The sequence below is a fragment of the Rhodococcus sp. WS1 genome (genome assembly GCF_003797745.1).
Taxonomy (GTDB): domain Bacteria; phylum Actinomycetota; class Actinomycetes; order Mycobacteriales; family Mycobacteriaceae; genus Rhodococcus_F; species Rhodococcus_F erythropolis.
The window spans coordinates 2,135,852-2,250,330 of the sequence record NZ_RKLZ01000002.1 but is presented as its reverse complement, the minus strand read 5'-3'; the positions used below and the strand labels follow the sequence as shown (position 1 = coordinate 2,250,330).

Here is a 114,479-nt window from a genome sequence, read left to right as displayed (position 1 = left end):
CCTCGCGATGCTGCTCCTGCGCCTGGGCCGCGGACGCCTGGGCCACTAGCGCACACCCAGATCACTTGCGAACGGCTACATCGGATGCCTCTGGCAGTCCCGATGTAGCCGTTCGTGTGTGCATCAGTTCTCGAGCGCGATGTACTTCGTGTTCAGGTATTCCTCGATCCCCTCGGTCCCGCCCTCGCGGCCGAATCCGGATTCCTTCACACCACCGAACGGCGCTGCCGCGTCCGAGATCACTCCGCGGTTGACGCCGATCATTCCTGATTCCAGTGCGTCGGAGACCCGAAGCGCACGGTCGAGATCCCTCGTGAAGATGTACGCGGCCAGTCCGAACTCGGTGTCGTTGGCGGCCGCGATTCCCTCGGCTTCGGTGTCGAAGCCGGTGATCGCGGCGACGGGTCCGAACACCTCTTCCTTCAGTATCCGCGCGCTCGCCGGAACGTCGGCCAACACCGTGGCCGGATAGAAGTACCCCTCACCACCTGGCGCTTCGCCGCCCAGTCGAACCTTCGCCCCGGCATCCACCGCATCTGCAACCAACTCTGCGACCGTGTCGAGCTGGTTCTGGTTGATCAGCGGGCCGAGCTTCGTCTCCGGGTCGGTACCCGGTCCCATCGTGAACGCCGCCATCTTCTCGGTCAGCTTGGTCGTGAACTCTTCACGCACGGCGTTGGCGACATGGAACCGGTTGGCGGCGGTGCAGGCTTCGCCTCCGTTGCGGAGCTTGGCCAGTACCGCACCCTCGACTGCCTTGTCGACGTCCGCGTCGTCGAACACGACGAAGGGCGCGTTGCCACCCAATTCCATCGACGTGCGGAGCAATCGCTTCGCGGACTTCTCCACCAGCATCTTGCCGACGCCGGTGGACCCGGTGAAGGTGAGCTTGCGCAGTCGAGGGTCGTCGATGAGAGGGCCGGTCACTTCACCGGATTTCGATGTCGGCAACACCGAGAGGACTCCGTCGGGCAGCCCTGCTTCGGCCATGAGCTGAGCGAGCAGCAGCATCGTCAACGGGGTCTCCGAGGCGGGCTTGACGATGATCGTGCAGCCGGCGGCCAACGCCGGTCCGATCTTGCGGGTGCCCATCGCCAACGGAAAATTCCAGGGAGTGATGGCCAGACACGGTCCGACCGGCGCCTTGGTGACAAGGATCCGGCCGTTGCCCGCCGGCGCCGGCGTGTAGCGCCCGCCGATGCGAACGGCCTCCTCGCTGAACCACCGGAAGAACTCGGCGCCGTATTTGACCTCGGCACGGCTCTCGGCGAGTGCCTTGCCCATTTCGAGGGTCATCAGCAGCGCCACGTCCTCGGCGCGCTCGGTGATCTTCTCGAAGACGGCTCGCAGAATTTCACCACGCTCGCGCGCAGGTGTGCTCGCCCACTTCGACGAGACGGCCACGGCTTCGTCGAGAGCGCGCAGCGCGTCCGCGGGGCTCGCATCGGCGACGTCGGTCAACGATTTTCCGGTCGCCGGATCCGCCACCGGGAAGGTCGCGTTGTTCTCCGCGGGCACGAACCGGCCGCCGACGAACAACTGGGTGGGAACTGATCGAATGAATTCGAATGTGTCCATGGGTTCCATGATGCTCGTCGGAGCCGCGTCCGTCTGCCCGCCAGCGAGACTCACGCGGAAGTTTCCAGCTTGTGCCACTAAAGTCGATGATCGTGAGCACTGACATCACCGGAACCTCAGCCTGGCAGAAACTGCGCGCTCATTACGCCGACATCGAAGGCGTTCACCTGCGAGAACTCTTCCAGGACGATCCAGCCCGCGGGCGAGAGCTGGCGATCGACGCCGGTGATCTTCACATCGACTACAGCAAGCATCGCGTCAGCCGCGAGACTCTCGCGCTACTCGTCGAGTTGGCCCGCGAGGCCGGCGTCGAGGCACGACGCGACGCGATGTTCGCGGGCGATCACATCAACAGCTCGGAAGACCGAGCCGTGCTGCACACAGCACTGCGTCTGCCGAAGGATTCTGCTCTGACCGTCGACGGTCAGGACGTCGTCGCGGACGTTCACGAAGTTCTGGACGCGATGGGCGCTTTCGCGGACCGTGTGCGCAGTGGCGAGTGGACCGGCGCCACCGGCAAGCGCATCCGCACCATCGTCAACATCGGCATCGGCGGTTCCGACCTCGGGCCCGTGATGGTCTATCGCGCGCTACGGCACTACGCGGACGCTGGGATCAGCGTTCGGTTCGTCTCCAACATCGACCCGGTCGACCTGGTCGGGCAGCTCGACGACCTCGATCCGGAGACGACCCTCTTCATCGTCGCGTCCAAGACGTTTTCCACCCTCGAGACGCTCACCAACGCGACGGCGGCCAAGCGTTGGCTGTTCGCCGGTCTGGGCAGCGAAGACGTCTCGGCCGTAGCCAAGCATTTCGTCGCAGTCTCCACCCATGGTGATCGCGTGGCGGAGTTCGGCATCGACACCGCGAACATGTTCGGATTCTGGGATTGGGTCGGCGGGCGCTACTCCGTCGACTCGGCGATCGGACTGTCGGTCATGTGCGCCGTCGGACCCGTTCGTTTTGCCGAATTCCTCGACGGTTTCCACCAGATCGACACGCACTTCCGAAACCAACCGCTCGAGCAGAACGCGCCGGTTCTCCTCGGACTCATCGGACTCTGGTACTCCAACTTCTTCGGCGCTCAGTCCCGCGCAGTGCTGCCCTACTCGAACGACCTGTTGCGCTTTCCCGCGTACCTGCAGCAGCTGACTATGGAGTCCAACGGCAAGTCGGTTCGCGCCGACGGCTCACCGGTGACCACGTCCACCGGTGAAATCTTCTGGGGCGAGCCGGGAACCAACGGCCAACACGCGTTCTATCAGCTCCTGCATCAGGGCACGTGGCTCGTGCCCGCCGATTTCATCGGCTTCGCGGAATCCACCGACGATCTGCCGACGGCGGACGGCACCGGATCCATGCACGATCTGCTCATGAGTAACTTCTTCGCTCAGACAAAGGTTCTCGCCTTCGGCAAGACTGCCGAAGAAATCGCTTCAGAGGGCACGGCCCCGGAGTTGGTGCCGCACAAGGTGATGCCAGGCAACCGGCCTTCGAGCACCATCCTGGCCAAGGAATTGACGCCCTCGGTCGTCGGTCAGTTGATCGCACTCTACGAGCACCAGGTATTTGTCGAAGGTGCTGTGTGGGGTGTCAATCCGTTCGATCAGTGGGGCGTCGAACTCGGCAAGACGCAGGCACTGGAACTGGGACCTGCACTCTCCTCCGAAGAGGCACCCGGCGACCTCGGCGACACGTCCACCGACGCACTCGTGCACTGGTACCGCAAGGAGCGCGGACGGGCCTGATTCACGCGGCAGCAGGGCCGAACCAACTCTCCGTCGCGTACACACGTCCGGATCGGTCGACGAGCCGAGCGCGAAGCTCTTGCTGTTCAACCCATTTGATGGCGCTGATACCCCGGATCAACGCTGCTTCGCTCGCGGCGTACGCCCACACCGCGTCGTCCGCTATCACCGAGACTTGCGCCCATTCCGTGGAGGGACGCTCCTGGTTCGGCTCCCAGGAGGGCAGCTCTACCGCCCGCGCCGTCGCCATCGCGGTTCCGTTGATCAGTTCGACTTCTTCGCTGCCCGGCACCGGAATCTGCCAGCCACCGGCCGGTGCATGGCCGGCCGTGGCGATCACCTCGCCGATCCGTACGGCAACACCACATTGCAGTTCGGCAGCCACGATCTGCGCGGCGCGATCGACGGTGTCTGCCTTGGCAACTCCGGTGATGTCGAACGACGCACCCCAGGGCGCGTACACCACGTCGCCGTCGAGCTGTACGTCCTCGAACGTCGGGGTCGGGTGGACCGGAGGGATGGACTCGTCCTCGGAGTAGTTGTCGGCAAGCGGATTGACTGCGCCGCCGGTCATACGAGCCGCCCACAGCGCCGACCGCAAGAGAGCAGACATGCGCCGAGTCACTTTGACCGGAGTTCCCTGAGCGAGGTTGACGGCGTGAATCTCGGCGTCGCCCCGGCGAAGGTCGCACACCGCCTCGGTCTCGTCGATGGCAGCTGCGATCAACGCGTGCGCAGTGGGCAGCGCAGCGCCTTCGGTGACATCCACCTCCACGGCGGAATCCCACATCGCCCACTTCTCGACACTGACCATGTCAGTCCTGCCCTTCGAACACACCGCGTTGTAACCAGTATGCGCCGGTCAGCAAGCCCCGTGCCATAAGCCGCTTCCGAGGCCGAGGCACGCATCCTGCAGGAGGAGCAGCGCACGGCAGGGGCTGATGGTAGATCTGTGCGACAGAATTGCCGCCCGGACTGTCGCCCTCTGTGTGCAAGCCGCGTAGTCCTTCGAAGGGTCCTGACACGCACCCGATGTCGACGGGCGTCGACTACTACCGGCGCAGCGGGCTATTCCGATCCGAAAGACGCAGAGGCGACGCTCGACATGTCGTGCCGGGACGCTGCGCCTCGAGCTCCGTCTGCCGCAAAACACGTCCGGGCGACGCTGATATCACCGCAGGAGATAGCGGCGACTGACGAGAAGCACTGTGTTCCAACGTCGATGACATACCAATCGGCCGCTTTCGACGCGCGCCACTTTCGACAGGTCGACACACCTGCCCGCTCACTCTCGACTGCCGAGAAAATACGCGCCCATCACTACGTGCGAGCGTCGAGCAGAGCACCGAGAAAGAGTTCCGAACACGCGGCGCGCCAACCGCCGGAGAGAGTGACGCCCGGCGCCCGGCGGCAGCGCTCGCACGTTACAGACAGGGCCACAATGCATCGACGCAGCTACATAGGACCGGCCGAAAGAACCTGCAGCACAACGGCGTAACCACCGACATTTTGCTTATACGCCACCTGCACGCCCGTTGGCAAAACGAACGGTCAGTACGCGGCGTAAATCACATACTTTACAAAGTCTTTGGAATCTCTCCGCGCCAAATATCCGCAGGTGAAAGGACTTTCGACCGGAGTCCAGAATAACCGTGTCGTCTACTATGTGAAAACTGCGAAGTAGCTGTGACGCTGGGTCACGCTCGAGGGAGGAATTGTGACCGATTCATTCAAGGACCGCTTGAACGCCTTGTACCCGGCCACAGCCCCGAGACTCACCAACGCACAAGTTGTGGAAGCCCTTTCACAACGCGGATGCAAGATTTCGACACCGTACCTCTCTCAGCTCCGGAGCGGTGTGCGCACAAATCCGTCAGAGCAAGTCGTTTTGGCATTGGCCGATTACTTCGGCGTAGCAGCAGAGTACTTCTTCGGCCCGACGCCTCGCCAAGATCCCGAACTGATTCCGGAAGAAGACCGTTCGGTTGTCGAAGAGTTCCACGACAGCGAATTGCGTTCTCTGGCTATGAAAGCGGTCGATCTCTCCCCTGAATCGCAGGACTTACTCTCGTCGATTGCGGAGAAACTTCGCTCGTCCGAAGGACTCCCGGCCGTACCTCCGGATTGCAGCACGTACGCCCCACCGTTCACTCGTGACTGATCCAGTGCGAAGATCAGCGAGTCAAGCGGCCCAATAGTGCCGAGGCTGTGACGATTCCGAGCAGCGCTGCCCCGATCAGCACGCCGAAGTCGACGACATAGTTGGTCGGCATTCCGATGAGTAGACCGCGTAGTGCTGACACCTCGTAGCTCAGCGGGTTGATGCGGCTGAGCCACTGAACCCACGTCGGCATGAGTTCGACCGGGTACAGCGCGTTGGACGCAAAGAACAATGGCATGGTGATTGCCTGCCCGATGCCCATCAATCGATCTCGTTTGAGCACGATTCCCGCGATCGCGACCGACAAGCAGGCAAAGAACGCGGAACCCAGGACAACGACCAATACGACCCCGAGCAGTTTGAGCGGGTTCCACGTCATACTCACCCCCAACAGCGCCGCCACGATGACGACCACCATTGCCTGGGCGACTGCGCGGATCCCGGCGGCGAATGCCTTACCTGTCACCAATGCTGCGCGCGGCGTCGGCGTGACCATCAATTTGGTGAGGACTCCCGCGTCACGCTCCCAGATGATCTGGATTCCGTAGAAGATCGCAACAAAAAGAGCGGACTGCGCAATGATGCCGGGCGCGAGAAAGTCGAGATACGGTACGTCGCCAGTGGGGATCGCTCGGATATGACTGAACGTCTGGCCGAAGATCACCAACCAGAGGATCGGCTGGATTGCGCGCGTGACCAATTCAGATCGGTCGTGCCGCAACTTCTGAACTTCCACGAGGCAGAATGTGTAAGTTCTCGAGAGCAATCGAGCGAAACCGTTGGTAGTGGGATCAGCCCAAGCGGCGCGCTGTGCGACGGGCACTGCGGACATCGCGGAGACCTCCTGACTTGTCGCCGGTGAGATCGTCGCCGGTGTAGTGACGGAACACGTCTTCGAGAGTGGCCTCCGGCCCCAGTTCGGCGGCCAACGCGCTCGGCTCGCCCACCGCTCGAAGTTCACCGTGATGCATCAACGCAACACGATCACACAGCTCCTCGGCTTCTTCCATGTAGTGCGTCGTGAGCAGCACAGTCATGCCGTACTGCTTCTGCATCTCCGCCACTCGCTGCCAGACGGATTCGCGGGCAATGGGATCCAGCCCCACCGTCGGTTCGTCGAGTACCAGCAACGACGGTCGGTTCACCAGCGCCTGCGCAAGTTCGAGACGTCGCACCATACCGCCGGAGAAACTCGACGCCAGACGATCACCTGAATCGAGCAGGTCCACCATCTCGAGCGCCTGGTCGACGCGCTCGCGTCGTTCGGACCGCGGAACGTCGTACAGTCTCGCGAACCAGGTCACGTTCTCGCGTGCGGTCAATGCGCTTTCGATCGAGAGCTGTTGTGGCACGTACCCGAGGTAGCGCCGAATGGTCATCGCCTCGGTACGAACTGAGCGACCGAGAATCCGAATATCACCGTCTTGCAGAGGAAGTAACGTGTTGAGCAATCTGATCGTCGTAGTCTTTCCTGCACCGTTGGGACCGAGCAGGCCGAAGCACTCCCCCGCGTTGATGACCAGACTCAGGCTGTCCACCGCGCGGTGGTCGCCGAACTTGTATGTAACCGAGTCGATCTCGACCGCGTGTGCGCCGGGGTCGGGTGAACCTGCCGCTCGGCTCTTCCACCACTGTGTCAGCATCTCACTGCCCCTCACCTTCTGATCCGGCTGCTGCCAGAGCGCTCGCCAATCGCGACAGGGCTGGTAGCGCAGCCTCGATCCTCGCCCTGTCTTCTCCGGTCAGACTCGACAATGCCTGACCGACAATCACACTCCGGCGATCACGCCACACTTCGACGCGGGCGCGCGCCTCGTCCGAGAGGACCAATCGCGCGACGCGTCGATCAGCCTCGTCGGCAACCCGTTCGATCACTCCATCGTCGACGAGCTGCCGAACCAGGGTGGACACCGTGTTTGCCGCGACACCCAATCGCCCGGCAGCCTCAGCCACCGACAGACCCGGGTTGCGCCGTAGCAGCCTGACGAGTTCGATTTGGGCGCCGCCGAGCGGTCGTTCTGCAAACGGTCGCCCCGATGCCTTCCTCGTGCCTCGACGCAATTGCCCGAGCGTCTCCAGGACATCATCCGAAAGCCTGTGATCTGCTCCGATTTCATCCACACCTCACAATAGCTCTGTAACAGAGCTATTGTCGAGGAATCCGGACGCCCGGCGTTTTCAGCTCGTCCGCAACGGGTATCCCCGATTGCTTGTCCCGAGCACTCCCGCCCAGAACGGAGACGTCATGCGCAGACAGTGGTTGTTCGCGACGGTTGCGAGTAGCGCCCTGATCCTCACCGGTTGCTCGCCCGACGCCCTCGATTCCGGGGACAGCGCAGACAACGTCACTGCCATTGCGACGTCGCTGTCGCCACCCGCCGCCGCTGATGCACCCCTGCTGAAGACCGCCGACTCCCCACTCGGGACGATCGCCGTCGACGGCGAAGGCATGACCGTCTACGTCTACAACCCGGACGAGGAGAACTCACAAGCCGGGTCGTGCGACGAAGCGTGCCTGCGTTACTGGCCGGCGGTCACCTCGGTCACGGATTCGCCGATCGTCGAAGGAATCGACGCCGTCATCGACACTGTCGACGGGCCTGAAGGATCTTTCCAGATCACCGTCAACGGCAAGCCCGTCTATCGGTACCTCGACGACAAGGTTCCCGGAGACATGCTCGGACAGAGCGTCGGCAGCCTGTGGTGGATGATCGACGCCGCCGGAAACCCCGTGTTCAAGACTGAGTAACCCTCAGTTGTACGGCTGCCGCGCGGTTTCGGGGTCGCCGTACGTGATTGCCCGTTCCCGACGCGTTTTCGACGCCAGGGTTGCGCCCCAGTTCAGCACCGTGCTGGCGCGATTGCGGAACCCCGCGAGGAACGCGATGTGGATGATTCCCCATGACACCCATCCGATGAACCCGGACAACTGGACCGGCCCTGCCTGAAGCAACGCGTGGCGTCGCGAAATGTAGGCCGCGGTTCCAAGATCGCGGTACTTGAACGGTTTTCGGCTGGGCACTCCGTTTTCCACGGTTGCAGCGATCCGGGCACCGGCGTGCCGACCACCCTGCATCGCGACCTCGGCCACCCCGGCAAGTTTGTCCCGCGACATGAGGTCGCCCACCACGTAGACGTTCGGGTGGCCGGGAACGGTCAGATCGGCTTCCACCTCGATGCGGCCACCGCCGACCTGCTTCACACCCAGCGCCGTGGCCAGTGCCTCGGCGAACGGCACTGCTTCGACGCCCGCGGTCCACAGAATCGTGCGGGTCTCGTACTGCCGCTTCTCTTTTGTCTTCTTGTCCGTCGTCTCGATGCTGGTCTCGCACACGTCGGTGACGTGCACGCCGAGGTGAGTCTCGACGCCGATCCCGTCGAGAGTACGTTTGGCGGCGGCCGAGAGCTTGCGACTGAACGAAGGGAGCACCCGATCGTCGCCGTGGAAAAGCAGTACCCTTGCCTCGTCCGGGTCGATGGACCGGAACTCGTTTGTGAGCGCGTGCATTGCCAATTCGCGGATCTGTCCGGCTAATTCGACGCCGGTGGGTCCGCCGCCCGCCACGGCGAATGTCAGCCACGGTCGACGTTCTTCCGCTGTCGGGAGCGATTCGGCCATCTCGAACGCAGCAATGAGACTGCGTCTGATCGCCAAAGCGTCGTCGAGGGTTTTCATGCCGGGCGCCCATTTGATGAACTCGTCCTGACCGTGGTACGACTGGCGCATTCCAGCCGCCACGATCAGGTAGTCGTACGGCAATTCGAAGGTCGACCCGTCGAAGCGACTGGCAGTCAGTATTCCGGCGTCCGCGTCCACCGACTTGGCCTCGCCCAGAACGACGTTCGTGTTCTTGTTGTCCTCGAGCAGATGACGCAACGGACTTGCGATCTGCCCTTCGGAGAGCAGACCCGTGGCGCACTGGTAGAGCAGTGGCTGGAAGACGTGGCTGGTCCCTCGGTCGATCAGAACCACCTCGACGTCGGCCTTCTTGAGTCGTCTCGCTGCGTACAGTCCACCGAAGCCGCCACCGACGATCACTACTCGGGGCTTACCGTTCGAGATGTGGATGCTCATCAGACAAACCTCGCTGTCACGGAGTTGGGCAGGAATCGTAGGGCCGCATCTATCCCTTGCCACTTGAGGCCGGGTAGCGCCGCTCGGGTGGTTTCCTTCTCGATGGCGTCGACCATGGCACTGACGCCTTCGTCCAAACTGGCCATGAGCGCTGCGTCGTCGCCGGCGCCGGCGGACATGTCGGTCTTGATGAAGCCCGGCAGCAGGGTGGTGACGCGAATAGGTGTGCGCGCCAACTCGATACTGAGCGCCTCACCCAGAGCCGTTACCCCGGCCTTGCTTGCCGAATAGGCCGCTTTTGGCCCTGGTAGCCCCCGATCCGCGCTGATCGAGGACACGAGAACCAGGTGTCCGGCGTCCTGCGCGCGGAAGATCTCGAGCGCAGCTTCACACTGCGACAGCGCGCCGACAAAATTCGTCTGCGCTGTTGCAAGATTCGCGTGCGCTTTTCCGGTGCCGATCTTGGCGCCCTTGCCGAGCCCGGCGTTCACGATCACCCGGTCCAGGCCACCCAACTCGTCGCGCAGCTCACCGAAAACCCGGACGACGGAATCGTGTTCGGTCACATCGAGTTCGCGCACTGCGACGCTGATCGACGGGTACTGCGCCACCAGCTCCCCACGCAGCGTGTCGAGACGATCCGTCCGCCGGGCACACAACGCGAGGTCGCGACCGGCCGCGGCGAATCTCCTGGCCATCTCCTCACCCAGACCCGAACTGGCACCGGTGATCAAAATCTTCTGCCGCGTCATGGGTGCAACTGTAACCATCTTCGAGTTCTCGTACCCGGCGGTAACCGAGCGAACTCGGACCGATCCGACATACCGTGGAGGCATGACCGACGAATTCGATGTCATCGTGATCGGCGGTGGGCCCGCCGGCGAGAACGCCGCCGCGTACGCCATCGCCGGAAGTAATCGCACCGCCGCAATCGTGGAACACGAACTGGTCGGCGGTGAATGCTCGTATTGGGCCTGTATGCCCAGCAAGGCGCTACTGCGCCCGGGGCAGGTCCTCGAGGCGTCCGACGCTTTGCCCGGGATCCCGGCCGGACCGCTGGACGTCGAGGCCGTCCTGAAGCGCCGCGACTCGTTCACCCACGACCACGACGATTCGTCCCAGGTCGACTGGGCCACCTCCGCGGGAATCACCGTGATCAAAGGCCACGGGGTGATCGACGGCGAGCGCGCTGTGACCGTCGACGGGACCCGTGAGCTCCGCGCCCGCCAAGCCGTCGTACTCGCCACGGGCACAACTGCCACTGTCCCGAAGACGCCGGGGTTGCGTGAAGCACTCCCGTGGACGTCGCGCGATGCGACCAATCTCCACGAGGTTCCGTCGCGGGTGGCGGTCATCGGCGGCGGAGTCGTCGCAACGGAGTGCGCAACGTGGTTGTCGTCGTTCGGCGCTCACGTGACACTGCTCGTGAGAGGCGATGCTCTGTTGAAATCGGCAGAACCGTTTGCCGGAACGATGGTTGCCGAAGCACTCGGCGCCCGCGGCGTCGACGTTCGACTGAGCACCGCCGTCAACTCGGTGTCGCGACCCGACGCCAAGGACACCGGTGAGGGCCACATCCACGGTGGACCCGTCAGCATCGAGACCTCTTCCGGTGTGATCGAGGTCGACGAGGTCATCGTCGCGGCGGGCCGCGGTCCGACATCTGCCGATCTCGGCTTGTCCGTCATCGGCCTCGAGGACGGCAAGTACGTCACCACTGACGATCACCTCTGTGCCCAAGGTGAGTGGCTCTACGCCGTCGGAGACATCAACGGTCGCTCTCCCCTCACCCACATGGGCAAGTATCAGGCGAGAGTCTGCGGAGACGTCATCGCCGCGCGGGCCGAGAGCCGCGGACTCAGGGGACCTCGGTACACGGCGTCGGCGGACAACGGACAGGTCCCCCAGGTGGTGTTCACCTCACCCGAAATCGCCTGGGTGGGACGCACCGAGAAGAAAGCTCGCGACGACGGCTACGACGTCGAAGTCGTGGAGATCGAACTGGCCGTCGCAGGATCCTCGCTGTTGCGCGACGACTACTCCGGGCGCGCGAAGTTGGTCATCGACAAGGCCACCGACGTGATCCTCGGCGCTACTTTTGCCGGGCCCGAAGTATCCGAACTGGTGCACGCGGCGACAATCGCGGTCGTCGGCGCCGTCCCACTCGAAACTCTCTGGCATGCGGTGCCCTCGTATCCGACGGTCAGTGAGGTCTGGCTTCGATTGCTGGAGGCTCGCCGCTGACGCGATCCCGAAGTACGTATAGTCGCGACATGGCGTCCGACATACTTGTGACCACGGCCGACGGCACCCTACGCGGCCGCCGGGTGGGAAAACTTCGTGCCTGGCGCGGAATTCCCTACGCCCGGCCGCCGGTCGGAACACTGCGTCTGACGCGGCCGCAGCCGGTCACACCATGGACCGGAGAACGCGACGCGACCAGGTTCGGCGACGCCTCGGTCCAGCACAAGAAGGGGCTGCTGCTTTCGCCCGGGAAGTACCAGCCGAGCAGCGAGGACTGTCTGACACTCAACGTGCTCGCTCCAGCGAACGCCGGTAACACCCCGCTTCCGGTCATGGTCTTCATCCACGGTGGGGCAAACACCATCGGGACCTCGGCTACCGGCTTGTACTCCGGTGTGTCCCTCGTCGAACGCGGCGACATCGTCTACGTCTCGATCAACTACCGCCTCGGTGCTCTGGGGTACCTCGATTTCACACCCTTCTCCACGGCCGAGCGGGCATTCGATTCCAACCTCGGACTGCGCGATCAGGTCGCGGCCCTGCAATGGGTGCAGCGCAATATCGCTGCCTTCGGTGGGGATCCTGAAAAAGTCACGATCTTCGGTGAATCCGCCGGAGCCACTGCCGTCACCACCTTGATGGCTACTCCGGCTGCCAAAGGACTGTTCGCTGGTGCGATCGCCGAGAGTTCGGCTCCTGATCTGGTCTCGAGCACGCAGCGATCGCACGCCTGGGGCGCGCGTTTCGTCGAGATCCTCAATTCCGGTCTACCGCCCGCGAAGGCTTTGACCTCGGCGACTGCCGTCGAATTGGGCCGAGCAGGCAGCAGACTCGGTGCCGAGGTACTGGCGAACACGCCTGGACTACATCCCTTCGGTCCGGTCGTCGACGGCGACTTCCTGCCGCGCTCCCCCTTGGACGCAGTCAATGAAGGATCGGCACACCAGGTTCCGATGATCATCGGCACCAACAGACGGGAGGGAACGCTGTTCCCGAAGGTGCTCGACGCACTCCCGACCAACCCGTCGCGCATCGACACCATGTTCGCTCTCACCGATCCCGAGGCCGGAAAGCGCATCCTCGCAACCTATCCCGGCTATCCCGACGAGCAGTCCGCGATCGATGTCGGTGGAGACGTCACGTTCTGGCACCCTTCAGTGGAGTTGATGCAGGCTCACGCACAATCGGCGCCGACGTACGCCTACCGATTCGACTTTGCGCCGACCATGATGCGTTGGCTCGGCCTCGACGCCACTCACGGTTTCGAGATGTTCGCGGTCTTCGGTATCGGCGACACCCTTGTCGGGCGCGGCCTCACCCTTCCCGGCGGTCGGCGCGGACTGCGCGCAGTCACCGAATCCGTTCAGGGACACTGGCTTCACTTCGCCAAGCACGGCTCGCCGCGTGGGTCGTGGCCGCGTTACGACGCGCAGGAGCGTAGGACCATGATCTTCGACGAGATCGTCCGCGTCGAGAACGATCCCAGACGTGAACAACGCTTGGCCTGGTCGGGATACAGCGGTTACCGTAGCCACGGCACCGACATCTCCCTACCGTGACGAGCCCCCTCGAGATCACTCTCGATTCCGGGGTCGTACGCGGGCGCCTCGATCGAGGACTGCGCACCTGGCGAGCAATCCCCTACGCAGCGGCCCCGACCGGCCGCTGGAGATTTCGCGCACCACAGCCGGTCGAGGCTTGGAATGGTGTCCGCCCGGCGGAAGCATTCGGCTCTCCGTCTCCGCAGCGCAAGAGCAACTTCGACGAGAACTCACTCTTCGTCAATGTCGTGGCCCCGCAGGTACCGTCGGATTCGTTGCGACCGGTCATGGTCTTCATTCACGGCGGCGCGTACAACGGCGGGAATCCGTCGACGCCCATGTACCGCGGAACGAGCCTGGTCGAACGTGGCGACATCGTCTACGTCTCGATCCAATATCGTCTCGGCGCGTTGGGCTACCTCGATTTCAGTGAGTATTCCACTGCTGAACAATCATTCGACACGAACCTCGGATTGCGCGATCAGATCGCCGCGCTGACGTGGGTCCAGCGCAACATCGCCTCTTTCGGTGGCGACCCGAACGCCGTCACCGTCTTCGGTGAATCGTCCGGCGCCAACGCTGTCACCACTCTGATGGCAACGCCCGCGGCCCGAGGGTTGTTTGCTCGGGCCATTGCTCAAAGTCCGCCAGCTGCTTCGGCATACGGAAAGGATCGAGCGCAGCGATGGGCGCGCGAGTTCCTCGAGATCGCAGACGCACCGGAAACCGATCCTGCCTCGTGGCTGCGCTCCGCTTCGGTGAAGGAACTGGTCGACGGCGGCGAAGAACTTGCGCGACGCGGCGCGGACGAAGAACCCGGAACACGGGCATTCGCCCCTGTAGTGGGTGACGACATTCTTCCCGAACACCCGCTCGACGTGTTCGCCGCCGGACGGGCCCACCCCGTTCCGCTGCTCGTCGGTTCGAATCTCCATGAGGGGCGGATCTTTCCGCGCGTTCTCGACATCTTGCCTACCAACCCGGTTCGGATCGAGAAGATGTTCTCCCACACCACCCCTGAAGTGAAAGCACGTGCGCTCGCGGCGTATCCCACGTATCCGCATCGTTTCGCTGCCGCCGATCTCGGCGGCGACATCACCTTCTGGGAACCGGCAATACTGTGCGCACAGGGCCATTGCCCGGTAGCTCCTACCTACAGTTACCGCTACGATTTTGCGCCTCGCCTGCTCAGACTCATCGGCATGGGCGCTACCCATGCCACCGAATTGCTTGCGGTCTTCGGCCGTTCGGATGCACTCACCGCGGCCTTGACCGCGGTCGGTGGACGTCGCGGACTGGCCGCGGTGACCTCCACCGTGCAGCGCCACTGGATCCATTTCGCCCGACACGGAGTGCCGGACCAGGATTGGCCCGCCTACTCCGTCCCGGAGCGGCAAACGATGATCTTCGACGAGACGTCCAGAGTGGAGAACGACCCGATGGGTGAGCGTCGACGCGCCTGGATCGGCTACGAGCACCGACGCTGAAGCCCGGTCAGAAGAACTGGCCTTTCACGAAACCTGCGAGCAGGACCGCGAATCCGCCCACCTCACCGAGAATCAGCAGGAACATTCCGAGGTGCAGGGGCGGACCGGCGGACTCGAACTGATTGTCGGTGTCCTTCATCGCACCGTGAGCGATGTAGCTGAAAATCGCTGCGAGAAAGAAGAACACGACCACTGCGGCACTGGTCAGGTTGATCCACGTCGGCCACGCACTGAGTTCGACGAACACCGCGATCAGCAGCGTCGCAAACGAGTACATCAGGGCTGCGCGGTGGGCGATGTCGACATACGGATGGGCGAGGTGATTATCCGAGGTGGCCATCTGTCGGTACTTCCAGATTCCCAGGCACAGGGAGAGAAGGAAGATCAGACCGGCCGCGAGCAGCGTCAGTGTCGTGTCGATCCCCAGGGTCATCTGCTCACCCCGCAGTGCGCTTCCAGTGAGTCACCGCTGGGTGATCCAGTCGAAGGCTTGTCGTAGACGACAACCAGCACCACCGCACGATCTGCCGACACCGATCGCATCCGGTGTGGCGTATTCGCGTCGAAATACAGGCTGTCGCCGGCGTCGAGGTGCATCGTCTGTCCGGGGATTTCGAATTCTACGGATCCGGAGTGCACGAACACGAACTCCTCTCCCGTGTGGTCCATGAACTTGGGACCCATCACCGACGCCGGATGAACCACGAACGGCTGCATGGCCTTTCCGACCATGGAGGGCGCGATCGGATCGTAGACGGAAGACTGCACGGAGGAAGCCGGGTCGATCACGCGGTCCTTGGCGCGCACGATCGTCATGGCATTGCCCTCCATACTGTCCGAGAACAGTTGTCCCACATCGGCATCGAGCACCCGTGCAATTTTGAGCGCCACCGCGATCGACGGGGTACTGATACCCCGCTCGACCTTCGAGAGATAGCTCTTCGTCAGACCGGTCTGCTCGGCCAGGCCCTCGAGCGTCAGACCGGCGCGACGCCGATGTGTTCGCAAAAACGCTGCCATTCGGTTCCCCTCACGAGACTTTGTGTCATCACACTACCAACACATTGACCTGCGACGATCAGCGACGCTCGTACTGAGGGTTGCACATTTCCGTCCTATATGACACTTTGTGTCCTATAGGTGACTGAATGTCATTGATTCCGGGCCCGAGAAAGGCACACCCCATGACCGACACGATGCATGCGAGCAAGCAAGAACTCATGGCCACCGCCGAGACGAAGATGCTCACCGAAGTAACCACAGGTAGTTGGACACTTCGACAGAAGATCGCACTGACCTGCCGCGCGCTGTCGGACGCCGGCCACGATTCCGGTCTCGCCGGCCAGATCTCCGCCCGCGGTGAGCAGCCTGGCACGTTTGTCACCCAGCGACTCGGCCTCGGGTTCGACGAGATCACCGAGGACAACCTCCTGCTCGTCAACGAGGACCTCGAAGTCCTCGACGGGGAGGGCATGCCGAACCCCGCCAACAGGTTCCACAGTTGGATCTACCGCGCCCGACCCGACGTCAACTGCATCGTCCACACACACCCACTGCACGCGACGGCGTTGTCGATGCTCGAGATTCCCCTCGTCGTCTCCCAAATGGACATCGCGCCCCTCTACGACGACTGCGCATTTCTCGCCGACTGGCCCGGAGTTCCCGTGGGAAACGAAGAGGGCGAGATCATTTCGGCTGCGCTCGGCGACAAGCGGGCAATTCTGCTCGCCCACCACGGCCAACTCGTCGTCGGCAACACGGTCGAAGAAGCATGCTCCCTCGGGCATCTGATCGAGCGGGCCGCGCGGCTGCAGTTGCTGGCAATGGCTGCCGGCGACATCAAGCCGCTACCGCCTCGCCTGGCGAAGGAGGCTCACGATTGGACGCTGACCCCTCGGCGCAGCGAGGCGAACTTCGCGTACTACGCCCGTCGGGCTCTCCGCAATCATCCCGACGCACTGACCAACTGAATTTCGTTTCCCACCAACAGAACAGAGAACCCCATGAGCAGAACAATCAAGGGAATCGTCGCCTACCCCATCACCCCGTTCGACCGGGACACCGGAGCATTCGATCCCAAGCCGCTACACACGCTCCTCGACAGCATGATCAGCAGTGGTGTCGACGCGATAGCCCCACTCGGCAGCACCGGCGAGAGCGCCTATCTCGACGACGCCGAATGGGAGTCGGTCGCCCGGGAAACTGTCGACTACGTCGACCGACGAGTCCCCACCGTCGTCGGAGTGTCGGATCTGACGACGGCGGGAGCACTCCGCCGAGCATCGATCGCGGCAGACGCCGGTGCCGACGCGATGATGATCCTCCCCACGTCGTACTGGCATCTGGGTGAGCAGGAGATTCGTGAACACGTCAGTGCGGTCGCCGATTCCGTCGACATTCCCACGATGATCTACAACAATCCCGCGACCACAGGGATCGACATGTCGCCGGAGTTTCTCGTCGACCTCGTCTCCACCGTCGACGGCATCACGATGATCAAGGAATCCACCGGCGACATCACCCGGATGAACCGCATCAACGAACTGAGTGGTGGCACGATTCCCTTCTTCAACGGCAGCAATCCTCTTGCACTGCAATCTTTCTCTGCCGGTGCAAGCGGATGGTGCACGGCAGCACCGTGTCTGGCCCCCGAACAGGTGGTGCACTTCTGGCGTCTACTCGAATCCGGTGATCGGTCGGGTGCCGCCGCTGTGTTCGAACAGATCGAGCCACTACTGAAGGTCCTCGTCAGTCGCGGACTGCCGTCGACGGTCAAAGCCGGGTTGGAATTTCTCGGCGTCGACGCCGGCCTTCCCCGCCGGCCCCTGCTGCCCCTCGACGACAACACCAGGACAGCTTTGTCCGACGCTCTGTCGGTGGCTCGCGGTGTAATCGTCGCGTCGTGACCTGACGTGGGAGTGGGTTCCGGCAAGATGGGATGCACACCGACCGAAGGAGGGGCACCATGTCCGTAGATTCACGGTCTGCGAGGATCGCCGTCACCGGCGCTACCGGTCATATCGGCGGACTGGTGGCCCGGTCGTTGGCCGACGCCGGTGTCCCGCAGCGGCTGATCGCGCGTTCGGTCAACCGATTACCGCAGCTCCCCGGTGCCGATTCGGCCGAGACCACGTACGGGGATCAGGAGAGCGCTCTCGCGGCTCTGGCCGGAATCGACACCCTCTTCATGGTCTCGGCGGCCGAAAGCGCAGATCGTCTGGATCAGCACCGCACCTTCATCGACGCCGCAGCGGAGGCCGGGGTCAGGCACATCGTCTACACGTCTTTCCTCGGTGCCGCTCCGGACGCGACGTTCACGCTCGCTCGCGATCACTGGATCACCGAAGAACATATCCGCGCTTCCGGACTCGCATTCACCTTCCTGCGCGACAGCTTCTACCTCGATTTCCTACCCGCTCTCGCCGGTGAAGACGGTGTGATCCGCGGACCCGCAGGTGACGGTCTTGTCGGCGCGGTAGCGCGGTCCGACATTGCTGCCGTCGCCGTGTCGGTTCTGCAGGATCTGGATTCTCATGTCGGACAGACGTACAACCTGACCGGACGCGAGGCACTGACGCTCTCCGAGGCCGCGAGCATCATCACCGAGGTCACCGGCAAGCGGACCACGTACGTCGAGGAAACGCTCGAGGAAGCCTACGAGTCGCGGGCGTCGTGCAACGCACCCGCTTGGGAGCTCGATGCTTGGGTGTCGACGTACACCGCAATCGCGCAGGGTGAATTGGCGATGATCACGAGCACCGTGGAGGACCTTGTCGGCCGGCCTGCGCTCACGCTGCGTGAATTCCTCACAGCAGAAACCGCCTGATGCCACCACGCAAAGCAACCACGGCACGCAAGGCTGCCGCAAAGAAGGCTGCACCGAAGAAGGCTGCTCCCAAGAAGAGTGCAACCAAGAAGAGTGCAACCAAAAAGACCGCCGCAAAGAAGACTGTCGCAAAGAAACGATCACGCGCTGTGATGCCCGACGTTCCGACATCCGCTCCGGGCGAACGAGTCTGGCTTCTCGACGTACCCTTTCGGACGCCGGCGCCTGGTGCGCAGTTCGTCAAGAAATGGAAGAGCTACGCGTGGGTCGGCACGGAGTTGCCTGTAGAACTCGCTCCGTTCAAGGCACTCCCCTTCTCGTATCAGCAGTGGGTCGAGGACGACATCAATGACAGCACCGGCGAACGCCCGGTTGCTGCACCCAAAATTCCTCGGCCCGAGCAGGTTTCGGGGGCTGCGGCCGTCGTCGACGCTGCTCGGGCCGGCAAACGCGGATTTCTGTTGGCAGACAATGCCGGCCTGGGTAAGACGCTGATCGCAGTGATGTCGGCCAAGACGATTGCCGAGGAACGCGGCGAAACCAACATCCTCGTCCTCGTCGATCGACCCGCACAGATCACCATTCCGCATTGGCGCTATTCCATCGCCTCGGTGGGCGACGGCGGATTCCGCTGGCTGATCATGTCGCCTGACCAATTGAAGAAGCTGATCGCGCGAAACGGCCGTCCCAAGTACACCTTCGGCGTGGTGATCGCGGACGAGGCCCAGCTGTACAGCAACGACACACAGCGCACAGCTGCCTTCGAGAAGGTTGCGCGCTTTTCCAATTCACACGAGCAAGCGCCGTTCGTCCTGTCCGTGACAGCAACACCGGGACATACGCCGGCAGATCAGCGTTACCTGGCGCCGCTTTTTGCGCAGCTGCATTCAGAACCTTCGGAGTACTGGTCCGACCTGGGTGCCAGGCTTGTCGAGTCCGGCCTTCCGCTGGACAAGTCCTACGGGAAGTGGACGTGGAGCGCAGAGGCGAAGGAATCAGCGACCCTGCAATCCCAGGCGCTCGAGACCGTGCGTGGATGGATGTCGAACAGCAAACCGCCCTTGATGATTCATCGACCGACTCCGTGGGGACCCGTTCCGCTCGACGGTATGCCGATCGACCTCACGCGTGCCCAGCGCGCCGAGTACGAGACCGAGTGGGCCGAGTACGCCTACGAAATGGGATTGGCCCGCAAGAGCCGCAACATCGCGCGGGGCCGTGCGCTTGTTCTGCGCTATCGACAGAAGGCGGGCATGATCCGCGCCGAATCGACGGCCCAGTGGGCGCAGGCGCAGGTCAAGGCAGGCAAGCAGGTGTTGGTGGCCGTCGAATTCGTCTCCACGGCAGGCGATCCACTGGTCGAGATGATCGAAGACGCCGGGATCTCGGTGGCAAAACTGTTCGGCGCGGTGCCGGACAAGGAGGGTCAACGTCTGCGGTTTCAACGCGGGGATGCACCGGTCATCGTCTTCAATGTCACGACCTCGATCTCGCTCCACGCCAACGAAGCACTCCCCGACGGCACTCACGCGTCCTCGTTGCCACGGACGGGAATCTTTCATCAACCGCGATACTCAGGGATCGCGGCAGAACAGACATTCGGTCGGTCACACCGCGACTACCAGACGTGTCCATGGGTCATACCCTTCGGCGTGGGCACCAAGGAAGAGGACGTCGCCACGGTCATGTTGCGCAATCTCAATTCGGTCACAGGTCTGAAAGGCGGTGATCGATCCGGTCTGCGGTCGCTGTCCGAACTGCTCGGCGTCGAATGGCTAGAGCCCGATGTCTTGACCACAGAGACTTGACCTCGGAGGCTTGACCTCGGGGGCTTGACCACGGAGGCTTGACCTCGGAGGCTTGACCTTCCAATGGCCATCCAACGCGCGCACACGAACGGTTTCGGAGGTATGCCCCAATTCCACTCCACCATAACCGAATTCGGCTGACCGCTTCATTCCTTTCGGGACCTTGGGACTCAGGTATCTGTGACCTGACGTGGCAGACTCTTTCGAGTCGAGGTGCACCAGCCTCGAAACAGTGCCGAGAAACCGAGGGGTCCTATGCGCAATATCTACCGGTCATTGATGCGCAATGTCGGCCATACACAATGGTTCTCGGATCTCGGCAAGGATCTGGTTCCGCTCGATCGAGCAGTGCAGAGAGTGTCGGGCGGCAAGCTCTCACTCGTCGGCGAGAACACGGTGACCCAGCTACTGCTCACCACCACTGGCCGCAAGACCGGCCGTTCTCGCACCACACCACTCCTGTACGCACCCGACGGCGATGCGTTTGTCGTCGTCGGATCCAACTGGGGGCAGGATACGCATCCAGCGTGGACACTCAATTTGATGGCAAATCCCACCGCAATCGTGACAGTGAAGGGCGTCGAAATACCGGTCGGTGCGAGTCTGGCGGAGGGCGCCACGCGTAAGAAGTTGTGGAAGCTCGCGACCACCACGTGGCCACCGTACGAAACCTACGCCGATCGAGCATTCGGGCGCCAGATCCGCGTATTTCGACTCCAACCTGTCAAATAGCTGCTGGCGAGCGCAGGATGGGAAGGACCACCCTGCCGATCTCAGGAGCATTCGCGAATGTCCACAGCACTGACTCACGCAGAAGACACACAGATCACAGCTTCCAACGGGCGGATCGCACTGGAGCCGAACCCCCGCCGCATTCGAGCATTCTTCGCTGGTCACGCCGTCGCGGACACCACTCGTTCGGTGTACCTTTTCGAACGCGGCCGCCTGCCGATGTACTACATCCCTCGCGCGGACGTTCGCACCGAATTCCTCGTCCCGACGTCGACGACCACCCATTGCCCCTGGAAAGGCGACGCCACCTATTGGACGATCGAGATCGGGGATCGCCGGGCCGAGGACGCCGTCTGGTCCTACCCTGAACAGTTCGACGGTTCCCTGGACCTGAGTGAGTACGCCGCGTTCTATTGGGATCGCATGGACGCCTGGTACGAGGAGGATCAACAGGTCTTTGTCCACGCCCGCGATCCATACGTACGTATCGACGCACTCCCCTCGTCCCGACACGTCCAGGTTTTTGTCGGCGACGTACTGGTCGCCGAGACGACGCGACCCAGACTGCTGTTCGAAACCGGACTGCCCACGCGGTACTACATTCCGAGAATCGACGTTCGCAGCGAGTACTTTGTGCCGTCCCCGACCACCACGGCCTGCCCGTACAAGGGCACTGCGTCGTATCTGTCCTTCACCGGCACAACCGAACTCGCACCGATCGAGGATCTGGCGTGGTTCTATCCGTTCACCACCGCCGAAGCGTCCGGGATCGACAACCACGTGTCGTTCTATCCCGAACGCGTCGGCAAGATCCTGGTGGACGGTACCGAAATCTGACAGGCGCCGAAATCTGACAGGTGCGGGGATCCGAGAAGGTGCGGGTGCCTATCCCACCGAGACAAGGGATTCCGGGATTCGCAGTTCAGTCTTTTCCAGCCGGCGATCGTGCATCCACACCAACGCCGTTGCAACCGAGAAGACCAACCCGGCGATGCATACTCCGTTCCAGCCGTACGACTTCCACACCATCGACCCCACAGCCGAGCCCACGGCGGCACCCACGAAGTAGGTGGTCATGTACACCGAGTTCACACGCGAACGCGCTTCGGGGACAAGGGCGTAGATCACGTTCTGGTTGCTGACGTGCACTCCCTGCAGCGCGAGGTCGGCAAGAACGATGGCAACAAGAAACCACACTATATGCGTGGCACCGGAGGCAAACGGAAGCCACGAGACCAACAGAATCGCGATAGCTCCGCCCGTCGCCACCTGACCCAGTCCCCGATCGGCCAGCCTGCCCGCCACGGTCGCCATCAACGCTCCCGCCACGCCGAGTAGTCCGACCAGGCCGATTTGAGTATCGCTGTAGCCGAATTCGCCGGAGAGAAGAAAGGCCATTGTCGTGAAGACTGTGCTGACGGCAGCAAAAGCCAGCCCGCCCATGGCCGATCGAGTTCTCAGGCGCGGCAAGGTCGCAGCCAACTTCCCTACCGACACGAGCGTTGCGCCGTAGCTTGCCTTCGGTCGATCGGCGGAATCGGAAGGCAGAGATCGCCACAATGCCACGGCCATCACCACCATCAGAACCGCCGCAACCTTGTAGACCGTCGACCAACCTCCCAGTCCGGAGAGCACGCCGGCAACACTGCGCGCCAACAGGATTCCGATCAGCAGTCCGCTCATGATCGTTCCGACCACCTGACCGGACCTCTCAGGTTCGGCCAGTGAGGCGGCAAACGGAATCAGCACCTGGGCAGCAACCGAAAAGACCCCTGCCACTGCGATTCCCACGGCAAGCGTGGCAAAGTTGGGCGCAAATCCGCTGACCGCTTGACCCGTCGCCGCCAGCAGCATGAGCCCTACCGTCAGCTTGCGTCGGTCGACCATGTCGCCTACCGGAACCAGAAGTATCAATCCGAGTGCATACGCGACCTGTGCAATGGTCACCGTCGCGGCCGCTGCGGAGGCCGAGACGTTCAAGTGATCCGAAATGGAATCGAGAAGTGGCTGATTGAAGTAGTTACCGCCCGCGCACAGACCCGTCGCTGCAGCCATCAGCAGCACTATCGGTAGTCCGAGCCTCGGACGCGCGTCGCTTGAAATCATGTCGTCAAGCATGACCGCCCACACCGACGTGCGTCCAATAGATAGATATGCATGATCTATCTCCAGAAGCGATAGATTGGTGCAATGGAACTACGTCACATCCGCTACTCCCTGGCAGTCGCGGAAGACAGACACTTCAGCCGTGCTGCCGCGCGGTTGCACGTTTCACAGTCCGCGTTGAGTGCCCAGATCAGAGACCTCGAAAAGGAACTGGGAGTCGAATTGTTCAACCGCAACAGTCGAAACGTCGGCCTGACTGCTGCCGGGGAGGTTTTCGTCGCCCGCTCCCGTGAGGTGCTCGGCGCCGTGTCGAGACTGGTCAGTGATGTCTCGGCACGGAGCAACGAGCAAGTGCGGCTGACGGTCGGCACCATCACCTCGGCGGGGCGCGTCGACGTCGGTCGTGCGCTGGCAGATCTGACACGCCGCCACCCTGCAATCAACATCACCGCGCGACCGTACGGCAGTGAAGTAGTTATCGAAGGAGTCCGGTCCGGCGCAATCGACGTCGGCATCGTCGGATTGGCCGCAGGTCGCTTACCCAAGAGCTTTGCCGCCGCACCGTTGTGGAGTGAACCCACCGCAGCGTTTGTTGCTCCCGACCATCCCTTTGCCCAGGCCTCGTCGATCAGACTCGAAGACCTACGGGATCACACTCTCGTGGACTTCGCCTCCGGCAGCGAGGCCCGTGTCCAAACCGACCAAGCCTTCGCCGAATCACAGGTCCCACGCGGAAAAACGCTCGAAGCCAACTCGGTGGACCTGATCTGTTCACTGACCGCCAACGGCCTGGGTGTCGGTTTGCTCCCCCAGTCCATGAGCGCCCTACATCCCGAACTGGTCTGTATTCCGATCACCGATGCCCCGCATCGGATCGTCCACGCAATTACCGAACCCACCCATTCGTCGGCGCTGGCCCGTGAATTCGTCGAACTACTCGCGGCGCAGTTCGCTACTTGAGCAGTTTCGACATTCGCCTGTCCGCCAACGGCTTACCGCCTGTCTGGCACGTCGCACAGTATTGAAAAGAACGCTCCGCGAACGACACCTCGCGTACGACGTCACCGCACACCGGACAGGGAAGTCCGGTGCGAGCATGTACTCGCATCCCCGAGCGTTTCTCACCTTTGAGCCGCGCCGCGTCCTGACCTTCCGAACGCTCGATCGCGTCGGCCAGCGTGGACCGCATCACGGCATACAGCGTCGAAATCTGCTCCGGCGTCAGCCGCGACGAGGTCGCGAATGGCGATAGTTTCGCGGTGTGGAGGATCTCGTCCGAGTAGGCGTTCCCGATGCCGGCGATCAGCGACTGATCGACTATCGAGTTCTTGATCCGCGCCGACGTCCCGCCCAGAATCTCTGCGAACTCAGCTTCTGTCACAGCCATCGCGTCCGGCCCCAACCGGGCGATGCCCGGAACCTCCTGCGGATCGTTCACCACCCACACGGCGAGGCGCTTCTTGGTGCCGGCTTCGGTGAGATCGAACGCCGGCGTCAACCCTTCAGGTGTGAAGAAATGAACGCGCAGCGCCAACGGCCCCTTCCCCGGCTTCGGCGGCGTTGGCGACGGATTATCGAGCCACCGCATCCAACCGGCACGGGAGAGATGCGTGACCAACCACAACCCGTCGCAATCCAGAGCCAGATGCTTCCCGAAGCGGGCGGCGCCCGTGACGTCACGCCCTTGCAAAGCCGTGATCGGCGGATCGAAGGTCTTGAGCACACTCAATGCAGCGATATCGACGCGTCCCACTACTGCGCCGACCGCGTGCTGACGAAGGAACCCTGCCAGCGCTTCCACCTCGGGTAGTTCAGGCATGGCATCAGACTAACGCCGACCACGGACACTCACCGTGTGCTCAGTCCGTTTCGGTCAGCAGAACCACCGAGTGTCCACCGCGCGCCTTCGCTGCGTACATCGCGCGATCTGCACGTCGCAGCAAAGTGGGATAGGCGATGAGTGCATCGTCCGGCGATTCGAAAGGACCTGCGACCTTCGCGATTCCGACGCTCAGGGCGACCTCGGAATGGTCGGGAGCAGCGACCGTTGATCGCTGAAGTTCTTGTTCGAGTCGATCGACCGAGCGTTGATCGCCCGAATCGACGATGATGAACTCGTCGCCGCCGATCCGTGCGATCAAGGCCGCCGGGCCGGCGCATTCGACCAGTCTCGATCCGACCTTCTCGATCACAGCGTCCCCGACTGTGTGCCCGTACTCGTCGTTGATGGTCTTGAATCGATCGATGTCGACAGCGGCGACAACGACAAGCGCCGAATTCGCGTACGACCGCTCCAGTAGCAGTCGCACCTCGTCGGCCAGTCCCCTCCTGTTGAGTAGTCCGGTGAGCGGGTCCAACTGCGAATTCAACGCATCGGTGCCGAGAATGGAGAAGATGAACTGACAGGCAAAGGGGATCACGTAGATCGCGGCGCCGACGAGAACTGTCAAAGCGACCAGAACCGGAACATCCGAATAGTTCTCGACAACGGAAATGCGCGTCACAATGCCGATGACTACGACGAATACCCACAGCATGTGCAGGCTCTGTATTCGAGCATTGTGGAAGAACGCGATGTATCCACCGATCACCGAGAACATCACGGCATGGGCCAGTGCCGCAAGTGGATTGGAATACAACAGCATTGCGGCCGCTATTCCCACTTCCGAATAGAGCACAAAGGCGTATGACCAGGAACGGGAGAGGTTGCGCCTCGTCGAGAGGGCGACGGCCATCATCACGGTTATGACGATGATGACTGCGTTCGCGGTGCGCGCGTGCGGAGTGGTCGGTCCCTGTGGACTGAAGCGAGTCAAGAACATGATCACCGTGACCAGCACCAACGAGCAGACGACAAGAAACCGCGAGGCGACGGTCAACCCTTTGTCCGCGAGATAGCGATTGAAGGTGTCGAATTGGTCCGGACGCCGATACCAATCGACAAGTTGAGAAGAGATCAGCCGGAATGCGGGACCGGAGAGCGGCCGTTGAGACGCGACGGCGTCCGAACGCTCCACACCCTCGGCAGATTCCATAGGGTCAGGGTAATCCAGTCAACTCCCCGCAATCAGACAATTCTCACTGTTTGCCGTCCCACATCACAACTCGATCGCCGCCGGCGGCCTTCGCGCGGTACATCGAGGCGTCTGCTACTCGAAACAGTTCCGTCAACTCCTCGTCGGAAATGATCGAAGACCATTCGGCAGAGGTGATCGCGACTCCGACGCTGGTCGTCACCGCCGGATCACGATCGTCGATTCGCAGGTGCCTTCGCAGATTGTCCTCGAATGCGGGCGCTGCACCGACGTCGATCGTGTCCACCAAGACGAACTCGTCCCCACCGAATCTGGCGAAGAGCGCCTTCTCACCGCCGCACCACCGCAGTCGATCAGCAATCTCACGAAGTACGAGATCGCCTTCTTCGTGCCCCCGCGAGTCGTTGACGCTCTTGAACGAATCGACATCGACGATCGCAACGACATACGACGACTTGCTCGACGCATGCCCCGTTGCCCCCATTTCGACAACAGCTCGCTGCAGCCCGCGCCGATTCAGAAGGCCGGTCAACGGATCCACATCCGAACTGTCCGCGTCGGAGCCGAGAAGTGAGAGGACGAACTGGCAGGCGAACGGGATGACCACGATCCCGGTGGCGATGATCAGACACAGTGCGGTGGCCAACGCAGGATCCGCGTAGACCGCGACCTTTCGTCCGACCACTGCCAGAACCACGATGGACAGGGCGATGTGAATCGCCTGGAGTCTCGCGTTGTGAAAATACGCGATGTACCCACCGATCAGTATCAAGAGCACGCACTGGATCAACCCGATGAAGGGGTCGCTGTTCAAGAACACACCGACAAATACGCCGACCTCGCAGTAGGCGACAAAAAAGTACGACCACCGACGCGTGATTTCGGGCAGAAGGCAGAAGAGCACGATCACCGCGACCGTGACTCCGATGATGACGGCGTTGACGACGCTGGTGACGTGGTTGTGCACGCCCGCGTCGCTGAAGCGCAGCAGAGTCATCGCAACGATGACCGTCGTCAGGGAACCGATGACCAGCAATCGGACGGCTAGCTCCAGGCCCTTCGTGGCGAGGTATCGATTGAAACTGTCGAATTGATCAGGACGCCGATACCACTGAACGAGAAGATCGAAAGCCGACTTCACAGCTGATTTTTCACGGCCACGCGGAGCGGGCAGAATCGACTGCAGTCGGTCCTGCCCGAACGATGTCATGCGCAGATCATAGGTGCGCAGACCGTCGTTCGGGATCAAGAGCGCAGGATCGAGGCCGCAAATCCGCGGTCGGTGTCAGCGCCGAACGAGGTACGTGTCCATGATCCAACCGTGCTTCTCGCGCAGCTCCGCCCGGCGCGCGACGATCCGATCTTCGACGTCGCGCAGGTTGCCGGAAATCAACTCCTCGTCCGCGGTTCCGAGGTATGCCCCCCACCAGATTTCGGCATGGTCTTCGGCCACCTGAGTGAAGGTGCAATGCGCGTCGAGCATGACGACGGCGTTGTCCACGCCGTCGGGTAATCCCTCGGCCAGTTTGCGGCCGGTCGTGATGTGGATGGGTTCGCCGATTCGGTTGAGGACGATTCGGTGCTGTGCGGCCAACGACTGCACGCTGGTGATTCCCGGGATGACGGAGTAGTCGAACGTCGCTCTCGCGCGAGCGAGCACCCGCTCGACGATCCGCAGAGTGCTGTCGTAGAGGGAGGGGTCACCCCAGACGAGAATCGCTCCGACGCCAGGTTCGGCCGCGAATTCCGCTTCGAATTTCGCGGCCCGACGCTCGTGCCAGTCCTCGACAACCCCCTCGTAATCGGTCGGGGTTCGGTCCCGCGGCGGGTCCGTGATCTCGACCACCTTGTAGTCGAGGTGAACGTGCTCGTCGAGGATGCCGGTTCGCAAGTCGACCAGAGCCTGCTTCTCGTCACCCTTTCCGATGATGAAGAACGTATCGGCCCTGTTCATAGCCTTGATCGCCTGAACCGTCACCTGGTCGGGATCACCCGCACCGATACCGATCACCAAGAGTTCGCGCATGTGCCGAGGCTATATTGCCGTGCGCCTTTATTAACCGCGGGAGGTTAATAAAGGCGCACGGCAAGGCAGGCCCTAGACTGATTCCCGTGACTGTCTCCACTGCTTACGAAGACCTCCTCCGGCTCGTCATGGAGACGGGTACCGCCAAATCCGATCGAACCGGAACCGGCACCCGCAGCATCTTCGGTCACCAGATGCGTTTCGATCTTGCCGACGGCTTTCCGCTCGTCACCACCAAGAAGGTCCACCTCAAGTCGATCGTCAACGAGCTCCTGTGGTTCCTGCGCGGCGACTCCAATGTGGCGTGGCTGCACGAGCACGGCGTCTCCATCTGGGACGAGTGGGCCGACGAGAACGGCGAACTCGGACCCGTCTACGGCGTCCAGTGGCGTAGCTGGCCCACCCCTTCGGGCGAGCACATCGACCAGATCACGCAGACCGTCGAGACTCTGCGCTCCAACCCCGATTCGCGGCGAATCATCGTCTCGGCGTGGAACGTCGCCGACATTCCGCAGATGGCGCTGGCTCCATGCCACGCGTTCTTCCAGTTCTACGTCGCCGACGGCAAGCTCTCCTGCCAGCTGTACCAGCGCAGCGCCGACATGTTCCTCGGCGTTCCGTTCAACATCGCCAGCTACGCGCTGCTCACCCACATGATGGCCCAGCAGGCCGGACTCGAGGTCGGCGAGTTCGTCTGGACCGGCGGTGACTGCCACATCTACGACAACCACGTCGACCAGGTCACCGAGCAGCTCGGTCGCGAGCCCCTTCCGTTGCCGACCTTGAAGCTGAACAAACGCGACTCCATTTTCGACTACACCTTCGAGGACGTCGAGATCGTCGATTACCAGCACCACCCCGCGATCAAAGCGCCGGTAGCGGTCTGACGATGACCGATCGCACAGTCACCCTCATCTGGGCGCAGGCCCACGACGGCGTCATCGGCGTCGACAACACGATCCCGTGGCGCGTGTCCGAGGACATGGCTTACTTCAAACGCGTCACCATGGGACATCCGGTGATCATGGGACGGCGCACCTGGGACTCCATTCCGCTGAAGTTCCGGCCGTTCAGCGGGCGTCGGAACATCGTCGTCACGCGCGATCCGCAATGGCAAGCCGAAGGCGCCGAGGTAGTCCACAGGCTGGACGACGCCTTGGCGTTGCCGGACGGTGACGTATTTGTCGTCGGAGGCGGGCAAATTTATTCGGCTGCACTGCCATTCGCGACGCATCTCCTGGTGACCGAGGTCGACCTCGACATCGCCGGTGATGCCTTTGCTCCCGAGATCGGCCCCGAATGGAACCTGAAGTCCGACGAGCCCTGGCAGACCTCGGAGAAGAGCGGGCTGCGCTTCCGCTGGCTGGAATACACGCGCTGACCGACTTCCGCCGATAACGAGGCACCTCGCGAGTGAGTCGGTCATACTCCAAGAACGACATTCACCGCTTCCGAGAGGTCTTCGATGGACAAGAAGTCACTGACCGCTCTCGCTCGTCAACAGTTGAAACTGGCGGGCTCGGCGACCAGCGGTCGCAGTTCACAAACCGTCTACGGCGGCCACCAGCGCAGCCTGCGACAGACGGTGATCGCGCTGAGCGCCGGCAAGAGCCTCGCCGAACACGACAGTCCGGGCGAAGCCACACTGTTGGTCCTGAGCGGGAAGCTGAATCTTGTGTGTGGGAGCGACCAGTGGAAAGGATCCACCGGTGATTTCCTCACCGTGCCGGCCGACCGCCACAGCGTCGAAGCGCTCGAAGACGTTGCATTTCTGCTCACCGTCGCTATGAAGGGTTGAAGTCGGTACCGTCTTCCGGGTGAGCGAAACCGTGATCGAAGTGTCCATCGTCGCAGCCCCGTCCGTTCTGTGGCCCGCCCTGCGCGACCCGTCGCTGATTCGTCGTTGGTTCGGCTGGGAGTACGACGGTCTCGACGACGAAATCGCCCAGATCTACTCCACCGCTGAGGCCGATCCCGAGGCACTGACGCTGAAACTCGGAAACGGTGACCGTTTCTCACTTCTCGAACAAGACGGCAAGACGGTCGTCCGCATCGATCGGCCGGCCAAATCTGCCGACGACGACTGGTACGACGACATCACCGAGGGATGGACGACGTTCCTCCAGTTGCTCAGATTCGCAGTGGAGCACCACGGACTCGCTGAGCGAAGAACCATCTATCTCGACGGCCTGCTGCTCCCTGGCGAGAATGCGGCAACCGTCCTCGGGCTCACCGAAATCGGTTTGGAAGCGGGAAGTCGGTACGCGGCGACAATCGCTCCCGGCGACTATTTCGAAGGTGTCGTCGACTACGTCACCGATCACCAATTCGGGTTGACAGTCGAAGATCTCGGTCCTGGTCTACTCTCTGTCGCGACCCAGTCGGTGACTCCGCAGCGGCCAGACGGAGGCATGTCCATCCTGCTGACCACCTACGACCTGAGCGATGACGAGTTCGACGAAATCAAGCATCACTGGTCGTCGTGGTGGGAAGGTCGCCGTCAGGAGGGCTGACGTTCCGCGAGGCGATATGCTTCGACCATGGTCGAAGCATCGGGTCACAGTCCGGCACGCACGTTCGGCGAGTTGCTCGACCGCCTGGGCGATTCCAATGCAGACATACCGACACTCCACCGTCTGCTCGAGGCGGTCCTGGTGGTCGGTTCAGGTCTGGATCTCGACCTGACTCTCCAACGGATCATCACCTCTGCGACAACGGTTCTGGATTGCCGCTACGGCGCCCTGGGGGTTGCGGCGCCGGGGGGCGGGCTCTCGGAATTCGTGTACGAGGGAATCTCCGGGTCCCAACGGGCGACCATGGGGCATTTCCCCGAAGGTCATGGCGTTCTGGGTGTTCTGATGAATCACCCGCAGACTTTGCGTGTGGCGCATCTCGGCGACCATCCCGAATCGGTGGGATTCCCCGCGAATCATCCACCGATGGAGAGTTTCCTCGGGGCGCCGATCATGATGCGAGGAAAGGTGTTCGGAAGCATCTACCTGACTGAGAAGCGCGGAAAAGCCGAGTTCACCCAAGAAGACGAGGTCATTCTTGAGGCCCTCGCCATCGCAGCCGGCATCGCTGTGGAAAACGCACGGCTGTTCGAGCAGTCACGAACTCGTGAAAGATGGCTCACCGCAACATCTGCCATTCGCTCGCGGTTGCTGGCCGGTGACTCGCTCGAGGACGGCCTGCAACTTCTTGCCAGTCGCGTTCGGGACCTGACCGGCGTCGACGACGTGATCGTGGTGATCTGCGAGAACGGATACGCACAGGTTCACGCTGCGGCCAGCGCCCGAACCACGTCACGTGGAGTCAGAATTCCAGCGACGACCTATCCGTTCGACGTGGTGCGGAGCACTCGAAAGCTACAGGTACTCACCACTTTAGGTGCACTCACCGAACTGGTGCCGTCGGCCGGAAGTGCGGTCGTGGCACCGATGTGCGTCGCCTCAGGTGTAGTCGGCGCGGTCATCGTGGCGTCGAACTCGACCAACACGCACTGGGATCACGACGAACTGACCCGAATCGAGTCGATGGCCGAACTCGGCTCCGTTGCAATCGAGTTCGACGAGAAACAAAAGGCGCAACGCCTGTTGTCGGTTCTCGCGGACCGCGACCGCATCGCACGAGACCTGCACGACAACGTCATCCAGCGACTGTTCGCGAGCGGAATGAGCCTGCAGAGCACGCTTCCGGACGAGACCCTCCCGGAGTCGGCGCGCGCGATTGTCAAACGATCCCTCGAACAGCTCGACAAGACAGTCCGCGAGATTCGGACAACCATCTTCGATCTGCAGACTCCCACAGCCACCGATTCGTCGAGCCTGCGCCGACGCCTCCTCGATGTCATCGGCGACGCCACCGCACAGTCCGCCGTGACCCCGAGCGTCCAATTCTCCGGCGCCATCGACACTCTGGTGAATCCCGGGATCCACCAGCACGCCGAAGCTGTGCTGCGTGAGGGGCTGAGCAACGTCCTTCGGCATGCACACGCACACCACATCACCATCGCAGTCACCGCGGACGTCGAATTTGCGATCACGATCGAAGACGACGGCGTCGGACTCCCCTCCGACTTCCACAAGAGTGGACTTCACAATCTCGAGCGCCGTGCCGAACATTGCGGCGGTACGTGCACGATCGTCAACCACGATCCGAGCGGTGCACGCCTGCTCTGGCGAGTACCGCTCGGGCGCACCAACTCGAATCGACCGAAGTCCGGTCGGTAGACCTATCGACTGCCGCTGCGGATTTCGGTGGCCAGCACCGCAGCCTGAGTACGACGCTGCATGCCCAGCTTCGAGAGCAGACGCGTCACGTAGTTCTTGACTGTCTTCTCCGCGAGGAACAATCGCGCGCCGATCTCCCGGTTGGTGAGTCCCTCTCCGATGAGGTCGAAGACTGCTCGCTCCTGATCGGAAAGTTCGGCCAACGGATCAGCGGTGCGGTCGCTACGGATCCGCTGCATCAGCGCCTCCGTCGCCCGACTGTCGAGCAGTGAACCGCCGCGCCCGACTGTGCGGACCGCAGCGACCAGATCGGTTCCGAGAATCTGTTTGAGGACAAATCCCGAAGCGCCCGCCATGATCGCGTCGAGTAGTGCCTCGTCGTCCGCGTACGACGTGAGCATCAGGCAGCGCAGGTTGGGCAGCATCGAGCGCAGTTCGCGGCACAGTTCGACGCCGTTGCCGTCCGGCAGCCGTACGTCCAGAACCGCGACGTCGGCATTACTCTGCGGTACCGCAGCCAATGCTTCTCCCACGGATGCGGCCTCACCCACCACCACGAAGTCTTCGACCCCGCCGAGTAGGTCGAACAATCCGCGTCTGACGATCTCGTGATCGTCGACCAGGAATATCCGCGTTGTCATCGAACCCCTCCAAAAGACATCTCACGTCGAACGGTACCGGAGATGGTGGACTCAAAAGTCATTGAATGCATTCTCTTCACTTGTTGACGTGCCGGACGATGAGAACCGGGCAATCCGCAGTATGGAGCAGTGCCCGACTGGTCGATCCGAGGAGCATTCCCGCGAATCCGCCGCGCCCACGGCTGCCGACGACGATCAATTGCGCCGTCTCCGCGTATTCGCTCAGCACTCGGACCGGACGGTCACGCGCGACGACTCTCTCGACGACGACGTCCGGGTAGCGCTCGGTGAAACCAGCCAATTGCTCGGCAAGGACAACTTCCTCACCTGTCTGGATGCTGCTCCACAGTGGATCGTCGGGGGTGGCGCCCAGGGAGGGCTGCACGCTCACATCGCTCCACACGTTGACGGCGATCAATGTTGCACCCCGAGCGGATGCCTGTTCGAAAGCATGCTCGACTGCCTCGATGCTGCTTTCGGATCCATCGACACCGACGACGACAGGACCTTCGGTCGGCGGTCGACCATCAAGCGTCCGGCCCCGGACTACCGCCACCGGAGATTCGCCGTGCGAGACCACCGACACCGTCGCGGAACCGACGACCAATCCGGTGAATTCACCATGCCCGCGGGGCCCGAGCGCAATGATGTACGCGCCCTTGGACAATTCGATCAGGCGATCGGAGACGCTGCCGTCGAGTAGTTCGGTGACGATCTCGAGGTCGTCGTCGATGCTTTGCCGCGCGAGGATCTGCGCGCTGTCCAGACGAGCGGTGGCAGTGCGGCGAAGTTCGTCCTTGAAGCTCTCGGCGAGGTACGGCTCGGAGTAGTAGAAAGCGGGGATGTGCACCACCGTCGCAATGTGCAGCGGACGACCGAGCGCCACCGCCGTTCGAGCGGCCCAGACGACAGCCGACGACGCCGATTCCGAGCCGTCCACTGCCACGACTACGGGTTTGGTTGCACTCATGTTCGTCCCTCCACGATCGACCAGAGAATCTCTTCGCCCTCACACTATTGCCCAATGACGGCAAAAAGGATTCATCAGCCGACGCGAGTCCCGAATCGGACATTCGGAGTTCGGGTGGACTGCGGCAACGGCCCCGCCAACATCCCTTCCGGGCGTCAACGAGGCCACCGGTGCCGGATTCGCACGCAAATCCTGGCTACTCGATCCACGTTAGGCGAAGAACCCGACCGGTCAGAAGTGAAAAAAGTCCTGTCAACAAGCGCCCAAGATCGGGTTTCGTGCGCAAGAGATCCCGAATCACCCGCTCTGCTGTGCGCCTTTATTAACCGCCGGCGGTTAATAAAGGCGCACGGCAGGGTCAGTCACAAATCTTGCGGAACTTCTCGATCAGCTGAACACGGCCGTTGCGATCGGCCGCCAACGGCGTGACGTTGAGCGTCGTGACGCCGGCTTCGGCGAAGGCTGCGACGCGTTCCTTGACGTAGCTCTCGGGACCGATCAACGACACGGCGCGAACCAACTCGTCCGGGACCGCTGCTGCGGCCTCGTCCTTCTTGCCCGCGAGGTAGAGATCCTGAATCTTCTCGGCGGCCTCTTCGTAGCCGTATCGCACCGCGAGGTCGTTGTAGAAGTTCTTGCCCTTGGCGCCCATACCGCCGATGTAGAGCGCAAGGCTCGGGCGCACCCAGTCGAGCATGTGGTCGACGTCGTCGCCGATGGCCAGGGCCGGCGACGCGTACACCTGAAGCTCGCCGAGGCTCGGATCGCGCTTGGCCTTGCCCTTCGCAATCGGCTCGCCCCATACGCTTGCTGCCTTTTCCGGATGGAAGAAGATGGGTTCCCAGCCTTCGGCGATCTCAGCCGTCAGCTCGACGTTCTTGGGTCCGAGCGAAGCGATCAGGATCGGGATGCGCTCACGCACAGGATGATTGATCAGCTTGAGCGGCTTGCCCAGTCCGGTGCCCTTCTCGGCGGGGAGCGGAACCTGGTAGTACTTGCCCTGGTATTCGACCTTCTCGCGGCGCCACACCTGACGGCAGATCTCGACGACCTCACGCGTGCGTCCCAACGGAGCGTCGTACTTGACGCCGTGGAATCCCTCGATCACCTGCGGTCCGGAAGCACCCAGGCCCATAACGAAGCGACCGTTGGAGACGAAGTCCAGGCCCGCTGCCGTCATGGCGGTCAACGAGGGCGTACGGGTGTAGATCTGGAAGATTCCCGAAGCGAGTTCGATGGTCGACGTCTTGGCCGCCAGGTAACCGAGCTGGCTGACCGCGTCGAAGGAATACGCTTCCGGAACGAAGGCGATGTCCAGGCCCGCCTTCTCCAGGTCACCGACCTCTTCGACGGTTTCGGCGAACCCGCCGCTGTAGTTCAAACCCATACCGATACGCACGTTGTAACCCCAATCCAGACGATTGCCGCCGTGTGCGACGCGCACACAGCCTTGGTACTCCCATCGAACACCTAACTCACATCGAACACTACGGAACATGAGTCCGCATTCATGTGACTACCCCGTTCGTATTCGATGACCGAAACGAACGGGGTAGCGGGAGAACTTGGAGAGGTCAGGATTCTTCGGGGCGAACCACCATGACGGGGCACTTGGCCGAAGCGATCAGAGTATTGCTGGTCGAGCCGAGGAGCATGCCACGGAATCCACCACGGCCACGGCTGCCGACTACAACAAGCTGCGCCTTTGCCGACCAGTCGAGCAGCCGTCCTCGTGGGTTGTCGAGGTATACCTCGCGCCGGACCTTCACGTCCGGGTACTGCTCGGACCAACCGGCCAAGCTCTCGCTGAGTACTGCGTGCTCTTCCTCTTCAAGAGACTGCGGGGCAAGCGCAGCTGCCCTCGGGTCTTCGAATGCCGCGCTGCCGAGGTCACTCCACACGTGCAGCGCCACCAACTCGGCGCCGCGGAACGCTGCTTCCTCGAATGCCGCGCCCACTGCTTGCGCGCTGAGCGCACTGCCGTCGACGCCGACCACGACGGGTCCCTCCGAAGGCACTGCGCCGTCGCGGTCCCGCACGACGATGACCGGGCACTTGCCGTGACTGGCAACACCGACCGCTGTATTGCCGAGAACTGCCGTCGCCGCCTTGCCTGAAGCGGACGCTCCGACAACGACCCGCCTGGCCTGCGCCGAACTCTCGATCAACCACTGAGTTGCGCTGCCGATGGCGATTTCGGTGTGAACTTCGAGTTTCGGATCGATCTCACGGGCGAATTGTTCCGCCTCTGCCAAGATCGCTTTTCCCGCCTCTTCGACCCATTCGTACACCCCACCCGCGTCGACGTACGGTCCGCCGAAACCGTAAGGCGCGAAGTCGAGAGCGTGGATGATGTCGAGTCGCAATTCGCGCTGGGCGGCGATTTTCGCGGCCTCGCGGAGCGCAGTGGACGCAGTGTCCGAACCCTCGACTCCGACAACAACACTGTTATGTTCGCGTGAACTCATGTGCCCACCTTCCTGAAGAAGTAACCGAGCCACTTTCACTCTAACCATCCCACTTGTCCGGCTTTTTTGGGGTCGCCCCCTCTTCATTTCGGGGACTTAGGTCCCCGAAACTGTTGACGGATAGGAGAATTAGCAGAGCAATCAGGACCAGGTGTGAACGGGATCTCCCGCCCGCATGTTCTCGACGTAACCGCGGAGCATTCCGGTGAGCGCAGTCGAGCGGTCCGCGCCCGAGGCCTCCGCGCGCGCCACGTGCTCTCGTTGCCAAGCGGCACCGGTCTGCCGATTCAGGCACCGCCCCTCGATGACGCCGAGATACCGATCGCGGGCCGCGGCGGACAATCCGAAGTCCGCCAAACCCTCGTCCGCCAACGGCAGCAGCCTTCGCAGGACCAACTCGTCGGCACCGACCCAACCGATCTCCGGCCAGTACAAAGTTGCGTCGAGTCCGTACTTGGCGCCGATGTGCAGGTTCTCTTCTGCCGCATGGAACGACATGTGCGACCACAGTGGCCGCTCCGCGTTCACCAGCGCCCGAACTGTGCCGTAGTAGAAGGCCGCATTGGCCATGATGTCGACGACAGTCGGTCCGGCCGGCAGCACTCGATTCTCGATACGCAAGTGCGGCTTGCCATCCGAGCAGTCGTACACCGGACGATTCCAGCGATAGACCGTGCCGTTGTGCATCTGAAGCTCGCTCAACTCCGGAACCCCGCCCGCCGCGAGCACTTCCAGTGGATCGGTGTCCGACACGTCAGGCAGCAGGGCCGGGAAGTACCGTGAATTCTCTTCGAACAAGTCGAGCACCGAGTGGATCCACCGCTCACCGAACCACACCCGCGGCCGCACACCTTGGTTCTTCAGCTCGAAAGTTCTTGTGTCCGTGGCCTGCTCGAAGATCGGGATGCGCGATTCGTGCCAGAGCGCCTTGCCTGCCAGGAAAGGAGAATTGGCCGCCAACGCCACCTGTACGCCGGCCAGACACTGCGCGGCATTCCAATGCGCGGCAAACTCTTCCGGCGCAACGCGGAGATGCAACTGCATGGACGTACATGCCGCCTCCGGGACTACCGAATTGGTATCGGCCCGAAGAATTTCCACGTCGCTGCCAGGTAGCGCGACACCTTCGACGTCGAGTTCGATGTCCTCGCCTCGAGCGGTGAAAATTTGCTCGTTGAGCAATTCGTAGCGCGGGTTCGCGGTGATCCACTCTCGATCGAGATGCTCGAGTTGCAGAGTCGGCAGCATCCCGATCATCACCATCTCGGCGTCGTGCGCATGGATTCGCGCGTCTGCGACGTCGAGAGAGGCGCGCAGTTTCTTTTCCAATTCGAAAGTTGCATCACCGGTGAGTGGGCCGGGTTCGACGTTCATCTCGACGTTGAACTGTCCGAGCTCGGTTTGGAAAACCGCGGCGTCGTCGATGGATTCGAGCACTTCACGGTTGGACATCGCAGGAGCCATGTCCCCGTTCACCAGGTTGAATTCGATCTCCATGCCCAGCAGCGGCGCCGGCTTGTCGACGGCGTCTCGGAAGTCACCACCGTCGAGCATCTGCTTCATGGCGTCGACGCATGACCGCACTTTCTTGCGAAAGAGCCTACGGTCCGCCCGCGTGAATTCTCGCGCCGTGACTTCTGCACCCATCGCGCATTCCCCCTTCGACGATCAACGTCACTGAAGGCTATCCGGCCGGTGTCACCGACAAACGAGAACTGCGGTGGCACCGGGAAGAATTTCCCGACGCCACCGCAGTTCTCCGAAAGTTTCTCTTACGAGTTGTCTACCCAGGTGACAGCCACGCCGCGAGCCTGCAGCCACGCTGCGGGATCGACCTTTGCGCCGTTCTCGGCAACCTCGAAGTGCAGGTGCGGGCCGGTGGACTGTCCACGGTTACCCACTGTGGCGATCTGCTGGCCCGCATTGACGCGCTGGCCGACGTTGACCTGGTAGTCGTTGACGTGGCCGTAGGTGGTGACCGTGCCGTCGTCGTGCTGCACGCGGACCCAGAGACCGAAACCTGACGCCGGGCCGGCGTCGATGACCTGGCCGTCGGCTGCGGCCAGGATCGGCGTACCGATCGGAGCCGCGATGTCGAGACCGCCGTGGTGTGCTCCCCAGCGCGAACCGAAGGTGGAGGTCAGCGTTCCGGACACCGGCTGCACGGTGCGAGCAGAGGTGCCGGGGTTGATCCCCGAGAGGAACTGCTGTGCCTGCGTGTTGAGATCGGCAGCAAAATCGGGAAGCTCGGGAATGTCGAGTGCGGGAAGTGCCGCCAATTCAGCCGGAACGACAACGCCCTCGGGAAGCAGACCCTGCGGGATTTCGATGCCGGCGATGGTCTGTGTTGCCGGCGCCGCAGCAGCGGTTCCTGCACCCATCTGGCCTGCACCGACGAGGAGTGCACCGGTAGCCGCAGCTACGACACCCGCCTTGACACCGGCACCAGGGCCAGCCGACGGGGTGCGGTGGCGGCCGCTTGCTGCCTCGGGATCGATCTCGAAGACAACATCGTCATTGCCCGTGCGGTGGTGGTTTCCCACAGTGTGTACTCCGTCAGTCGTCGGCGTGCAGCGTCCTTCTGATGAAGCCCGCTCCTCTGTCTGCCGAAGAATGTAACAGTTTGATCAAGGCGGCCGCCACCGTTACCCGATCTTGACCAAAACTATTTCTCGCCGTTCTGTCGGCTGGCGTCCAGTTCTGACTTGAACGCGTCGTATCGTGCCCGGTGAGCGGGTCGGCGACGAATGATCGCCCACGCGATTCCCAGAACCACGAACCAGATCGGCGTGACGACAAGTGCCTGCAGGGTGTCGTCCTTGGTTGTCAGCGCCCAGAGGATGAAGACGAAGAACGCGAGCACGACCCAGCACATCACGATGCCGCCGGGCATCTTGAACTTCGACGCCTCGTGCAGGTGCGGACGACGCTTCCGGTACACCATGTAGCTCGCCAGAATGATCGTCCACACGAACATGAACAGCAGCGCCGAGATGGTCGTGACGACGGTGAAGGCCTCGATCACGGAATCGCCCGAGAACAGCAGGATCAGCGACGCCAGCAAGAAGATGCAGGAGAACATCAGGGCGTTCGCGGGGACCTTGCGCGAGTTCAGCTTGCCGAGTGCCCGCGGTGCGTCGCCCTCCTGCGCAAGACCGAACACCATGCGCGAGGTGGAGTAGATACCCGAGTTGGCCGAAGATGCCGCGGAGGTCAGCACGACGAAGTTGATGACAGATGCAGCGATGCCGAGGCCGGCGAGTGTGAACATGGCGACGAACGGACTCTTGTCTGCGCTGATTTCGCGCCACGGAGTCACCGCGATGATCACGGTCAGTGCAACGACGTAGAACAGCAGGACACGAATGGGGATGGAGTTGATGGCCTTCGGCAGGTTCTTCTCCGGGTCCTTCGCCTCGGCGGCGGTGGTGCCGACCAGTTCGATGCCCACGAAGGCGAACACGGCGATCTGGAAGCCGGCCACGAAGCCCATGAATCCGGTCGGGAACATGCCGCCGTCGTTCCAGAGGTTGTCGATACCCGAGGTGGCACCGTTCGGCGCCGTGAACCCGGAGACGACCATGACGATGCCGACGATGATCAGGCTGACGATGGCGACGATCTTGATCAGCGCGAACCAGAACTCTGTTTCACCGAAGGCGCGAACGGTCGGGAGATTGAGGAGCAGCAGCGCCGCGATCGTCAGCAAAGCAGGTATCCATGCCGCGAGACCTGGCCACCAGTATTTGAAGTATCCGGAAATCGCGATGACGTCCGCGATGCCGGTGACGATCCAGCAGAACCAGTAGGTCCAGCCGGTGAAGAATCCCGCCCAGGGGCCCAGCAGATCCGCGGCGAAGTCGGAGAACGACTTGTACGCCATGTTCGAGAGCAGCAACTCCCCCATCGCCCGCATGACGAAGAAGAGCATGAAGCCGATGATCATGTACACGAAGATCACGGAGGGCCCGGCAAGCGAGATCGTCTTGCCCGATCCCATGAACAGTCCGGTGCCGATGGCACCACCAATGGCGATCAGCTGGATATGCCGGTTGGACAGCTGACGTGAGAGGTGGGGGTCTTCGCCGGACGGCTTCGTCAGGTCTGGTGTATTCGCGTGGTCGGACACGGAGGATCCCCCTCGTCATACGGTTCATCCGGGGCATCGAAATCGTGCCCGTCGGGGGAACCTCGGAAAATGTGCTCTCTCAAAGTACGCGTGCACTGGCTCACATCAAGCATCGGAAAGCGGACGCCGATAACCTGTCGAGGTGAACACTGACAGCACGGCCCATCAAGACGGACATATCGCCGCGACGCTGTTCGATTTCTCCGGAACCCTCTTCCGTTTGGAGGAGAGCGACGATTGGACCGAGCACCTCGTCGATCATCAAGGCGATCCGCTCGACGTGCACGCTCAAGCCGAGTTGATGCGTCGGATGACCGCGCCGGTGGGCAGAACCGTCGAGATGGACGAAGCCGGGATCTACGCGTGGGAGAACCGCGACCGGGATCCGAAGTTGCATCGTCAGGCGTACCTCGACGTGTTGAGCAAGTCCGGAGTGCCCGATCCGGTTCGGGCCGAAGCTTTCTACGCGCTGCTGGTCGATCCGGACCAGTGGTCGCCGTACCCGGATACCGGTGAGGTCCTTAAGTCATTGTCGGAGAAGGGCGTACGCACTGCCGTCTTGAGCAACATCGCCTTCGACATCCGTCCGGCGTTCGTCGACCGCGGCTGGGACGTCTGGGTCGACGAGTTCGTCCTGTCGTTCGAGGTGGGTGCAGTCAAACCGGAACCCGCGATCTTCGAATACGCCCTGGCACAGCTGGATGTGGATGCGGCGCAGACCCTGATGATCGGTGACAGCGACGTCGCCGACGGCGCGGCCCGAGACGTCGGTTGCCAGTTCGCACTCGTCGATCCCCTGCCGACGACCGAACGTCCGCACGCGCTACTCGACGCAGTGCGGAAGTTCGGGCTTCTGTAGGGAGCGCTCAGACGCCTTCGGTGAGTTCGCGCAACGACGCGTAGCGCTCGCGCACGTGGGGAGCTGGTTCGGCGTCGAATCGTCGCTCTTCCGGTTTCGGCCACACCGGCGGCTGCGTGTCCCCGGACAGTGCCCATGCTGCTTGCCTGCATGCCCCTTCGGCGACGTACTCACCCGGAGCAGGGATTACGACCGGCACTCCGAGAATTGCCGGCGCAATCTCACAGAGAGCGCGAGACTTCGCTCCGCCTCCGACGAGGAGAACTCGCTTCACCTCGACGCCCTGACGAACCAGATCGTCGACGCCGTCGGCCAAGCCGCACAGGAGCCCTTCGACTGCGGCGCGCGCGAAATGCGCCGGCGTCGAGTTCTGCAGCCGGAAGCCGTGCATTGCTCCCGTGGCGTCGGGGCGGTTGGGCGTCCGCTCGCCCTCGAAGTACGGAATCATGACCAGCCCGTCGTTTCCGAGGGGCGCGGTCAGCGCCAACCGGGACAGTTCGGCGTGATCGACACCGAGAATGGACGCCGTCGCATCAAGAATGCGCGCGCCGTTGAGAGTGCACACGAGCGGCAGGTGCAGACCGGTTGCGTCCGCGAATCCTGCCACGTTTCCACTGGGATCGTGCGTGGGGGTGGCCGATACAGCCGACACGACGCCGGATGTTCCGATCGAGATGATCACGTCACCGGGGACTGCTCCCAAACCCAGTGCGGCTGCGGCATTGTCACCCGTACCCGGTCCGATGATTCCCCCGGAGCCAGTGCTTCCGATCTTGTCGTTCGGCGATGCAACTCGGGGAACATGGGGGGTGCGATCGCGAAATGCCAACGCCAGCAAGTCGGTACGGTATTCGCGCGTCGAGGCAGCGTAATAGCCGGTTCCACTTGCGTCGCCCGCGTCTGTGGCGAGCTCCTCGATTGAACCGGACCCGCCCAATTTCCAGGACAGCCAGTCATGCGGAAGACACACCGCGGCAGTGCGATCGGCGTTGCCTGGCTCGTGATCTGCGAGCCATCGAAGCTTGCTTGCCGTGACCGCGGCGACCGGAACTACGCCAACGGCATCGGCCCACGCCTTCGATCCGCCGAGTTCTTCGACCAGATCCGTCGCAGCCTTCGCCGAACGAGTGTCGTTCCACAGCAGCGCCGGCCTGACGACCTCGCCGCCGCTGTCCAGACACACCATGCCGTGCTGTTGAGCTCCGACGGATACCGCTGCGACGTCGCCGAGCCCACCCGCCGCGGCGACTGCATTGTCCATCGCCTCGAGCCAGCATGTCGGATCTATCTCGGTACCGACGGGATGGGCCGCCCGCCCTTCTCGTACCAGTTCTCCCGAATCGGCATCACGGACAATGACTTTGCACGACTGGGTAGACGAATCGATACCGGCTACGAGGGTCACACTGGCGTCCTTTCCGAAGGACCGTCAGCTCGCGTTGGCGACCGCGGGCATCCGGTTGCTGCGCTTACGCAGCGATCGCACATATTCTGCGCGCTCGGTCTCCGTCATTCCACCCCAGATGCCGTAAGGCTCGTGGACGGAGAGTGCGTGTTCGCGGCACTGCTGGAGTACAGGGCACGTCGCGCAGACCTTCTTGGCGTTGCGTTCACGGTTCTCGCGAGCGTGTCCACGCTCGCCGTCCGGGTGGAAGTAGACCGCGGAATCGTGCCCACGGCACGCTCCCTGCAGCTGCCAGTCCCACACTTCGGCGGTCGGGTACGGCATCGGAAGGTGCTTGTGCATGATGGCGACCTCAATTCCTTACTCGGGTGAAACGGATTCGGGTGACTCGGGGCTGACGCCGGGTCGGACTTATCGACGCCTGGCCGATTGGCCGAGTCGATGTGCACAGACCGTTGCGAGTTCGCCGGTGACCGGCGGAGTCAGCGCTACGACGCCGTCGTCGAGAATTGCCTGCAGCCTGCGGAAATACTCGTCCGGGGCGAGGCCGAAGGTTACAAAGATCTCTTCGTCAGGTCCACCGTCGAACTGCTGCCACTTACGTGCGAACTCGACGATCTCTTGTGTATCGGTGCGGCTCATCAGGTTCTCCCCTGTTTGTGCGCCCTGCTTCACAGAAACTGCGACTCGTCTCCTCGGACGCCCGTGGCAGTGAGTCAAGACACAGACTATGCCTACTTCTGCTTTTTCACAAGACCTACTTACGTCTTTTTGTGGACAAAGTATGCCAACTTTCGCACGCTGAAGTTACCGACGAGGAATGCTTGAATAGGACAATGACCCGACCGTCCACGACTCCGGCTACCGCGGGAGAGGTATTCACGCTGATACGCAGCGGTTCCGCGACCACGCGCAGCGAGATCGGGAAGCTCACCGGCCTGTCCAGGACGGCGGTATCGGCCAGGGTTGCAGCACTTCAATCGCTTGGTTTGATCGCCGATGACGACGAGGGCCCGTCGACGGGCGGCCGGCCGCCGTCCACTCTCACCTTCGCGAACTCGTCCGGCGTGGTTCTCGTCGTGGCAATCGGTCGATCGCGGGCACAACTTGCCGTCACCGACCTGGCGGGCACGATCCTCGCGGCAGAAGACATCGACAAGTCGGTCGGGGTCGGCCCCGACGAACTGATGCCCGAAATTGCCGAGCATCTTTCGTCACTACTGGCCCAGGTCCACCGCGCACCTACCGAGGTCATCGGAATCGGACTGAGCATTCCCGGAACGGTCGACGTCGCCGCGGGAGCGAGCCTCGACTCTCCGATGATGGCGGGATGGGACGGCGTCGCTCTTGCCCCCTATCTGGCATCGGTGACCACGGCGCCACTGTTCGCCGACAACGATGCCAACGTGATGGCCCTGGCCGAATTGAGCGAACGACGCGAGAGTGCGCCCAACCTCCTGATGATCAAGGCGTCAACCGGCCTCGGCGCAGGAATCGTCATGGGCGGAATCCTCCAACGCGGTTCACTCGGAGCGTCCGGCGAGATCGGGCATACCAAAACCGCTGCAGCGCGGGGCATGAAGTGTCGCTGCGGCGATGTCGGCTGCGTCGAAACCGTCGCCAGCGGTTGGGCTCTCGTGCACGCCCTCCGAGATCAGGGCCGAAGCGTCGGGCACGTGCGTGACGTTGTCCGCCTCGCCCTGGACGGCGACAGTGAAGCCCGCCGGCTCATCAGAAGCAGCGGCCGACTTATCGGCGACGTCATTTCCGGCGCGGTAAACCTCCTCAATCCCGAGGTCCTTATCATCGGCGGCGACATGGCCGAGGCAGACGAGCTCTTCCTCGCCGGACTTCGGGAGTCCGTCTACGGCAACGCAACGGCGCTTGCCACCCGAAAGCTTCAGATCGCTTCGGTCAGCCACGGCGCACAATCCGGGATCCTCGGTTGTGCGGTTCTCGTCCTCGACCATCTGCTCAGCGCCAGGGAAATCGATCTGCGGATCGCCGCGTCGCTCCTCACCTGAGCAACTGATTTCTCGCATGCTCTGAACCAGATAATCAGACCTTTCCAGCACCTCTTGTGTTGACGCTCACACTTCTGCATAATTCATTACCTACCGATCATTCGGTTGCCAATATCGACAATGAGATCGCGCAGGAACGCTCCGAGTCAGCCAAAAGCATGCACCGAGCACACCGGCAACGTCGCAGATCGAACAGCGTTTCTCCCCTGTTCCGACTTCGCAGTTCACCGCGCCGGTGAACCACGTGACTGGCAGAAAGTAGCTCGATGACCACAACCAGAACTGGCACCAAGCCCGCCGCGAAGGAGTACGACCGCGCCGCGATGGCGTCGATGGTCGGCACCACCGTCGAGTGGTACGACTTCTTCATCTACGCCCAAGCCGCAGCCCTGATCTTTGCCGACCTGTTCTTCAAGCCGATGGGCTCGGCAGGCCAGATCGTCTCCTACGTCACGGTCGGCATCAGCTTTGTCTTCCGTCCTCTCGGCGCCATCGTGGCCGGATATCTCGGCGACAGACTCGGCCGTAAACGTGTCCTGGTCGCGACGTTGGCGATGATGGGGGCCGCGACGGTTCTCATCGGCGCGCTGCCGACGTATGCCTCGATCGGGATCTGGGCGCCGATCCTGTTGATCCTTCTCAGAATCGTGCAGGGATTCTCGACGGGCGGCGAATGGGGTGGGGCTGCTCTTCTTGCCGTCGAACACGCACCCACCAAGCGTCGAGGATTCTTCGGAGCGTTCGTCCAGATGGGCGTACCGCTCGGAATGTTGCTCGCCACCGGCGTTTTGGCACTGTGCACGTTCACCCTCACGGACGAACAGTTCACCACCTGGGGATGGCGAGTGCCGTTCCTGCTCAGCGTCGTGCTGATCGGCGTCGGCTTCTACATTCGAAGCAAGGTCAGCGAGTCACCCGTGTTCGCCGAACTCAAGGAACGCCGCACCGAGAGCAACACGCCTATCCGAACTCTGTTCAAGAAACACCCGAAGCAGGTCGTACTCGCGGCCCTCTCCTTCATCGGCACAAACGGCAACGGCTACATGGTGATCGGCGGATTCATCGTCGCGTACGCAACCAAGACCTACGGCCTGGGTAAGACCGAACTACTGATTGCCACGCTCGCGAGTGCAGTCACGTGGGGCGTTTTCACCATGATCGGCGCTTACTGGTCGGATCGGCGCGGCCGCACCACGGTGATGAACGTCGGCAACCTCGCAATGATCCTCTTCGCGGTGCCGTTCTTCCTCCTCATCGACACCGGCAATCTCGGCTGGATCTACGTGGCGATGATCCTGTTCTCGGTCGGACTCGGACTGTCGTACGGACCTCAACCGGCATTGTTCGCCGAACTGTTCCCAGCTTCGATCCGCTACAGCGGCGCGTCGATCTCCTACGCCGTCGGCACCATTTTCGGCGGCGCCTTTGCTCCCACCGTCGCCCAATGGCTCCTCGGCAAGACCGGTAGCACTCTTGCCATCTCGATCTATCTCGCCCTGTTGGCCGCAGTGTCGTTCGTCGCCACGATGCTCATCAAGGACCGATCTGGACGAGATCTGATGGTGTAATCGACCTGAATGAGAATGCCCCACGGCGTCGCGATGCCGGAGTTTGTCAGCCGAACTTTCGAATGGCGAACTCCGGCAACGTCTTCGCAGTATTCGCGGAGCGTACGATCTTGTGGTTCTTGCCTCGCATCAGCGCCAGTTGGATCCGCGATTCGATCCAGAACGCACCGCGTGGCGATCGGTTCCAGGTCTTGTGCAGCAACGTCTTCGTCGCTGCGACGGCGTCCGGCGAGCGAGTCATGATCTGCGACAACAGTTCCTGTGCCGGTTTGATCGGATTGTCACTGACTCCGCTCACGAACCCCCACTCGAGAGCCTGATTTCCATCGAACAGTTCAGCAGTCATGGCGAGGCGTTTCACGACGTCCATCGCCGCGAGTTCGCGCATCGTGACCGTTCCGGTCATGTCGGGGATCAATCCCCACTTCGCCTCCATCACCGAGAACGTGCAATCAGGGGTGGTGAATCGAAAGTCTGCGGCGAGCGCCAATTGCAGTCCCCCGCCAAAGCAGTGGCCGTGAACGACCGCGATGACGGGCACGGGCAATTCGCGCCACACCCAGCACGCACGTTGAAAGAGGTTGGTCTTCTGACCGGGAAATTTCGCAAAGGCCTTGGCCATCCGGCTCGGCTGCTTGCCGGCAGAAGCGAAGTCCAATCCGGCCGAGAATGCGTCGCCCGCGCCTTGCAGAACCACGCCCCGGATCGAACGATCAGTTCTGATCGTTCGGGCCGCGTCCACCAGCGCGTCGAGCATGTCCAGATCGAGACCGTTGAGTTTCTCCGGCCGGTTCAACGTCACGTACGCCACCGACTGCACTACCTCGACACGAACACGATCACTCACGGCAACTCCTCCGATTCGACATATCCCCGACGAACTTACCTGAGAGTAAGTTCGTCGGGGATTCGTCATACCATCTCGGCAAGAAGTTCCATCGTCACTTGCCCGGCCGGATCCGAATCAGTGGATGAAGGCACGGCCACGACGGTGTCCACACCGACCGCTCGATACGCCTCGAGTTGCTCGCGCGCATCGGCCGCGGTTCCCACGATTCCCACTGTCGCGACCATCGCGTCCGAGACCTGACTCAAGATCTCTCGAGGCGCGGTCCCGGCCCTGGCTGCCTCGATCACGGATGCAAACCCTGCTCGTACGAACATGTCCGAGTACCCGGGGGCAGCGAGATACGGCACAAGCCCACGTCTGAGCTGATCGATCGACATCTGAGTTGGGCCTTCGGTTGCCACGGCCGCCGGCGCCCAAACCGACACCTGGGGCATTGGCGTTTCCATTTCAGCCGCGATTTCCTTGCACCGTGCGATCAGGCGCCCCGCTTGCTCCGGGCTGACCAGATTGAGCACCAGTTCGTCGCCCAACTCCACCGCGGCGCGAAGGGCCTTGTCTCCGAAAGCTGCAACGATCAGCCGCCCACCCGGCGGCTGAAGTCGCAGTCGGTATCCACTGGTCCGCATCACCGTTCCGGCGACTTCGCCCCGCTCGCCGTTCATCAGCGCTCGCACAGCGCAGGCTGACTCCGCGAGTGCACGTGCGGCCCCGGATCTGCTTCGCCCATGCCATTTTTCGACCACGACAGTGCTGGACGTGCCCAACGCTATCGACACGTGACGCCCGGTCAGGTCGGCTACCGACGCCGCCCCGATCGCGATCATCGCCGGATCACGAACCGTCACCGCGAGCGGGCCGACCACCAACTCGGAGTGCTCGAAGCCGGCGCCGACTGACGTCGCCAGAGCAAAGGCGTCGTACGTCGCCATCTCCCCCACCCACACTCGGCCGAACCCCAGTTTGTCGGCGAGGCGTGCAGTAGTGGTCACCTCCCGCGGCGGACGGTCCTGCCACAAGCCCAGGGAGATATCGATCGTAGGCAGTCGGCTATTCGAAATCGGAGACAAGACCCATTCCCTTCAAGAGTGTCGGACGGTCGTAGTATTCGAGCCACTCTGTGACCAGCCCGTCTGCCATGCTGAGGATTCCGACAACAGGAACGACGCCGTGGGTTCCGTCGAAGTGGAAATCGTCCACTCGCTGTACAAAAACCCTGCCGTCGATCACGCCGAGCGACTCGATCTTCAGGGTGATCCGTTCACACTTGCTTGCCAGCAATGCAATTCGGCCCGCTACAGCCTCCTTGCCGACAAGCGGTTCCTGCATCACGCTGTGGAGCACACCGTCTTCGGCGAACAGGTCGACGACGCGTGCCCAGTCCATGACGTCCCACGCCTGGAACATCTCACGCGCCAACGCAAGCTTGTCACTGTCGTTCATCACACTCATGCCACACTCTTCTGTCGAAGCTCACGCTTGAGGATCTTTCCGGTCGAATTGCGCGGCAGTTCTTTCCGAATCTCCAGCCGCTCGGGAAGTTTGTACGACGCGATGCGCTTGTCCTTCAGGAACGCAACCAGAGCATCGAGTTCGAGTTCCGTCTCGGGTCGAAGTGTCACCACTGCTGCGACGCGCTCACCGAGCACTTCGTCGGGGTCGCCGATGACGGCCACGTCCGCGACGGCCGGATGCTCGGCGATCAACCCCTCCAATTCGGCTGGAGCGATGTTCATTCCACCGCGGATCACCAGGTCCTTGCCTCGATCCAGGTAGCGGAGGAATTGTCCGTGATCACCGGCAATCTCGAAGATATCTCCGGTGCACAGGAATCCGCGTTCGTCGAACGGTGACGGCCGATCGCCGAGATAGCCGGCAAAGACCGTCGGTCCGCTGATTCGCAACTCACCCGGGTGCCCGACTTCCGTGATGTCCTCGCCAGTGACCACGTCGACCAAGCGAACGTCCATCCAGTCCGAGATCCTGGTGCTCCAGCGAAAGTTCTCGACACCGAAACGAGGGAAGTACCGTGCGCGGTCGTCCGGATCCGGCATGTCCGCAGGCGAGGAGAGCAGACTGATGCCTTCGTTGGATCCGAAGAAGTTGATGACTCCGATTCCATATCGCTCCTGCCATCCCCGCACCATCGGAGGTTGCAGTGGCACAGAACCCGAACCGATCCGCGTCAAGCTCGACAGATCGACCGCCGCGAGCATCGACTCGTCGGCAAGCAGCATCCACAACAGAGCAGGCGGCGCTACCGTGTATGTCACCCGCTCGGCCTCGATCTGTCCGAGGAACACTCGAAGGTCGAACGGGTGGTGCTGTACCAGTACACATCCCGTGCGGAGCCAGGGCAGGAACATTCCGTTGATTCCGGCCATGTTGACCATCGGGAACGGGTTAAGCAGGACGTCGTCGACGACGATGTCGGGAGCATCGATCGTGGCCCAGCAGATGGCCAGCCACTCGTAGTGCGAACGTGGGACCCCCTTCGGCTCGCTTTCGGTTCCGGAGGTCCAACAGATCGTCATCGCGTCGTTGGGGTCGTTCGGATCTTCGGTGTTTCGTCTGTCCAGAGCACTTCGCTGCGATTCGGTGGCTGCGCGAGGACTCAGCCCCACGACGCCGGTGGGAAGCTCAGCCGGAAGCTCTGATTCGGGAGCGTAGACGAATACCGATCTCAGAGAGGCAATCCGGGATCTGATTGCAGCGATCTCCGTAGCCGGGAATCTGTCGCCGAAGCTGGGCACGGTGACAAATGCTGCAAACGCCGCCTGGTTGGCCATTCCTTCCACTTCACGTTCGCGGTACTGCATGGGCAAGGGTGAGACCACGATCCCCAGCGACCACGCTGCAAGGTAGACCTCGACCAGTTCGACGGTGTTAGGCATCTGAACGCCCAGAACGTCTCCCCGGCCCAAGCCTGCCTCGGTGAAGCGCGCAGCGAGCGAGATGACTTCGCTCTCCAGTTCGTTCCAACTGAGGCGTCGTGGATCTCCGCCGGACAACTCGCTGCGGTTCGCCGGATCAACTACGGCAAGCTCGTCCCCTCGGGTCCGCACCTGCACCCGGAACACGTGATCGATCGTCTCGTCGGACCACCACCCTTTCGAGGTGTATTCGTCCACCTTGACGCGAGGATGCAATCCCCTGTGTGTCTTGTTCATTCGCGCACTCGATTCAGTTCTCGTAACGGCCGGAAATGTCGATCACGTCGCCCTGCTTCTCGAACGCCTGAGTAGCGGCATTCCACTCGAACGGCTGAAAGGCCAGGATTCCCAACGCATGGTCCGCGGTCATCGTGAACTTGATTCCGTCGATGAACATCGGCGGGTGGTAGTCCTGCGTTCGCGCGGCACTCATGATGGTGGCACGTGAGAGTCCGTCGGATGACTGAGAGGCCCGAGTGAAGTTGTCCACCAACAGGTCACCGATGGCCCAGCCGTTCACGGTGTAGCTGTTGGTCGGGGAATCTGCACCGTGAGCCGCTGCACCGGCGAGATAGTCGCGCACCGCCGCGTCGTCCTTGTAGAGAGCGTTGTTGGGATCCTTGAGCCACACCATCACCTGCTGCCCGTCGGCAGCATCACCGGCGGGTGCATACAGGGTCGCGCCGTCGACGCAGTTCGACGGCTGAATCACGGTGTCGGGCTTCCATCCGACACGTCCGATCGCCTGAGTGATCGCGAGGCAGTCGGTAGTGACACCGGCGACCACCAAAACCTCGGCGCCGCTGGCCTTGAGAGTCGAAGCCGCCGTCTTGGGGTCGGTCAGCGCCTCCTCCGCCGCGATCTCGAAGTTGGTTCCTTCGATCGCGGACTTGAAGCCGTTGGCGATTCCCTGTCCGGACTCGGTCTGGTTCGTGGCCAGTGCGACCTTGGCGCCGTTCGGATACTTCTTCTTCAAGCTCTCGACCACTACCTCCATCTCGACGCCCGGGTCCGGTAGATACTCCGTGGTCCACGGGAAGTCTTCGATGACCCGGAACTCGGGCATGCCTGCCTGCGCGAAGAGCAGCGGCACGCAGGCAGTGGTCTGATCGTCCGCGATGGCGTTCAACTGTCCGGCCCCGAAGGTACCCAGAACGTCGACCTTGTCCTTCTGAATGAACTCTCCGACGTTGGCTTTGGCGCGCTCCGGGGAGAATGCATCGTCCTTGACCACGACGTCGAGCTTGACGCCGCCGACGCCGCCGGCCGCGTTCTCCACCTCGAACCGTGCTCGCATTCCTTCGATCACGTTGCCGACGGCATCGGCGAGCGGGCCTGACGTCGGCCCACTCCATCCCACCGTGAGTTTGTCGGTGATCGGCGCTGCGGCACCGCTGGGATCACTGCAGTCGTCGACCGATACTGCTCCGGCCGATGTCGACGTGTTGCTCTCTGCGTCGGAGCTACCTCCGCAGGCCGAAAGGAGTAGTGCCGCAGCGGCGATGACTGCGGGAATCGTGGTCTGCCTTTTCATATCGTCCAGTTCCTTGCTGTGAGTTGAGGGAAACGAGAGTGGGCGAGGGAGACGGCGCTCAGGTGCGAGGTTCACCCTCGCGATACTTGGGATGATCTGCGGGAACCACGAGGACGAACCGTCGGAGCACGCTGTTGATCCGTCCGACGATTCCGTCCGGCATCAAGAACACGATCGCGATCAGCACCGCGCCGAACACCACTCCCGACACGGGGCCGTCGGTGACGCTTCCGGTGTAGTACGGCAAGAACACCACTGCCGTTGCCCCAACGATCGGGCCGAATTGGGTTGCGATTCCGCCCAACACCAGTCCGGTGATGAACTCGATCGACTTCATCAGCGAGAAGGATTCGGGTGAGAGCGCGCCGATGTACATCGTGAACAGTGAACCTGCCAGGCCCGTGATCGCGCCGGAAAGCCCGAAAGCGAGAATCTTGACCCGCGCGACGTTGATGCCGTTTGCGCTCGCCGCGATCTCGTTGTCACGCACCGCGACCATAGCCAGACCGAATCGACTCTTGACGAGATTGCGAATCAGGAGCATGACGATCGCCAGAGTCACCACCGACACCCAAAAGATCCAGAGGTAGGTGTCGGCTCGGGTCAACCCCGTCCATTTCGGCGGAACGAGCAGATTTGCGCGAACCACCATTCCGGCGGCACCACCGGTCAGATCCCCGGTCTTGCGGATCACCTCGGGAAATGCAACAGCGACGGCGAGTGTCACGAGAGCGAGATACAGCCCCTTGATCCGCAACGAGGGAAGACCGACGAGAAGCCCTAGTACAAAACACAATACGACCGCCATCGGGATCGTGGTCAACGGCGAGTATCCGCGATCGACGATCAGAACGCCGGTCGTGTACGCGCCCAGGCCGAAGAAGGCAGAATGGCCGATCGACAGAAGTCCGGTGTATCCGCTGACGATATTGAGTCCCGCAATGGCAATCGCGATGATGAAGACGCTCGTGAACTGGCCCACGCGAAACGGCGCGCTCTGTGACGCGAGAAGCAACGCACACACGGCAGCCACCAGCAGAACCAACTGGAGTATCCGGTACGACGTCGATCCGGCGACCATTACCCGCGGTCGTCTGACTGCCTTTTCGGCGACGGTGGGTTCATTTCTCTCGGCAAGCGTCGTCATACCCGCTCCAGTTTCTTGGTACCGAACAGTCCATTGGGTCTGACGAAAAGGATCACCACGATGATCAACAGGGCGGATGTCTGCTGCAGCGAACCGCCGATGACCGAAATGTAGCCGCTGAGCATCGATTCCAGGACACCGATCGTCAACCCGCCGACCACGGCGCCGACGAGACTGTCCAGACCGCCGAACAGCGCTGCGGCGGATGCTGCGATGAAGATCGGGAACATGGTCGTGAGACCGAGTTGTTGCGGCGAGAGCGGAGTGACCAGGACACCGGCCAGGGCACCGATGGCAGCTGCTACTCCCCAACCGATTGCGAGTATCCGGCTGGTCGGAACTCCGGCGAGAGTGGCAGATTCGGCATTGTCCGCGACGGCACGCATGTGCAGACCGACTCTCGTCTTGCGAAAGAGCAAGGACATCAACACAAGTAGGACAACGAGCGCCACCAGTACGCCCAGTGCGTCGCCGTAAACACGCGCACCCCCCACCGAGATGTAGTCGGTCGGACCGTTGGGGAACGGGCTCGGCATTATCTTGGTATCGCTCCCCCAGAGCATTCCGGCCAACGAGTTGAGCCCGGTGAACAATCCCAGTGCCACGATCAGCACTGCCATGTCGCTTCGACGCTGAACCGGACGGATGAGCAGACGCTCCATCAATGCTCCGAGCAGGAACCCCAAAGCCAGGGCCGCTCCGATCGCCGACCAGATCGGCCAGGACATCGTCGTCAGCCACCAGGCGACAAAGGTTGTGAACAGGGCCAACTCGCCCTGAGCGAAGTTGATCGTGCCGGTGGCGCGAAACACCACCACTAGTGCCAGCGCGAGAATTGCGTAGATCGATCCGTTGGTCAATCCGGAGATGAGTCGTTCGAGAAAGAGTGTCACCGTTTACTCCTGGTACCCGAGGTAAGCGCTGCGCACGACGTCGTCGGAACGAAATTCCTCGGGCGTTCCGGCAGCGACGATGGTGCCTACGTCAAGCAGGAAGACCTTCGACGCGAGTTTCATCGCGAGATCGGCGTTCTGTTCCACGATCAGCAGTGCAGTTCCGTCGCTGCGGTTGATCGCACCGAGCGTGTCGAACAATTCGGCAATGACGATGGGCGCCAGACCCAGGCTCGGTTCGTCGCACAAAAGAAGGGTGGGACGGCTCATCAATGCCCGTGCGACCGCGAGCATCTGCTGTTCACCGCCTGACAGCGAACCGGCCAACTGAGTGGACCTCCTCGCGAGCACGGGGAATGTCTCACACCACCGCTCGATGTCGGCTTCGATCTCCGCCTTGTCCTTACGAAGGGCCGCGCCGACGAGCAGGTTGTCACGCACCGACAGTTGGCCGAGAGTTCCGCGGCCCTGTGGGACAAGGCTGACGCCGGCGGCCACGGCGCGTTCAGGTTTGGATCCCAACGGCGAACCGTTGAAGGTGATCGTTCCCTGATGCGGAATCAATCCGGCAAGCGCGCGCATCATGGTGGTCTTGCCTGCACCGTTCGCGCCGAGGACGACAGCGACCCCGCCGGGTTCCACGTCGAGCGAAATCCCGTGCAGTACATTGCCTCGCCCGTAACCGGCGTGCAGATCGTCGACGCTCAGCAGGGTCATGCGGCACGTCCCAGGTACGCGTTGATCACGGCGTCGTCCTGCTGGATCTCCGCCGGGGTTCCCTCGGCAATTTTGTGACCGAAGTTCAGGGCGACAACGTGATCGGAGATCCCGAGCACCAATCCCATGTGGTGTTCGACCAGAAGCGCGCCGAAGCCGAAGTCGTCGCGGAGCGAGACGATCAGTTCTCCCAGTTCTTTGACTTCACTGTGCGTGAGCCCGCCGGCAGGTTCGTCCAGGAGAAGCAGCGAGGGCTCGGACATCAATGCCCGTGCCAGTTCCACACGCTTGAGAGTTCCGAACGGTAGACCGGACGCGGGTGCGTTCGCGACGTCGACGAGTTCGAGACGTTCGAGCAGGTACCAGGCCTTCTCTCGAAGTTCTCGGACTCGCGCACGCGCCGGAGGCAGGCCGAGAAGCCCACTCACGAGCCCGAAGCGACCTCGCGACGATCCACCGACCATGGTGTTGTCGAAGACACTCATGCCGCCGAACAGCGCGAGATTCTGAAAAGTTCGAGCGATACCTGCAGATGCCAACGCATAGGGACGCAATCCCAACAGGTCGGTTCCTTGCCAGGTGATGACACCGCGACTCGGTTCGTAAATCCTTGTGATGCAGTTGAACAGCGTGGTCTTACCAGCGCCGTTCGGCCCGATGAGTCCGCAGATCTGTCCCGCGCGGACGTCGAAGCCGACGGCGTCGAGAGCCGTGACTCCGCCGAATTCGATCGACACATCGGAAAGCGTGAGTACGACCGGTGCATTCCCAGGTTGTGCGGGTGGTGTGTTTCCAAGCATTGGTTTCACCTCCTCGTGACACTTCAATTAACAGTGTGATAGAGATTACTACAGTAAACAGAGGCACTCCGTCAACGTGCGGCCCCCGATCCGGAGCCGAGAAGGGACATCATCGTGAGGTCCAACAACATTCACGCAGTCGACAGCGGCGGGGGCCCAGACGTCAGGGACTACAGCCCGGTCGACGCTCTCGTCGCCAAGCAGGAAATCTACGAGGTTCTGGCTCGTTTCCTCCGAGCCGCAGACCGCGGCGACGTCGAGGACGCCAGGCGGTGTTATCTGCCCGGCGCAACCGAAGACCACGGGGGTGTCTTCACCGGCACCGCCGACGACTACATCGACCACATCGCCGGGGCCATCACCCACCCACGATCGCTGACCACCCACGCAATGACCAACGTCTTGGTCGAACTCGACGGGGATACAGCACACGTCGAGTCCTACGTGCTTGCCTTCGCACGAATCAAGACCTCGGACGGAATAGCCGACACACTCACCGCGGCGCGCCTGATCGACCGCTTCGGTTTCGAGGACGGCAGGTGGGGAATCCGCCACCGCGCACTGCGGTGGGACTGGAACCACGACATGGCCACAGCCGAAGGCTGGATCTTCGGGATGCTCGCGCCTGAAACGTCATTGAAGAAGAGCAAGAAATTCCCCGACGACCTCATCTACACCCGACAGACACAGGAGAACTCATGACAACCTTTCGCGGAACTCCGGTCGAGGGTGCGACCGTCCTCGTCACCGGCGCCAATCGAGGCCTCGGGTTGGCCTTCGTCCAACAGGCGAAGTTGATGGGCGCAGCCAAAATCTATGCGGGGGTGAGAAATCCCGACGAGGTGCCGGCCGAGCTCCGAGCCACCGGTGCGCACATCGTCGAACTCGACGTCACCGATCCAGGACTCGTCGACACTGCCGCCGCGGCGTGCGGTGACACCTCGGTCGTCGTCAACAACGCCGGGCTGTTCACCGGGAATCGGCTGATCGAGGCCGACGACCGAGAGGCCGCTCGAGCCGAGATGGAGGTCAACTACTTCGGACCGCTGACGATGATCCGAGCCTTCGCGCCGGTCCTCGCCGCCCGCGGCGGAGGATCGATAGTCAACGTCTTGTCAGTCGCCGCAATCGCACCCACCGCCTTCATGGGCGGCTATTCACCGGCCAAGGCGGCTGCTCTGTCGCTCGGTGGCATCGCCCGTGCCGAACTCGAACCGCACGGCATCACCGTCACCTCGTTGATCGTCGGCAGTGTCGACACCCGCATGGCTTCACACGTGCAGGGCCACAAGGAAAATCCCCTCGACATCGCCGCGACCGGACTCGCCGCCATGCAACGCGGCGAGTGGACGTGCGACACCGATTTCATGGCAATCGACGCCCGTGCGCGTCTGGCTCGAGACCCGATTCGGTACGAACGCGGACTGGGCAAGCTCCTCTTCGCCGGCGAACTGACCACTCGATCATGAGCGATCCGATTCGTGTTGCCCAGTGGGCGACCGGCGCCATCGGCAAGACCGCGCTCCGCGGAATCATCGATCGTCCCGACCTCGAGTTGGTCGGCCTGTACGTCTACAGCGATGCCAAGGCCGGGCGCGATGCCGGCGACATAGCCAGACGCGCGCCGACGGGCGTGATCGCCACACGCGACGTGGACGAGATCATCCGCTCGCGCCCCCAGGTTCTCATCCACAGTCCGCGTTTGCAGATTCCGTACGAACGCCACGACGACGATTTGTGCCGTCTGCTGCGCGCCGGGATCAACGTGATCACGACGGCCGGGCAGCACTTCCCCCGCGCACACGGCACCGAGCGCGAGCACATGTTCGCCCAAGCATGTAAGGAAGGCGATTCGACGCTCTTCGGCGTCGGAGTGAGCCCGGGCGTCATCGGTGAGCGATTGGCGTTGGCTCTGACGGGAACATCGATCGAACTGGACCGCATCACGATCGACGAGGTGCTCGACGCTCGCGGCATGCCTGACCCCGACTTCGCTTTCACCGTCATGGGAATGGGTTCGCCCCCGGAGGAACTGGACGGAACCGGGCCGTTGCCCTCGCTGTACGCGTCGCTGTATCTGGAGACCATCGCGTTCATGTGCGAACGTCTGGGGATCACCTACGACGAGGTCATATCCGATCACAGGGTCGTTGCGGCGCGAACGGATCTCGACGTGGCCGCCGGACGCATCGCCGCCGGAACCGTCGGAACCACCGAATGGCGCTGGCACGCAATGGTCGACGGAAAGCAGTTCCTCACTCTGGCCATCATCTGGACCATGGAACCCGATCGTGAGGAATACGCGGGGCGCGATCAGTGGGAAGTCCATCTGTACGGCAAACCCGAGATCGTGATGACCGTCAATCTCGTCGAACCACAAGATCCGAACAGCCGGACAACCGCCGGTCAGTTCATCACTGCGGGCCCGGCACTACGCGCCGTCGAGCATGTACTCGCTGCTCCCACAGGCATTTTCGAACCCCCTGTCTTTGCCCCCTTCAGATTGGAGCATTCAGCATGACCACTCAGCCGACGGCCGTAGGTTCGACTGCCACCCGTGAACCCGCCACCCGCGAACCTTCTGTGAACGCGCTCCTACCCGATGGTCGCCCCGTGCAGAATCTCGAAGACTTGCTGCGCAGCCGGGCGATTGCCAGTCCGGAGAGCACCGCCGTCATCTCCGATGACGGCCGTACCAGTTTCCGCGAGCTGGACATCGAAGCAAATCGTGTCGCGAATGCACTTCTGCGCGATGGTGTTCGAACAGGTGACCGGGTGGCGTACATCGGCGCCAATGCACCGTCTTTCCTCTCCGTCCTGTACGGATCTTCGAAGATGGGCTCGATTCTGACGGCCGTCAACAATCGGCTGGCACCGGGCGAGGTCGACTACATCCTGAGCAACAGCGAGCCGACCGTCGTCGTACTCGGAGCAGGCGATGAGGGCCTCTCCGACGTCGCCGCGGCGGTCGGTAGCGTCCGGACCGTCGTCACGGTAGACGGTTCCGCAAACTCGGTCTCGTGGAGCGACTGGCTCTCCGGTGCCGGGGACGACGACCCAGGAGTGTCACGCCTTCCCGACGATACCGCGCTGATCTTCTACTCGTCGGGAACCACCGGTCACCCCAAAGGAATCGAACTCACCGGTGCGAACCTCGGCCGCGCCCTCGCGACCATGTATCACCTGCTCGATCTCGACACCGATTCCGTGGCCATGTGCCCGGTCCCGTTCTTCCATGTGGCGGGGCTGGGTCTCGCTCTCGTCACGACGCTCGGCGGTGGCGCTCTACTTCTCAAGACCATCGCCGGTCCGCTGGAGCTGGTGGCGCTGATGCAGGAGCACCGGGTGACTCATGCGGTCGCTGTTCCCGCGGTGATCAGCGTCCTCACCTCCCTTCCTGCTGTACGCGAGGCGGATTGGAGTGCCCTGCAGTTCCTGGTCTACGGAGCGGCGCCCATGCCGCTACCCCTGTTACAGGACGCCACCAAGGTCTTCGGATGCAGTTTCCTACAGGCCTACGGACTCACCGAGTCGACTGGCGGCGTCACCATGCTGACCCCCGAAGATCATCGGGCGACCGACGAGTCGACCGCGCATCGGTTGAAGTCCGTCGGGCAACCGATGTTCGGCGTGCCCATCCGCATCGTCGATCCCGTGACGCTCGAAGACGTCCCGGTCGGTACCCGCGGCGAGGTGGTCATCGGCGGCGCACACGTCATGAGGCGCTACTGGCGCAACGAGGCAGCCACTGCGGCCACCATGTTGGACGGCGACTGGCTCCGAACAGGAGACGGCGGATCGTTCGACGAGGACGGGTATCTCTACCTCCACGACCGCCTCAAGGACATGATCGTCTCCGGCGGTGAGAACGTCTATCCCGCCGAGGTGGAGAGCGTTCTCTCCGGCCACCCCGACATCCGGGAGGTCGCGGTAGTCGGCATTCACTCCGATCGTTGGGGTGAGACTCCCATCGCGGTGATCGTTCGTTCGGGCGATTCGGCTGTCACCGAAGCTGAGATCATCGAGTGGTCACGCGAGCGACTGGCGCACTTCAAGTGCCCCAGTGCAGTTCAGTTCATCGAGGAACTGCCACGCAACGCGAGTGGGAAGCTTCTCAAGACTCGTCTGCGACAGGACTTCGCTTGAGTCCATGACAAGAATTCGGGGCCGGTCGCTTTGAGCGATCGGCCCCGATTTCTGTCGTTCGATGTGAAGCTGGCTCAGCCTGGGTGAATCCGGAATTCGACGCCGCCGACGATCGGGCCGGGCTCGACGGTGTTCGCTCCGATCGACGCCGCCAGATCGACCGCACTGAGCATCGACCGCTCGCCCGGAACGAACGACACGGCGCGCGACCCCAGCGCAATCGAGAGTGATTGCGCCGAATCCAGTTTCTTGCCGAACACTTCGGCCCACAGCGCCGCCGTCTTGGCCGGATCGGGAGAGGACACGTCGACGCCGAGAATGTCGTCGACCCGTGGATCGAGGGAAACCTCCTTCTCCGTCTGGTCCCAGAACCACTCGTCGGCGTCGGGAATCTCGTCGAGTTCTACGAGCAGTCCGAGATCACCGGGATGAAGTTGGACGATCCGGTGACCGTAGGCCTCGAGATCTGCCACCGTCCGAACATCGGCCGCAGCTGCACGTTCCAGATAGGGCTCGATGTTCGAAACCTGGATCGAGAGTGCATAGCCGCCCTCCCCTCCGCCCTTGCGGATCCATCTCGCCAGCGAGACCGTCTCGTCGAGCGGTGCGACGATCTCGAGAAATGCCTGCGGCCCGACGGCCAAGGTCTCGTCGGCCAAACCGATGTCTTCGAGCAGTGGATCTGCGAATCCTGGTGCCAGATTCAACGCTTCACGTAATTGTTGACCGGTCTTGTCCAGGTCTCGTGCACCGATCACCACCTGCCGCAGGATCTCCCACGTGCCCGCGTCGTGCGTGTCCGTCACAGTCCGACCGCTTCGGCTGCGGTGTCGGCACTCTGCCAGCGTCGGAGCTCGGCACCCGGCGCCCACGTCGAGTGGGTGCCACTCGAAATCCGTTCGGGAAGGCGAAGTTTGCACAATGGTCCGTCTCCGACGCGGGCAGCGTCGAAGATCAGGCAGAAGGACGCGTCCTCGTTCATGTCGGTGGTCAACGTGATGAGATAGCCGTCGTCTTCGGCGGTACCACCCACGCGTGGTGCCATCGAGGTCTCGCTTCCATACACGCCGTCACCGAAGGAGAATCGTTCCTCGTTCCCCGTCAGCAGGTCGTGTTTGACCAAGCCGTCGAACAGGAACCACGACGGCTTACCAGAAGCCGCATAGGCGTATCGGTACTTCTCACCCGCGAAATTGCCGTTCATCATGCCGAATTCGGTGATCGAGTCACTGAGTTGCTCTTCACGCGTGGCTCCGGTGACCAGGTTCAAACGCCAGCGGTGAAGCCGGGTCTGCATGCGATCGAGAGCGAGGAAACGGAAGGCGAGCTCCCACTGATTGCCCATACCGTTGTCCGACGGCTCCGGATCACCCTGGTAGAAACCGTCCAGAACAATCTCGTCCCCCTCTTCGTAGGCGTTCACGAAGTGCAGGACGTAGGTCGGATCGGCCTCGAACCACTTGATGTCAGCGGTGTTTCCGCGGCGTGGGATGACTCCGAGACGGAGCGGGATATCGGGATGGAAATTCGCGACGTGCGCGCCCTTCTCCAGTAGAACCGGATCCCAGAACAAGGGGCAGTCGTTGAGGATCGCGTAGTTCTCCGTGAAGGCCATGTCGTGTGGCAACCGCGGACCGGGAAGCGGGACGTCGACGTAGTGGACCAACTCGTTGGCCGAGTCCACGACGCCGTAGTGCATGTACGGCGCTTCCTTGCTGTAGTTGAAGAACAGCATTTCTCCGGTCTTGTCGTCCACCTTCGGATGCGCGGACACACCCCATTCGAAGGGGAACTTGCCGTTCCAGCTTTCCTTTCCGAGTGTCTCCGCCGACATCGGATCGAGACGATACAGATCTCCGCACTGGTAGAAGCTGGTGAGAGCAGTCCCCCGGTGAACGACGACGTCGGTGCTGGACGCGTCCTTCATCCGGGTGCGCGCACCCTTGCCGCCCTCGGGGCGACTGAGTTTGGGAGACTCGGCGAGTCCGGCCCACAAGGCGCCGCCGGCATCCTGCTCGGCCGCCAACCCGTCAGTCCGTACGAATCGATTGCGGTAGAACGACTCTCCGTCACGAAAGCCCACGATGTGAATCATTCCGTCGCCGTCGAAGGGATGATAAGCCTTCATCGAGGGATGGAGCGGATTCTCGGTGTTGCGCAGGTAGACACCGTCGAGGTCTTTCGGAACCTCACCGAATACGACTTCGAGGTTGTCCGCTTTGAACTCGGTGGTCTGGGGTTGCCACGGGCCGGTGCGATACGGGTGATCGTCATCGGCGGGAAGGGTGGACAACAACTTGCCTACGATTTCGACGTCCATGGAATTCTCTTTTCGACTGATGGGGAAAGGCTGGGCTGCACTTTCAGGAAACTGCGTCGACGACAAAACTGACGGTGGTGGCCGTACTTCCACCGAAGTTGAGCGTCGCAAAGCGGCTCGCACCCTCGACTTGGAAACCGCCGGCCTTTCCCGTCACCTGATGGGCCGCGTCGAGAAGCATTCGAACACCACTGGCACCCACCGGATGACCACCGCCGATCAGACCGCCGCTGGGGTTGATCGGTAGCTTGCCGCCCATGGCGATGTCACCACTCTCGATGGCTTTCCACGACTCGCCGGGCGCGGTCAGACCGATGTGGTCGATCGCGAGATACTCACTCGCCGTGAAACAATCATGTGTTTCGATCCCGTCTATCCCGGCCAGGTCGACTCCCGCCCGGGAGAAGGCACCCATCACCGCATCCCGAACGTGTGGCATCACGTAGGGATTATCGGCGTCGCGGGCCAGCTTCTGCTCGAGACCTAAACCAACAGTCCGGTGACCCCAGCCCGCGATCTGGGCCAGCGGAGTCGCCGCGGCATCAGGATGCTCACGGAGGTACTTGTCCGTCACCAGCACAACCCCGGCGCCACCGTCGGTCACCTGGCTGCAATCGAATCGTCGAACACCGCCTTCCACAACAGGATTGGTGGCGTCGTCGCCGCCTGCATTCCCGAGCAGATCGGGTACCGCCCAACCGCGTGTCTGTGCATTGGGGTTGTTCTTCGCGTTCGCGAAATTGATCTGCGAGATCGCGCGAAGGTGAGATTCGTCGATCCCGTAGCGCCGCCCGTACTCCTTCGACACACGATCGAACATGTACGGCCACATGAATTTTGCTTCCTGACCTTCGTGTCCGACCCAGGCTGCAGCGCCCAGATGTCCGGCCGCGTCATCACCCGGAACCGTCTTCTCCAGTTCGATACCCATCACCAGAGCCGCGTCGTAGTTGCCGGCGCGCAGGTCTGCCATCGCTGCAAGTACGGCGATACTGCCCGATGCGCACGCCGCCTCGTGCCGGGACGAGGGCACACCCCATAGATCTGGATGCACGGTGGCGGGCATCGCACCCAGCTGACCTTGGCCGGCAAACAATTGACCGAAGGCATTACCGACGTGGATCACCTCGATGTCGGCGGCAGGAACCTTCGCCGCGGCCAGGGTGTGGTTCACCACCTCTTCGGCAAGGTTCGCGAAATCGAGTTCCTCACGGGTGAAGTTCCGTGCGAAGTCGGATTGGTACCCGCCGAGAATCCAAATGTTCGAAACAGTCATGACCTCTCCCCTTGCCGATCCGGCATCGGTGACGTCACCGAGATACCCGTGCATCGGCGGTTGTAATTTCATCGCAACCGTACTACAACTAGCAGAGTAACTCTACTAATTGAAGGGTTGAAAATGACTGATGCTTTTGTCCTCGACTACGTGCGCACACCGCGCGGCCGAGCATCGACGCGAGGTGCCCTCCACGAACACAGCCCAGTCGATCTTGTCGTCCACCTGGCCAAGGCTTTGCAGGGTCGAACGAACCTCGCCGCAGAACAGATCGACGACGTCGTTCTCGGTTGCGCATCGCAGGTGGACGAGCAGGGCGCGAACATCGCGAGAACTGCCGCACTCCTTGCCGGTTGGGGCGATTCCGTTCCCGGCGCGACCCTCAATCGTTTCTGCGCATCCGGCGTCGACGCAGTCGGCCAGAGCGCAGCCCGCATTCGCAGCGACGACGTCTCCCTCGTCGTGGCCGGTGGCGTCGAAAGCGTCTCCCGCACTCCGATGTTCAGTGATCGCGGACCGCTGTGGACCGACCCGGCAACCATCGCGCAGATCGGCTCCATCCATATGGGTGTTGCCGCCGACTTGAATGCCACGATCGAGGGGTACTCCCGCGACGAGTTGGATGCGTACGGCGTCGAAACCCAGCACAAGGCTGCCGAGGCCTGGCGCAACGGCGCATTCGAGCGGTCCGTTGTGCCCGTTCCCGGCAGAAATGGTGAAGCCGGAATCGCGCACGACGAACTGGTCAGGGCAGAGACGACGGCAGAGGGACTCGCCGCGCTGCCTCCGGCCTTCGAAGGGCTCGGCGCCGCCGGTCAGGATGCACTCGCGCTCGCCGCCTACCCTGAGGTCGGCAAGATCGAACACCTGCACACCGTCGGATCCTCTCCCGCCATGGCCGACGGCGCAGCACTACTACTCCTCGGATCCGAGAAAGCCGCGGCCAGAGCCGGCCTGACCCCTCGCGCACGGATCATCGGATCCGCCTCGACTTCGGTGAATCCGGTTCTCATGCTCACGGCGGGCCAGAGCGCCGTGGAGGCAGTCATCGCTCGAGCCGGGCTTCGTCCACAGGACATCGACGTGTTCGAGTTCGCAGAGGCCTTCTCCGCGCTCTGCCTACGGTTCCGCCGCGATCTTGACGCCGGGCCGGACCGCATGAACCCCAACGGAGGCACGATGGCGATGGGCCATGCATTCGGCGCCACCGGAGCAATTCTCGTCGGCGCGTGCGTCGACGAACTGGTACGGAGCGACGGACGCTACGGTGTGGCCGCGGTCAGCGGCGCCGCCGGTGTCGGAGTCGCGGTGCTCGTCGAACGGATCGCCTCGTGACCGCCAGTTCACTCTCGGGCCGCGTTGCCGTCGTCACGGGAGGGGGTAAGGGCCTCGGCCGTGCCGTCGCACTGCATCTCGCGAGCCGAGGGGTCACGGTGATCGTCAACAATCGAAATCGCACACTCGACGGGAGCGGCCGGGGCCCTGCAGATCAGGTCGTCGACGAAATCCTCGAAGCCGGTGGCCACGCCGTCGCCAACCACGACGACGTCACCGACCCCGAGGTCGGTCGAAAGTTGGTGGACGACGCTCTCACTCGGTTCGGACGACTCGACTTCTGCATCACCAGCGCCGCGGTCAGCGGTCCACAGATGCTCCATCGCACCACCGCCGAGAACCTCAGCACCGTCATCACGACAAACGTCGTCGGGACCGCGCTGGTTGCCGCTGAAGCCTCCCGAGTCATGCGCGAAGCCGGATTCGGGCGCATCGTGATGATTGCCTCGACCGCAGGACTGCACGGCGAACCCACCGTGTCCGCCTACGCCGCCAGTAAGGGTGCCGTCATCGCACTGGGCCGCACCGCGGCCGGCGAAGGTTCGAGTCGCAATGTGTTCACCAATGTCGTACTGCCCTATGCCACTACGCAGATGACCGAGTCCGGAATGGACCCACGATTCATCGACATCATGGGTGCCGACCTGGTAGCCCCGGTGGTCACTGCCCTCGTCGATCCCGAGTCCACGACCAACGGGCAGGTGATCGTCACGGCAGGTAACGGAGTGCGTTCGGCCGACGCCGTCGAGGGCTCGACCGAATTCTTGCCCACCACCACAGAACTCGATGCCAAAGCGCTCGACGCACTGCTCGTGACCAGCCGGCTCGGCACTCATCACACCTATCCGAGCGCACAGGAAGCCTTCGCGGACTTCGCTTCCGAACTGCTCGACCACCACAATCAGAAAGCGCGCGCATGACCGACATCCCATTGGGCGACCTTGCACTGAACTTCGGTGTGAGCGCACTCGCCGTGCTCGTCTTCATCGCAGTCGTGATGGCCGTAGCCATCCGGATGAACAATCACTCGATCATCGACATCTGTTGGGGGCCTGGCTTCGCCGTCGTCGCCGTCGTCTCGTACCTGACGTCCATCGGATCGGACGGCAACGATCTGCGTCGCCTCGTGGTGCTGGCACTGACCGTGGTGTGGGGAATGCGACTCGGCCTCTACATCGGCTTCCGAAACCGTGGGCACGGGCAGGACAAGCGCTACACTGCCCTGCTCAAACATCAACAGGGACCGCTGGTTCCGTTCCTGATTCGCAAAATCTACGGCCTCCAGGGCGTTCTCATTCTCGTGGTGTCGCTGCCCGTCCAGTTCGCGATGTACGAGTTTCGCGCCCTCGGAGTCATCGGCGCTATCGGCATCGCAGTCTGGACCGTCGGCTTCGTCTTCGAATCGGTTGGTGACTACCAACTTTCCCGATTCAAGGCAGATCCGGCCAATTCGGGAATGGTGATGGATCGTGGACTCTGGGCCTGGACCCGGCATCCCAACTACTTCGGCGACGCATGTGTCTGGGTCGGACTGTTCATCCTCGCGCTTGGTGATCCATTGGCGCTGATCACGATCGTCTCGCCGATCGTCATGATCAAACTACTGGTGAGCTACAGCGGTAAGGCCTTGCTCGAACGAGGCATGCGCAAGAGCAAAGGCCAGGCCTACGACGACTACGTCGCCCGGACCAGTGGCTTCTTTCCCCGTCCGCCCCGTCCGGCACGAAACCACGCGTCGTGAGCGCCCCCACGAGTGGTCTCGCTGACGTCTTCGATCTGGAATCGACCGGCCAGGACCGGTGGCAAGGGTCGAACGACGGTGTTCGGCTACCTCAGTTGTTCGGCGGCCAACTGGTCGCCCAGTCGATTCTCGCAGCCGGGCACACGGTTACCGACGGCAAAGCGATCAGTTCCGTCCACACGCACTTCCTTCGCCCGGGGTCGACGAATCGCGCGACCGAGTTCTCGGTAGATCGCCTTCGGGACGGAAAACGCCTGTCCACCAGAGGCGTCGACGTCCACCAGGACGGACGACTCGTCTGCCGTTCGACGGTATCAGCCTCCTCGATCGACGAGGGCATCACTCACAGTCGAGCCGTACCCGCCGCGCTCCCGCCCGCTGAGTGCGTGACGTTGCAGGAGTTGGCCGAGGCAGACGGTGGGCTGGGCGAGGTGTGGGAGGAGTTCTCCGCCATCGAGATTCGTGTGTCCCCCCTCGATTCGCAGTCCCCCACGACGCATTCGGCGGCGCCTCCGTGCAACATCTGGATGCGTTCGGCTCAGCGACTGAGCGACGATCCGCTGATTCACGTCGCTGCTCTCGCCTATGCCAGTGATCTGATGCTGATGGCAACCGCGCTGACTCCGCACGGCTACGACATCGGGCAGGAGCACTCGCTCGATACGGATTGGACGGGCGTGTCCCTCGATCACACGATGTGGTTTCAGCGTCCCGTGCGAGCGGACGAGTGGCTCCTCTTCGAGCATTCGACACCCACTGCTCATGCCGGCAGAGCAGTCGTGAATGCCGCGGTCTTCGATCAGTCCGGACTCCAGATCTGCCAAATCACCCAGGAAGCGTTACTCATTGCCCGTATCGAGTGATTCCCGACTCTTTCTGCAGACCACTCGGTACGGTCTCGCGGTGCCGCAGGGTTCGCGGCCTATGATTTCGGGGTGGTACGAGTGAATGCAACCGGATCTTCGGCGTCGGCCGGATCTCCGACACCCACGCCGTCGGTGGGCGTCACCGAGTTGCCTGCGGGCGGACCCAACGCACTGGCGGTCACGCTCGGGCTACTGGGAGACGAGTGGAACCTCTGGATTCTGCGGTTCGCCCTTTTGGGGTCGCGTCGATACAACGACTGGCTGGCTCTCGGGGGAATCTCCAACTCGGTGCTGTCCTCACGGTTGGCAGTCCTGACGGCCGGCGGAATGCTCGAGCGCCGGGAGTACCAGCAGAACCCGCCGAGGCACGAATACTCGGTCACTCGCAAAGGCCAGTCGATCTGGCCGGTCCTCATCACCATGTGGTCGTGGGAGAAGCAGTGGGCACCGAATGAAATCGCGCCACTACCACCGCTGCGGCACAGCACCTGCGGAAACGACTTCACTCCGATCCTACGTTGCAAGGAGTGCGGCGAGGACGTGGACGTGCGATCCCTGGACTCCCGAATGGGGCCGAGTGGGGACTTCTCACGCAGTGTGCCCGAAGCAACGTCGAGGCGCCGCTCCACCAAGTCCGAACGCCGACCGGAAATCCTGGCTCACACGATGGAACTCGTCGGCAATCGCTGGTCGGCAGCGATCATCGGGGCAGCTTTCCGCGGTGCCCGTCGCTACGGAGAGTTCGCCGAGATCACCGGTGCGCCGCCGGCAATCGTCGCCGATCGGTTGAAGCACCTCACCGAGATCGGTGTGATGGAAACGCGGCCGCTTCCGGATCGCCCACAGTGGTCGGAGTATCGACTCACCGACAAGGGAACCGCGTACTTCCCCGTCGTGATGTGCATGATCTCGTGGGGTCAGCGCTGGTTCAGATCCGCGGACGGTCCGGACATCGTTCTCCATCACAAGGCGTGTGGAAAGCGGTTCGAAGCAAGGCTGGGTTGTAGTGCGTGTGGTGAGGAACTGAGGTCTTCGGACATCGAGGCGATCGACCTCACCACCTCGGTGCACGTGCCGGGGTCCGGCTGGTCCTGAGATCCCCACTCAGCCGGCAGTGCGGATCCGGTCGAAGCTCCGGCCTCGGTGTTCGAGCGGCAGCCTGTCCCCTCGCCCGAACAATTTGTTGCGCAGCGTCCCCGCTTCGTAGTCGCTCTGGTAGGCACCCCTCCTCGTCAGCTCCGGAATCACATGCTCCACAATGTCTTCGAAGGTTCCAGGAGTCACCGCGTACGCGAGATTGAAGCCGTCGACGTCGGTCTCGGCAACCCACTCCTGCAACTCGTCGGCGACCTCCGCGCCGGAACCGACAACGATCGGGCCGAGCCCGCCGATACCCGCCCACTCCGCGATGTCTCCCACCGTCCATTCGCCGCCCTTCTCGTCGGCCTGACGAAACGATGCGACCGCGGATTGAATGGCGTTGCTCTCGACGTTCCCGATCGGCTCGTCCGCTCGGTATCCGGAGAGGTCGATTCCCATCCACCCCGAGGTGAAAACGAGTGCACCTTCACTACTCGCGTAGCTGCGGTAGTCCTCGAGCTTCGCCTGGGCCAACTCGGGGGTTCGGTCGGTGATGATCGTCAACAGTGTGTAGATGCGGGCCGAGTACGGATCGCGCCCGACCTTCGTCAGTTCGTTTCGGATTCGGGCAACGGTGTCTTTGAGAATCGCCTTTGTCGGTGCACCCACAAAGATCGCCTCGGCATTCTCGGCGGCGAACCGAACCCCGCGTGGCGACGCGCCGGCCTGGAAGATGACCGGCGTCCGCTGCGGAGAAGGTTCGGAGATGTGGATGCCCGGAACCGTGAAGTGCTTGCCTTCGTGCTCGATCGGATGAACTTTAGAGGGGTCCGTGTAGACCCCGGTGGTTCTGTCACGCACCACCGCGTCGTCTTCCCACGACGTTTCCCACAACTTGTAGAGAACTTCGAGGTACTCGTCCGCGTGGTCGTAGCGATCGTCGTGCTGGAGTTGGTCGTCCTCGCCCATGTTCCGTGCGGCCGACGGGAGGTATCCGGTGACCACGTTCCACCCGATTCGCCCGTTCGTCAGGTGGTCGAGGGTGCTCAAGCGCCGAGCAAACGGGTACGGATGCTCGAAAGCTGTACCTGCGGTGATACCGAAGCCCAAGTGCTCGGTCACGGCAGCCATCGCCGACGCCAGCAGTAGCGGGTCCGAGACCGGTACCTGCGCGCCCTGCCGCAGCGCTGCGTCGTGATTGCCGCCGTACACGTCGTAGGTTCCCAACACATCGGCCAGGAACAGCCCGTCGAATCGTCCACGCTCGAGGAGTTTCGCCAATTCCGTCCAGTACCTCAGATCCGTGTACCTGGACGACTGGTCCTCCGGGTGGCGCCACAGACCTGGCGATTGATGGGCGACGCAGTTCATGGCAAAGGCGTTGAAGCGGATTCTGCGGGTCATTCCCGCACCATGCCGTGCCTGCTCCGCAGTGACCACCATTGCGATCAGTGCGATCGGTTCGGCTCCTCTTGCACCCGGCGATACCGTCGACTTCGCGACCTCGTCGGCGGGCCGCTACACTGACTAGCGCAGCTGTGACGCCCGAGGCTTCGTGCCGACAGGTCGAGCGGATGCAACAGTAGTATCGGGAAGCGAAAACCCCGGCAGCACACGGTTTTCAGCGCTTGTCGGTACGCTCCCCGCCCTCGTAGCTCAGGGGATAGAGCATTCCTCTCCTAAAGGAAGGGTCGCAGGTTCGAATCCTGCCGAGGGCACATTTGGAATCTCAAGCGCAGATGGGAATGCGTTCTCAAGCAACGAACAATTGCGTCGGCCTGATCTCGGGCGCCGCGCTTTCCCGCGTGATCACAGCCAAATTTGCGTTTGAAGTATGCGAGTCACCTCGATCGGCTGATCATAAATCCCGTCCGTCTGGTTTGATAACTGCACACTCGCCGAGCAAAGTGCGAGCAACAGACTCGAAGGACAGCGTAATGACGCAACAAGGGATTCAGTTACAGGCTCAGCAAACCCCGATTCGGAAACAAGGGCCGTGGGGTTTGTGGTGGCTGACGGTAATCACCTTCGGAATCTATTACCTCGTCTGGTACGACCGCATCAACGGCGAACTGGCAAGCTTCACCGGGAATCAACGTGAGGGCTGGACGCGCTGGTGGTCGCAGATCATCCCGTTCTACGGCCTTGTGGGACTATCCCGTACGGCGAAGCGGCTGAACCAGGCCCACGGGATTGTGAACTCGTCCGTGACGGTCTCCCCGGTGACGACTTGGCTATGGGCACCGGCATGGTTCGGATCGCAAACGCGTTACCTGCAGCGACGGATCAACACCCTCGCCGACATCCAGGCGAGTCACAGAATCTAACACCATCGAGCGGAGCCCCCGCCTGGAGAGGTGGGGGCTGTCCCGTCTCGCGGAACCAGTAATCTCTCGCCCAAGGGCCTGCTTGTCTCGCTCACTGGCCAGACCGGCAACTTCAAACTGGCTGCAGTGCAGCGAAATAGATCGATTGATCGACAAGGGAGTCGATCCGAGTTGTTTCGCCTAAATCCTGATCTACGGAGGCTGCGACACGGAGCATTTCGACGCTCCGTGTAAGTGTCGAGACACTCGGTGGGACTCTCCCTACATCGGCGTGACCAACGTGCCATTCTTGAATTCATGACGACGCCTCACTCCACGGCAACTCCCCCGAAGAACATGTCTTTGATCCCGGGTGGGACGTACTGGATGGGCTCCGAAGACTTCTATCCGGAAGAACGCCCAGTTCACCAGGTCACCGTCGACGGATTCTGGATGGACACGACGGCGGTGACAGTCGCCGAGTTCCGACGCTTCGTGAAGGCAACTGGCCACGTCACCACTGCTGAAATCGCCCCGGATGCCGCCGACTATCCCGACGCCGATCCAGCCCTCCTCGTCCCGGGATCGTTGGTCTTCAATTCGCCACCCGGCCCGGTTTCACTCGACGACTACACCCGGTGGTGGTCGTTCACTCCCGGCGCCGATTGGCGCCATCCCGAGGGCTCCGACAGCAACATCGGGGGACGTGAACGGCACCCCGTCACCCACGTGTCGTACTTCGACGCCCAGGCCTACGCCGCGTGGGCCGGCAAGGCACTCCCGACCGAGGCCGAGTGGGAGTTTGCCGCCCGCGGCGGACTCGATCGCCAGGCCTACGTGTGGGGCGATCGCGACTCTCCGGGCGGGCGGCCCGGTGGCAACGTATGGCAGGGCCAGTTCCCCTGGGAGAACCTGCTCGAGGACGGGTACGAGCGCACCGCTCCGGTCGGAAAGTTCCGGCCCAACGGCTACGGACTGCTCGACATGGCCGGGAACGTGTGGGAATGGACGGCCGATCACTACACGTCCGACCACGCCCACAGTTCCAAGAACGTCGCGCCGGCCTCGTCGTGCTGCATTCCTCGCAATCCCCGCGCGGAGTTCGCCACCGAGGCCTTGGCCGGCGAACCCTACGCACGACGGGTGATCAAAGGCGGCTCACATCTGTGTGCACCGAACTACTGCTTGCGATATCGCCCCGCCGCGCGGCAGGGCGAATCCGAGGAGTCCTCGACCTGCCACGTCGGCTTCCGGTGCATCATCCGCATTCCGCAGGAGTAGATCAGAAGGGCCGGTCCCCCAGGATGGCCACCCGCTCCATGACGCGGCGATGCGGGAAGTAGTCGCTCGCAGCGTAGTGCTGGGTGGCCCGGTTGTCCCAGAAGGCAATGGAATTCGGCGCCCACTTGAAGCGGCACTGGAAGTCCGGGACCTTGACCTGCGCGAACAGCAGGTTGAGCAGATCGTTGCCTTCGACAGGATCCATATCCGGAATGTGGGTGGTGAAGAGGCTGTTGACGAACAGCGTCTTCCGCCCGGTCTCCGGATGCTTACGCACCATCGGATGCAGAACCGGCGGGTACTGCTCCTTCATCTGCTCCAACTTCTCCGGGCTCATGCCGCGTCCGAAGGACGGCACAAAATCGTGGATGGCGTCCTTGCCGTCGATCAAGTCCTTGATCTCGTCGGGGAGGCAGTCGAAGGCGTTACCCATATCGGCCCAGAGCGTGTCACCACCGGCAGGCGGTACGTCGATCGCCCGAAGTACTGAACCAAGCGGCGGCGTCTTCGTCCAGGTGACGTCGACGTGCCAGATGTTCTCCGTTCCTGGACTGTCCTCTCCGCGTTCGAATCTGACGACTGCCGGGACCTCTCCCTGCGGGAGAAGTGGATGAACCTCGAGTTCACCCCAATGGGCCGCGAAGTCACGATGATTCAAGCTCGAAATCGGCTGGTCCCGAAAGAACACGACCTTCCATTCGAGGAGGGCCCGGCGCACGTCCTCGATCTGCTCCTCCGACGGATCACGCAAGTCGATATCGCTGATCTCGGCACCGATGAACGGTGTGACGGGTGTCAGAGTGAACCGCTCGTACGGCCTCGATTCAACGCCTTCCGGATTGCGCCTCATTCCGCGTGGTCCGAATTCGATTGTGTGATTGCCGATTTGGACTGTTCGTGATGATGTAAGGGTAGCCATCGAATGACTCCGTCCTGTCGTGTCGTGTCGCGGGGTCACACGTCAGTCGACGCGTGCACCCACTTTGCTCGTGTGCGTTTGTGTGCGCTTTGGGGCGCGGTCAGTGCTCCTACCGCGAGATCGACCAGATGATCCACCGTCGTATCGAAATCTGCCTGAACAACGGGGTTTTCGTCTTCGCGGCGCTGCTCGAAGATGGCCAGAGCAGAGACGCTCATGTTGAACGTCAGATCGATCCGTTCCACCGCGACGCGGCGGGGCAGATGCGGCAACGCCCGCGTCAACCTGCCGACTACCTCGTTGATTCCTTCACTGACCTCGCGAAACTCAGCACTCTGTGTATCCACTGACGGTGAAATTCTCGCGATGAACCGCGCATAGTTGGACCCGTCGACCGTCGCCATGAAATCGGCCAGCGGGTACAGGAAGGCTTCGACCAAAGCACGGACCAGATCGGTCCGCCCACTGGCGTCGACGTCGTCGAGATACGTCAGTCGCGCTGCATTGATCTGATCCATCCGATGCCGGAATACGGCCAGCACCAGACCGTCTCGCCCGCCGAAGTGATACTGAACTGCAGAGTTGTTGCGCTGCCCGGCCGCAGTCGCCACGTCCCGCATGGACACTTCGTGAATACCGTGCTCGGCGAACATCCGCTCGGCGACGGCGATCATGGCGTTCTTGGCATCCAACGAGGCGGGCATATACCGACCATATAAGTCACTGACTTAATTCCGCAAGACCCACCCCTGTGCGCGGTTAGGGAGTGCAGGGACTCCTTAACCACTCACAGGGGTGATTATCCCAGTCAGCGAGACCTACGCCGCCAACTGAATTCCGATCGATACTCTCCAAATTAAGACGACTGCTTAATCGACCCCGGTTTTGCACACGCCAAGGAGCCTGCTGGTGAATCGCCATTCCATCCCGATCATTCCCGAGACGCCGAACGTCGCGGCCGCCGTGTACTACCCCGATCAGAATCCCCCGTACACCCGCCCGGAACCGCTTCGCCCGCCGGCCGGGGCCCCGAACGTGCTGCTGATCATGATCGACGACGTCGGATTCGGCGCACCCTCCGCGTTCGGTGGCCCGTGCCGCACGCCCACCGCCGAGCGTTTGGCCGAAACCGGCGTGAAATACAGCCGATTCCACACCACGGCTCTGTGCTCGCCGACGCGTGCCGCCACACTGACGGGGCGCAACCACCACAGTGTCGGTATGGGTGTCATCTCCGAAATGGCCAACGCGGCACCGGGATACAACGGTACCCGCCCTGCCTCTGCCGCCACGGTCGCACGCGTCCTGCAGGGAAACGGCTATGCGACGGGCGCTTTCGGCAAGATGCACCAGACCCCGACGTGGGAGACCACCGCTGCCGGGCCGTTCGATCGGTGGCCGGTCCGTGAGGGTTTCGACAAGTTCTACGGTTTTCTCGGTGCCGAATCCGATCAGTTCGCCCCGGTTCTCTACGAGGACTTCACGATGGTCGACTTACCCAAGACGCCACAGGAGGGTTACCACCTGTCCGAAGATCTCGTCGACCACGCGATCGAATGGGTCGAGGGCGTCAACACGATGGACCCGGACAAGCCGTGGTTCTGCTACCTCCCCTTCGGCGCGTGCCACGCTCCACTCCAGGTCCCGGACCGCTACCTGGACAAGTACGTCGGCGAATTCGATCACGGGTGGGATCGCCAACGTGAGATCACCCTCCAAAAGCAGAAGGAACTGGGCGTCGTCGCTCCTGACACCGAGTTGGCCCCCTGGGCTCCGGGGCTCCCGCACTGGGACGAACTCGACGACGACCAGAAGAAGGTCTCGGCCCGTTTGATGGAGTTGTACGCGGCATTTCTCGAGCACACCGACGACGAGGTAGGCAGGCTCGTCGACCGGTTGCAGGAAATGGGTGTACTCGACAACACTCTGGTGCTCTACATGCTGGGTGACAACGGCGCCTCCGCCGAGGGCGGCATGGAGGGCTCGTTCAATTACCTCGCCGGCCTCAACGGTTACAAGAGTGCGACATCCGACGTACTGGCGCGCTACGACGAGTTGGGGACCGAAACCAGCTACCCGCACTATCCGGCGTCGTGGGCTCTGGCTCTCGACACCCCGTACCAGTGGGCCAAGCAGGTTGCGTCCCACTACGGCGGTACCCGAAACGGTCTGATCGCCCACTGGCCCAAGGGGATCGACAAGCCAGGCATCAGGGAGCAATGGCATCACTGCGTCGACATCACGCCGACAATCCTGGAAGCTGCCGGCATTCCGGCACCGACCAGCGTCGACGGGGTCACCCAGAAACCGATGGAAGGCGTGGCGATGAACTACACCTTCGCCGAGCCCGACGCCGAAGAGCGCCACACCACACAGTATTTCGAGATCTTCGGCAACCGCGGAATCTACGATCACGGTTGGACCGCAGTCACGGCCCACCGCGCACCCTGGCTGATGGCCACTCACGGCCTCGAGCTCACACCGATGAGCGAAGACCGCTGGGAGCTGTACGACACCTCGGTCGACTGGTCGCAGGCCCGCGATCTCGCGGACGAGCATCCCGAGATCCTGGCCCGGCTCAAGGAAAAGTTCCTCGTCGAGGCGGCCAAATATCAGGTGTTGCCGCTGGACGACAGAACGGTCGGTCGCCACGCCACCGCGGAATCACGACCCCCGCATCCGATGATGGGCCGCAAGACCCTCACGCTGTACCCACACATGAACGGCCTGGTCGAGAAAGCCGCGCCGACGTTCTTCAACCGCTCGTACACGCTGACCGCGAGTCTGGGTAGCGTCGCCGACGGCATGCTGGTCAGCCTCGGTGGCCGGTTCGGCGGATTCGCTTTGTACATACTCGATTCCGTCCCCGTCTACTGCTACAACTTCAGCGGCGGTGGTCGGACCTTCGTGCGTGGGCGCAACCCGCTGGCACCCGATGCGCGCGAGGTGTCCGTCCACTTCGAGTACGACGGCGGCGGAATCGGCAAGGGTGGAACCGCCACCCTGAGCGTCGACGGCGTGGTGGTCTCCGAGGGCCGGATCGAGAAGACCACTCGGGCGATCTTCAGCATGAACGAACAGCTCGACGTCGGCATCAACCGGGGAAGCCCGGTCGCGGAAGAGTTCGCGGACAAGGGCACGTTCCGCTACGGCGGCAAACTCAACAGCGTGACGATCGACTTACGCTCCACCCGCGACGTGGTGTCCGCGGAGGAACGGGAGAAAATCTCACTCGCCGTGCACTGATCGAACAGGCGACGCTCGCCGATTGTGCAGCCGCGCGCGATATCTGCCGTGCGGCTGCACAATCGCCCTGCGTCTATCCGACCGTGTACATCTGCAGGCACGGCCCGACCGGGCGAGCTTCCAGGATGTCGCGCGCCTTCTCACGCGCTGCGTTGAACTCCCAGGGCGCAGTGGTGCCCGGCACTCCGAATCGATATCTGCTCAAGGCACATGAACGCTGCGGTTCCGGTAGACGATCCAAGGCAGGTACCGCGTCGACGGAGAGCCCGCGTAAGTAGGAAACGTCTATGCTCTTGCCGCCCTCGAACCGCTCCACGTTCTTTTGCGCGATGTACGCATCGGGGTTGAACACCGCGAAGGCCAGCAGCGCGACGGCCGAAGTGGCGAGAACGGCTGTGGGCAGCCACTTCCCGGACATCCGAATACCTGCGACGAGCAACAACACGAACACGAAGCCCAGAAGCAGCTCTGTCGCGAAGACGCTGACCCGGAGCACCGTGAAACCGTACTGATTCTCGTACAACCACATCCGGTGCACAGCGGATGCCACGATCACCAGACTGAAGAGGCACAGTGCACCCAACAGTCCGCGGGCAAGACGCCTCGATCCAGCGTCGCGGCGGTCGATGTACCGCACTGCGACGGCGATGACGAGCAGCGTCAGCACGGTAACCGCCATGAGCTGCCAGAAACCCTCACGCGCGTAGTCCGCGTAGGTCAGTCCATCGGTCACCTGTACGTGTTCGTCTCCCCCGAACAGCGTCTTCGTCTGTACTGCAACAAAACCGAGGAACAGCACGTTGAGTACTCCGAGCGGGACCGCCCACTCCCACATCGGCAACGGCGTCGCCGGCGCAGGTGCAAACGCGTCCACCGTCGGCGTTCTGCGACGCAGGTACACCGCAACCAGCGTGCCGAACGCCATCACGACGCCGGCAAAGATCCGTGCTCCCGGGTTCGACACGGAGATGGCAGGAGCGAAGCCGCCGAAGATCTTCGCGAACTCCGGATCCGCACTCACGAACAAAGATCCGAAAATCAGCAGGAGAAGAATCGACACTGCGCTCACGACGACAACTCGCGCCGCCGGCACCCGCGGAGCAGAGCGGGTAGCAAGTTTTCGACGACGAACGAAGTTGACCGTCCGGTGGGGTGCCCGCCAGGGAGCGAACGTTCCCAGAAGTATTCCGGTCCACGTCCGCCCGCCGATCAGAGTCCACGTGAACAGAACCCACGCAGCTACGACGCAGAGGAACACCAACCACTCCGCACCGCGAACGGCGGCAACGCCCAGAAGTGCGAGCATCCCCATCGCGGCGGCCCACTGCGTCGTAGACATCCGCGGCGGCGTCAGAATCCCGAACACGATCACCACGCCGACACCGACGACCACGTACGCGATACTCACGAACCCTGGATCGAGGATCAGGGCCGCCAGCGCCCCAACGCCGCTCGCGCCGACGAGCATCGAGCGGGTGGCCATCGACGTGCGATCGGGACGCCAGAACCGGCTGGGTCGCTTGGGTTTTGCAACCGGTATCGGCGCTTTCGGCGGAATGACTATTGGAGCGCTCATGTGATCTCCCATGTTTCGGGTTCAAATTTCGGGTTCGGAACTACGGGCGAAGGCCTGATGAAGGCATGCGCCATCGCGAGATCTCTCGATCTCGTAGGAAACTTTGATTCAGCTCTGCGGCAGCACTACTCGAATGCAGCAGCCCGACGGGGCATCGACGACGGCGATCCTGCCGTCATGTAATTCGACCGCCCACTTCGCGATCGCGAGGCCGAGCCCGGTACCCCCGTCGGTCGATCCGCCGCGGATGAAGCGGTCGAACACTCGCTCACGGGCTTGTGGCTCGATGCCGGGGCCGTCGTCGTGGACATCGAGCACCAACTCCCCTGCACTGCCGGTACGTACTCGGATGACAACTTTCGTGTCGACGTTCCCGTGCTGAACCGCGTTGTCCACCAGGTTGGTCACCACCTGATGGAGGCGATCCGGATCGGCTACCACGGACAATTTCGGAGGCTTGACGTCTATCTCGATGTCGCCCGCACTCACACTCGACAGCTCACGTAGGAACGGCTCGACCTCGAAACGGCGGCGCTTCAACGGCATAGCGCCGCCCTCGAGTTTCGAGAGGTCGAGAAGGTCGGCCACCAGCGCTCCCAGTCGTTCCGTCTGCCGCAACGCCGATTTCATCATCGCCGGATCCGGTTCTTCGACACCGTCGACAACGTTTTCGAGCATGGCTTGCAAAGCGGTGATGGGCGTCCGTAATTCGTGGGAGACGTTGCCGATCAACTCGCGGCGGTACCGGTCGTCGGCCCCGAGGTCCTCGGCCATCCGATTGAACGCATGGGCGAGTTCGCCTACTTCGTCGCGGGAAGTCGCTCGTACCCGCCGCGAATAATCGCCGCGCGCCATCGCCTTCGCCGCGGCTGTCATCTCGCGAAGCGGTGACGTCATTCCGTGTGCGAGCACTTGTGTAACTCCGAGAGCGACAACCAACGCCGTCAGGAGAGCAAAACGAAATGGTTGTTGCGACGTCAGCCAGAAACCGCCCGCGGCGAACAACAACGCTGCGACAACCAGGAGGCCGACCTTCACTTTGAACGATCGCATCGGGTCCAGCGGCCGCGGCCACCGTGCAAAGAGTCGGTCGACGCCGCTCATCGCGGCACGTCCCAGGCGTACCCGACGCCGTGAACTGTCCGGATCACGGAAGGTCCGAGCTTGCGTCGTAGAGCCTTGACGTGGCTGTCGACGGTCCGACTACCCGCTCCCTCACCCCAGCCCCAGATCTCCTCGAGCAGCGACTCCCGCGGGATCGCCGCTCGCGGCCGCTCCGCCAGGTAGGCGATGAGATCGAATTCGGTGCGAGTCAGGTGGACTTCCTGCGTATCACGACGCACTCGACGTTCGGTCAGGTCGATCACGACGTCGCCGAACTCGAGCAAGTCGGCCACCGGGCGAGCAGCGTGCTCCGCACGATCAGCGCGCCGAAGCAACGCCTGAACACGGGCGACGAGGACACGCATGCTGAACGGCTTGCTCAGATAATCGTCGGCCCCGACGCCGAGACCGATCAGCATGTCGGTTTCATCGGCACGAGCGGTCAACATCAGCACGGGCACCGGGCGCACGGCCTGGATGCGGCGGCAGACTTCGAGGCCGTCGAATCCCGGCATCATCACGTCGAGCACCACTAGGTCGGCATCCATCTGCTCGCAACGGGTCACAGCACTGGGACCGTCGAATGCCAACTCGACGTCGTAGCCCTCGGCACGCAGCCTCGCTGCGATGGACTCGCAGATACTGACCTCGTCGTCGACCACGAGCACTCTTCGCTGACTCATGGAACTGACTGTATTCGGCCCTCGTGGATGAACCTGGGAGGACTTGTGAAGGTTCTGTGCAGGTTCTAGAACCTGCGGATGTTGTTGATCGGCAGATCCGCCAGCGGCGTCAGTCCGGTCGGAACACCAACTCCGTAGGCGTTGAACACCATTCCGAATCCGGCGTAGATGCCGACGTGCGTCGCACCGGGGTAGAAGGTGATGACGTCGCCGGGAGCGAGGGCCCACCGAGGAACCGGCTGTCCGACGTTGGCCTGCTGTTGGCTGGTCCTTGGCAGATTCACTCCGGCCTGCCGAAACGCCCATTGCACCAGCCCGGAGCAGTCCCACGAGTTCGGCCCGACTCCGCCCCATTGGTAGGGCTTTCCGGTCTGAGTGCTCGCTGCTGCCAGCGCGATCAGGCCTGCCGGACTCGGAATGGGGAGGGCGGCTGATCCGCTGCTGATGCTTCCTGCGCTTCCCAGGCTGCCGGAGCTCCCGCTACTGCCGCCGCTACCGAGGCTCCCCGGGTCGGCCGAGGCGGGGGCAGCGGAGAGCAACAGGACGCTTCCGGTCAGCAGAGCAGCGACCGTTCCCGTGCGGAGTGTCGACTTCTTCATGCATCCGTCCTTCGTGGGAGTCGTTTCGGCGCGCAGCAGCGCACCTCGATAGCCGTGAACTGGTAAGGCACGTGAAAACAAACACTTCGTTCGGATGTTAACGGCGTAGACGTGGTGTTCGGACAGGAATCATTGATCCCATTTGTCGGTTTTCGACAAACAGGCCTTACGTCCCGGCCTGGCAAAGATCAGGGAATGATCGGGGATTTCCTGGATCCGTCGGCGCCGGCGGATCCCTAGATTCGAAATCATGCGCTCATACCTCCTTGTCGCCGCGGTCATCATCGGAGCTACCACGGCGCTGATCGGTTGCTCGACGCTCCAGCGCGCAGTGGAGATTCAATCGGATCTCGACGGACTCACCAGGTCGGGTGTCGTCGGGTCGATCGCAACACTCGACGACGGAACCACGACGGCTGTCATGACCAGCGGCGTACCCAATCGGACCAACGGCGATTCGATCGGCAAGAATGATCGGGTCCGGATCGGAAGTGTGACAAAGACATTCACCGCTTCACTCGTCCTGCAGTTGGTGGCCGAAGGCAAGGTCGACCTCGACGCACCGATCGAGCAGTACCTCCCGGGCCTACTGCACGGCAGTGACATGGACGGCAGTGGCACAGACGGTAGCGCAATCACCGTGCGGCAACTGTTGCAACATCGCAGCGGCCTACCCGAGTTCGCCGGAGAACCCGGCGCCGACGAATGGATTGCCGCAAACGAGGACCGAACGCTGACGCCGTCCGCCGCGGTCGCCATCGCCCTCGGCAAACCGGCGCAATTCGTCCCCGGAACGTCGTTCGTCTACACCAACACCAACTACATCGTTCTCGGAATGCTCGTCGAATCGGTGACCGGCCGCAGCTACGCCGACGAACTTCAGTCTCGGATACTCGACCCGCTGGACCTGGACGACACGTACCTCCCGGCGGCCGGTGAGCGCGATATCAGGGGCGATCACCTGACGGGCTATCAGGATCTCGATGGTGGCCTGACCGATGTTTCCCGCACGGAACCGTCGATCCCCTGGTCTGCCGGAGCGATGGTCTCGACGGGCACAGACCTGAACGCCTTCTGGCGCGCGCTACTCGACGGGCAGGTGGTGCCGGCCGAGCAGCTTGCCGAGATGACCACCCCTCAGGTCGGCGCCACCGAAGCCGAGGGGCTCGGGTACGGGATGGGCGTCGGCGCCACCGAACTTCCCTGCGGCGTCACCTATACCGGCCACAGTGGCGGGATCTACGGGTACTACACGCTGTCCGGTGCGACGCCGGATCGTGCGTTCACCGTGACGCTGACGTCGACGCCGAAGGACCAGCCGGACACCGTCGCGATACTCTCGCACGCGCTCTGCCCCTGACGCTGTTACCAGTACTGATGACGCTGCCCGTCGGTATCCGCGACGAAGATGACCGCGTCGGCGCCGTCCAACTCCGAAGGTTTCAGCGGCAGATGCCCTGGCAGGATCGCTTCTCCCGCGGTGATCGACGGGCCGAGCGCGGCTCGCAGGGCCGGAGTCGAGAACAGGGCACGCCGACCGGTCGCATCGGCCAACGCTCCCTGAAGCGTGCCCGGATCACTGTCGGGGTTGGCGTCGGTTGCCAAAAATACGTAACGCTCCCCGAGGAGAAGTCCGACAAGTGAGCCGGCGCTCCCCCAACTGACCACGTTGCCGTTGACCGGCATGTCGGACGGCATTCGCAAGAGATGGGCATTGTGTGCGAACAGCAGGCTAGGCCCGCGTCGCTGCTCCTGGGCGATGACCGCCAGCAGGTTCTCGGCCATCATCTCGGCACGCAGACTGAGCAGTGTTCCAATGCGATCAGGAGCGGAACTCGCCATCGCGGAGTGATACCGCAAGAGCCCCAGAGCGGTGCGTGAATGTGCAAGGGCCAGGTCGTACCCGGCAGGGTCGGCGGGTCGCAGCACTGGTGCGGCGCGCCGAAGGACGCTGCCGAGGTCGTCCGCAATGATGCGCAGGGCGCGAGCATGATCGGAGTTGCCGACGGACGCAGCCGGATCGAACATCGCCGCCGGGTTGGTCCAGTCGGCGTCCTGCCCCAGAAAGAGGTCGGCGTCGTCGAGAGATTGTGGCCGCAACGCGGCGGGCAGGAAGTCACCTGCCGCAGACAGTGCGCGGCGCGGGCTCGGTGCACCGGAGTACTCCACCGGAGCGTCGAAGCCGTAGAAGCGAACTCGGTCAGCCGGAGCGCGACCGTCGTTGTACTCGCGTAGCCATTCGACGAGTTCGCGGTTACCCGGTACCGCACCGAATCCGTGGCTGAAGCCTGTGGCGAGCACCTTCTCGATGTCCGCCTCTCCCCCGTTCACGTAGCCGTCGACAAGCAATGCCGCAAAGGCATCTGTTTCGAGCACGATCGACCGATATCCTCGTTCGACCAGTTGGCCGAGAAGTTCGTTGCGCAGCAACGGAAAAGCCTTGATCCCATGAGTCGGCTCGCCGAGAGCGAGCAGAGCCGGCACCTCGGTTCGTGCTGCGAGCACTTCGTCGACGGCACGACCAAGACTTGCCGCGTCTTCGAGTTGGCGGCCGAACTCACTCAGCGCTGGGGCAGTGGACATGATCATCCCTTTCGAAGGTGGACTGCCTTCGACAGTATCGTTGAAGATTCGCGTGAAACTTTTACAACAATTACCTGGGGTATACCGTGAAAAGCCTCAATCGGAGGTGATCAGTGCGGCCCATCGACCTTGCCCGTGAACACGGGTTGTCCGCACAGGCGATCCGCAATTACGACGACGCCGGCGTCCTTCCTCCGACCGATCGCAGCAACGCCGGCTACCGGCGATACACCCCAGTGCACGCGCAGGCCCTGCGAACTTTCCTCGCATTGCGCGGCGGTCACGGCCACCAGCGGGCCACGGAAATCATGCGTGCGACCAACCAGGGCGACACCGAGTCCGCCTACCGCCTGATCGACAGTGCACACGTGACACTGCTCGCCGAGCGAGGAACTCGCACCGAGGTAGCCGCAACGCTGGGGACTCTGTCCACCATGGCACCGGCACTGGTCCACGGTCCAGCGCTGACGGTCGGTGAGCTTGCGCGCCGTCTCGGCGTTCATCCGGCGACACTGCGCACGTGGGAAGAGCACGGCATCCTGCACCCCGAGCGCGAACGAGCAACGGGTTATCGCGAATACGGTCCGGAGTGTGTGCGCGACGCCGAGATCGCGCGGCAGCTGCGGCGCGGCGGCTACCGACTGTCGCAAGTCGCCCAGTTTCTCGATTCGCTGCGCGAGGCCGGCGGAGCGGACTCATTGGCAGCGTTCCTCGAATCCTGGCAAGACCGGCTGACCACACGCAGTCGCAACCTTCTCGCCGGCGCGGCTCAGCTCGATGCCTATCTCACGATGCTGGATCAGACCTCGCCTGGTTGCCGATCAGCAAACGGTTGAGGTGTCAGTTCACAAGCCGCGCAAGGCTCCTCACCATCTCACCGACGGTGTCGGTCGACGGCCACGGGAATTCCGGGAGATCGGCCCGCAACATCACCTGTCCGTGCAGCGAAGTCCAGATCGATACCGCATCGACAAAAGTGTCTGTGCTGGCCGACCTCCCAGCGGCGACGCACGCGTCAAGGTTGGTCACCAGCGTGTTGAAGGCGGCCAGTCCTCGCGTATCCGATTGTGGTGACTGACCTTTCGGCCTGGACCACCCGAACAAGACCCGATACCGAGCGGGCTCGGAAATGCCGAACTCGACGTATGCCGAGCACCCGGCATACAGACCCTCGACCGGGTCGGGGTGTGCGGAAACGGCGTCGGCCACGGCGAGATGCAACTGCTCCAGCGATTCGGAGACCACCGCTTCGACAATGGCATCGCGATCGGAAAAGTGTCCGTAGATAGATGGTGCGGATATCCCGACTTCGCGAGCGACTGATCGGAGCGTCACCGCCTGATCCGATCCGGTGCGGGCGATGAGCGTCGCCGCTGCGGCGACGATCTCTCCGCGGAGCCGTGCGCCGCTTCCTCTCGGATTTCGGGCGCGAGTACTCCGAGAACCACTCGTCCCAGTTTCATCGGCATCTTCGGAAACATCACTCACCCGACAAACTTTACACATGTAAGGCGAGGGGGTACGTTCTCATCACTAAACATTCGTAAGGTTACATTCGTAAGGACATGATGAATTCCCTCGAACCCACTGACCGGCGACGATGGGCAGCACTGGGCGCCCTCTGCACATCCCTCGTCGTAGTCACGATCGACAACACCATCCTCAACACCGCTATCCCGACCCTTGCCCGCGAACTGCGGGCGACCACCGTCGACCTGCAATGGATCAGCAACGCATACACATTGGCGTTCGCCGCCTTGCTCATCACGGCAGGTGGACTCGGCGCGAGATTCGGTCACCGTCGGATACTTCTGACCGGCCTCATCTTGTTCGCTCTCGGGTCAGCCTTCGCTGCCCTCTCTCACACGTCGTTGCAGCTGATCGGCTGGAGAACAGTGATGGGGGCAGCCGCCGCACTGGTCATGCCGGCGACGCTGTCACTTGTCGTCTCGATGTTCGCCCCGCACGAGAGAGGCCGGGCGATAGGAATCTGGTCTGCAACCGCCGGACTGGGAATCGCGATCGGCCCCGTGGCCGGTGGCGTACTTCTCGAACATTTCAGTTGGGGAAGCGTCTTCTGGATAAACGTCCCACTGGTCGCCGTTGTGATAGCCGCGACGGTTTCTCTTGTGTCCTCAGCAGGAGGAATGGTCAAGGGTTCCTTCGACATCCCCGGACTCCTGTTGTCCGCCGGCGGACTGGCTTTGATCGTGGATGCCCTCACCCAAGCAAGCCTTCGCGGATGGTCGTCGCCCATCACGGTGCTGGAGATCGTCAGCGCAACAGCACTTCTCGCCGGGTTCGTCTGGTGGGAGCTGCGGGCCCCGGCGCCGATGACAGACGTGCGCATCTTCACCAGCCGAGTGTTCAGCATCTCCAATGCCATCTTGGCCGCAACGTTCTTCGCCTTGTTCGGTGTTCTCTTCACGTACACGCAATACCTCCAATTCGTTCGCGGTTACGGTCCATTGGTTGCCGGCGTCGGTGCAGTTCCGTTTGCACTGGTGATGGCGGCTGTCGCCTCCAGCAGCGATCGTGTGGTGGGCCGACTCGGGGTGCGCAGTTCGATCGCGGGCGGCCTCGCGGTCATGTCCGTGGGACTGTTGGTCTTGTCGATCGCCGCGGGTAGGTACGCACCGTTCGGGGTCCTGGCTGCGATCATGGCACTGGTTGGCGCCGGGATGGGGTTGGTCATGGCTCCGGCAACAACTGCGTCGATGTCGTCGGTTGCGCCCCAGCAGGCTTCGATGGCGAGTTCGATAAACAGTGTCGTACGGGAATTGGGTGGAGTTCTGGGCGTCGCCGTCGTCGGGACAGTCGTAGCAACGGTTTTCCGGTCCCGCTTCGAACCCGGAGTCGGCACTTCCACAGTCGATCTGGCGCAGATCCACGCCGACGCTCCCCCGGTGAGCATTGTGGCCGAGGCAGCGAATCAGGCTTACACTTCGGCGATGTGCATGGGGATCCAGATCTGTGCCGCAGCAGCGTTTCTCAGTGCGTTGGCCGTTATTGCCTTGTTTCCCGCACCACGTCGCCCGGCTTCTTGTCCTCTCGCAGACCCCGCCAACTCGGGTGGCGAAGGCGTCCGGTCGCCGTCCAATCCATGAACCGCGCCTCACCGACGAGTTCAGGCCTCACCCACACCGCACCCTTGCGGTCATCTGCTGGAAGTTCCGCCTCGAACGGACTTTCCTTCTGACGCAACGGTTCCAGCAACGCAAGCAGTGACTCCAAATCACGATCACTGAAGCCGGTACCGACGCGTCCCACGTAGGTCAATCCGTCCTCACCCGGAATTCCCATGAGCAGCGCCCCGATCCCTTGCGCTCGATTGCCCTGCCCGGTGCGCCACCCACCGATCACCACCTCTTGGGTGCGCCAGTTCTTCACCTTGATCCAACTCGACCCCCGCCGCCCTGGAAGGTAGACCGATGCACGACGTTTGGCGACAATCCCTTCCCACCCGGCATCGGTGCTCACCTCCAAGGCGTTCTCCGCCGTGCCCTCGATCTGCGGTGGTACCTCGAGCTCACCGACCTTGCCCGCCAACGCATTCAACACGGTGCGGCGATCCGAATAGGACTTCCGCAGCAAAGACACTCCGTCGAGGTACAGAAGATCGAAGGCCAGGAACACCGGTTCCCCACCTCGCTGGAGGAGGCCGAAATCTGTAACTCCCGCGTCGTTGTACGCCACCACCTCACCGTCGAGAACCACGTCATGACCGTCCAGCACCTCGGCCAACCCGGCAAGGGCTGGATAGTCCCGGGTCTTGTCGTTACCCGCGCGACTGCGAAGCGACATTGTGCCCGAATGAGATTCGAGAATCACTCGAATCCCGTCCCACTTTCCTTCGAAGGCCCACTCCTGCGGGTCGAGACCTTCGAGCGTTCCAGCGGTGGCAAGCATCGGCTCGAGATTCTTGGGAAACTCCGTTCCGAAACTCGCGTTCTGATCCTTCATCAGATGCATCAACCACTGATCACCCTTTGTCCGGATCAGCGCGAAGCGTCCCTGCACCCGCTCCCCACTCAAGCGCACGATCACCTCGTCTTCACGCCACTTCTCGGTCTCGTACGTCCCGGAATCCCAGATCGTCATCGAACCGCCGCCGTACTCCCCCTTCGGAATCGTGCCCGAGAATGTGGCGTATTCGAGCGGATGATCCTCGGTGTGCACGGCCAACCGATTTTCTCCGGCACTGGTCGGCACACCCTTCGGGACTGCCCAGGACACAAGCACACCATCCCGCTCGAGACGAACGTCGTAATGCAATCGTCTGGCGTGATGTTCTTGAATCACAAAGGTATTGCCCGCTGTCTCCTTGTCCACTGCAGCAGGGATCGGCTCCGGAGTCCGGTCGGCTGACCTCTTGTTGCGGTAGTGCGTCAACGTATCGGCTACAGACGCCGAGACCGGCGGATCCAGATCGCCCAGCAGATCACCGTCGGATTCGACGCGCTCCAGAACCTCGTCGAACAGCAGGTGGCGCAGTTTCGGATCGTCGAGTTCGTCCCAACTGCGCGGCGCGGCAACATAGGGTTGATCGCGACCGCGCATCGAATACGGCGCAATGGTGGTCTTGGCTGCGTTGTTCTGACTCCAGTCAACGAAGATCTTGCCTGCCCGGACATTTCGCGCCATCGTCGCGGTGACGAGATCCGGGTGAAGCTTCTCGAGCCCGTTGGCGATCTGCTTGGCGACAGTCGACGCACCACTGCCGTCCAACGCTCGATCCAATGGAACGTAGAGGTGGATTCCCTTGCTACCACTGGTTACCGGATAGGCCGTCCACCCCAGAGTTGCGACCAGATCTCGAATCGACCTCGCCACCTCGGCGCACTCGGTCAATCCGACACCCTCACCCGGGTCGAGATCGAATACCAGTCGTGTCGCCGGACCACGCTCGGAACCGTCGAATCGCCATTGGGGAACGTGTAATTCGAGTGCCGCCTGTTGCCCCAGCCACGCCAGGGATGCAACGGAATCGAAAATCGGGTAAGTGACGACGCGATCAGAATGTTGCAGCGACGCACGCGTGAGCCACTGAGGGGCAGACGACGCCAGGTTCTTCTCGAAGAAGGACTGACCGTCCACACCATTGGGCCAACGCTTACGAGTACCAGGTCTACCGACGACATGCGGAAGCATGACGGCGGCGATACGGGTGTAGTAGTCGATGACTTCGGCCTTCGTGGTGCCGCTCTCGGGGTAGAGGATCTTGCCCAGATTGGTCACGGACACGGTTGTGCCGTCGAGAGTGATCTGACCCCGATCCGTCGTTGCCATTTCCTCATTGTGCTGGATAGCGCTGTGTCTGGATAGCGCTGCGTCTGGCAGTAGAAATCTGATGGATCGGAAACCTGCCGCTGTGCCAGGCCACGGGCAAGACTGGATTCTCGATGGGAGAGGAGACCACGATGACAGTTCGCAGTTCCGTGGAGCCGTTGGTGGACAACAACTGGCGGATGTTCGCCACCTGTAAAACAGTGGACCCGGCGGTGTTCTATTCGCCGGGTGAAGAGCGCGGACGCAATCGGGCTGCACGGGAGAGTTCCGCGAAGCAGGTGTGCTTCCGCTGCCCGGTCATTCGGGACTGCCTGACCTTTGCACTCGAGACCGCTGAACCGCACGGAGTCTGGGGTGGGACGACACCGTCGGAGCGCCTTGCACTGCGACGCTCAGCTGCGTGAACTCCGCTCACACGAGACCCCCGTCACGTCCAGACCGGACAAACAGGCAAGATGGCCTAGTGCCTATGACACGACGCGCAGTTGCCGTGACCGCGATCTTCGCTTCCTCGATCTTGTTGGGCTCGTGTTCGTCGCAGCCGGAGGCACCTGCGGCAGCAGATACCACCACCACGGTTCCCGAGGCGTTCACCAAACTTCCCTCGACGACCGCAGTGGACAAGTGCGGACCCCAGAGCGGGACCACCCTCGAAGACGGTGTCCTGACCATCGCCACTGACTCACCGGCGTACGCGCCGTGGTTCGTCGACAACGATCCGTCGAACGGCAAAGGCCTCGAGGGTGCGGTGGCCCGGGCGGTCGTCGACAAGCTCGGGTACAACACCGACCAGGTTCGCTTCACCACTGTCGCCTTCAACGACGCATTGAAACCAGGCCCCAAGGATTTCGACTTCGACGTCAATCAGTTCACGATTTCCGGGGATCGCCGCGCGAACGTCGACTTCAGCTCGCCGTATTACGCAGTGGCGCAGTCGGTGATCGCCTCACGCGGAAGCAAGGCCGCCGGTGCAAAGAATCTTGCGGATCTGGCCGGCTACCGTTTGGGCGCTCAGACCGGTTCAACCAGCCTCGCGGCGATCACCGACACGATTGTTCCGACCACTGCGCCACGCGAGTTCGCGACCACGGACGACGCGAAAGCTGCGCTGGCCGCGGGCGAGATCGATGCATTGGTCGTCGACATCCCGACCGGATTCCACATCACCGAGAACGAACTGCCCGGGTCGGTCATCGTGGGTCAGTTTCCGCGGCCCAACGCAGTCACCGAATTCTTCGGTTTGGTGCTCGAGAAGAACAGTCCGCTGACCGAGTGCGTCTCCGCGGCAGTCGATGCGCTCTACGCCGACGGAACCCTCGAGAAGCTCGCAACCGAATGGATTACCGACAGCGCCGACGCACCCGTTCTCGAGTAGTTCAGCCGGCGCGCCCACTGATCGCGCCGACGAAGACCTTCGGGATGTCTGCCGGTGTCGGAGCGAAGTGACTGTTACCGCCGGTGAGAGCCGAAATCTGCTCGAGCACATCGGTATCGGCATCATCGGTGACACCGATGGTGATGATCGGTACCGGCCGCGTCGGGTCCTGCTCGCGAGTCAGGGTGTCGAGAAGTTCCTGCAGGGCGATACCCGACGGATCGTCGTTGGCACCGTCGGTAAGCAGAATCACCGAATTGATCGAGGCCGGATCGTAGGACTGTTGCATGGACCGATACGCGGCGAGAACGCTGTCGTACAAACCTGTTCCGCCGCCGACGATCGAAGAGAGGTTGTCGATCCGAGACAGCAGTTTGCTCCGATGATCCGTGCCACCTTCAGTTGCATCCATACGGGCGACAGGTTCGAGTTCGCGGTAGTCCGTCCCGACACCGAGGTCTACGGAGAACGCCCAGAGACCCAATTGTGCGTTGGCAGGAAACATTCGGATCGCGATGTCACCGGCCTGCGCCGTCGCGGCCATTCGAGTGACCCCGTCCTGCATGTAGTCCATGGACCCCGAGACGTCGACAACTGCCAGCGCGCGGGAAGGCCTGGACAGAATCTCGTACCGCGCAAGCGCTTTGGTGACCACAGACGGATCGGACGGCACCAGCGAGCCAACCTTTCCCACTCCACCGGCGACCGGTGGGGCCTGATCCGCGCCGCGGAACCCGAGGCCGGCAAGTACGGAACGCCCGGTGTCCGATGCCAGCGCTGCCGCCAGCAGTTTGCCGGCGTCGTCTGCCGCCGACGAGTCTGCACCCACACTTGCCATCGGGTAGTCCATGAAGACCGAACCGGACGACGGTACCGACGCGGTGAGTCGACTGTCCGCATGTGCGGCGAGATAAGCCTCGAAGGTCTGCTCGGTAGTCACCGCGGTTCCGCCGGACGCGTCCACGGTTTGGATGCGCCCGATCGAACCGGTTTCCTTCAGATTTCCGTACTGCGCTTGTGCCACCGGGACCAGGGATGCCGAGATGGATGTGAGGTCCCCGCCCCGCGACTGGGTCTCGGCAAAGGCCGCCACGATCGGCGCGCTGGAGACGGCACTGGTCAGGGGATCGCCGATGTGCAGCGATGGAGCGCCGAGGACATCCGTCCATGCGCCGGGTGCCTCGGTACCCGGCGCAGAGACGGCGACAACCGGGGTGGAGGCGACCGAGTTGCTGATCCGGCGAATCTCCTGCCCGCTCGCCGAAACCTTGTCCAGCCATTCGCTCGAATCAGGGATCCACAGTGCGGGCGCCGTACCGTCGGCGATCGCCGCGACGGTGAGCACGGGATCTTGCGGCGTCACGCTGAGCGAGCTGCATCCGAGATCCGCGGCGGGGATGGCAGCGGCGACAGCTTCGAGTCCCGAGGCGATCGACGGATCGGCCGCCACGGTCACGGTTTCCGGGTTGTCACAGTTGGTTGCCGTCGCAGCTGCAGCGGCGCCCGCACCGAGTTCTCCCTTGTCGCTGACGCTTTTGAACGTCACGGCAAATGCTGCGGTTCCACCGACTGCAACTACCGCCAAGAGTCCGATCAGAACCTGCACGGATCGAGGCATGGACGCAGGTGGTGCGCCGTACCCATGACGAGACGACATTGATCGAATCCTTTCCGGCGGGACCCGAATCAATAACCAACTGATGCCCGGTTTATCCCGCCGAAAAGAATCCTAACTCATGTTAGCGGTGAAGTAGCTCCATGTGGAATTCTCTACAAACTAGGTGTAGATCTGGACAAACTGGGCCAGCGACTTCTCCACATCGCCTTTGAGCGCCCGCGCCACACTCGAACCGATCGGGCCGAACAACGGCGCGCCGCCCAACTCGACTGTCAGCGCGAGTTCCGATCCGTCGCCCTTTGCCTTCACATCGAGTTCGAGACCGAGCTTGACCCCGCCCTTGCCGTCTCCCTTGAGCGAGATCGCCTTCGGGACGTCGTACTTCTTGATGGTCCACCGAACGCGGTTGCGCAGGCCTTTCACCGTCACGACCGAGCTGATCTCGGTGCCGACACCCAATTGCTCGGGAAGTTCACTGCGCCATCCGTCGTGAACCACGAGCCAGTTTTCGTAGCCGCTGAGATCGGAGGCCTTGTCCCACACTTCTTGAGGAGGAAGCGGAACGTCGATTTTCACTGTGAGCTTTGCCATGGCAGAACAATAAGCCCCGTGCGCCTTTTCCGTAACCAGAGGTACCAGAAAGACGCACGGGGCTTTGCCCCTCTTAGTGGCTGACGGCCTTTTCGACGCCGACGCCGGTGAGGGAGCGAACTTCCATCTCCGCCTGCTTTGCCGGATCTTCGATCTTGTTGCGTCCGATGTACGTACCGACGATACCGAGGACGAATGCCAGCGGGATCGAGACGATGCCGGGGTTCGAGAGCGGGAACCAGGCGAAGTCGGAGTTCGGGAACATCGACGACGGCTTGCCCGACACTGCCGGGGAGAACACGATCAGCGTCAAGCAGCTGACCAAACCGCCGTAGATGCTGAAGAGCGCACCGGTGGTGTTGAACTTCTTCCAGAACAGCGAGTACAGCAAGGTGGGCAGGTTCGCCGAGGCCGCCACTGCAAAGGCGAGGGCCACCAGGAAGGCGATGTTCTGCCCCATCGCCATGATGCCGAGAACGATGGAGACGAGTCCGATGACCACGACGGTGATTCGAGAAACTCGAACCTGCTGCTCCTCGGTTGCGTTGCCGCGCTTGATGACACTGGCGTAGATGTCGTGAGCGAACGACGCCGAAGCAGTGATCGCGAGACCGGCAACGACGGCGAGGATGGTCGCGAACGCCACCGCGGAGATGATGCCGAGGAAGATGGTGCCACCGAGCTCGAAGGCGAGCAACGGAGCGGCCGCGTTCTCCTTACCTGGCGCTGCCAAGATCTTGTCCGGTCCGACCATGCTGGCCGCGCCGTAACCGAGAACCAGTGTGAACAGGTAGAAGGCACCGATGAGCGCGATCGCCCAGGTCACCGAGCGGCGAGCCTCCTTGGCAGTGGGCACCGTGTAGAAGCGCATCAGCACGTGCGGCAGGCCCGCAGTGCCGAGTACCAAAGCGATTCCGAGAGAGATGAAGTCGAGCTTCGTCATTCCGGAAAGACCGTACTTGGCACCGGGTCCGAGGATGTCTCGTCCCTGCACACCCTTGGTGGTGGAACTGTTGACCATGTCCTGCGCATTGGCGAGCAACTGAGAGAAGTTGCCGCGCACTGCCCACAGAACGAGTACGAACATGATTCCGGCTCCGGCAACCAGCAGAACTGCCTTGACCATCTGTACGTAGGTGGTGCCCTTCATGCCGCCGACCAAGACGTACACGATCATCAGCACACCCACGATCGCGACGACGATCGACTGTCCCACCTTGCCGTCGATGTTGAGCAGCAGGGCGACAAGTCCACCGGCGCCGGCCATCTGGGCAAGAAGGTAGAAGAGGGAAACGGCCAGGGTGGACAGGGCTGCCGCCATGCGCACCGGACGCTGCTTGAGCCTGAAGCTCAGGACGTCGGCCATCGTGAATCTGCCGGTGTTCCTGAGCAATTCGGCGACCAGAAGCAACGCAACCAACCAGGCGACAAGGAATCCGATGGAGTACAGGAATCCGTCGTAGCCGTACACGGCGATCGCACCTGCGATACCGAGGAACGATGCCGCCGAGAGGTAGTCGCCGGCGATGGCGAACCCGTTCTGCGGGCCGGTGAACTGCCCACCGCCGGTGTAGAAGTCGGACGCCTTCTTGGTGGTCCGGCTGGCGCGGATGACCAGCGTCATGGTCACGACGACAAACGCGAGGAAGATCGCGATGTTGAAGGCGGGGTTTCCTACGTCCGTTCCGGACGCGGCGAGTGTGGTGATCACTGTGCGGGACCTTCCAGTTCTTCACGGATGGCGGCGGAGCGGGGATCGAGCTCACGACCGGCGAACTTCACGTACCACGCGGTGATGGCGAAGGTCGTGACGAACTGCCCGAGGCCGAGGATGATGCCGAGATTGATGTTGCCGAGGACCTTGGTGGCCATGAAGTCGTGGGCATAGGTAGCCAGGACGACGTACACCGCATACCAGAGCAGGAAGAATGCAGTGATGGGGAAAACGAACTTGCGCAGACGCGTTCGGAGTTCCTGGAATTCGGGACTCGCTTGCATGTCTATGAATGCCTGGGCATCCGGGGTACGTCGCTCTTGCGGCGACCCCTCACTGATTTCTGCTGTGGACACTGCCGGCTCCTCGCCTCGCGTGTGAAGTGAACTACGCACAGACGTTAGTGAGATCGGAGTCACATGAAGATGCTGTGGCGCCAGTCACACGGTGAGCAGTCGCGCGCTGCGCCGAACGGTCAGGCAGGCGCGACCAACGGCAGAGGGTTCGGGCGGTGAAAGTCAGGGCTGGCGGAGATCGTCTTCGCGATCGGAGCCCATTCCGAGCCGTTCCGGGGCGTGCATCCGCGTGAAGATTCGCGCAATATCTGCCGGTATCTGCTTCGACGACACCTTGCTCACGACGATCATCGTGAGGAACGCCAGCGGCACGCTCACCGCAGCCGGGAACGCGAAAATGGCTGCCGGCCAGCCACCGAGGACGTCCTCCGACAAACCACCCAGGACGGCGACAGTGGCGGCAGTGCCCGCAACACATCCACCGACCACCATCCCCGCCCCCGCGCCGACGGCAGTCAGACCGCGCCACCAGATACCCAACACGAGCAGTGGGCAGAGCGTCGACGCGGCGACCGCGAACACCAACCCGACGGTTCTCGAGAGGTCGACCGACACCACCGCCAGCGACAGCACGAGCGGAACGAGCCCGGCCAGGAGCGCTGCAATACGGAAGTCTCGAACTCGTCCGCGGAGAACATCGGTACTGACGACGCCCGCGATGCTGACGAGCAATCCGGACGACGTCGACAAGAAGGCGGCAATGGCACCTGACGCGACGAGGGCTGCCAGCAGTTGTCCGCCCCACCCCGAGAACACCGAACCCGGCAGCAGCAACACCGCGGCGTCGGAGGTGCCCGTGATCAGAAGTTGCGGAACGTACAGGCGAGCGAAGACGCCGAGGAGGGTCGGAAACAGGTAGAACACGCTGACCAGACCGACAACTGCAAGCGAGGTCAGACGAGCGGCCCGGCCGTCGGGGTTGGTGTAGAACCGGACGAGAACGTGAGGCAGACCGAGCGTTCCGAGGAAGGTCGCGAGCATCAGCGAGTACACCTGATACATCGGGTGCGGCCCACCGAAACCCCAACCCGGGGTGATCCAATCCGAGTTCTGCGCAGGCGCTCCCGCGATGACGGGAACCGCGGCTCCCGCGTCGAGAACCATGGACATGCCTTCACCGAGGGTGTGCTCCCCCGGGCCCAGTGTCACGGTTCCTTCGACCACTCGCCCGTCGACTGCGCCGCCGCTGACCGCCACCGGCTCGGATACCTGGACGACGACGTCGGTGGTGATGTCGACGGTCGTCGCAGTGGTGACCGTCGGCGGCATCGACGCGCCGACGTCGTGATGATCGCCGAAGAAGTAGAAGGTCAGTGCCACAGCGGGAATCGCGACGGCAGTCAGTTTCAGCCAGTACTGGAAGGCCTGAACGTAGGTGATCGATCGCATCCCGCCGCCGACGACGTTGGCGATGACGATGACCCCGACCGCGACCCCGCCGATCCAGCTGGGAACCCCGAGCAGAATGTTGAGCGTCAGTCCCGCGCCTTGGAACTGTGGAATCAGATACAGGATGCACACCATCGCGACGACGAGCATTGCGAGCTTGCGCAATCGCGGTGAGCCGAGACGGAATTCGGCGAAATCGGGGACGGTATATGCACCGGAACGCCGAAGCGGTGCTGCGACGAACAGCAGCAGGGCGAGGTATCCGGCGGTGAATCCGATGGGATACCAGAGGGCGTCGGCGCCGTATTTCGCGACCAGCCCGGCCACGCCGAGAAACGAAGCAGCGGAGAGGTACTCACCGGAGATGGCCGTCGCATTCCACCGCGCGCTGACGGTTCTGGACGCGACGAGAAAGTCCGAGGTGGTACGAGCGAGCCGAACGCCGTAGATTCCGATAGCCACGGTTGCCACGGCCGCCGCAACGATGCCGAGCACCGTCAGCACCGGGATAGGTTGTCCTCCCACAGCGCCGCGCTCAGTCGTCCACGATGTCGTTGAAGTCCTGCTCGTTTCGCTCCGCACGACGCACGAACACCCAGCCTGTGGTCAACAGCAAGGGATACACGGCGCCGCCCATCACGAGCCACGGCAACCGGATGCCCAGGACTGCGACCTCCGACAGTGTCGGGAAGAGATGCGTCAGAAGCGGTACCGCACACAGGAGCCCGGCTGCGACGACGGCAAGGCGAATCGCCAGTCCCAACTGCGCGCGAACGAGACCGCGGATCATGGCGTCACCGACTTCGGTCTGTTCCTGCACCTCCACCCGCGTACGGACGATCCGTGCGCCACTACGTTGCGCCAACACAACGCGCTCACGCTGCGGAGGATCGGACTGCGACGTCACCGTGACAACCAGCTCTGCTTGGGCGCACGAACCAGTCGATCCTTGAGTTCACGGGTGTGTCTGCGGCTGACCGGAAGTTCGACGGGAGGCTTGTCTCCGTGCGGGCGCAGACAGACCACCAATCCGCTGCCTACTGTGCGGATGCCGGTGACCAGCGCCAAAGACACCAGGTAGGAGCGGTGCACGCGCAAGAAGCCCGCGTCGGCCCAGCGTGATTCGAGTGTCGAGATCGGGATGCGTACCAGGTGCGACTTCCCGGCGGTGTGCAAACGCGCGTAGTCCCCGTCGGCTTCCACCCACTCCACCGAGGAACGTTGAACGAGCGTCGTGACGCCGCCCAGTTCCACCGGGATCACCTCGTCGGTGGACGCAGCTTCGGGCTTGTTCTCGCTCTTGGTGCGCCCGGCCAACCCCACGATCCGTTGAACGGCCTGAGCGAGACGCTCCTCTCGGAGCGGTTTGAGTAGGTAGTCGACGGCACCGAGGTCGAATGCATCAACCGCTCGATCGTCGTGCGCTGTCACGAACACCACGGGTGGTGGCGTCGCGAAATTGGAGAGGATGCCGGCCAGTTCGAGACCGTCGAGTCCGGGCATGTTGATGTCGAGAAATACCGCGTCGATGCTTCCACTGCGCAGTATCCGCAACGCAGTCGTCGCATCCGATGCCGTGTGAACGTGCGCCACCGAGTCCTCGGCGCGCAGCAAGAAGGCCAGCTCGTCGAGGGCTGGTTTCTCGTCGTCGACGGCAAGGACGGTCAGCTGGGCATCAGTGTCAGTCTCGTTCACAACAGGTCCATGTTCCCACGACGGTTTCAGCCTGATCATCGAAGGCGAGAATCAGACGTGAATACCCTGCTTGAACTTGGGAACACGCATGCTGACCTTCGTACCGGCACCCGGCGCTGTCTCCACCACGAGTCCATAGTCGTTGCCGAACGCGGCACGAAGTCTGTCGTCGACGTTGGCCAAACCGACGTGAGCAGCTTCGCGTGCGCTGGGTCGTCCCGATCCCGACTCGATGGCGTCAAGTGAGCCGGAACGCAGTAGTTCAGGGTCCATCCCCACACCGTCGTCCTCGACGCTGATGATGCAGTCAGGTCCCTCGTCCGCGGCCACGATGCTCACGGTCCCGCCCTCCGGCTTACTCGAAATGCCGTGACGAACCGCGTTCTCGACCAGCGGCTGGAGAGCCAGGAAGGGAAGAACCACGTTGAGCACTTCGGGTGCGATCTGAAGGCGGACGTTCAGCGCCTCCCCGAATCGCGCGCGTTCGAGGGTCAGGTAACGATCGATGTTGCGTAGCTCGTCGGCAAGCAGGGTGAACTCACCCGCAGATCGGAACGAGTACCGGGTGAAGTCCGCGAACTCGAGGATCAGTTCTCTGGCCCGCGCTGGGTCGGTTCGGACGAACGACGCGACCGTGTTGAGCGCGTTGTAGATGAAATGGGGACTGATCTGCGCGCGGAGGGCACGCACTTCGGCGCGATCCAACAGGGCTCTGGACGCGTCGAGGTCGGCGAGTTCGATCTGGCTGCAGGCGTATCGAGCCACCTCGGTGACCGCTCCGAGCATTCCCGGCCACGGGTCTTCGCTGGTGACGATTCCCAGCACGCCGACCACGCCGATGTCCTCGATCAGCAGGGGCTGAGCGATCAGCGCTCGCACATGGTGATCGCTCGGTCCGCGCACCAGGTCCGAGTGGGTGACGAGCACCCGGCGTTCGCCTTCGATCGCGCGAATGGCGGCGTCGTGGAATTGATCGGACAACGCTTCGTGACGGCCGTCCCACGCCAGCAGATTTCCCGACGCGTCTGCGAGGCCCAGACCGGAACCGCCGGTCAGCTCGCGTAGGTGAGGCGCCGCCTCGGCGGCCGAATTCTTGTCGAGTCCACGCCGAAGTGGCCGCGCGGCAAGTGAAGCCGTATGGAGCGCGGCATGGACGGCACGTTCGGTGGGGGTGGTCACCTCACGTCTGGTGCGCATCCACACCGCTGTCAGTGCCCCGGCCACTGCGAGAATCAGCACGCTGAGAAGCGCGACCACGGCCGGACTCAACGCGAATCCTCGTCCAGTTTCCGGATCAGTGTTTTCGGAGCCACCGTGCGGTACGCATCTTCGACGACGTCGGCTACGTCGTTCCAGAATTTCTCGTCCTCGGTCTCGTCGGCACTCGGAACGTCGAGGTACACACCGATCCATCCCCGGCCACCCACGTACGGGGGGACGAAGAACCTCGTCGGATCGCGACTGACCCAATCTGCCTGCGCCCCAGGTGGGGCCGCGGCCCAGATCGCGAGGCGATCGTCGTGGTGGTGATCTGCCATGGTGACGAACTGCGGCGCTTTGCGCACGAACCACGACGATTCACCGTGGCTGATCCGCTCGGTTGCCTCTGGCAATGCCAGCGCAAGAGCGCGGATTCGTGCCGACGCCGTCATCGATTCACGACCCGCAGGTATTCGGTGCCGGAACACCTGCAAATCGATCCTTCACCCACGCAACAGCTCCCGGCACAGCGGCGCCGTCCGCGTGACCTTCGCCCGGTCGCGCCTGGAATTCGATGACGTCACCCTCGGCGCAGGCACGTTCGACGGCCGCCTCGGTCCATTCCGGACGGATGAGGTTGTCATTGGTACCGACGACTACGTACATCGGACCGCTCGCGCGTTGACGTGGGAGAGCAACGTCGCTGAGCCACGCGTGAATTCGGTCCGCGTCCTCGGCGGTAGCTGGCCGGGTGTCGGCGGGCGTCACCTTTCCGACAAGACCCAGCTTCTCCGTCGCGCGAGAGGTCAGGCACGAGGTGAGCAGGTCGTAGTTCTGCTCGAATGCGCCGCGCACGTAGTCGGTTCGTTCGAGCTCCGGATGGGTGAGGGACAGCCCTTCGAGTACATAGGGCAGCAGCAGCTGCTGAGGCAGTGACAGATTCACCTCGGAATCACTCGAGATGATCGGCGAGATGTCCGCTGCCGGGGACAGGTTTGCTGCACCGACGAATTCCAGTCCGTCGCCGTAGGTGTCGGCTTCCTCGGCCGCTGCCCAGGAAGCCTGCCCGCCTTGGGAAAGCCCCAGAGTTGCCCACCGAGTCGAGGTGTCCGGAACGACGTTGCGCGCCGCTCGAACCGCGTCGATGACGTTGAACGCCGCGGTGTCCGGTTGCAGGTAAGGATGCGGGTCCGGAGTGCCGAGGCCCTCGAAGTCCGATACAGCGACCACGTATCCCGAGTCGAGGAACGGCGCGACCAGGCCGATCGTGCCGAAGAGGGTCGGCGAGGTCGACGGCGCACAGTCGTCCGAAATACCCGTCGTGCCATGGCCGATGGAGACGATCGGCCAACCGCCCTCCGGCGGCGTTCCAGGCGGTGTGAACACGGTTCCCGATACCTGGGTCTCCCGGCCGTCGATACCGGAGGTGGAGCCGTACAGGATTTTCACCGCGCTCGCTCCGGACGCCGCCACTTCGGCTGTGCTGGTGAAGGGTTCACTGTCGAACACGACGCCGCTTTGCGCGCTGCTCTCGACCGGCGGGGTAGTCGTGGTTGCGTTGTCGGTGACAGAGACATCTGGCGAGGCATCCGACCCGCAGCCGACGCTCACGAGAAGCGCGCTCGCCACCACGACTCCCCAGCCTGCGCGAACCCTCGAACTCCGAACCGTCATACGCAGTGTTCCCCTCTATTTGCCCGCGCTGCCTGCTCGGCGACGCCTGACACGTTCCTCGGCTGCGGCCTCTTCGATGTCGAGTCCTTCCAATACGGTACGCAATACCTCGTCGTCGAGATCTCCGTCGTCGCGCGCGGCGATCAGTGCGACTCGCTGCGAGCGAAGGGATTGATGCCGGAATTTGTCGAAGAGCGCTCCCGCATTCCACAAGGCGGCCTCGCGATCGGCGTCCTCGTCGACCTCCTGGAGTTGAAGCCTCGCCTGCATCGAGCGGCGTACGCGCTCGACGATTGCCTGCAATTCCTTTCCGTCGATCCCCGACGGAGGGTGCGCAGCCGCGTCTGCCAACGCCTTCTCACCGGCTTTGCGAGAAATGTTGCGTGCCAACTCCATCTGTTCCTGAGTACGCAATTGTTCATAGGGATCCGCGACGTCGAGACGACGAATCAGGAACGGCAAGGTCGATCCCTGGATGAGCAGTGTCCCGACGGCGACGATGAACGCGATCGCCTGAATGACGCCGCGTCCGGGGAACGGCTCGCCGGACGAGAGCGCGAACGGGATACCGCCGGCCGCAGCAAGAGTGACGACACCACGCATTCCCGCCCACGAGACCACCAGATTCTGTTTCCACGTCAGTTGATTCTCGCGATCACGGCGCAGGGTTACACCGAATCGCACACGGGAGTAGCTCAGGAACAGCCACACCGGCCGAATCACGATGACCACGGCCAGGACTGCCAGACCGTACGCGAACACGTGAAGCACCGGAAGTCCGTCGGCGACAACATCGTCGATCACGAAGCTCAGTTGCAGCCCCATGTACGCGAAGACGAACATCTCGAGGAGCGTGTCCAGGCTCGACCACACCGAGCGCTCCTGCAGCCTGGTCATGATCGACGCGTCCGTCGAATAGTGTCCGATCACCAGACCAGCAACCACGACGGCCAGAACACCGGACGCGTGTAGCTCTTCAGCGGCCAGGTAGGCAGCGAACGGAAGGACCAGCCCCAAGCCGGTTTCGAGTGGAGAGTCGTACATGCGGGCGCGAACGAACTTGACGACAAACGCGAGCACCAAGCCGACGACAACGCCGCCGATTACTTCGTACGCGAAGAACAACAGGGGGGAATCCGTCGCAATTCGCGTTCCGGTCACGGCAGCGACCGCGACGGTGAAGAGGGTCAGCGCGGTCGCGTCGTTGACGAGCCCTTCGCCCGTGAGGATGGCGATGACTCGTTTCGGGAGCCCGAGTTTCTGACCGACCGCCACCGCGCTGACGGCATCGGTCGGCGCGATCACAGCTCCGAGCACGAGGGCGGCGCCGATAGTGAACTCGGGAACCATCCATTCGGCGAAGAAGGCAACCACGAACGCCGTCACCAGCACCATTCCGACGCCGAGACGCAGAATGGGCGCAAGGTTGCGTTTGAAGGTCGCGACCGAGAACTTGAGAGCGGCCGAGTAGAGAAGCGGCGGCAGGACCACACCGAGAATGACGTGGGGGTCCAGTTCGGGCCGCGGCATACCGGGGATGAAGGAGGCGACCGAGCCCACGGTCACCAGGACCAGCGGGGCCTGCAGGTTTCGTCGATTGGACAGCCCGGTGACTGCGATGGCGGCAATGACAACCAGCAGAATCCAGGTGAAGTTCACGCGTTCATTCTGCCCGCCGACCCTGGGAGTTCACCCAGCGGACGCACAGAAGCCCGCAACCTTTTCGGTTACGGGCCCCTGAGCAACAGTATGGCCGAATCCGGTTTTACTGCTTTTCGGGAACAGCCTTCTTGGCGGCCTCGGCTGCCTTGTCGATCTGATCGCCGTACTTGTTGCCGGTCTTGTCGTCGGCGATGTCGGCCACCTTGTCGATCGCGTCGTGAACCTTGTCGGAGTTCTCCGCTGCGAGCTCCTGGCCCTTTTCGACCAATCCCTTGACGTTGTCCAAGAAACCCATGTCCGTGTCCTCTCCCGGTGCTGACGCACATCCTTCGGCGGAATCGTTCCTCCGCGCCCTTCGATTCTCACAGGTCGACGGCCTCTACGCCAGAAAGCAGGTCCGTGCGTTCGAGCCGCGCGCAACTCGAGGTAGCGTTAACCCGCCAATAGCTGATTGATCACCCATCGACATCGACAGGTGCCCGGATTGAATGCAGGACTGCGCGGGACGGGGAGCGACCCCCACCCCACGCGTGAACTGCTGTCCCGGTGGTGGTCGGATCGCACCGATTACACCTGGCTCCCCCGATTCCTCGACACTCGCGGGCTGACCGTTCCCGGACGCAAATTAGTCGCGGTGTGGTGTTTCCTCTTCGCCCTGATCGCGGCGACCATGCAGTTGAGCCGCTTCGGTTCCGATTCCGCCCTTGCACGGTCCATCCTCGCAGTCGGGACCATCAGCGGGGTGTATGCCGGTTGCCGTTGGGTGCGAAACGAATCGTGGCCCACCTGGCGCCAATCCGTGGCCTTTGTCGTCTGGGCCGACCTCTGGCTCGCCGTCACGCTCTTCTTCGCGGTTCGCACAGCGTTCGTCGGAACGCTGGGTTGCGTCCTGTTCATCATGATCGGCTTCTACGCGGCGATAGTTCACAGTCCGCGTGTTGCCGTGACCCACATCGGCTGGGCTCTTGCTGTCTGCACGACGCTCGCTGCCATGGCGATGTCCGAGCCGGTCAACGACGACTGGGTGGTCGTGAATCTCTATCTGATGGTTGCCGGTGTGGTTTTCTCCACCGCGTGGATTCTGCAGATCGTCTGGCTGCGCCTGACCGACGACGCACGCAACGCCCACCGGGACTACCTCACCGCGACACTCAATCGCCGCGGACTCCAGGACGAGGCACAGCATCTGCTGCGCAGTGATCGAACGCAGGCTCTGATCGCACTGCTCATCGACGTCGACTCGTTCAAAATCCTCAACGACACGCACGGTCACGTAGCAGGTGACGACGCGTTGACCGCTGTCGCTGACCGCCTCATCGCTGCCGCCGGGCCTGAGGCAGTGGTGGCGCGAATCGGCGGCGACGAGTTCGTCGTCCTGCGCGGAGTCGATCGAGGAGATATCGAACAGGTCGCCACCGAGATACATTCGGCGGTCTCGTCCGACTCCGATCCCTATCCCGTATCCGCCAGTACCGGCGTCAGCGTCTACCTCTGTCCCGAGACGGACTTACCGGATCGGGCTGTCAACGAACTGATCGAGCACGCAGACAATGCGATGTACCGGGCCAAGAAGCGCGGCGGCGATCGCATTGCCTGGGTGCAGATGTTCAGGCGCTGAAACTACTTACTCACTGTGGGCGTGGTGATGCTCGCCGGGCAGGTCGTCGGGCGTCGCGAAAATCTTCCGCTTCTCCCCGTGCAGGCGTGCGCTGATCCACCACGAGAGTTCCACGAGCACAACGCCGATAGCGCCGAGGGTGATCGCGAGCGTCGTCGCAGCGACGTTGCTCGGATCCAACTTGAAGAACTCACGAGTGAACGGCAGCGCGAACAGGATGAGGTACCCGGCAACCGATCCGCCGATCAGAACGAGCTTCCACCACACGTACGGCCGAGCAACGACGGCCAGGACCCACACGGCGATCATGATCAACGTGATGAGTGCACTGGTTCCGGCCTGGATCTTCTGGGTTTCCGTCTGGTCCGGGCCTTGGTAAGCCAGCACGTAGGAGATGAACGTGGTGATGCCGATGATCAGGCCCGACGGCAACGCCAGACGCATCACGCGGGAGACGAAACCGGTTCGGGCGCGCTCGTTGTTGGGGGCGAGAGACAAGATGAAGGCAGGGATACCGATCGTGAACCACGCCGCGATCGTGACGTGGCGGGGCAGGAACGGGTACGGCAGCGGTTCGAAGTCGAAGACCTGGGACAGGACGCCGGTGATGCCGATCAGGAACGCAAGCACCACCGAGTAGACGGTCTTGGTCAGGAACAGATTCGACACACGCTCGATGTTGCCGATCACTCGGCGGCCTTCCGCGACGACGTACGGGAGCGTCGCGAACTTGTTGTCCAGCAGCACGATCTGGGCCACGGCTCGGGTCGCCGGGCTGCCCGAACCCATCGAGACTCCGATGTCGGCGTCCTTGAGGGCGAGCACGTCGTTGACGCCGTCACCCGTCATCGCGACGGTATGTCCGCGAGACTGCAAGGCAGCGACCATTTCCCGCTTCTGATCCGGTCGCACGCGCCCGAACGTCGTTGCTCCGTCGAGAGTGTCCGCCAGCTTTTCCTGATCGCTGGGAAGATCCCGCGCGTCGATGGGACGGTCACCACCCTCGAGCCCGAGGGAACCGGCAACGGCGCCGACGGAAACCGCGTTGTCGCCGGAAATGACCTTGACCGCGACCTTCTGGCTCGCGAAGTACTCCAACGTCTCCTGTGCGTCCGGACGCACCTTCTGCTCGAGTACGACCAGAGCCTCAGGGGTGACGGTGCCCGGCGCGTCGGCGTCGTCGACGGGAAGGTTGCTGCTGCCGAGCATGAGGACACGAAGTCCGCTCGAACCCACTTCTTCTGCCTTGCGGGCCATCTCCGAGTCGGGATCGAGCAGCACGTCCGGGGCACCGAGCACCCAGTTGCCGTGACTGCCGTACGACTGGCCACTCCACTTCTTCGCCGAGGAGAACGGCGCGAGCGCGGTGGCTTCGCCCCAACCGGAATCGTCGGAGAGAGACTCGCGAATCGCCAGAACGCTCGCGTTGGGGCGAGGGTCGGACGCAGCCATCGCGCTCAACGCTGACTTGACTGCAGACTCCCCTGATCCACCCGGCGCCACGTCGACCTCGGACAGGCGCATGCCGTTCTCGGTCAGCGTTCCGGTCTTGTCCGCGCACACCACGTCGACACGGGCCAAGCCTTCGATCGCCGGCAACTCCTGAACGAGGCACTGGCGCTTGCCCAATCGGATGACACCGACCGCAAAAGCAATGGACGTCATGAGCACAAGGCCTTCGGGAACCATCGGAACCAGCGCTGCCACCATGCCGTTGAGCGCGGGTCGGATCGGCAAGCCGATCGTGAAGAGCTGATTGAAGATGATCAGCGCTCCCGCCGGAATCATCAGATAGGTGATGAATTTCAGGATCTTGTCGATACCGCTGCGCAGTTCCGAATGCACGAGGGTGAACTTGCTCGCCTCTTCGGCCAGCTTGGCCGCGTATGCATCTCCACCGACCTTGGTGGCGCGGTACGCGCCGCTGCCTGCGGCAACGAAACTGCCCGACAGCACTTGCTGGCCGCTTGCCTTGTGAACCGGATCAGCCTCACCGGTGAGCAGCGATTCGTCGACCTCGAGTGCGGCAGAACTGACCACCTCACCGTCGACGACTATCTGGTCACCGGATCCGAGTTCGATAATGTCATCGAGCACAACATCTTTGGGCGCCATTGCCACGGCAACGCCGTCACGCCTGACCATGGGCTTGGCCTGACTCACGATGGCCAGAGCGTCGAGCGTGCGCTTGGCGCGGATCTCCTGGATGATGCCGATACCGCTGTTCGCGATGATCAACAACCCGAACATGCCGTCGATGATCGAACCCGTCGCGAGCACGATCACCAACAACACGGTCAGGATCGCATTGATGCGAGTGAAGACGTTGCCGCGAATGATGTCCTTGACCGAGCGGGACGCCCGGTCCGGTACATCATTGGTTTGTCCCGACGCGATCCTTGCTGCAACCTGATCGGCGGTCAGACCGCGGGCGACGTCGACGTCGTCCGGCAATCGCTCAGGCGCTACCGCCACTGCTGTCTCTTCTGAACTGGTGTGCTCGTGAGCCATGGTCAAAGATTACGCACCCGGAGCAACTAATCAGGGTTCGACTCGACAGGCAACCACGTCCGCGGCACTTCTCCGCTCAGCCCAGTGGTATCCACCACTTCGACGGCGGTGTCGGTGACAACGCGTCGATCCTGCCGCCAGGCATCGGGACCGACACTGTTGTGCCTGCCTCTGCGGCCGACTCGTTGAGGCGAATGATCGGCTCCGACCACGAGTGAAACGCGAGGTTGAAGGTCGCCCAGTGGATCGGTACGAAGACACCGCGCGATCCGTCGCCCTTGTTGAGGTCGATGTGTGTCTGCACTGCCTCTTCCGGATTCATGTGAATGTCCGGCCAGCGCACGTCGTACGCGCCCACGGGGAGAAGCGTCAGATCGAAAGGCCCATAGGTTTCACCCAACTGTTCGAAACGTGATGTGTATCCGCTGTCTCCGCCGAAGAACACCCGGTGCTTCGGACCGGCGAATACCCACGACGCCCACTGCGTCGTGTTCCGGACGAGGCCACGACCGGAGAAGTGACGAGCCTCGGTGCACGTGAGAACCAGGTCGTCGATTTTTGTCGACTCGTCCCAGTCCAATTCCACGATCCGGTTCTCTGGCACCTTCCAGTGCCGCAGGTGAGCCCCGATACCGATCGGAACGACAAACGGAGCGGTCTGGGTGCGAGTCAGAATCTTGACCGTCGCCATGTCGAGGTGGTCGTAATGATCATGCGAGATGACTATCGCATCTACCGTCGGTAGATCAGCCAAGGCCACGGGAGTGGGATGCATACGTGCGGGACCTACTGTGGCCGAGGGTGATACGCGTTCGCTCCACACCGGATCGGCGAGAACGCGGTAACCGTCGACCTCGACGAGAACACTCGAATGGCCGTACCACGTCACGGCCGCGTCACCCGCTACCGACGGCGCCAGCGGAGTTGCCAACGGAATCGGCTGACGCGGCCGACCCGTCGACCCCCGTGTAGCCATCGACTTGAACATCCCGGCATCGGTGCCCGGAACCAGAGTGCTGCTGGGCTCCGAGTTGTGGAACTGGCGGTCCCGGTATCGCGGGGACATCGCCGCATACGGTTGCACTGTGTTTCGCGACGCCCCGATCTGCGTCGGGATTCCCCATGCGGCTCGCGCCACCCACCCTGTCGCCGCGGCAACAGCCGCAACTCCGAGAACCGTCGTCTTCTTCATTCAGACGAGCGTAGCCACTATCTGTCCCGCGTGCCTGGTGCCTGTTTTCCCTGCAACGAGCTTTACTTTCCCTTGAATACGGGAGGGCGGTTCTCGATGCGGGCGGCGCGGGCTTCCTGGACGTCCTCGCTGAGCCAGGCGGCGTGGAGGGCGTCGAGTTGCTCGGGAGACTGTTCCTCCATGGTGCCGTCGTCGTTGAGAACCATCTTCATGTGCCGCAACGACAGCGGTGCGAGATTGGCGATGCGGTGCGCCCATTCCTGAGCGTCGTCGAGGGTTCCGAGCTTGTTGGCGAGACCGCGCGTGAAAGCTTCCTCGGCGCCGATCTGTTCGATGCCGAGCAGAATGGTACGCGCCGGACCGCCGCCGACCAGCGACGCGAGCCGACGCATGGTCCACTTGTCCACCGAGACTCCGAGGGTGGCCGCGGGGATTCCGAAGCGAGCGGTCGGTGCCACGACGCGCAGATCCGACGCGATGGCCAGCTGGGTACCGGCGCCGATGGCCGGACCGTTGACAGCGGCAATGACGGGGATAGGCGCCGTGTCGATCGACCGGAGCATTTCGAACAAGCGGTCGGTGAAGCCCTCCATGTAGACGTCGCCGGACAGGTCCGCGCCTGCACAGAACGCCGATCCCTCACCGGTGATGACGACAACGTGCGCATGCTCGGCGACTGCCGCGTTCATCGCGTCCCGTATTGCGATGCAGAGTTCGGCGCTGAGCGCATTACGACGCTCGTGACGCTGCAACTCGATGGTCACGACGTTGCCGTCACGGGAGAACCCGATCATGTCCGCTCACTTTCGTTCCTGGAAGGCTCGACACACGGGAGTTCCGAGGCGCCGCTACCGTCCGCATACTTCTCTGCAGCTAAGTTCTGTACATCAGGAGGTTAGATTACCGATGAGTACAGACGACCTTGCCGCACAGCAACCACACCCGGTTGACGTGGTGGTGATCGGCGCGGGACAGGCCGGACTCTCCGCCGCGTACTACCTGCGCAAGTTCGGAATCGAACCCGAATCGGGGTTCGTGGTGCTCGATCATGCGTCCGGTCCGGGCGGAGCGTGGCAGTTCCGCTGGCCGAGCCTGACACTGAGCACCGTCAACGGTGTGCACGACCTCCCGGGAATGTCCTTCGCGGAAACCACCGGTACAGACGCCGAACAAGTGCCTGCATCGGTGGCGGTCCCCCATTACTTCGAACTGTACGAAAAGCAATTCGAACTTCCCGTCCACCGCCCGGTACACACACGGGTGGTGTGTCCGAGGGAAGAGCGACTGCGAATCGAAACCGACCAGGGAGTGTTCGCGGCGCGAGGCTTGATCAACGCGACGGGAACCTGGGAGCGCCCCTTCATCCCCCACTATCGCGGGGCCGAGTCCTTCCGTGGCCGACAGCTCCATACGAAGGACTATCGAACCGCTGCGGAGTTCGAAGGCAAACATGTTGTGGTGGTCGGCGGCGGTATCTCGGCCGTCCAACTGCTCGACGAGATCTCACGCGTCACGACCACTACCTGGGTGACGCGGCGCGAACCCGAGTTCCGCGACGAGCCGTTCACGCCGGACATCGGCCGCGCTGCGGTTGCCATGGTCGAAGATCGTGTACGACGCGGCCTGCCACCGGGATCCGTCGTCTCGGTGACCGGCCTCCCCGTGACGCCTGCCATCCGGGCAGCGCGAGAGCGTGGTGTGATGAATCGACTGCCGATGTTCTCCGAAATTCTTCCGAACGGCGTGAAGTGGGCCGACGGTACCGTCGTCGACGCCGATGTCATCTTGTGGTGCACCGGTTTTCGTAGCTCACTCGATCACCTGGCGCCGTTGCACCTGCGCGGACCGGGTGGCGGAATCCCGATGACCGGGCGCCTCGCCACGCAGGTCGAAGCCGACCCTCGCGTGCACCTGGTGGGATACGGACCGTCGTCGTCGACGATCGGAGCCAACCGCGCCGGCCAAGCGGCGGCGCGCGAACTGACCGCGTACCTGGGAATCGGCGAATGAACAGAATACTGATTCCGGGCGAAACCTGCTGGCGCATCGAGCCCGCGGATAATCTTGCCTGCATCGTCGACGCCGCTGACTACTTTCATCATGCGAAGTCCGCAATGCTGCAAGCCGAGAAGCGAATCATGTTGATCGGCTGGGACTTCGACACGCGCATCAAACTCGAACCAGGCAAGCAGATGCTCGACGGCCCCAACCGATTGGGAATGTTCCTCCGCTGGCTGGTCCGCGAGAAACCCGACCTCGAAATCCTCGTACTCAAATGGAACATCGGCGCGTTCACCGCAATTGGGCGCGGCATGACTCCCGTCTTCGTGTCCAACTGGCTGACCGACGAGCGCCTTCGGTTCGAGATCGACGGTGCCCACCCGGTTGGTGCGGCGCACCATCAGAAAATCATCGTCATCGACGACGCTCTGGCGTTCTGCGGCGGCATCGACATGACGGTGGACCGCTGGGACACCTCGGATCACGTCGACCGCAACGACTACCGGATCACACCGAGCGGGAGACGTTACGGCCCTTGGCATGACGCAACCACGGCGGTCGACGGCAATGCGGCCGCGGCCATCGGCGAATTAGCGCGGGCACGCTGGAAATCCGCAACCGGAGAGGACCTCCCACCGGTCCAGAGCACGGCGACGCCGTGGCCGGTCAATTTGGCTCCCACCTTGCGCGTCGTCGACGTGGCCATCGCCAGAACGCTGCCGGAACTCGGCGAACGCACAGAGGTACGCGAGATCGAGGCGCTCTATCTCGCGGCCATCGCCGGGGCAGAACACACGCTGTACATCGAAAGCCAATACCTCGCCTCACGCACGCTGGCCGAGGCGATTGCCGCGCGTCTACGTGAGGCCGACGGGCCGGAGATCGTTCTGGTCATTCCGCGCAATGCCGATGGATGGCTCGAACAAAAGGCGATGGACGGGGCACGCCACGACCTGCTGCATTTGCTGTGGTCGGCCGATATCCACGACCGATTCGGTGCGTTCTATCCCGTGACCTCTTCCGGCGCACCAATTTACGTGCATGCCAAGGTCCTCGTGATGGACGACCGCCTCCTGCGAATCGGGTCGTCGAACCTCAACAACCGTTCGATGGGCTTCGACACCGAGTGCGACATCGCCGTCGAATCCAACGACGACGCAGATGTCGAGTTGCGCGCCTCGATCATCGGGTTGAGGCGCCGGCTACTCAGCGAGCACCTCGACGTCACCGAGGAAGAAGTCGACGACGCGTTGGGTGAGCAGTCACTGTTGTCGACGGTTCGCGCTCTCTCGACCTCCGACGCTCGCAGTCTGCGCGAATTCGACCGGAATACAGTCGACGGCGAAGACCACGTGCTCGCTGAAAATGCACTGATGGATCCCGAGCGCACGCCGCCCAGACTGAGCGATCGAATCGAAGGATTGCGCCGCCTGCTCGGCAAACGCTGAGACTCTAGAACACGCGCACGCAGTGCCCGGCTGCCAGCGCGAGTTCGACGAGTGTTGCACCGTGAACACTCGGGACGAGCGCGATGAGAAACGTATCGCTGTCGCTGTCGAGCCAGGCAAGTGAAACGCCCGTCTCGGTGATGTTGTCGCCGACTCGAGCGAGAAGCGATTCGAGTCCGGCAGCTCGATCGAAGGTCATGGCAAGACTCTGCGCCCACGATCCTGCCGGCGCCGACGCGAGCGCTCTCAGCTGACCGAGAACCTCGGCAGCGTCCTCGTTCCAGTCCACCCAGACCAGGAGTTTTCGGTCGTGCAACGCGTCGACGAGAGCAAACCACGCCAATTCCGGGTGCGGCCTCTCGAGCGTCTGTGAGTACAGCTCGTTCTGTACTTCGACATACCGTTCCGGATAGTCGATCGCGAGAGTCACACGGTCGATGACGACAGTGCTGTCAGGGGCTAGCAGTTCGGCGATCGCGCGCAACGCGTCGCGAGCAGGTCCACCCACTATGGCTCCAAGGTTCGATTCGGTCATCGGTGCGGTTTCCACAGTCTGACATGCGAGTGCGCCTCGTTCGGACGTGTCTTCGATGTCAGGTCCTGAGTCAGATCCCTCCGGAGATTCCCGCGCGCCGCATATCAACGAGTCGACGAGTTACCGAATCGAACAACCCGGCTATCCCATTCGCCGCACTTGTCCGTTTACCCTTTCACCTGGCCTTACAATCCGGATATAGTCATCGGCGATCCATGAAGCCAACTGGGATGTAGCGAGCCAGCGAACAGTCTGTTACCGTTCAGCTAACTACCCCTTCTGGTCAAACCGGGTTGAAGGGGTTCGGGCAATGACCCACGGGGGGTTGACGTGAAGGGGCCATGTTCCGCATGAAACACGATTCACACACGACAACCTCTTGGTGGTCGATCGGCGAATGGCGCCTGGGATGGAAGGTCATCGCCGTTCTCGCATTGCCGATGATCGTCGCCGTCGTCCTCGGCGCACTTCGAGTTCAGACAGAACTCGAAGAAGCCGCACAGCTGAGTTCCTCGTCCGAGCGTGCCCTCGCAGTACCCGCGGCGATCAACCTCGAATCCGCACTGTACGAACTCGCCGAAGCCGCATCGGCACGCACTGACACCGGCCCGGCAACACAAGCAGTTTCGGACGCAATGGACCAACTGGTAGACGCCGCGCGCGCGTTCCAGTCCGACGGCGACCTCAACGACCAAGTGACTTCGGCGCTCGCCGAGAGCCGTTCCATCACCGAGGAGATCGCCGCCGGCGCGGTGGCTCCCGCACGCTTGGTTTCGCGGGTCGGCGAAGTCTCGCGCGCACTCTCGAGCACCTTCACCAGCGTCGTCGAGCATTCTCAACGCCCTGTCCTGCGCGAACAAGGTGGTCGACTCTCCGCACTCTGGGAAGCGCGACGAGCGCTGGCCGAACAACGAATCCTCTTCGGCTCCGGTGATCCGGACCAGCAAGCTCGTACGTCGATGGTCAGTGCTGCCGGTGCCGAACTGGTCGCTCTGAACAACATTCTGGCCATCGACGGGAGTAACGACACCGTCCAGACCCTCAGCAACTCTGCTCAGAACCGGATCAACGCCCTCGGATCAACTCCGTCGACCTCTCCTCTGGGGAGCCGCGTCGGCGCCGATCTGAAATCCGGCAACGACCAGTACAACAGCCTGACCGACACCACCGTCACCGAGTTCGGCGACACCGTCACCGCCGAATCCAATGCAGCACGAACCGCAGCACTCCGTGACACTGCAATCGTGCTCGGCGCGGTCCTGCTGGCACTGGCCATCGCCCTCGTCATCAGCCGATCGCTCATCGATCCGATCCGCCGGTTGCGATTTGCCGCATTGCAGGCCGCACGACGCGGACTCCCCGACGCGATCGAACGAATTCGCGCAGGTGCCAGTACCGACGAACTCGACTTCGCCCGTGTCCCGATCCGCACCCACGAGGAAATCGGCGAGCTTGCGCGTGCGGTGGACGACATGCACGGTCAGGCCATCACGCTTGCCGGCGAGCAGGCCACCCTGCGGCGCCAGGTCAACGACATGTTCGAAACGCTGTCGAGGCGCAATAAGTCCCTCGTCGACCAGCAACTCGGTTTGATCGAACAGTTGGAGCAGGACGAAGACGACCCGCGTCGCCTCGAGAATCTGTTCCGGCTCGACCACATCGCCGCGAGAATGCGTCGAAACGGCGACAACTTGCTGGTTCTCGCCGGAACCGATGTACGCCGCGCCAGGACCGCCCCCGTCGCTCTCGGCGATACCCTTCGCGCCGCGGTATCAGGAGTCGAGGAGTATCGACGCGTCGAACTCGGGCAGATCCCGCCCGGAGTCGTCACCGGTCATGCTGCCCCGGACGTCGTTCACCTCATCGCTGAGCTGCTCGACAATTCTCTGCGGTACTCCCCACCGGAGACCACCGTCTCCATCAACGCTGCCCGCACTATCGACGGCTCCATGATCGTCGAGATCGCAGATCTCGGTATCGGCATGTCGCCTGCCGATATCCTCGATGCCAACGAGCGCCTCGCCGCCGGCGGCGAGATGAGCGCGGATACAGCGCGTCGCATGGGTTTGTTCGTCGTGAGCCGAATCAGCCGTCGCTACAACATCTCTGTGCGCCTGCGCCCGACGGCAACGTCATCGACGCACAGCGGCATCACCGCAACGGTGCTCCTACCGACGTCGATACTCGATTCGTCTCGGGGACCCGAGATCCGCACGCCGCGAACCGGACCCGTTCCCACGCTCGATCGGACTCCCCCTCCCACACCGCCTGCACCGTCATGGTCACAGCCCGTCCCGACCGAATCCGCACCCCCGCGGCCTGCGACCAGAAGTTTCGCTGATCTCCCGCGTCGAACGCCCGGTAACAGTACCGATCGGACCGAGACGTTCGCCCCGATCACACCGCAATCCACTCCTACGGCAACAGCGCCTTCGGGATTGCCACGTCGCACTCCGGGCACAAGTGGAGTACCGGCAGTCAGCACCTCGACTCCGACCACTGCTGCACCCGCCACCTCGGTGTCGTCCTTCGCTCCTCTGCCCGATCCCGAGGGCACAAGCACATCGACGTCCCTTCCCGTTCGTACTCCCTCGCCGGAATTCGCCTCGCCGGCACAGGGTCCCGAGATCCCGGTGGGTCCACAACCGTCGACAACCCCGCCGCCGCGGCACCGGCTCTCAGCCCCGACGCCGACAAATACTGCGGCATTCTTCTCCTCACGCACCCGTGACGGGCTCTCTGCTCGCGCATCGGCGAGGGCTGACGGCGCGGGCGACGGCAACTCGAACGGCGTACCCTCTGCTCCGACCACGATGCCGATTTTCGCCCGGATGGTGTCGGAGTGGCTCGTGGATCCGACGGCGGAGACTTCGGCGGCTTCCACCGGCAGTTCGTGGACCACCGACGCGGATCAAGGCTGGCTGGCCGCTCGGACCTCGTTCGAGATGCCGGTCACCAAGATCGCCGATTCCGGTCTGCCCATTCGAGACCGCGGAGCCCGCCTGGTTCCTGGTGCCGTCGGCGGAGGCGGTACGACACAGCGCCATGCATCCAATCCGGCGGACGTCCAACGTGGTTGGAGCAGTTACCAATCCGGAGTACAACGAGGGCGTCGGCGCGCCGCCGACCATCAGCCCGATGGCGGACAGTCTTTCGAATCGTCCACGATGTTGCACAACGATGAAGGAGAACAGTGAACACTGTCGGAGCCCAAGAGACTCCCCGCGCACTCGACTGGCTGGTTTCGGCTTTTGCCCGAGACGTGCCGGGTGTGAGTCACGCGATCATCGTCTCAGCCGACGGGTTGTTGACCGCCTCGAGCACACACCTTCCGCTCGATCGGGCGGATCAATTGGCCGCTGTCACTTCCGGACTCGCCAGCCTGTCCGCGGGGGCGTCACGCCTCTTCGACGGTGGGGCCGTCATGCAGTCCGTCGTCGAGATGGAGAACGGCTACCTGCTTCTCATGGGCGTCGGTAGCGGCGCTTACCTTGCCGCCCTCGCTGTCGCCGGATGCGACATCGGCCAGATCGGTTACGAAATGGCGACTCTCGTCGATCGCGTCGGGACCACGATGGACATTGCCCCGCGAACGTCGCAGGGTATTTGAGTTCGATGCCTCACCATCAATCCGAGTACGACGACGCCGAACCCAGCTTGGTCCGGCCGTACGCGCTCACCGAAGGTCGGACCCTGCCGTCCATCGACCTCCCGCTCGAAGCGATCATCGCGACGATCGAGGACGTGGTCTCGAACAATCTTGCACCGCAGGATATTCGTGCATCGATCGTCGCACTCTGCGAGCAGCGGATCTCGATTGCCGAGATCGCTGCCCACCTCGGTGTTCCGATCGGAGTCGTGCGGGTACTGGTTGCCGACCTCGTAGTAGCCGGATCACTGGAAATACATGCCACTCTGCGAAGCGACGCATCTCGAGTCGAGCGACGCGAACTGATCGAAAGGACCCTCAGTGGACTTCGGGCACTCTGACTCATCGTCTCGCGTGAAATCGACAA

Annotated in this window: 108 protein-coding genes and 1 tRNA gene (2 of these 109 running past the window's edge); 47 read left to right on the top strand and 62 right to left on the bottom strand. The window is 62.6% G+C overall.

Annotated elements, in window-relative coordinates:
- Window positions 1-49: the 3' portion of a chorismate mutase gene (locus tag EEB12_RS23310; protein WP_021332296.1), read on the top strand. 278 nt of this gene lie to the left of the window's left edge; only the last 49 of its 327 coding nucleotides appear in the window; its start codon lies off the left edge, out of view; the stop codon is at window positions 47-49.
- A gap of 74 nt (window positions 50-123) precedes the next feature.
- On the opposite strand, the gene EEB12_RS23305 is transcribed toward EEB12_RS23310, so the two are convergent.
- Complete coding sequence (locus tag EEB12_RS23305; protein ID WP_181447538.1) at window positions 124-1,578, bottom strand: NAD-dependent succinate-semialdehyde dehydrogenase; 1,455 nt, start codon at window positions 1,576-1,578, stop codon at window positions 124-126.
- 92 nt (window positions 1,579-1,670) lie between these two features.
- Here EEB12_RS23305 and pgi point away from each other — a divergent pair, with 92 nt between their 5' ends.
- A complete protein-coding gene (gene pgi / locus EEB12_RS23300) occupies window positions 1,671-3,326 on the top strand; it encodes a glucose-6-phosphate isomerase (RefSeq protein ID WP_141488583.1) in 1,656 nt (551 codons plus the stop codon).
- Between the two features lies 1 nt (window position 3,327).
- Here the strand turns inward: pgi and EEB12_RS23295 are convergent, their stop codons facing one another.
- Window positions 3,328-4,140, bottom strand: a complete 813-nt coding sequence (locus EEB12_RS23295) for an FAD:protein FMN transferase (protein WP_141488582.1) — start codon at window positions 4,138-4,140, stop codon at window positions 3,328-3,330.
- A 903-nt stretch (window positions 4,141-5,043) separates the two neighbouring features.
- On the opposite strand from EEB12_RS23295, the gene EEB12_RS23290 reads away from it, so the two are divergent.
- On the top strand, window positions 5,044-5,487 hold the full coding sequence (locus EEB12_RS23290) for a helix-turn-helix domain-containing protein (RefSeq protein ID WP_019744761.1): 444 nt from the start codon (window positions 5,044-5,046) through the stop codon (window positions 5,485-5,487).
- A 13-nt stretch (window positions 5,488-5,500) separates the two neighbouring features.
- Here EEB12_RS23290 and EEB12_RS23285 read toward each other — a convergent pair whose 3' ends face one another.
- Genes EEB12_RS23285 through EEB12_RS23275 form a run of 3 tightly spaced genes read right to left on the bottom strand, consistent with a single transcriptional unit; the run spans window position 5,501 to window position 7,608 of the window.
- Complete coding sequence (locus EEB12_RS23285) at window positions 5,501-6,319, bottom strand: ABC transporter permease (RefSeq protein ID WP_141488581.1); 819 nt, start codon at window positions 6,317-6,319, stop codon at window positions 5,501-5,503.
- Entirely contained in the window at window positions 6,279-7,130 is an 852-nt protein-coding gene (locus tag EEB12_RS23280) for an ABC transporter ATP-binding protein (protein ID WP_134999838.1), read from the bottom strand. The genes EEB12_RS23285 and EEB12_RS23280 overlap by 41 nt, the downstream gene beginning before the upstream one ends.
- Before the next feature lies 1 nt (window position 7,131).
- Window positions 7,132-7,608 (bottom strand): MarR family winged helix-turn-helix transcriptional regulator, encoded by a 477-nt coding sequence (locus EEB12_RS23275; RefSeq protein ID WP_020908655.1) that lies wholly within the window; start codon window positions 7,606-7,608, stop codon window positions 7,132-7,134.
- A 124-nt stretch (window positions 7,609-7,732) separates the two neighbouring features.
- On the opposite strand from EEB12_RS23275, the gene EEB12_RS23270 reads away from it, so the two are divergent.
- Window positions 7,733-8,236, top strand: a complete 504-nt coding sequence (locus tag EEB12_RS23270; protein ID WP_019744765.1) for a hypothetical protein — start codon at window positions 7,733-7,735, stop codon at window positions 8,234-8,236.
- Between the two features lie 3 nt (window positions 8,237-8,239).
- On the opposite strand, the gene EEB12_RS23265 is transcribed toward EEB12_RS23270, so the two are convergent.
- Both EEB12_RS23265 and EEB12_RS23260 read right to left on the bottom strand, forming a co-directional pair.
- Window positions 8,240-9,562: an NAD(P)/FAD-dependent oxidoreductase gene (locus EEB12_RS23265; protein ID WP_003946361.1), complete on the bottom strand. Its 1,323-nt coding sequence runs from the start codon at window positions 9,560-9,562 to the stop codon at window positions 8,240-8,242.
- Entirely contained in the window at window positions 9,562-10,314 is a 753-nt protein-coding gene (locus tag EEB12_RS23260; protein WP_141488580.1) for an SDR family oxidoreductase, read from the bottom strand. Before EEB12_RS23260 ends, EEB12_RS23265 begins: the two co-directional genes overlap by 1 nt.
- A gap of 82 nt (window positions 10,315-10,396) precedes the next feature.
- Here EEB12_RS23260 and EEB12_RS23255 point away from each other — a divergent pair, with 82 nt between their 5' ends.
- Genes EEB12_RS23255 through EEB12_RS23245 form a run of 3 tightly spaced genes read left to right on the top strand, consistent with a single transcriptional unit; the run spans window position 10,397 to window position 14,834 of the window.
- A complete protein-coding gene (locus EEB12_RS23255) occupies window positions 10,397-11,806 on the top strand; it encodes a dihydrolipoyl dehydrogenase family protein (protein WP_141488579.1) in 1,410 nt (469 codons plus the stop codon).
- A gap of 29 nt (window positions 11,807-11,835) precedes the next feature.
- Window positions 11,836-13,365 carry a carboxylesterase/lipase family protein gene (locus EEB12_RS23250; protein ID WP_019744769.1) on the top strand — a complete coding sequence of 510 codons (1,530 nt, stop codon included), beginning with the start codon at window positions 11,836-11,838 and terminating at the stop codon, window positions 13,363-13,365.
- Complete coding sequence (locus tag EEB12_RS23245) at window positions 13,362-14,834, top strand: carboxylesterase/lipase family protein (RefSeq protein ID WP_070795889.1); 1,473 nt, start codon at window positions 13,362-13,364, stop codon at window positions 14,832-14,834. The genes EEB12_RS23250 and EEB12_RS23245 overlap by 4 nt, the downstream gene beginning before the upstream one ends.
- Window positions 14,835-14,841: 7 nt before the next feature.
- Here the strand turns inward: EEB12_RS23245 and EEB12_RS23240 are convergent, their stop codons facing one another.
- Both EEB12_RS23240 and EEB12_RS23235 read right to left on the bottom strand, forming a co-directional pair.
- Window positions 14,842-15,267 (bottom strand): hypothetical protein, encoded by a 426-nt coding sequence (locus EEB12_RS23240; RefSeq protein WP_003946354.1) that lies wholly within the window; start codon window positions 15,265-15,267, stop codon window positions 14,842-14,844.
- On the bottom strand, window positions 15,264-15,854 hold the full coding sequence (locus EEB12_RS23235; RefSeq protein ID WP_019744771.1) for a helix-turn-helix domain-containing protein: 591 nt from the start codon (window positions 15,852-15,854) through the stop codon (window positions 15,264-15,266). Before EEB12_RS23235 ends, EEB12_RS23240 begins: the two co-directional genes overlap by 4 nt.
- Before the next feature lie 164 nt (window positions 15,855-16,018).
- Between EEB12_RS23235 and EEB12_RS23230 the strand changes: the two genes are divergently transcribed.
- The 6 genes from EEB12_RS23230 to EEB12_RS23205 all read left to right on the top strand — a co-directional run bounded on the left by EEB12_RS23230 (window position 16,019) and on the right by EEB12_RS23205 (window position 22,037).
- Window positions 16,019-16,804 (top strand): aldolase, encoded by a 786-nt coding sequence (locus EEB12_RS23230; protein WP_019744772.1) that lies wholly within the window; start codon window positions 16,019-16,021, stop codon window positions 16,802-16,804.
- A gap of 33 nt (window positions 16,805-16,837) precedes the next feature.
- On the top strand, window positions 16,838-17,740 hold the full coding sequence (locus EEB12_RS23225) for a dihydrodipicolinate synthase family protein (protein ID WP_141488578.1): 903 nt from the start codon (window positions 16,838-16,840) through the stop codon (window positions 17,738-17,740).
- 59 nt (window positions 17,741-17,799) lie between these two features.
- A complete protein-coding gene (locus EEB12_RS23220; RefSeq protein ID WP_141488577.1) occupies window positions 17,800-18,660 on the top strand; it encodes an SDR family oxidoreductase in 861 nt (286 codons plus the stop codon).
- Window positions 18,660-20,468 carry a DEAD/DEAH box helicase family protein gene (locus tag EEB12_RS23215; protein WP_141488576.1) on the top strand — a complete coding sequence of 603 codons (1,809 nt, stop codon included), beginning with the start codon at window positions 18,660-18,662 and terminating at the stop codon, window positions 20,466-20,468. The genes EEB12_RS23220 and EEB12_RS23215 overlap by 1 nt, the downstream gene beginning before the upstream one ends.
- A 255-nt stretch (window positions 20,469-20,723) precedes the next feature.
- Window positions 20,724-21,200, top strand: coding sequence for a nitroreductase/quinone reductase family protein (locus EEB12_RS23210; protein WP_019744776.1), 477 nt, complete (start codon window positions 20,724-20,726; stop codon window positions 21,198-21,200).
- 57 nt (window positions 21,201-21,257) lie between these two features.
- Window positions 21,258-22,037, top strand: a complete 780-nt coding sequence (locus tag EEB12_RS23205) for a DUF427 domain-containing protein (protein WP_019744777.1) — start codon at window positions 21,258-21,260, stop codon at window positions 22,035-22,037.
- A 48-nt stretch (window positions 22,038-22,085) separates the two neighbouring features.
- Here EEB12_RS23205 and EEB12_RS23200 read toward each other — a convergent pair whose 3' ends face one another.
- The gene (locus EEB12_RS23200) at window positions 22,086-23,318 is read right to left on the bottom strand and encodes an MFS transporter (RefSeq protein WP_080909158.1); all 1,233 of its coding nucleotides are present in this window, start codon (window positions 23,316-23,318) and stop codon (window positions 22,086-22,088) included.
- A gap of 72 nt (window positions 23,319-23,390) precedes the next feature.
- Here EEB12_RS23200 and EEB12_RS23195 point away from each other — a divergent pair, with 72 nt between their 5' ends.
- Window positions 23,391-24,266 carry a LysR family transcriptional regulator gene (locus EEB12_RS23195; protein ID WP_141488575.1) on the top strand — a complete coding sequence of 292 codons (876 nt, stop codon included), beginning with the start codon at window positions 23,391-23,393 and terminating at the stop codon, window positions 24,264-24,266.
- On the opposite strand, the gene EEB12_RS23190 is transcribed toward EEB12_RS23195, so the two are convergent.
- From EEB12_RS23190 to cobF, 4 genes are all read right to left on the bottom strand, one after another.
- Window positions 24,259-25,125 carry an Fpg/Nei family DNA glycosylase gene (locus tag EEB12_RS23190; protein ID WP_019744780.1) on the bottom strand — a complete coding sequence of 289 codons (867 nt, stop codon included), beginning with the start codon at window positions 25,123-25,125 and terminating at the stop codon, window positions 24,259-24,261. The two genes, EEB12_RS23195 and EEB12_RS23190, sit on opposite strands and share 8 nt — an antisense overlap.
- Window positions 25,126-25,165: 40 nt before the next feature.
- Entirely contained in the window at window positions 25,166-26,341 is a 1,176-nt protein-coding gene (locus tag EEB12_RS23185) for a sensor domain-containing diguanylate cyclase (RefSeq protein WP_020970372.1), read from the bottom strand.
- Between the two features lie 43 nt (window positions 26,342-26,384).
- Entirely contained in the window at window positions 26,385-27,551 is a 1,167-nt protein-coding gene (locus EEB12_RS23180) for a GGDEF domain-containing protein (protein ID WP_024487188.1), read from the bottom strand.
- Window positions 27,552-27,626: 75 nt separating this feature from the next.
- Window positions 27,627-28,367 carry a precorrin-6A synthase (deacetylating) gene (cobF, locus tag EEB12_RS23175; RefSeq protein ID WP_141488574.1) on the bottom strand — a complete coding sequence of 247 codons (741 nt, stop codon included), beginning with the start codon at window positions 28,365-28,367 and terminating at the stop codon, window positions 27,627-27,629.
- Window positions 28,368-28,453: 86 nt separating this feature from the next.
- Here cobF and EEB12_RS23170 point away from each other — a divergent pair, with 86 nt between their 5' ends.
- From EEB12_RS23170 to EEB12_RS23150, 5 genes are all read left to right on the top strand, one after another.
- A complete protein-coding gene (locus tag EEB12_RS23170; protein ID WP_021332281.1) occupies window positions 28,454-29,254 on the top strand; it encodes a thymidylate synthase in 801 nt (266 codons plus the stop codon).
- 2 nt (window positions 29,255-29,256) lie between these two features.
- Window positions 29,257-29,748 (top strand): dihydrofolate reductase, encoded by a 492-nt coding sequence (locus EEB12_RS23165; RefSeq protein ID WP_019744784.1) that lies wholly within the window; start codon window positions 29,257-29,259, stop codon window positions 29,746-29,748.
- A gap of 84 nt (window positions 29,749-29,832) precedes the next feature.
- Complete coding sequence (locus EEB12_RS23160; protein ID WP_003946336.1) at window positions 29,833-30,165, top strand: cupin domain-containing protein; 333 nt, start codon at window positions 29,833-29,835, stop codon at window positions 30,163-30,165.
- A 19-nt stretch (window positions 30,166-30,184) separates the two neighbouring features.
- Window positions 30,185-30,880 carry a hypothetical protein gene (locus EEB12_RS23155; RefSeq protein ID WP_019744785.1) on the top strand — a complete coding sequence of 232 codons (696 nt, stop codon included), beginning with the start codon at window positions 30,185-30,187 and terminating at the stop codon, window positions 30,878-30,880.
- 27 nt (window positions 30,881-30,907) lie between these two features.
- Window positions 30,908-32,599, top strand: coding sequence for a GAF domain-containing protein (locus EEB12_RS23150; protein WP_021332279.1), 1,692 nt, complete (start codon window positions 30,908-30,910; stop codon window positions 32,597-32,599).
- 2 nt (window positions 32,600-32,601) lie between these two features.
- Here the strand turns inward: EEB12_RS23150 and EEB12_RS23145 are convergent, their stop codons facing one another.
- The 7 genes from EEB12_RS23145 to cycA all read right to left on the bottom strand — a co-directional run bounded on the left by EEB12_RS23145 (window position 32,602) and on the right by cycA (window position 40,807).
- Window positions 32,602-33,240 carry a response regulator gene (locus tag EEB12_RS23145; RefSeq protein WP_019744786.1) on the bottom strand — a complete coding sequence of 213 codons (639 nt, stop codon included), beginning with the start codon at window positions 33,238-33,240 and terminating at the stop codon, window positions 32,602-32,604.
- A gap of 76 nt (window positions 33,241-33,316) precedes the next feature.
- Window positions 33,317-34,210: a universal stress protein gene (locus EEB12_RS23140; protein ID WP_003946389.1), complete on the bottom strand. Its 894-nt coding sequence runs from the start codon at window positions 34,208-34,210 to the stop codon at window positions 33,317-33,319.
- 358 nt (window positions 34,211-34,568) lie between these two features.
- Complete coding sequence (locus EEB12_RS23135) at window positions 34,569-35,609, bottom strand: LLM class F420-dependent oxidoreductase (protein ID WP_007727670.1); 1,041 nt, start codon at window positions 35,607-35,609, stop codon at window positions 34,569-34,571.
- Window positions 35,610-35,784: 175 nt separating this feature from the next.
- A complete protein-coding gene (locus tag EEB12_RS23130) occupies window positions 35,785-36,678 on the bottom strand; it encodes a universal stress protein (protein ID WP_020970378.1) in 894 nt (297 codons plus the stop codon).
- A 141-nt stretch (window positions 36,679-36,819) separates the two neighbouring features.
- Window positions 36,820-38,325: a glutamate-cysteine ligase family protein gene (locus EEB12_RS23125; protein WP_080909156.1), complete on the bottom strand. Its 1,506-nt coding sequence runs from the start codon at window positions 38,323-38,325 to the stop codon at window positions 36,820-36,822.
- Between the two features lie 125 nt (window positions 38,326-38,450).
- Entirely contained in the window at window positions 38,451-39,221 is a 771-nt protein-coding gene (locus EEB12_RS23120; protein ID WP_080909155.1) for a M23 family metallopeptidase, read from the bottom strand.
- A gap of 122 nt (window positions 39,222-39,343) precedes the next feature.
- On the bottom strand, window positions 39,344-40,807 hold the full coding sequence (cycA, locus tag EEB12_RS23115; RefSeq protein WP_019744791.1) for a D-serine/D-alanine/glycine transporter: 1,464 nt from the start codon (window positions 40,805-40,807) through the stop codon (window positions 39,344-39,346).
- 142 nt (window positions 40,808-40,949) lie between these two features.
- Between cycA and EEB12_RS23110 the strand changes: the two genes are divergently transcribed.
- A complete protein-coding gene (locus EEB12_RS23110) occupies window positions 40,950-41,666 on the top strand; it encodes an HAD family hydrolase (RefSeq protein WP_020908678.1) in 717 nt (238 codons plus the stop codon).
- Window positions 41,667-41,673: 7 nt separating this feature from the next.
- On the opposite strand, the gene xylB is transcribed toward EEB12_RS23110, so the two are convergent.
- From xylB to EEB12_RS23095, 3 genes are all read right to left on the bottom strand, one after another.
- Complete coding sequence (xylB, locus tag EEB12_RS23105) at window positions 41,674-43,071, bottom strand: xylulokinase (RefSeq protein ID WP_141488573.1); 1,398 nt, start codon at window positions 43,069-43,071, stop codon at window positions 41,674-41,676.
- Window positions 43,072-43,095: 24 nt separating this feature from the next.
- Window positions 43,096-43,413, bottom strand: coding sequence for a WhiB family transcriptional regulator (locus EEB12_RS23100; protein WP_003946343.1), 318 nt, complete (start codon window positions 43,411-43,413; stop codon window positions 43,096-43,098).
- Between the two features lie 69 nt (window positions 43,414-43,482).
- Complete coding sequence (locus tag EEB12_RS23095) at window positions 43,483-43,713, bottom strand: DUF3263 domain-containing protein (protein WP_020970382.1); 231 nt, start codon at window positions 43,711-43,713, stop codon at window positions 43,483-43,485.
- A gap of 194 nt (window positions 43,714-43,907) precedes the next feature.
- On the opposite strand from EEB12_RS23095, the gene EEB12_RS23090 reads away from it, so the two are divergent.
- Together EEB12_RS23090 and EEB12_RS23085 are read left to right on the top strand one after the other, a co-directional pair.
- A complete protein-coding gene (locus tag EEB12_RS23090) occupies window positions 43,908-45,095 on the top strand; it encodes an ROK family transcriptional regulator (RefSeq protein WP_141488572.1) in 1,188 nt (395 codons plus the stop codon).
- 266 nt (window positions 45,096-45,361) lie between these two features.
- A complete protein-coding gene (locus EEB12_RS23085) occupies window positions 45,362-46,663 on the top strand; it encodes an MFS transporter (RefSeq protein ID WP_141488571.1) in 1,302 nt (433 codons plus the stop codon).
- Between the two features lie 46 nt (window positions 46,664-46,709).
- Here EEB12_RS23085 and EEB12_RS23080 read toward each other — a convergent pair whose 3' ends face one another.
- The 9 genes from EEB12_RS23080 to EEB12_RS23040 form a co-directional block, all read right to left on the bottom strand.
- On the bottom strand, window positions 46,710-47,510 hold the full coding sequence (locus EEB12_RS23080; RefSeq protein WP_020970383.1) for a crotonase/enoyl-CoA hydratase family protein: 801 nt from the start codon (window positions 47,508-47,510) through the stop codon (window positions 46,710-46,712).
- Between the two features lie 65 nt (window positions 47,511-47,575).
- On the bottom strand, window positions 47,576-48,529 hold the full coding sequence (locus EEB12_RS23075) for an LLM class F420-dependent oxidoreductase (RefSeq protein WP_228118022.1): 954 nt from the start codon (window positions 48,527-48,529) through the stop codon (window positions 47,576-47,578).
- A 31-nt stretch (window positions 48,530-48,560) separates the two neighbouring features.
- Window positions 48,561-48,962 (bottom strand): nuclear transport factor 2 family protein, encoded by a 402-nt coding sequence (locus tag EEB12_RS23070; RefSeq protein ID WP_019744799.1) that lies wholly within the window; start codon window positions 48,960-48,962, stop codon window positions 48,561-48,563.
- Window positions 48,959-50,680: a class I adenylate-forming enzyme family protein gene (locus tag EEB12_RS23065; RefSeq protein ID WP_020908682.1), complete on the bottom strand. Its 1,722-nt coding sequence runs from the start codon at window positions 50,678-50,680 to the stop codon at window positions 48,959-48,961. The genes EEB12_RS23070 and EEB12_RS23065 overlap by 4 nt, the downstream gene beginning before the upstream one ends.
- Before the next feature lie 13 nt (window positions 50,681-50,693).
- A complete protein-coding gene (locus EEB12_RS23060; protein ID WP_020908683.1) occupies window positions 50,694-51,977 on the bottom strand; it encodes an ABC transporter substrate-binding protein in 1,284 nt (427 codons plus the stop codon).
- Between the two features lie 58 nt (window positions 51,978-52,035).
- Window positions 52,036-53,124, bottom strand: coding sequence for a branched-chain amino acid ABC transporter permease (locus tag EEB12_RS23055; RefSeq protein ID WP_092763075.1), 1,089 nt, complete (start codon window positions 53,122-53,124; stop codon window positions 52,036-52,038).
- Window positions 53,121-54,017 (bottom strand): branched-chain amino acid ABC transporter permease, encoded by an 897-nt coding sequence (locus EEB12_RS23050; protein WP_019744803.1) that lies wholly within the window; start codon window positions 54,015-54,017, stop codon window positions 53,121-53,123. The genes EEB12_RS23055 and EEB12_RS23050 overlap by 4 nt, the downstream gene beginning before the upstream one ends.
- Before the next feature lie 3 nt (window positions 54,018-54,020).
- Window positions 54,021-54,734, bottom strand: a complete 714-nt coding sequence (locus EEB12_RS23045; protein ID WP_020970388.1) for an ABC transporter ATP-binding protein — start codon at window positions 54,732-54,734, stop codon at window positions 54,021-54,023.
- A complete protein-coding gene (locus EEB12_RS23040) occupies window positions 54,731-55,534 on the bottom strand; it encodes an ABC transporter ATP-binding protein (protein ID WP_069146421.1) in 804 nt (267 codons plus the stop codon). Before EEB12_RS23040 ends, EEB12_RS23045 begins: the two co-directional genes overlap by 4 nt.
- Before the next feature lie 114 nt (window positions 55,535-55,648).
- Here EEB12_RS23040 and EEB12_RS23035 point away from each other — a divergent pair, with 114 nt between their 5' ends.
- Genes EEB12_RS23035 through EEB12_RS23020 form a run of 4 tightly spaced genes read left to right on the top strand, consistent with a single transcriptional unit; the run spans window position 55,649 to window position 59,680 of the window.
- Complete coding sequence (locus tag EEB12_RS23035; RefSeq protein ID WP_019744806.1) at window positions 55,649-56,236, top strand: nuclear transport factor 2 family protein; 588 nt, start codon at window positions 55,649-55,651, stop codon at window positions 56,234-56,236.
- The gene (locus tag EEB12_RS23030) at window positions 56,233-57,003 is read left to right on the top strand and encodes an SDR family oxidoreductase (protein WP_080909148.1); all 771 of its coding nucleotides are present in this window, start codon (window positions 56,233-56,235) and stop codon (window positions 57,001-57,003) included. The genes EEB12_RS23035 and EEB12_RS23030 overlap by 4 nt, the downstream gene beginning before the upstream one ends.
- Window positions 57,000-58,055: a dihydrodipicolinate reductase gene (locus tag EEB12_RS23025; protein WP_133727916.1), complete on the top strand. Its 1,056-nt coding sequence runs from the start codon at window positions 57,000-57,002 to the stop codon at window positions 58,053-58,055. The genes EEB12_RS23030 and EEB12_RS23025 overlap by 4 nt, the downstream gene beginning before the upstream one ends.
- The gene (locus EEB12_RS23020; RefSeq protein WP_141488570.1) at window positions 58,052-59,680 is read left to right on the top strand and encodes a long-chain-fatty-acid--CoA ligase; all 1,629 of its coding nucleotides are present in this window, start codon (window positions 58,052-58,054) and stop codon (window positions 59,678-59,680) included. The genes EEB12_RS23025 and EEB12_RS23020 overlap by 4 nt, the downstream gene beginning before the upstream one ends.
- Before the next feature lie 74 nt (window positions 59,681-59,754).
- Here EEB12_RS23020 and EEB12_RS23015 read toward each other — a convergent pair whose 3' ends face one another.
- The 3 genes from EEB12_RS23015 to EEB12_RS23005 are packed head-to-tail and all read right to left on the bottom strand — an operon-like array spanning window position 59,755 to window position 63,276.
- Complete coding sequence (locus EEB12_RS23015; RefSeq protein ID WP_141488569.1) at window positions 59,755-60,486, bottom strand: hypothetical protein; 732 nt, start codon at window positions 60,484-60,486, stop codon at window positions 59,755-59,757.
- Window positions 60,483-62,000, bottom strand: coding sequence for a carotenoid oxygenase family protein (locus EEB12_RS23010; RefSeq protein ID WP_141488568.1), 1,518 nt, complete (start codon window positions 61,998-62,000; stop codon window positions 60,483-60,485). The genes EEB12_RS23015 and EEB12_RS23010 overlap by 4 nt, the downstream gene beginning before the upstream one ends.
- A 43-nt stretch (window positions 62,001-62,043) precedes the next feature.
- Window positions 62,044-63,276, bottom strand: coding sequence for an acetyl-CoA acetyltransferase (locus EEB12_RS23005; RefSeq protein WP_020908687.1), 1,233 nt, complete (start codon window positions 63,274-63,276; stop codon window positions 62,044-62,046).
- Window positions 63,277-63,399: 123 nt separating this feature from the next.
- On the opposite strand from EEB12_RS23005, the gene EEB12_RS23000 reads away from it, so the two are divergent.
- From EEB12_RS23000 to EEB12_RS22980, 5 genes are all read left to right on the top strand, one after another.
- Window positions 63,400-64,611, top strand: coding sequence for an acetyl-CoA C-acyltransferase (locus EEB12_RS23000; protein ID WP_019744813.1), 1,212 nt, complete (start codon window positions 63,400-63,402; stop codon window positions 64,609-64,611).
- Window positions 64,608-65,531, top strand: coding sequence for an SDR family NAD(P)-dependent oxidoreductase (locus tag EEB12_RS22995; RefSeq protein WP_141488567.1), 924 nt, complete (start codon window positions 64,608-64,610; stop codon window positions 65,529-65,531). Before EEB12_RS23000 ends, EEB12_RS22995 begins: the two co-directional genes overlap by 4 nt.
- Window positions 65,528-66,352, top strand: coding sequence for a DUF1295 domain-containing protein (locus tag EEB12_RS22990; RefSeq protein ID WP_029255965.1), 825 nt, complete (start codon window positions 65,528-65,530; stop codon window positions 66,350-66,352). Before EEB12_RS22995 ends, EEB12_RS22990 begins: the two co-directional genes overlap by 4 nt.
- Window positions 66,349-67,215: an acyl-CoA thioesterase gene (locus EEB12_RS22985; RefSeq protein WP_141488566.1), complete on the top strand. Its 867-nt coding sequence runs from the start codon at window positions 66,349-66,351 to the stop codon at window positions 67,213-67,215. The genes EEB12_RS22990 and EEB12_RS22985 overlap by 4 nt, the downstream gene beginning before the upstream one ends.
- Window positions 67,216-67,296: 81 nt before the next feature.
- On the top strand, window positions 67,297-68,313 hold the full coding sequence (locus tag EEB12_RS22980) for a winged helix-turn-helix transcriptional regulator (RefSeq protein ID WP_031330889.1): 1,017 nt from the start codon (window positions 67,297-67,299) through the stop codon (window positions 68,311-68,313).
- A 9-nt stretch (window positions 68,314-68,322) separates the two neighbouring features.
- Here the strand turns inward: EEB12_RS22980 and EEB12_RS22975 are convergent, their stop codons facing one another.
- Entirely contained in the window at window positions 68,323-69,702 is a 1,380-nt protein-coding gene (locus EEB12_RS22975) for an LLM class flavin-dependent oxidoreductase (RefSeq protein ID WP_029255967.1), read from the bottom strand.
- 241 nt (window positions 69,703-69,943) lie between these two features.
- Here EEB12_RS22975 and EEB12_RS22970 point away from each other — a divergent pair.
- From EEB12_RS22970 to EEB12_RS22960, 3 genes are all read left to right on the top strand, one after another.
- Window positions 69,944-70,016: transfer RNA gene (locus EEB12_RS22970), tRNA-Arg, on the top strand.
- A 219-nt stretch (window positions 70,017-70,235) separates the two neighbouring features.
- A complete protein-coding gene (locus tag EEB12_RS22965; RefSeq protein WP_141488565.1) occupies window positions 70,236-70,625 on the top strand; it encodes a DUF4234 domain-containing protein in 390 nt (129 codons plus the stop codon).
- Window positions 70,626-70,922: 297 nt separating this feature from the next.
- On the top strand, window positions 70,923-71,885 hold the full coding sequence (locus EEB12_RS22960; protein WP_141488564.1) for a formylglycine-generating enzyme family protein: 963 nt from the start codon (window positions 70,923-70,925) through the stop codon (window positions 71,883-71,885).
- Window position 71,886: 1 nt separating this feature from the next.
- On the opposite strand, the gene EEB12_RS22955 is transcribed toward EEB12_RS22960, so the two are convergent.
- Together EEB12_RS22955 and EEB12_RS22950 are read right to left on the bottom strand one after the other, a co-directional pair.
- Complete coding sequence (locus EEB12_RS22955) at window positions 71,887-72,804, bottom strand: TauD/TfdA dioxygenase family protein (RefSeq protein WP_029255969.1); 918 nt, start codon at window positions 72,802-72,804, stop codon at window positions 71,887-71,889.
- 35 nt (window positions 72,805-72,839) lie between these two features.
- Complete coding sequence (locus EEB12_RS22950; RefSeq protein WP_020970413.1) at window positions 72,840-73,508, bottom strand: TetR family transcriptional regulator; 669 nt, start codon at window positions 73,506-73,508, stop codon at window positions 72,840-72,842.
- A gap of 205 nt (window positions 73,509-73,713) precedes the next feature.
- Between EEB12_RS22950 and EEB12_RS22945 the strand changes: the two genes are divergently transcribed.
- Window positions 73,714-76,050, top strand: a complete 2,337-nt coding sequence (locus EEB12_RS22945; RefSeq protein ID WP_141488563.1) for an arylsulfatase — start codon at window positions 73,714-73,716, stop codon at window positions 76,048-76,050.
- A 73-nt stretch (window positions 76,051-76,123) separates the two neighbouring features.
- On the opposite strand, the gene EEB12_RS22940 is transcribed toward EEB12_RS22945, so the two are convergent.
- The 4 genes from EEB12_RS22940 to EEB12_RS22925 all read right to left on the bottom strand — a co-directional run bounded on the left by EEB12_RS22940 (window position 76,124) and on the right by EEB12_RS22925 (window position 80,012).
- Window positions 76,124-77,626 (bottom strand): DUF4153 domain-containing protein, encoded by a 1,503-nt coding sequence (locus EEB12_RS22940; protein WP_258537185.1) that lies wholly within the window; start codon window positions 77,624-77,626, stop codon window positions 76,124-76,126.
- Window positions 77,627-77,734: 108 nt separating this feature from the next.
- Window positions 77,735-78,730 carry a sensor histidine kinase gene (locus EEB12_RS22935; RefSeq protein WP_020908707.1) on the bottom strand — a complete coding sequence of 332 codons (996 nt, stop codon included), beginning with the start codon at window positions 78,728-78,730 and terminating at the stop codon, window positions 77,735-77,737.
- Window positions 78,727-79,413: a response regulator transcription factor gene (locus EEB12_RS22930; RefSeq protein WP_020908708.1), complete on the bottom strand. Its 687-nt coding sequence runs from the start codon at window positions 79,411-79,413 to the stop codon at window positions 78,727-78,729. The genes EEB12_RS22935 and EEB12_RS22930 overlap by 4 nt, the downstream gene beginning before the upstream one ends.
- 65 nt (window positions 79,414-79,478) lie before the next feature.
- Complete coding sequence (locus EEB12_RS22925) at window positions 79,479-80,012, bottom strand: NlpC/P60 family protein (protein ID WP_029255974.1); 534 nt, start codon at window positions 80,010-80,012, stop codon at window positions 79,479-79,481.
- Window positions 80,013-80,262: 250 nt separating this feature from the next.
- Between EEB12_RS22925 and EEB12_RS22920 the strand changes: the two genes are divergently transcribed.
- The gene (locus EEB12_RS22920) at window positions 80,263-81,372 is read left to right on the top strand and encodes a serine hydrolase domain-containing protein (protein WP_141488561.1); all 1,110 of its coding nucleotides are present in this window, start codon (window positions 80,263-80,265) and stop codon (window positions 81,370-81,372) included.
- 5 nt (window positions 81,373-81,377) lie between these two features.
- On the opposite strand, the gene EEB12_RS22915 is transcribed toward EEB12_RS22920, so the two are convergent.
- Window positions 81,378-82,601 carry an erythromycin esterase family protein gene (locus EEB12_RS22915; RefSeq protein ID WP_141488560.1) on the bottom strand — a complete coding sequence of 408 codons (1,224 nt, stop codon included), beginning with the start codon at window positions 82,599-82,601 and terminating at the stop codon, window positions 81,378-81,380.
- Between the two features lie 107 nt (window positions 82,602-82,708).
- On the opposite strand from EEB12_RS22915, the gene EEB12_RS22910 reads away from it, so the two are divergent.
- A complete protein-coding gene (locus tag EEB12_RS22910) occupies window positions 82,709-83,431 on the top strand; it encodes a TioE family transcriptional regulator (RefSeq protein ID WP_019744829.1) in 723 nt (240 codons plus the stop codon).
- A 4-nt stretch (window positions 83,432-83,435) separates the two neighbouring features.
- Here the strand turns inward: EEB12_RS22910 and EEB12_RS22905 are convergent, their stop codons facing one another.
- Entirely contained in the window at window positions 83,436-84,083 is a 648-nt protein-coding gene (locus EEB12_RS22905; RefSeq protein ID WP_003940096.1) for a TetR/AcrR family transcriptional regulator, read from the bottom strand.
- Between the two features lie 77 nt (window positions 84,084-84,160).
- Here EEB12_RS22905 and EEB12_RS22900 point away from each other — a divergent pair, with 77 nt between their 5' ends.
- Window positions 84,161-85,702: an MFS transporter gene (locus tag EEB12_RS22900; RefSeq protein ID WP_141488559.1), complete on the top strand. Its 1,542-nt coding sequence runs from the start codon at window positions 84,161-84,163 to the stop codon at window positions 85,700-85,702.
- Here the strand turns inward: EEB12_RS22900 and EEB12_RS22895 are convergent.
- Window positions 85,602-87,884, bottom strand: coding sequence for an ATP-dependent DNA ligase (locus EEB12_RS22895; protein WP_141488558.1), 2,283 nt, complete (start codon window positions 87,882-87,884; stop codon window positions 85,602-85,604). The genes EEB12_RS22900 and EEB12_RS22895 overlap by 101 nt on opposite strands.
- 131 nt (window positions 87,885-88,015) lie before the next feature.
- On the opposite strand from EEB12_RS22895, the gene EEB12_RS22890 reads away from it, so the two are divergent.
- Window positions 88,016-88,288 carry a WhiB family transcriptional regulator gene (locus tag EEB12_RS22890; protein ID WP_019744832.1) on the top strand — a complete coding sequence of 91 codons (273 nt, stop codon included), beginning with the start codon at window positions 88,016-88,018 and terminating at the stop codon, window positions 88,286-88,288.
- 65 nt (window positions 88,289-88,353) lie between these two features.
- Window positions 88,354-89,259 (top strand): transporter substrate-binding domain-containing protein, encoded by a 906-nt coding sequence (locus EEB12_RS22885; RefSeq protein WP_020970424.1) that lies wholly within the window; start codon window positions 88,354-88,356, stop codon window positions 89,257-89,259.
- Window position 89,260: 1 nt separating this feature from the next.
- Here EEB12_RS22885 and EEB12_RS22880 read toward each other — a convergent pair whose 3' ends face one another.
- The 12 genes from EEB12_RS22880 to EEB12_RS22825 form a co-directional block, all read right to left on the bottom strand.
- Window positions 89,261-90,916, bottom strand: a complete 1,656-nt coding sequence (locus EEB12_RS22880) for a substrate-binding domain-containing protein (protein ID WP_141488557.1) — start codon at window positions 90,914-90,916, stop codon at window positions 89,261-89,263.
- Window positions 90,917-91,036: 120 nt separating this feature from the next.
- Window positions 91,037-91,468, bottom strand: a complete 432-nt coding sequence (locus EEB12_RS22875) for an SRPBCC family protein (protein ID WP_003939735.1) — start codon at window positions 91,466-91,468, stop codon at window positions 91,037-91,039.
- A 73-nt stretch (window positions 91,469-91,541) separates the two neighbouring features.
- Window positions 91,542-93,179 (bottom strand): cation acetate symporter, encoded by a 1,638-nt coding sequence (locus EEB12_RS22870; RefSeq protein WP_003939876.1) that lies wholly within the window; start codon window positions 93,177-93,179, stop codon window positions 91,542-91,544.
- Window positions 93,176-93,538, bottom strand: coding sequence for a DUF485 domain-containing protein (locus EEB12_RS22865; protein ID WP_003939976.1), 363 nt, complete (start codon window positions 93,536-93,538; stop codon window positions 93,176-93,178). Before EEB12_RS22865 ends, EEB12_RS22870 begins: the two co-directional genes overlap by 4 nt.
- 162 nt (window positions 93,539-93,700) lie before the next feature.
- A complete protein-coding gene (locus EEB12_RS22860) occupies window positions 93,701-95,452 on the bottom strand; it encodes a cation acetate symporter (protein ID WP_141488556.1) in 1,752 nt (583 codons plus the stop codon).
- 10 nt (window positions 95,453-95,462) lie between these two features.
- A complete protein-coding gene (locus tag EEB12_RS22855) occupies window positions 95,463-95,834 on the bottom strand; it encodes a membrane protein (RefSeq protein WP_003939880.1) in 372 nt (123 codons plus the stop codon).
- Window positions 95,831-96,622, bottom strand: a complete 792-nt coding sequence (locus tag EEB12_RS22850) for a LytR/AlgR family response regulator transcription factor (RefSeq protein ID WP_020908718.1) — start codon at window positions 96,620-96,622, stop codon at window positions 95,831-95,833. Before EEB12_RS22850 ends, EEB12_RS22855 begins: the two co-directional genes overlap by 4 nt.
- A 51-nt stretch (window positions 96,623-96,673) precedes the next feature.
- Window positions 96,674-97,891 (bottom strand): sensor histidine kinase, encoded by a 1,218-nt coding sequence (locus EEB12_RS22845; protein ID WP_019744838.1) that lies wholly within the window; start codon window positions 97,889-97,891, stop codon window positions 96,674-96,676.
- Entirely contained in the window at window positions 97,888-98,274 is a 387-nt protein-coding gene (locus EEB12_RS22840) for an MmcQ/YjbR family DNA-binding protein (RefSeq protein WP_070385550.1), read from the bottom strand. Before EEB12_RS22840 ends, EEB12_RS22845 begins: the two co-directional genes overlap by 4 nt.
- A gap of 4 nt (window positions 98,275-98,278) precedes the next feature.
- Complete coding sequence (locus EEB12_RS22835; RefSeq protein ID WP_141488555.1) at window positions 98,279-99,496, bottom strand: lipase family protein; 1,218 nt, start codon at window positions 99,494-99,496, stop codon at window positions 98,279-98,281.
- A 15-nt stretch (window positions 99,497-99,511) separates the two neighbouring features.
- Complete coding sequence (locus EEB12_RS22830) at window positions 99,512-101,155, bottom strand: Na+/H+ antiporter (RefSeq protein ID WP_019744841.1); 1,644 nt, start codon at window positions 101,153-101,155, stop codon at window positions 99,512-99,514.
- A gap of 106 nt (window positions 101,156-101,261) precedes the next feature.
- Window positions 101,262-101,453: an antitoxin gene (locus EEB12_RS22825; RefSeq protein ID WP_003940164.1), complete on the bottom strand. Its 192-nt coding sequence runs from the start codon at window positions 101,451-101,453 to the stop codon at window positions 101,262-101,264.
- Window positions 101,454-101,633: 180 nt separating this feature from the next.
- Between EEB12_RS22825 and EEB12_RS22820 the strand changes: the two genes are divergently transcribed.
- The gene (locus EEB12_RS22820; protein ID WP_020908721.1) at window positions 101,634-102,776 is read left to right on the top strand and encodes a sensor domain-containing diguanylate cyclase; all 1,143 of its coding nucleotides are present in this window, start codon (window positions 101,634-101,636) and stop codon (window positions 102,774-102,776) included.
- Between the two features lie 6 nt (window positions 102,777-102,782).
- Here the strand turns inward: EEB12_RS22820 and EEB12_RS22815 are convergent, their stop codons facing one another.
- The 3 genes from EEB12_RS22815 to EEB12_RS22805 all read right to left on the bottom strand — a co-directional run bounded on the left by EEB12_RS22815 (window position 102,783) and on the right by EEB12_RS22805 (window position 107,273).
- Window positions 102,783-105,287 carry an HAD-IC family P-type ATPase gene (locus tag EEB12_RS22815; protein WP_019744843.1) on the bottom strand — a complete coding sequence of 835 codons (2,505 nt, stop codon included), beginning with the start codon at window positions 105,285-105,287 and terminating at the stop codon, window positions 102,783-102,785.
- A gap of 76 nt (window positions 105,288-105,363) precedes the next feature.
- Entirely contained in the window at window positions 105,364-106,479 is a 1,116-nt protein-coding gene (locus EEB12_RS22810) for an MBL fold metallo-hydrolase (protein ID WP_019744844.1), read from the bottom strand.
- Between the two features lie 62 nt (window positions 106,480-106,541).
- Window positions 106,542-107,273 (bottom strand): enoyl-CoA hydratase, encoded by a 732-nt coding sequence (locus EEB12_RS22805; protein ID WP_019744845.1) that lies wholly within the window; start codon window positions 107,271-107,273, stop codon window positions 106,542-106,544.
- 112 nt (window positions 107,274-107,385) lie between these two features.
- On the opposite strand from EEB12_RS22805, the gene EEB12_RS22800 reads away from it, so the two are divergent.
- Together EEB12_RS22800 and EEB12_RS22795 are read left to right on the top strand one after the other, a co-directional pair.
- Window positions 107,386-108,489, top strand: a complete 1,104-nt coding sequence (locus EEB12_RS22800; protein ID WP_020970433.1) for an NAD(P)-binding domain-containing protein — start codon at window positions 107,386-107,388, stop codon at window positions 108,487-108,489.
- Complete coding sequence (locus EEB12_RS22795; protein WP_141488554.1) at window positions 108,486-109,928, top strand: phospholipase D-like domain-containing protein; 1,443 nt, start codon at window positions 108,486-108,488, stop codon at window positions 109,926-109,928. The genes EEB12_RS22800 and EEB12_RS22795 overlap by 4 nt, the downstream gene beginning before the upstream one ends.
- A 4-nt stretch (window positions 109,929-109,932) precedes the next feature.
- On the opposite strand, the gene EEB12_RS22790 is transcribed toward EEB12_RS22795, so the two are convergent.
- The gene (locus tag EEB12_RS22790) at window positions 109,933-110,463 is read right to left on the bottom strand and encodes a hypothetical protein (protein ID WP_258537184.1); all 531 of its coding nucleotides are present in this window, start codon (window positions 110,461-110,463) and stop codon (window positions 109,933-109,935) included.
- A gap of 350 nt (window positions 110,464-110,813) precedes the next feature.
- Between EEB12_RS22790 and EEB12_RS22785 the strand changes: the two genes are divergently transcribed.
- The 4 genes in view from EEB12_RS22785 to EEB12_RS22770 are tightly spaced (at most 5 nt apart) and all read left to right on the top strand, a layout consistent with a single transcriptional unit that may run on beyond the window.
- Entirely contained in the window at window positions 110,814-113,660 is a 2,847-nt protein-coding gene (locus EEB12_RS22785) for an ATP-binding protein (RefSeq protein ID WP_229756535.1), read from the top strand.
- On the top strand, window positions 113,657-114,073 hold the full coding sequence (locus EEB12_RS22780; protein WP_003940329.1) for a roadblock/LC7 domain-containing protein: 417 nt from the start codon (window positions 113,657-113,659) through the stop codon (window positions 114,071-114,073). Before EEB12_RS22785 ends, EEB12_RS22780 begins: the two co-directional genes overlap by 4 nt.
- A 5-nt stretch (window positions 114,074-114,078) precedes the next feature.
- A complete protein-coding gene (locus tag EEB12_RS22775; protein WP_019744850.1) occupies window positions 114,079-114,453 on the top strand; it encodes a DUF742 domain-containing protein in 375 nt (124 codons plus the stop codon).
- A protein-coding gene (locus EEB12_RS22770) for a GTP-binding protein (protein ID WP_003940118.1) crosses the window boundary here: on the top strand, window positions 114,434-114,479 show its 5' end (the start). It continues 542 nt past the right edge of the window; 46 of the gene's 588 nt are visible here — the first part of the coding sequence; its start codon is at window positions 114,434-114,436; its stop codon lies off the right edge, out of view. The genes EEB12_RS22775 and EEB12_RS22770 overlap by 20 nt, the downstream gene beginning before the upstream one ends.

What these genes read in the sequence shown, in the direction of transcription:
- EEB12_RS23305 (WP_181447538.1), bottom strand. Translation starts at nt 1,578, where the DNA reads ATGGACACATTCGAATTCATTCGATCAGTTCCCACCCAGTTGTTCGTC.
- EEB12_RS23295 (WP_141488582.1), bottom strand. Translation starts at nt 4,140, where the DNA reads ATGGTCAGTGTCGAGAAGTGGGCGATGTGGGATTCCGCCGTGGAGGTG.
- EEB12_RS23285 (WP_141488581.1), bottom strand. Translation starts at nt 6,319, where the DNA reads ATGTCCGCAGTGCCCGTCGCACAGCGCGCCGCTTGGGCTGATCCCACT.
- EEB12_RS23280 (WP_134999838.1), bottom strand. Translation starts at nt 7,130, where the DNA reads ATGCTGACACAGTGGTGGAAGAGCCGAGCGGCAGGTTCACCCGACCCC.
- EEB12_RS23270 (WP_019744765.1), top strand. Translation starts at nt 7,733, where the DNA reads ATGCGCAGACAGTGGTTGTTCGCGACGGTTGCGAGTAGCGCCCTGATC.
- EEB12_RS23265 (WP_003946361.1), bottom strand. Translation starts at nt 9,562, where the DNA reads ATGAGCATCCACATCTCGAACGGTAAGCCCCGAGTAGTGATCGTCGGT.
- EEB12_RS23260 (WP_141488580.1), bottom strand. Translation starts at nt 10,314, where the DNA reads ATGACGCGGCAGAAGATTTTGATCACCGGTGCCAGTTCGGGTCTGGGT.
- EEB12_RS23255 (WP_141488579.1), top strand. Translation starts at nt 10,397, where the DNA reads ATGACCGACGAATTCGATGTCATCGTGATCGGCGGTGGGCCCGCCGGC.
- EEB12_RS23250 (WP_019744769.1), top strand. Translation starts at nt 11,836, where the DNA reads ATGGCGTCCGACATACTTGTGACCACGGCCGACGGCACCCTACGCGGC.
- EEB12_RS23240 (WP_003946354.1), bottom strand. Translation starts at nt 15,267, where the DNA reads ATGACCCTGGGGATCGACACGACACTGACGCTGCTCGCGGCCGGTCTG.
- EEB12_RS23235 (WP_019744771.1), bottom strand. Translation starts at nt 15,854, where the DNA reads ATGGCAGCGTTTTTGCGAACACATCGGCGTCGCGCCGGTCTGACGCTC.
- EEB12_RS23230 (WP_019744772.1), top strand. Translation starts at nt 16,019, where the DNA reads ATGACCGACACGATGCATGCGAGCAAGCAAGAACTCATGGCCACCGCC.
- EEB12_RS23225 (WP_141488578.1), top strand. Translation starts at nt 16,838, where the DNA reads ATGAGCAGAACAATCAAGGGAATCGTCGCCTACCCCATCACCCCGTTC.
- EEB12_RS23220 (WP_141488577.1), top strand. Translation starts at nt 17,800, where the DNA reads ATGTCCGTAGATTCACGGTCTGCGAGGATCGCCGTCACCGGCGCTACC.
- EEB12_RS23215 (WP_141488576.1), top strand. Translation starts at nt 18,660, where the DNA reads ATGCCACCACGCAAAGCAACCACGGCACGCAAGGCTGCCGCAAAGAAG.
- EEB12_RS23210 (WP_019744776.1), top strand. Translation starts at nt 20,724, where the DNA reads ATGCGCAATATCTACCGGTCATTGATGCGCAATGTCGGCCATACACAA.
- EEB12_RS23205 (WP_019744777.1), top strand. Translation starts at nt 21,258, where the DNA reads ATGTCCACAGCACTGACTCACGCAGAAGACACACAGATCACAGCTTCC.
- EEB12_RS23200 (WP_080909158.1), bottom strand. Translation starts at nt 23,318, where the DNA reads ATGCTTGACGACATGATTTCAAGCGACGCGCGTCCGAGGCTCGGACTA.
- EEB12_RS23195 (WP_141488575.1), top strand. Translation starts at nt 23,391, where the DNA reads ATGGAACTACGTCACATCCGCTACTCCCTGGCAGTCGCGGAAGACAGA.
- EEB12_RS23190 (WP_019744780.1), bottom strand. Translation starts at nt 25,125, where the DNA reads ATGCCTGAACTACCCGAGGTGGAAGCGCTGGCAGGGTTCCTTCGTCAG.
- EEB12_RS23185 (WP_020970372.1), bottom strand. Translation starts at nt 26,341, where the DNA reads ATGGAATCTGCCGAGGGTGTGGAGCGTTCGGACGCCGTCGCGTCTCAA.
- EEB12_RS23180 (WP_024487188.1), bottom strand. Translation starts at nt 27,551, where the DNA reads ATGACATCGTTCGGGCAGGACCGACTGCAGTCGATTCTGCCCGCTCCG.
- cobF (WP_141488574.1), bottom strand. Translation starts at nt 28,367, where the DNA reads ATGCGCGAACTCTTGGTGATCGGTATCGGTGCGGGTGATCCCGACCAG.
- EEB12_RS23165 (WP_019744784.1), top strand. Translation starts at nt 29,257, where the DNA reads ATGACCGATCGCACAGTCACCCTCATCTGGGCGCAGGCCCACGACGGC.
- EEB12_RS23160 (WP_003946336.1), top strand. Translation starts at nt 29,833, where the DNA reads ATGGACAAGAAGTCACTGACCGCTCTCGCTCGTCAACAGTTGAAACTG.
- EEB12_RS23150 (WP_021332279.1), top strand. Translation starts at nt 30,908, where the DNA reads ATGGTCGAAGCATCGGGTCACAGTCCGGCACGCACGTTCGGCGAGTTG.
- EEB12_RS23145 (WP_019744786.1), bottom strand. Translation starts at nt 33,240, where the DNA reads ATGACAACGCGGATATTCCTGGTCGACGATCACGAGATCGTCAGACGC.
- EEB12_RS23140 (WP_003946389.1), bottom strand. Translation starts at nt 34,210, where the DNA reads ATGAGTGCAACCAAACCCGTAGTCGTGGCAGTGGACGGCTCGGAATCG.
- EEB12_RS23130 (WP_020970378.1), bottom strand. Translation starts at nt 36,678, where the DNA reads ATGAGTTCACGCGAACATAACAGTGTTGTTGTCGGAGTCGAGGGTTCG.
- EEB12_RS23125 (WP_080909156.1), bottom strand. Translation starts at nt 38,325, where the DNA reads ATGGGTGCAGAAGTCACGGCGCGAGAATTCACGCGGGCGGACCGTAGG.
- EEB12_RS23100 (WP_003946343.1), bottom strand. Translation starts at nt 43,413, where the DNA reads ATGCACAAGCACCTTCCGATGCCGTACCCGACCGCCGAAGTGTGGGAC.
- EEB12_RS23095 (WP_020970382.1), bottom strand. Translation starts at nt 43,713, where the DNA reads ATGAGCCGCACCGATACACAAGAGATCGTCGAGTTCGCACGTAAGTGG.
- EEB12_RS23090 (WP_141488572.1), top strand. Translation starts at nt 43,908, where the DNA reads ATGACCCGACCGTCCACGACTCCGGCTACCGCGGGAGAGGTATTCACG.
- EEB12_RS23085 (WP_141488571.1), top strand. Translation starts at nt 45,362, where the DNA reads ATGACCACAACCAGAACTGGCACCAAGCCCGCCGCGAAGGAGTACGAC.
- EEB12_RS23070 (WP_019744799.1), bottom strand. Translation starts at nt 48,962, where the DNA reads ATGAGTGTGATGAACGACAGTGACAAGCTTGCGTTGGCGCGTGAGATG.
- EEB12_RS23065 (WP_020908682.1), bottom strand. Translation starts at nt 50,680, where the DNA reads ATGAACAAGACACACAGGGGATTGCATCCTCGCGTCAAGGTGGACGAA.
- EEB12_RS23060 (WP_020908683.1), bottom strand. Translation starts at nt 51,977, where the DNA reads ATGAAAAGGCAGACCACGATTCCCGCAGTCATCGCCGCTGCGGCACTA.
- EEB12_RS23055 (WP_092763075.1), bottom strand. Translation starts at nt 53,124, where the DNA reads ATGACGACGCTTGCCGAGAGAAATGAACCCACCGTCGCCGAAAAGGCA.
- EEB12_RS23045 (WP_020970388.1), bottom strand. Translation starts at nt 54,734, where the DNA reads ATGACCCTGCTGAGCGTCGACGATCTGCACGCCGGTTACGGGCGAGGC.
- EEB12_RS23040 (WP_069146421.1), bottom strand. Translation starts at nt 55,534, where the DNA reads ATGCTTGGAAACACACCACCCGCACAACCTGGGAATGCACCGGTCGTA.
- EEB12_RS23030 (WP_080909148.1), top strand. Translation starts at nt 56,233, where the DNA reads ATGACAACCTTTCGCGGAACTCCGGTCGAGGGTGCGACCGTCCTCGTC.
- EEB12_RS23025 (WP_133727916.1), top strand. Translation starts at nt 57,000, where the DNA reads ATGAGCGATCCGATTCGTGTTGCCCAGTGGGCGACCGGCGCCATCGGC.
- EEB12_RS23020 (WP_141488570.1), top strand. Translation starts at nt 58,052, where the DNA reads ATGACCACTCAGCCGACGGCCGTAGGTTCGACTGCCACCCGTGAACCC.
- EEB12_RS23010 (WP_141488568.1), bottom strand. Translation starts at nt 62,000, where the DNA reads ATGGACGTCGAAATCGTAGGCAAGTTGTTGTCCACCCTTCCCGCCGAT.
- EEB12_RS23005 (WP_020908687.1), bottom strand. Translation starts at nt 63,276, where the DNA reads ATGACTGTTTCGAACATTTGGATTCTCGGCGGGTACCAATCCGACTTC.
- EEB12_RS23000 (WP_019744813.1), top strand. Translation starts at nt 63,400, where the DNA reads ATGACTGATGCTTTTGTCCTCGACTACGTGCGCACACCGCGCGGCCGA.
- EEB12_RS22990 (WP_029255965.1), top strand. Translation starts at nt 65,528, where the DNA reads ATGACCGACATCCCATTGGGCGACCTTGCACTGAACTTCGGTGTGAGC.
- EEB12_RS22975 (WP_029255967.1), bottom strand. Translation starts at nt 69,702, where the DNA reads ATGACCCGCAGAATCCGCTTCAACGCCTTTGCCATGAACTGCGTCGCC.
- EEB12_RS22965 (WP_141488565.1), top strand. Translation starts at nt 70,236, where the DNA reads ATGACGCAACAAGGGATTCAGTTACAGGCTCAGCAAACCCCGATTCGG.
- EEB12_RS22960 (WP_141488564.1), top strand. Translation starts at nt 70,923, where the DNA reads ATGACGACGCCTCACTCCACGGCAACTCCCCCGAAGAACATGTCTTTG.
- EEB12_RS22955 (WP_029255969.1), bottom strand. Translation starts at nt 72,804, where the DNA reads ATGGCTACCCTTACATCATCACGAACAGTCCAAATCGGCAATCACACA.
- EEB12_RS22950 (WP_020970413.1), bottom strand. Translation starts at nt 73,508, where the DNA reads ATGCCCGCCTCGTTGGATGCCAAGAACGCCATGATCGCCGTCGCCGAG.
- EEB12_RS22940 (WP_258537185.1), bottom strand. Translation starts at nt 77,626, where the DNA reads ATGAGCGCTCCAATAGTCATTCCGCCGAAAGCGCCGATACCGGTTGCA.
- EEB12_RS22935 (WP_020908707.1), bottom strand. Translation starts at nt 78,730, where the DNA reads ATGAGCGGCGTCGACCGACTCTTTGCACGGTGGCCGCGGCCGCTGGAC.
- EEB12_RS22930 (WP_020908708.1), bottom strand. Translation starts at nt 79,413, where the DNA reads ATGAGTCAGCGAAGAGTGCTCGTGGTCGACGACGAGGTCAGTATCTGC.
- EEB12_RS22925 (WP_029255974.1), bottom strand. Translation starts at nt 80,012, where the DNA reads ATGAAGAAGTCGACACTCCGCACGGGAACGGTCGCTGCTCTGCTGACC.
- EEB12_RS22920 (WP_141488561.1), top strand. Translation starts at nt 80,263, where the DNA reads ATGCGCTCATACCTCCTTGTCGCCGCGGTCATCATCGGAGCTACCACG.
- EEB12_RS22915 (WP_141488560.1), bottom strand. Translation starts at nt 82,601, where the DNA reads ATGATCATGTCCACTGCCCCAGCGCTGAGTGAGTTCGGCCGCCAACTC.
- EEB12_RS22900 (WP_141488559.1), top strand. Translation starts at nt 84,161, where the DNA reads ATGATGAATTCCCTCGAACCCACTGACCGGCGACGATGGGCAGCACTG.
- EEB12_RS22895 (WP_141488558.1), bottom strand. Translation starts at nt 87,884, where the DNA reads ATGGCAACGACGGATCGGGGTCAGATCACTCTCGACGGCACAACCGTG.
- EEB12_RS22890 (WP_019744832.1), top strand. Translation starts at nt 88,016, where the DNA reads ATGACAGTTCGCAGTTCCGTGGAGCCGTTGGTGGACAACAACTGGCGG.
- EEB12_RS22885 (WP_020970424.1), top strand. Translation starts at nt 88,354, where the DNA reads ATGACACGACGCGCAGTTGCCGTGACCGCGATCTTCGCTTCCTCGATC.
- EEB12_RS22880 (WP_141488557.1), bottom strand. Translation starts at nt 90,916, where the DNA reads ATGTCGTCTCGTCATGGGTACGGCGCACCACCTGCGTCCATGCCTCGA.
- EEB12_RS22875 (WP_003939735.1), bottom strand. Translation starts at nt 91,468, where the DNA reads ATGGCAAAGCTCACAGTGAAAATCGACGTTCCGCTTCCTCCTCAAGAA.
- EEB12_RS22840 (WP_070385550.1), bottom strand. Translation starts at nt 98,274, where the DNA reads ATGACGGCGTCGGCACGAATCCGCGCTCTTGCGCTGGCATTGCCAGAG.
- EEB12_RS22835 (WP_141488555.1), bottom strand. Translation starts at nt 99,496, where the DNA reads ATGACGGTTCGGAGTTCGAGGGTTCGCGCAGGCTGGGGAGTCGTGGTG.
- EEB12_RS22825 (WP_003940164.1), bottom strand. Translation starts at nt 101,453, where the DNA reads ATGGGTTTCTTGGACAACGTCAAGGGATTGGTCGAAAAGGGCCAGGAG.
- EEB12_RS22815 (WP_019744843.1), bottom strand. Translation starts at nt 105,287, where the DNA reads ATGGCTCACGAGCACACCAGTTCAGAAGAGACAGCAGTGGCGGTAGCG.
- EEB12_RS22810 (WP_019744844.1), bottom strand. Translation starts at nt 106,479, where the DNA reads ATGAAGAAGACGACGGTTCTCGGAGTTGCGGCTGTTGCCGCGGCGACA.
- EEB12_RS22805 (WP_019744845.1), bottom strand. Translation starts at nt 107,273, where the DNA reads ATGATCGGGTTCTCCCGTGACGGCAACGTCGTGACCATCGAGTTGCAG.
- EEB12_RS22800 (WP_020970433.1), top strand. Translation starts at nt 107,386, where the DNA reads ATGAGTACAGACGACCTTGCCGCACAGCAACCACACCCGGTTGACGTG.
- EEB12_RS22795 (WP_141488554.1), top strand. Translation starts at nt 108,486, where the DNA reads ATGAACAGAATACTGATTCCGGGCGAAACCTGCTGGCGCATCGAGCCC.
- EEB12_RS22790 (WP_258537184.1), bottom strand. Translation starts at nt 110,463, where the DNA reads ATGACCGAATCGAACCTTGGAGCCATAGTGGGTGGACCTGCTCGCGAC.
- EEB12_RS22785 (WP_229756535.1), top strand. Translation starts at nt 110,814, where the DNA reads ATGAAACACGATTCACACACGACAACCTCTTGGTGGTCGATCGGCGAA.
- EEB12_RS22775 (WP_019744850.1), top strand. Translation starts at nt 114,079, where the DNA reads ATGCCTCACCATCAATCCGAGTACGACGACGCCGAACCCAGCTTGGTC.